This window comes from Candidatus Nitrosotenuis chungbukensis, assembly GCF_000685395.1.
Classification (GTDB): domain Archaea; phylum Thermoproteota; class Nitrososphaeria; order Nitrososphaerales; family Nitrosopumilaceae; genus Nitrosotenuis; species Nitrosotenuis chungbukensis.
In genome coordinates this window covers 56002-168715 of the sequence record NZ_AVSQ01000020.1, presented here as the reverse complement: position 1 = coordinate 168715, position 112714 = coordinate 56002, and the positions used below count along the sequence as shown (strand labels likewise).

Sequence of the window (112714 nt, the reverse complement as noted above, 5' to 3'; positions counted from 1 at the left end):
TTAAATTCACCTGTTTGATTTTATGTTGTTTGGAAGCAAAAACTATGTCATGACTTGCATATTGGATAAAAATCCGGATATGTTCATTATCAACTGTGATTTTTATAAAAAATACCATAAGGATATCTGGGAGGACTAGTCTGTGGATGCTGCAAACTCGATTATATCGATAAATAAAACGGGATTTTTTGTAGGCATTGCTGTATTTTTACTGGTTATATTTCTGCCAATTGACGGGCTGTCTTTTGAAGCAAAGGCAGTCCTTGCAACTGCGTCTCTGATGGGAACTTGGTGGATTACAGAGACAATACCAATCTACATTACTGCTCTTATTCCCCTGATTCTGTTTCCGATGCTAAACGTAGGAGATGTTGTAAAGACATCTACATCCTATGCCGATAGAATAATTTTCCTTCTTTTGGGAGGTTTTTTTCTTGCAAGTGCAGTTGAAAGATGTGGGCTTCACAAAAGATTTGCCATGCACATACTCAAAATATTTGGTTCAAGACCCAAGTATGTAATAGGATCATTCATCATAATCACCGGTTCGCTTTCCGCATGGATGAGTAACACTGCTACTGCATTGCTTATGATGCCAATTGCCACTGCATTACTTGCATCGGTGAATCCTAAAACAAAGGACAAGTTTTCCATCTGTCTAATTCTTGGAATCGCTTATGCTGCAAGTATTGGAGGCATTGCCACCTTAATTGGAACTACACCAAATGTGATTTTTGCATCTTTGGCAAAATCATTAGTTGGTGTAGATGTAAGCTTTGTTCAATGGATGTTAGTAGGTCTGCCGGTTAGCATAATATCACTTTTTATTTTATGGTGGTATCTTGTCTCTGCCGTAAGGGTTGGCAAGGAGTCGTTGTTTGAAGAAAATAATTTCATTGAAAAGAAACTAGAGGAACTGGGCAGAATTACTCCAGAAGAAAAAATAGTGCTTGCGGTTTTTACAGTAACTGTCATTGCTTGGATCACGCGCGGGCTGTTCTGGTCTACACTACTTCCAATGGTTGATGACTCTGCAATAGCGCTTGGCTCATCGCTTGCCTTGTTTTTAATTTCTTATAAAAGTAAAAGAATGCTTGACTGGAAATCCGCATCGAAAATACCGTGGGGCATTCTGTTTTTGATTGGCGGCGGGTTGGCATTGGCAGGTGGGTTTGTTGCCACTGGATTAGACACTTGGATTGTGTCAAAGCTGACCTTTCTAGTTGAACTGCCTTTTTTTATCATAATTGTGATCCTATTGACAATCGTGGTATTTCTCGAGTTTCTTAGTAATACTGCAACTAGTGCGCTTATGATCCCAATTGCAGCATCGCTTGCACATGCAATGGATATCAATCCCATACTGCTCATGATGCCAATTGCAGTTGGCGCAAGCTTTGGGTTTGTCCTGCCTACAAGCACTCCGCCAAACGCTATTGCGATATCAAGCGGCCTTGTGAGAACAAAAACAATGGCGAAGATTGGACTGCCTCTGAACATAATTACGATAATTTCAACTGCGATTCTGACTACGCTACTGATTCCATTGGTGTGGGGACAATAGTTGTCTGAATTAATCATTGATCTGGTATTGTTGATTGTATTTCTTGCAATTCTTGTGAAGAGCGCAAATTTTGCCATAGACTCCATAAGTAAATTCTCAAAAAGAACTGGAATTGGCGAGCTTGCAGCAGGATTTATCATAGTTGCAATTTCTACATCGACGCCAGAACTCAGCGTGGCAATATTTTCAGTCCATACTGAAAACGTGGGGATAACGCTAGGTGACATCTTTGGCTCAAATGTTACCAACATTGCATTGATAACTGCGATATTCCTACTGCTTTCCCCAATAAAGATGATTGAAAAAAAGACACTCAGAAACTTTATGCCGTTGCTTTTATCAGCATCTGCAATACCTGCTCTTTTACTGTTGGTTCAGGCTGGAAGTAAATTTATTGGAATCAGCTTGTTGGCTGTATTTGGATTTTTCATATATTATATCTTCAAAAGCAATCCAAAAGGTGATCATGAACAAATAGAAAGAACAGGCTCTATCTACAAACCGCTGATTTACTTTTTCATTGGAATTGGGCTAGTTATTTTCAGCGCAAGGATGATAGTGGATAGCGCATCTGCGATTGCATTGTCTTCTGGTATACGTGAGGCGATAATTGGGAGCACGATAGTCGCACTTGGCACATCGTTACCTGAGCTTACAGTGGATATTGCTGCCGTAAGAAAGAGACACCTGAGTTTAGCACTAGGCGATATTATCGGCTCTTGCATTACAAACATCACATTGGTTTTGGGCTTGGTGCTGGTATTATCTGAAATACACACGAATTTCATTGTACTGTCGACGCTAATTGGATTTGCACTCCTGTCTCCAACGGTATTGTTGATTTTATTGAGGAGAGGCAAGATTAAAAAGATTCAGAGTGTCATCTTGCTTGCAATATATGCGTCGTTTTTACTGATGTCGTTTGAGCTACATCAAATCGATCCTATGTTACAATTGAGTTTTGTAAATTGGTTTAATTAGGTATAAAACAAATTTTGTCCGTGTACAAAAAAATCCTTGTTCCTTATGCTGGCTCAAAACCATCTGATAGAGCGCTAGAAAGTGCAGTGATGCTTGCAAAGCATAGTGGCGCCAATGTTTTTCTTTTGAATATAGTTCCAGATATCCTATTGCCACCGCTTGTCGCAAGCATGGCAAGCATAACGGTGCTGGCGAAAACTCGTTTTGGATTTGGGACGTCTGCAAGAGCCTAATTGCACGTCTGCCATGGTAGTTTTTTTGTACAAAGTTACGCGACTCTTATTAATGACATGATCATAATAGTTGATATCGATAATGGGATTATTTAGCAAAAAAGGACTCGCATTTGAGAAGATAAAGCTTGACAAGTCACAAATAATGTCAGACGAGGTTACCTCGCTAAAAGTCAACGTAAAAAATTTTAAAGAAAAATTTGACAACATCGTAGTAAAAACAAACATCGAGGATGAGGGAAATCAGTACCTGACAATTAGCGCATCATCACTTAGTTTACCTAACTTGGATTTTCCTAATAGCAATACGGGAGATCACGAGATTGTGATCACGCCGTACAACATCCCCGTTAGCAAAATGTCCTTCAAGATAACTGTGGGGGTGTATGTCAGAAATAATGACAAACCAATGTTGAAAAAAGAACTTGTTCTAACTGTAAACAAAAGGCAATAGGCTTGGCATTGGCCATCTTTTATGATTGTGATTTGCCCGACGGAAAATGATGTCTCTGGTGATATTTTTGACTAAACAATCACAATAAAGTTATCCTGCAATTTATCAAAAATCCTGCAAAGTCTATATCGAGTTGGGCATGGCTACTTGTGCGATAATTAGTTTAACAAAAAGTAAGCATAAAATACAGACTAGGTGTGGCGTAATTTGAGATTGAATTCAAGTCTTGTTTTTGTATTGTTGACCACAAGTCTGTTTTTGCCAAGCCTTGCCTTTGCAGACGCTGGAACTATACAGGCAACTGTTAACGATTCAACATTTGATGTGACATATGATGCGACCGGACTTGATGTGACAGGAATTGACACTGACACCGAGTCTTCAACTGTCACAGTTTTTGTCACTACATCGGACATCTCTAGCACTTTGCAGATTACACTTGATAGGACTTTTTTTGACTCTAGGACCGGCGGGGAAGACGACGACTTTTTGGTACTGACAGACGGGTTTGAGGCAGCATTTGAAGAATCCAAAGACGACGCATCGCGAACTTTGACAATCGATGTGCCAGAGGGAACAAACTCAGTTGATATCATAGCATTGGGCTCGGCAAGCTTTGGATTAGAACCTGTATCTGCGATACCAGAAGAGGTGACACCTGAAGAGGTGCCAGAGGAAACCGTTCCTGAAGTCCCAGAAGAGATGACATGCGGGCCTGGAACCGTACTTGATAACGGAGTATGTGTACTGGAACAAGCAGAACCAGAGGAGGAAACCGTTCCTGAAGTCCCAGAAGAGATGACGTGCGGGCCTGGAACCACAATAAAGGACGGGACATGCGTATTAGATAAGACATGCGGACCTGGAACCATACTGTCTGATGGAGTCTGCATATTGGACCAATCCCAAGTGCCGCAATCCTCTGGAAGTCAGGGAATGGGCTTTGATCTTATCATGCCAATAGCTGCAGCATTTGTGATTGCCTTTGTCATAATGATAATTCTCTGGTCTATTGGCAAAGCAGGCAGAAGCAAAAACTAGGAGATAATTCTCTCATCTAAAAGATACTGCAATCCGTTTACAAACTCTGCATCTGAGATCTTTTTGTCTGCCCACCAAAGTCCGTTTGTCTTGTACCATGGTGGGATCTTGATGTTTTCTAAAATGGCGCCTCCTTGAAGACTAATGGTGCTGCTATCTGCAAGAAACTTTAGGAAAGTATAGTCTGATATCGTACCATGCGTCCATTCTGGCACCACCACGTTGCTTGCAAGTGGCATTACTGTGTTTCCTGAATCGACTATCTCAAATACAGTTGTGCCTTTTTGCCCTGCGTATTCTATTTCGATTTGGTACTCTCCTTCCTTGAAAATGGATACGTCAAAGGAATTTGGAGAAGTGATTGTAGTTACTGCGTTTTTTATCTGAATCTGTATTGCCGTGCTCTTTACTCCGTCTGAGTCTATGATGTGCATTATGGCATTGTCCCCCGTGACCTCTGACACGCTGATGATTATGCTAAGGTAGTCTCCATAGCTGTAAGTCTTTTTACTTGACGTGATTTGAATTTCGGCACTGGCAATCCCAGGCGAGACTAGGCAAATCATCAAAACACAAAACATCAGGATGTGGTATTTCACGTTTTAGGGCAAATCTGTACTACAAAAAAATGTTCCTAAAAAAACTGCAATCCGATTGTGCATGTGATAGTCTAGATGCGTGACTTGTCTTTTGACGTTATGCTGGAAAGCGCGCTCAGCGCGTCTGCTAATTTGCCTGAGTTGCCGTCGATTCCAAGTCTTGCAAGTTCTTCCCGTATTACCGCGAGCGGATCTTCTGGAATTTTTTTCTTGTTTTGTGCAATTTCGTCGTGCAGGTGTTTTAGCTGCTCTTCTTTTTGGTGTAATTCCATTTTTGTCTTTTGCACCTGCGATTCCTGATGTGTGAGTTTTTCCTTCATCTGCTCAATCTCTGATGCCATGTGGATGACTAGCGACTTTGTGTCGTTTTCTGTTATGTACTTGTAGTTGACCTTGTCAAGCTCTGATCTGGGCTTGATGTTGTTTCCATTGAGCGAGTCTATCTCTTCTTGGAATTTTCTGTCCCGCTCTTTGAGCATGTCCAGTTTTTCCTTTTTTGCCGCAAGATGGGCATTGACAAATTTCAGGTACTGGTTTGTGTTGCCTATCTGGTCTTTGAACTTGTCTGTTTTCTCTTTTACTGCCTCTTCCTTTGTTGATGGGATGATGTCCTTTCCAAAAATAATCGTCCTGTCAGTTACCGCTAGCGGGTCGACTACCTCTATTCGTGAGCCGACTCCGGTGATGTGAGACCAATCATCGTCTGAATCCTTCTTGGCCTGCTCTTTTTCTTCATCTGAAATTCTGTTTAGGTGCTTCTCGGCCATCTGCTTTTTAGTATTTTTTCTATGATATGATTTGGCAGTCGTCTAAAAAGAACAAACAAGTTTCACAACCTTTATCATGGGTTCATCGTAAGAAGGTAGAGTTTCTTCGGAAATTCCTGCGGGTGAAAAAACTTGGAGAATCTGACACTCGCAGACATTTTGTATTTTATAGGCAAGTCAAACTTGGGACTTCTGGAATTTTCTACCATGTGACACGGCACATAACTATCAAAGCTGACGTCTGGGCGTTTTGAGAAACACATATCGTATCTATTTCGTGCTTTAGAATCCTGGCGCTGGCATAAAATAAGAATTTAACAGACTAGTACCATTTTTGATTAGTGTCGTCTAAGACAAAGAAAAACAATTCTCGCGAAGATCTGGTAGACGCAAAGATGACAAAAAAGTTCCTGGCGTTTTTGCCCTCTCAAACAGTTGGGGAAATTGAAGATATCTTGGACGTAAAGGCAAAGGAGTTTGAGACCATAGGATACGTCTATGCTGTCGATGAAAAAGGCGTACTTGTCGGTGTATCTTCACTAAAACAGGTTCTTCAAGCCGCACCTGCAACAAGACTTGAAGAAATAATGAACAAGACTGTTGTTTCCATTCCGCAACACTCTCATCAAGAGCGGGCTGTCTATGTGGCACTAAAACATGGCCTGATGACAATACCAGTTGTGGATAATGAAAAACACCTCATGGGCGTAATTCCGCACAATGCCATACTTTCAATATTTCACCATGAGGCAAGAGAGGACTTTCTGAGATTTGGAGGAATACATCATGAAATTAAAGAGGAGATCGAGTCGCTTAAAACGCCTGCAACCAGATTGGTGAGGGCACGCCTCCCGTCTTTATTCATTGGGCTTCTTGGGGGGTTGATAGCTGCTGCAATTATTAGCAACTTTGAATCTTTTCTCAATGAATACCTCATACTTGCCTCGTTTATCCCTGTGATTGTATATCTTAGCGACGCCATAGGGACACAGTCTCAAACACTTGTAGTCAGGATGCTTGCATTGGAGCCGAATTTCTCCTTGAGGCGCTACATGTTTCGGGAAATAATCATTGGCTCGTTTCTGGGATTTATTTTTGCGGCATCGCTTTTTGCAGCCGCATTCCTTGGATGGGGGACATTTAACCTCGGAATTGTAATTGGCGCCTCGATTTTTCTAAGCATGATATCTCAGGCGTTTTTCTCTACAATAATTTCTGTTCTTTTTGAGAAGTTTGGAATAGATCCTGCCACCTCTGCAGGCCCGATTGCCACCATTATTAGCGACATTATGACAATTTCGACGTATTTTGGCATTGCCATATTGCTGCTGAATTTTTTGGCTAACTGATTACTTGAGACGGAAAAACAAATCTTAAGTTTTTAGTCATTGTGGGCGATTCAGGTTTTTCACTTGGCGATGACTCTGCATGGATCGATAAGATTTTTTAGTGATTTTTTTATCCCAAGTTGTTGATAACTGTAGCCATTATTGACAATGATGACGATACCATACAGGTTTTTGCAGAGTATTTGGAATTACTTGGCGTCAAAGTTGTTTTGATAGGGCACAGTGCAGAACAAGCCGTTGGGATTTACAAAAAACATAGGCCGGACGTTTTGTTTCTGGACTTGATGGCACCTGATTGTGACGGAATTTCCTGTCTGAACGAAATTCGAGCCATAGACCCGCAGGCCAATGTGATTATCACTGCCACACATTTGACTGCAGAGGACGAAGAAAATCTGGACAAACTAAAGCCAAATGAGATCATCCTCAAGCCTTTTGATATGAAAAAATTAAAAGCGATTTTTGATAAAATGATAAAAACAGATCATCCTGCCATTACTCATGTGGATGATGCGAAAAAGGCACTTGTGAGTTTTACAATAACGCAAGCACTGCTCCAAATGAGCCAGTCTGCAGCAAGTGAGGTTGGAAGCCGCTTGTATGCAAAGTATCATTGCTATTTTTCCGACTGCCTTGGGCATCCAGAATACCTTAAAGACATTCTTCAGGAGATATTTGGAAATGGCTCTGACGCAATAATAAAAACGATCAAAGAAAAACTTGCCGCATATGGAGATCAGCAGCCAATATCTGACTTCCTAGTTGTCTTGGAACGATAATTGCAAACTAGCCTGCTTTTGTCTGGCAAAAAGCCTCTGGCCTCCTTACTTGCCATTGTGGCATTTGCCATGATGGCTGCCAACTATTTTGGGGAAGAGCATGCTGTTCTTACTTCAAGCTTTCTGAACCTTGCAATCACAGTCCCACTAGTCGTCGTATCTGTCGCATTGCTGATCAAAGATGGGACCAAGGGGAGTTTTGGCAAGGCGTGGGTTTTTTTTGCCTCGTTTATTATTTTGTGGTTTGTTGCAGAACGAATTTGGATGGTTGACGAGTTAGTCTATCGCCAAAATCCTTTCCCATCCGCGGCAGATTTTTTTTGGCTGGCTGGCTATCCGATTTATTTTGTTTTTGCATTTTTTTATCTGAGGACATTCAAAAGTTCAATTTCAATCAGGCTGACTGTGTCTGTAATCTGTCTTACCATCACAATGGCCGGATTTTTGGCGTATTATTCTGGCCTTCAAGAATCAGATCTGCCTGTCTTTGATACTCTACTCGGTCTTGTCTATCCGATAGCAGATACGCTTTCTCTTGCGCCAATAATTATTGGTCTGATTTTGTTCTTTAGAGGGGATGTGAGCTTTCTTTGGTCTTGTTTGTTGTTTGGCATGTTGTGCTTTGTGGTTGCCGATTACGGGTTTTTCTTTTTATCATTAGACGAGAGCTATCGCACTGGACATCCAATTGACATTTTGTATCTTTGGGCATATCTCTTCTTTTTGTCCGGATCTTGTAATTACGTCAGAATATTCAAGAAACGAAACCAGGATAACAGATTTGACGATCAAGCTGACCTTAGATAGATTGTTTTCTCGCTCCGGTGTGACGTGCTTTTGGTGGAGGATGCGAATTTTCCATCCCATATCGCCGTATCGGATATTAAGGGGGGTGAAATAGTGCGAATAATGCTCAGTTCCCAAGACAAAACCTGGCTTAAGATGTGGCAACAAAACTCGCCGGAAATACGAGAAAAAGCCGTAATCTGGAGAAAACAGAACGCGTTTACCAGACTTGAAAAGCCAAGCCGAATCCAAAAGGCAAGAAGCCTAGGCTACAAGGCAAAGCAGGGAATCGTGGTGATTAGGGCTCGTGTCGGAACCGGCGGAATGAGGCGAAAAAGGCCAGTTGCCGGAAGAAGACAAAAGCACTTGGGTGTAACTCGAATAAAGGCAGACGTTAGCATGAAGCAGGTGGCAGAAAACAGAACTGCGCAAAAATACAAGAATCTAAAACTACTTGGCTCGTACTTTTTGTACAAGGACGGATTTCATTACTGGTTCGAAGTAATCCTAGCTGATCCTTCACATCCGAGAATCTCAAAAGACAAAGAGCTACGAAAAAGAGTAATCCCGGCCTAAATTGAAATTTATTTTATTTCTGATTTTATCAATGATTGTAGTAGTTCCTGCGTTTGCCGTACCTCTCTCTGATAAGACCGGGCTCAAAACCAAGTTCGATGTTGACGTCGGTGACAAAACATATGTGATTGAGACTGTTGCAAACTTTAACATCGACGATGTGGCGTTTTACAATGACACGCTTGTGTTTCAAATCTCAAGCGGGCTACAGAACAATCTCTTGGAGCTGCAAATTCCGCAAAACATAACAAAAGGAGAAATTCATCTGTTCCTAAACGAACAGGAGGTCGTCCCCAAAATACTGGCAAACCAGAAAATTTCTTTTGTAACGCTAGAGTTTCCAGGAAACGGGACTCATACACTCAAAGTAAAAAGCGACTTTACACTTGTTCCGGAACCTGAGATAATTCAGGACGAGCCCGTGAATATGGTGGTAATATTTGTGGCAGTTGCAATCATTGCAATCGCTGCCGGTAGCGTGATGATGTACAAGAAAAGAAAGCCAGTTACTCGTTGAGCAGTTCTTGAATCATTTGTTCAATGTGGCCTGTCTGGCCAAACGAGACGTCGCGCAAAATTCCCTTCCTGTCAACTAGGATAGTTGATGGCGTGCCGCGCAGGGAAAACGTATCAAACGTGTATGCCGAATACTCCTTTGACTTGAAATAATCCTTGACTCGCTGTATTATCTGGGATTTGTAGTCTTCTGGCTGCGAGTCAAAGTCGGGAAGCTGGCTTTTTATGAAATCAGTTACCTTCTCATTGCTTACGACTCCCGTCTCTTTTGTCAAGAGGTCCATCCCGAGCGGGAACGGAATCTTGTATGGGATCTTGCTTCCATCCACTGCCCTGCCGTACTGGGAGAGTGCCTTTTTTGTCTCGCCGATTGTCTCGCCTGTCTTTGCCAACAGTTCTAGGTTCTCTAATGTGTTTTTGTCAAAATCCTCAAACGCAGTGGCAATGCCAAGAACTGTTACTCCCTCTGAGTGATATTTTTGGTAAATGTTGATTGCCTCTGGAATGCCGTACAGAAAGCAGCCAGGGCAGTTTACCTGGAACACCTCGACTAGTACGATGTGATCTTTTTCCTGATCAAAGTTAGTCGGCATCCCCTGAACCCATTTTGAAACGCCCAAGTTTGGCGCCTTTTGGCCTATCTGTGCTATCAACAACGAAAATCAATCTGTTTGGTATATTATCATTATTATGAGAACCTGATTTGTAAAACAGTTTGGATGAATTGTCGGGAATTACATAATAACCAACTTGCTAAATAAAACCAATACGAGAAATTCCCAATGTTTGAGCTAGGCAAAATGTAAGTCGGTTGTGCTAATAATATGAACCCCTACCAGTCCCCACGTAAAGCCGAAACTGGATTAGGTTCAGACATATTACCGCAGGAACTGCGGGAATTAACGCCTGTGGAGATCATACGCTCGGTCAAGGAAACAGGAAAATGCTATCTGACTCGTCCGATAGTCGTTCACTTTAAAAATATACCGACTATCTTTGATTTTCAAAACTAGGATAATATAGTACACAAATAATTTCAAAATCATACATGGATGCAGTACCGGAAAAAAGGCTCGCCCTTTTTGCGCAAATGGAAGAAAGGTATGAAAAAAAAGATGTCGACTATTTTGTCAGCCTCATCACACATGAGGACTATGTGGTTCGAACCCGGGCAACATGCATACTAGTTGACTTTGGAGGCGAGGACAAGATCCCGTACATTGCAAAGGTGCTAAAGCACGACCCAAACGAGCTTGTGCGACACGAGGCTGCGTTCTCATTAGGGCAAATGGGGTACAGAAGCGCCATCCCACACCTTGAAGACGCCACACTGCACGACCCAAGCATGTTTGTGCGACACGAGGCAGCCATTGCACTAGGTGTGGTGGGCGCAAAGGACGCAAAACACGTGCTGGAGCAAGCACTCAACGATCCGAGCGTTCCGGTGGTGGAATCTGCCATAGTTGCACTCTCAAACATTCAGTTCATGGAAAAGCTTAGCAAGAACGAAAAGTTTGCCAAGCTTACTGGCGGCTAGAGCAGCGCAACCTTAGTTCCGTTCTCGCCTGACTCAAATTTGTATATCTTCTCGACACTAGAGTCCTCGAAGATTTCCGCATCGTGCGTTATTATGATGAACTGGAGGGGTCCAGTAACACCTGTTATGTCTGATAGCTGCGAGAGCACCCTTACTAGGGCGCGCCTGCGTTCCCCGTCAAGGTGGGTTGTCGGCTCGTCAAGTATTATGAAGTTTAGATTCGACGCGCCAAGCAGGTGTGCCATGCCAAGTCTCAATGACAGCGCAACGCTGACCTGCTCTCCCCCGCTCAACGAATCAATGTCAATCTGGCTGTTCTTTGAATAACATGTAATCGTGATGTCTCGCGTTTTTTCTGATAGCTCTACTCTGTGAATCTTTGTGTTAAGTATGTCAAGGTACTCTGATGCTTTTGCAGAAATTGTCATTAGCGCCCATGACCTGAGGCTTGTTGCAACTGGGCCGTCGCGGTCATACACGCTGGATTGGATGTCGTCGATTTGGAGCAGATATTTTCTGACCAGACTTAGTTCTGATAGTATGGAACTTATTTTTGCAACTCGCTCGTCTGCCCTTTTTATTTTCTCCGTGATCGCGCCGTATTTTTGATCAATCTGGCTTAGTTCTTTTTGCTTTTGCTCCAAATCCGTTTTTAGTTCCTCGAATTCTTTCTGGTTAAATCCGGAGACCTGTTTTTCCAAGTCTGATATTGTATCATACATGGTCCTGGCATGCGAGTCAACTGACGCGAACTGCAGCAGCCCGCCTTCTGTGCTGACTGTGGGTAGTGCACTGATCTGCGCTTTCTGCGAATCCACTTCTTTTCGCACTGCCTCGATTTGCCCCGCATTCTGTATGGAATGGGCATCAAGTGTGGATCTTGCCGCAATTGCCTTTTGCAGCTTTTCGGAGGTCTCTTTTTTTTCTTTTGAAAGTGCTAGTTTTTTCTGCTCAAGCGCGTGAATTTCTGATTCTGCGCTTTGCTGCTCCTGTCTTAGGTGCTCTATTTGGAAAATCGGCTTTAGGCGGTCCACTGCAGAGTCACATACTGGGCACTTGCCGTCTTGGAGCTGCAGTTTTTTTGCCAGAGACTCGTGCTCCTTTAGAACTGCCACCTGCTTTGATAATTCCTGGATTTTTTTCCCGGCGCCCTCGATTTCGGATTCTGTCTTCTGCAGTGACAACTCCAGCGCTCCCTTTGAATCTGCATACTCAAAGCACCCCTGGCAGGCCTGAATCTTTCTCTCCTTTTCTGAAATGTTTTTCTGAATCAACAGTATTGCGTCTTTTGCATATTTTACAAGCTCGCTTTTTCGCTGCTCAATCTGTGCCAGCATGGCCTTCTTTGGGGATTCTGTTTCTATTTTCTGCTTTATCTTTTGCAGCTCTGCCTCCTCAAGGACCTTTTTTTGCAGAAGATCTGCCTTTTGTGGCTCGGCTGATTTTATCTCGTCATTTAGTGTTGTGATCTCCTTGTTTAGAATGTCGATGTGGGTGTCGTCATATCCTAGTCTCTGCTGGACTGCCTGGCGAAAGTTTTTCTGAACTATCTTTAGGTTTCCTGCCGCAGTGTCCAGCTTGTCTATCCCGATTATCGCGTTGAGAAGTTCCTTGAACTCCTTTGGTTTTGCCTTGATTATGGAGTTTAGCTCGCCCTGCTGGACTATGGATGCGACTTTGAGCTTGGTAAAGTCAAGGCCTATCCTGGATTCAATTTCGCCTGTCATGGACTCGCCAAACTGCTTTCGCTCACCTGACGCAATCGGCAGCGTCTCTCCGTTTCTTATCTCAAACAGCTGGGCGCCAAGCGTTCCCTTTGAGTCGATTTTTCGCTCGGCCTGGTACTGTTTTCCGTTTAGCGTAAAACTTACCTTGGAATATGCCTGGCTTGTGCCTCGCCTGATGAGGCTCTTGTTTGACTTGCGCGTATGCTCTCCAAACAACGCAAATGTTATCGCGTCGATGATGCTTGACTTTCCGGCACCGTTGTGCCCTACAAACACCGTCACACCTTCTTCAAAGTCAATCTTTGTCTCAGAGTGCGAAATGAAGTTTCCGAGCTCAACTGATGTTATCATTTTGTCCCCTTGAACTGCTCGAACCTTTCCATTATCATCTGCCCCGCCTCGTCAGTTCTGTTTGCCGATAGAAGCGGCAAAAGATCCCTTATTGCAAATGACGCCAAGTCTGTCTTGCCAAGGCAGTTTGCCGCAAGCCTGATCAATTCGTCATCGATGCTTGCAGGCCTGTCGAGAAGCACTGACGAGTTTCCATCACTGTTCTGGGTCAGCCTCCAAACATAGTGCAGCGTGTGCGGTGCAAGGCGGGCCATCTGATTTTGAACAATGTCTGATTCTATGTTGTCGCCTGAAATTTTTATCTCTACTATTGGCTTTTTTGAAAGTTTTGAAATCTTTTCCAAGACATCGCTGACTGTTTTCTCTAGGTGATCAAATTCCGTTTTTTGTGACATCTGCGGACGGGTGTCAAGCCTTACCCAGTTTGGGACTGCATCGTTTCCTGAAATGTCTACCTCGTAAAACCCTTTTTGCGACTCTTTTATTCCCTCACTTGTCGTCATTTCAGTTGATCCTGGATACGCTACCGGCCCTGAGAGATGTGAAAATTGTTTTAGGGCGTGGTCATGCAGGTGCCCCATGGCATAGTAGGTAAAGTTTTTTGGAAGATCAGCTGAGCCAAGCTCGCCGGCAAACTTGTTTATCTCAGATATTCCCTGGTGCATCACGAGGATTTTGTGGCCCCTGTGATCTTTTGCCGCCCTGTCTACTTGGGAAAACCTCTCGTAATACTCTGGCATCTCGCCTTTTCGAATCTTGTCAAATCCTGCAATCATGACGTCTTTGTGGATTACTGGCCTTCCATGCCCGACGTATCTTGCGTACTCCAAGTTGTGGTACACGTACGGGATGGGCGTTGAGCGAATCCTGCTGATGTCGTGCTCGCCTAGCACAAAAAACGACTCTATCTGGCTTTGCTTTAGGCGCTTTAGCGCATTTGCCATCTGTATTATTGCCATGCCGCTTGGGTTTGGGACATGGAATATGTCGCCTGCAAAAATGACAAAATCGACATGATCCTTAATCGAGATATCGACTGCCTCGTTAAACGCACTGTACATGTCGTTTTCCCTTTCTTCTAGGCCGTACTGTATCAGGCCCAAGTGAGTGTCGGAGATGTGGGAAAATATCATCTCAATCAAGCAGAAGGTCTTTTTGGATCAGTCCCTGTGTGGATTCGACTGCAACCTTGTCGAACTTTTTTGCGTACTTCCATTCTGAGACTGCGTTTTTGTCAGAGCCCACCACCTTGTCCTTTACCTCTTCGATGTGCACGATGGCCGGAAGGTTGACCCACTGCCCTACAAACACCGCGTCTCCGACATTTAGTGATGTCAGCTGCGTTATGAGGTCCTTGCTGATTGACTCTGCAGCAGACGATATCTGGTGCTGGTCGTCCTCCTGGACTATTTTCATTACCGCAAGTGAGCCCATCTGGCTTAGGACGTTTGGATCAATGTTTCGCGGCCTCTGCGACACGATGCACAGGCCTAGCCCGAACTTTCTCCCCTCCCTTGCAATTTTTGCAGCCCAGTATTTTGTGTGAGTGTCCTCTCCCTTTGGGATGAACACGTGCGCCTCCTCGATTATTACAAAAATCGGCGAATCGAACCTGTAGTGGCGGCCTTCTTTGTTTTTGGAGTTTTTTGCCAGAAGTGCCGCCTTTCTGTCGTTGAGCAGTTCCTGAAAATAATATGCAAGTGCAACGTTTGCCTGCTTTTCTGAGAGCTCCGACACGTTTAGCACGTTTACCCTCCCCTCCTTTATCAGTCCGAGAGGATCCATTATGTCGGGGTCTAGCACGTCTGCAAACCTGTGTCTTGCATCATCGATTTTGTCCTGCACCCTGTCTGCAGAATGCCTGTCGTCTTTTCTTTCGGGGTTTGCGCCAATCATTGCCACGTTGTGGTCAAGTGCGTCCCAGAAGTTTTTTGCCTCCTTTACGTCGTGTGTAAAAGCTAGCCTGAGAATGCGGTGCTGGATGTCTGCGTTTTCGCGAATCTCAAGCACGTCTGACAGAGTGTTTGAATCCAAAAGCCTCGGGTTTATCTTTGCGTCAATTACGTTAATCCCGGGTATGTGCAAGTCTGGATAGTCGTTGTGGTAGTCAAAAATTATCAGCGTCCCGTCAAGTCCTGAAATCTGTTTTGCAAGTAACGATACCAGGTTGCTTTTTCCCATTCCAGTCATTGCCAAAATCGCCAAGTGCCTTGAAACAATTTTGTTGAGGTTCACCTTTGCCTCGATTTCCGAATTTCTCAAAAGCGTTCCAATCCTTACCCATTCTTCTTTTTGCGGGCCAAATATTGTTCCAAGATCGTCCTTTGTCGCATTTAGGACCGCGGTTCCCGGTATTGGCGGAATTGCAGGAAGAACAATCCTGCTTTTTTGTAAATCTGTCAAGTATCCTAAAATTGTTATTTTTGCAGTGTAGCTCTTGTCCCTGGAGTTTAGGTCTGCTACCTCCTTGCTCTCTACTGCCTCGTCATAGTTGTGGATGTCATTTAGCGCAGCACTTGAGACAAACGAGCGTTCCACCAATCCGAGGAGCTTTCCATCCTGCGCACCAATCACGACATACTCGCCAACTGAAAGCGGCCTTGATGTTTGCGCAGTTACTGCCGTTGGCTTTGACTCGCCAATTACGACCCCAAGCGTCATGTCTTCCCCATTGATATCATCTGAGCGTTGATTGATTTTTGAATTAGTATCTTGCGATGTATCACAGGAAAACTATCTGTCAGTGATAAATAAATTCAAAGATTTGCCGACCCTTGACAAGATATGTGTGTCTGTGAGTCTTTTGCAAAAACGAGGCTTTAAGAGGCAAAGTTACCATCACTACCCATGGATTACATCAAACTGCACAAGGACATCATGGAAATAGATCCTGACATCCGATTCGTTACAATTGTTGACATCGAAGGAAGGCTGATGGCAGGCGGTCAGCGCGAGGGATTGTCCAACTATCTTAGCCCTGACGAAGAACGCCAATCAATCCGACATGCAATTGAGGCGTGGAAATTGAGAATGCATTTTACCGGTTCCATAGGGAAGGGCAAATACGTGCTTGCCGAATATGAGAAAATCAAACGCATGACCATACCTATTGACGAAAAGCATGTGATTTACATGACTACTGAGGTTGGCGCAGATCACAACAAAATAATCAAAAGCATCCTAAAACTGATCTCTCAGGCGTAGGAAAAAACATGCAATTAATTTTACTTTTTTTAAAAATTTTTTATAAATTTTATATTGTTTTTGGAATCAAATCAAATTGTTCTCTGAAAAACAGATATTCTTAATAATATAATGCGCGTAAGCAAAGGCACGTTACAATATCCTGACTCTATCATATCGTCGACAGTAGAAGACAAGATTGCAAAAAAGGTTCACAAGCACCTAATGTCCCTTGGGCTTGACTGCAAGCTCTTGCCTGATGGCACAATGGACTTTGAGTATGACTATCCAAGATCATCCCTTGACGGCCCAAACCCTGGAACTGCAAGCCGGGGAGTGATGAGGGTAAATGACAGCATAGACTACATCGACATTCTAAAAAGAAAGACCGTTACAAAAAGCGAATTTGCCCCGGGCGGCATGTATGGGATGGGGATAGCAGAAGGCACCACGTGGAAGATGAGGTATTTCATTTCATTTCCATCAGATGTCCAAATTGGGCCGCTAAACATAGGAACCCTGACAAAAGTCCTAAAGGGCAGGTTCAACTCAAAGGTCGAAGATTTCATCTGGGATGGATATGGCAAGCTTACAACTCTTCCGCCGGGACTCATCCAGGACGATATCATTGCAATACTAAACGCTGACAAAAAGCTACATGACCTCATGATGAAGTCGCTACTAAAGGAGCGAATAATCACAGTCTCTGTATACACTCCAAAGGCAAAGGTCAGCTATGAATACCTGAAAATAGTAAAGGACGACTCCTACTGGTACAAATACAAGCCGAAAAAAGAGTCATATGCAAAAATCCTCATAACTACTGACTGGAAGTCGCAAAAGGACCTGTTCATTGACAAAGAGGCACTTGAAATGTATCAGAGAATTGCCGCAAACATCAAGGGCACCGTGGACAAGCTCAAGTATCATCTGACAAACTAGTCTGAAATTTCTTTAACCACCAGTCTTGACATCGTAGTGTCTGGTGGAATTTTCTGTTCTACTGCAAACGCGATTGCAGATAGATTTCTTACCTCGTATTCGATTAATCTCACTATTGCGACAACCGTCGAAAAGCCAAACATTTTGCTAAACTGGCTTTGCATTGTTTTGTAAACATACATCTCAAATGCGCGCTCAAACTGGCTGATTGCGTCAATCGCGCTTTCCTCCTGCGGTATTAGGCTTCTGTATTTTGTGCTTGCCAGCTCGTTTAGCGCGCTTTTTATGGAATCTGAGGAAATCATTCTTGTAAGGATTTCCTTTGAGGAGCCCGATGCGCCCGGGATGATCAGGTCCTGGATCTGGTTTTCATCAAGATTCCAGAACTTGCCCCTCAAAACACACAGCATGTTGTAATAATCGATTTCTGTCACGCACAGCGTGTGCAGATTAAAGTCAGTTGATGTCTTTGCAACATGGTTTAGATTTTCATAGAAGAACTTGTCAAAATACAGGTCCAGTATCTGAATCTGTTTTTTCTCATGATACAGAGAAAACGCCCTTTCGACCTCCTCGCCTATCCCTATTCCCTTTAGGGTGGTTACTGCCTCTTCGACATCCCTTGCGATGAGCGCCTTGACTACTATGTCTCGCTCCCTGATCAACTCCATCGCGTGCAGGTTTACTGATGACTCTATTTCGGCCTGGCTTCTCCCGAGTATCTTGCCCTTTAGAATGATTTTGAGATTCTGCAAGACGAATTTCAAGTAATATGCAAACAATACGTTGGAGCCGCCAGCTGCCTGCATCATCTTGTAGTGCATGTCTGCCTGTCTGTCCCTTAACGCCATCTCGATTTTTGCAGACGAATACGGTTTTGTTACTTTGGAAATTGCGTCACCATATGACGTTCCCTTTATTCTTGTGATTAACTCATCCAAGTCTCTTGACTCTGAGAGCATTTGAAGATCCTTTCTTGTGAGTAGCTTTCCCTTTAGGCTGTACGATTTCACACCTGCATAAACTGACAGTGAACTTGTGGCCAATTACAATGCGTCACAATGACTTACATTAATCATTTTACATTGTTTCGATCTTAAAAAAATAAGAAATGTAAATATTTGATTTTTTATTATGAAAATTGGATATTTTTTTGTAAATTATTATAATTTTTAATCACGAATGATTTTTGAAATAATGTGGGAAACCTGACTTGCGACTAGAAAAATTTGCCTCGTCTGGAAAAACCAGTTTGAAATATTGCAAATTTGCATGATCAAATCAAATTCAAAAAATTATTCCAATACTTCCCTTGAGCCAACCTCGTTTGAGATTCCATAAAGGCTGACAAGCTTGCCCAGGTCTGCACCGCTTATCTTGCAGTTCTTGTGCGCAAGCTTGAGGGCGTACGGGTATCCTCCCACGCTGTTCTTGTAGAGTTTGTCAAGTAATGATTTGACCTCGTCTTCTGTGTGGGTGTCGCCTAGCATTTCTATTTTGATCAGGGGTGTAGAGTCGCTCAGCCTTGCATAGATTGACGATATTGCCTTGTCCTTTCCAAACTTCCTATCAACATGGACTTTGCTAAACCCGGGCGTCTTTGTGGCATGGTTGTAGTAAAATATGTCTCCTGCAAGTGACTCTAGGTCCAAAAACTGCATTCTAGTGTTTGACGTCTTGGCGACAAAAACCACATTGTTTCTTTTTTCCATTATCCTCAAAATGGTATGCGTAAGCACCGATTGCCTTGTCATGAACTGGGAGTATAGCGAGCCGTCCATCAGCGTAATGTCTACGAGATCAACTGTCTTACCGCATGCGTCAATTTCCATCTTGCTTGCAATTGATGACAAGTCCGAAACATCGCTGCCAAGCCCCTGTTTGTGGTCGTCGAAAATTATCTTGCCGTCAGTTCCTATGGACACTGCTGTTACTACCCAGAGCTCCATTCCCTGGAACTTGGTGCTGTTAAAACTGCTGTCGATTCCTGCCATGGTGCAGTCCTGTTTTTTTGGCTTGTACTCTACCCAGTTCTGCCTTGCGCGATCGACAATCTGCTCAAATTTGGGTCCTCGCAGAATAGACAGCGTGGCATCCCTGTTCTTGATTGCCTCCTTGTAGACCGTGTTTAGCATACATGACGTTTGTTACATAAAATAAAATCTTTGAGATGCAAATATCCTTTACACAAGACTAGCATTGAACACTCAAAAGATCAAAAAGACTACTTTTTTCGCCAGTTACGTGCCGCTTTCTGATCTGCTGATCTTTGGTGCTTTCCTTTTTTTCGCAGTGGCATGAAATAGGATGAAAATCTAGGCTAGTTATGTCTTCGCATTTGATTCGTCTGGCACCGACTAAATTCATTTAGGACAATAATCCATCGATATCTGTTGAAAAAAGTAGGACTCTTGGGGTGTGGCGCCATTGGAACAGAAATCGCACTTGCAATCGACTCTGGAAAAATCAATGCGATGCTAACTCACATTTACGATTTTGACAAAAACAAATCAGAGGCACTTGCGTTAAAGCTGGCAAAAAAACCGGCAATAGTTGAAAACCCCCACATGCTCTCGTCAAACCCCGTCGATATTGTAGTCGAAGCTGCGTCCCAGGACGCTGTTAGGAATCACGCGCTAAGCATACTTCAGAACAAAAGAGACCTGATGGTAATGAGCGTGGGCGCTTTGCTTGACGAATCCGTCCTAGACGTGCTAGTCGAGGCGTGCTCTGAGTTTAAGAAAAGCATCTACCTGCCGTCTGGCGCAATTGCGGGACTGGACGCAATCAAGTCTGTGAAAAACGAAATCGACTCCATATCCATAACCACCACAAAAAACCCAAAATCGCTCAAGGGCGCAAAATTTTTTGAGGCCAATCCAATGGATGTTGATTCTATCAAAAACCCAGTTACGCTATTTGACGGAAACGCAAAAGATGCAGTGAAACTATTTCCTGCAAACATCAACGTGGCGGCGCTTCTAAGCCTTGCAGGAATTGGAAGCGAAAAAACGAAAGTGAGGATAATTGCAGACCCTAACACTGACAAAAACACCCATGCCATAGAGGCAAAGGGGAAATTTGGCAGACTCTCCATAACTGTGGAAAACGTACCAGATCAAAGAAACCCAAAGACAAGCAGGCTTGCAATCCTGTCTGCAATAGAGTGCCTTCGGGGAATCTGTTCTGACGATATGCAGATAGGCACATAATGTTGGCAAAAATTGCCGTAATTGTCCAGATTTTAGAAAATTAACACTCTGATCTTATTCTTTAAATGAATAATGCCGCTCATGAGTATGGTCGTATGTTATCTGAGCAAATCTTGAAACTAAAGCGGGAAAAGGACGTGGTCATCTTGGCCCACAACTACCAGCTTCCTGCAATCCAGGATGTGGCAGACTTTGTTGGCGATTCGCTTAGCTTGGCAAGGCAAGCTGCAAAGACTCCGCACAAGACAATTCTGTTCTGCGGGGTTCACTTTATGGCAGAGACTGCCGCAATAATTTGTCCTGACAAAAAGGTGCTCATACCAGACCTTGCCGCAGGATGCTCACTTTCTGACTCTATTACAGTTGACCAACTGAGAAACTGGAAAAAAGAACATCCTAATGCAATAGCGGTAGGATACGTGAATACTACTGCAGAAATAAAATCCGAGCTTGATTACTGCTGCACATCATCAAATGCCGTAAACGTGGTAAAGTCGATTCCTGAAAACAGAGAAGTCTTGTTTTTGCCTGACATGTTCTTGGGCTCTTATGTTGCCAAGGTGACTGGAAGAAAAAACATGTACATCTGGGCAGGCGAATGCCACGTGCATGCCGGAATCAGATCAGAGGACATACACAAAAAACTAGACTCACTTGCAAATTCCGAACTGCTGGTTCATCCAGAATGCAGCTGCACATCACAAATAATGTATGAGGTGGCAGTTGGCGATTACAAAAACAGGCAGGTCCAAATTCTTTCAACTGAAGGGATGATGAACTATGCAAAACAGTCAAGCGCAAAACAATTCGTAGTCGCAACCGAGACTGGAATTCTGTACAGAATGCAGCAGCAAAACCCTGGCAAGACGTTTGCCCCGGCATCAGATAGTGCAGTGTGCCAGTACATGAAAATGATCACACCTGAGAAGGTCTATGCATCTTTGAGGGACGACAAGTACGAAGTGAGGGTTTCAAAAAACATCGCAGACAAGGCAAGGACTGCAATAGAACGGATGCTTGCAATTAGCTGATTCTTTACATTAACTGCATTTTCAAAAAGGCCAAACATCTGTCTCTGAACACCAGTTTTAAGTGAGTAGTCACGGGGTAAGGTGTGGAGTTTTTTCAAACAGAAGAGCCAGCAATTGAAAAACCGATAATTATTGCGGCGATGCAGGACATGGGCAACGTTGGCAGCATAGTTGTGAATTTTATCAACAACAGCCTGAGGACAAAAAAATTCAGAATTGCAAAAACCACGTTTCCCACATATGTCTTGGACCAAGGGGGGTACATCGACTTGCCAAACGAAATCTGGGAATATCGGTATGCTGACGGGCTGATTGTTTTTGGAGGCGATACTGGACAGCCGCAAGGCAATGACGAGCTGCACTCGCTTTGCCAGGACGTTATAGACATTTCAAGAAAATATTCCGCCAAGTTCATCTACACCGTTGGTGGGTTTCACACTAACCGGATACTGGACAAAGATCCCAAGACCTTTGTCACAACCACGTCAGCTGAACTAACAAAGCAGATGCAGGGACTGGACATAACGACGACTCCGCAAAAGTCCGTCATCACTGGGTTTAACGGGCTGATTCTGGGATTTGCAAAGCAAAACGGAATTTCGGGAATTGGGATGTACGGCGAGCTAAACGAGCCGCAAATTCCCCAGTACAGGGCAGCTATTAGCATAATCAAAACTTTGGAGAAGCTGACGTATAGGAAATTTGGAAGCACTGACCAGCTAGAACTTATGGCGCAGGAAGTCGAAAAGAGTTTTGAGAATTGATCAAAAGCGGCAACTCAAACTGACTTTACAATAAAACTAAACTTCTAGACTAAAGTCAACTGCCTTTGCGGAATTTGTAATGCTTCCAATTGAAATCATGTCGACTTTGGTTTTTGCGTATTTTCTTATGTTTTTTGCATTGATCCCGCCAGATGCCTCAAGTCTCACCCTGCTCCGCAGCCCGAGCTTCTTTAGGGCCAAAATAGTACTTGAGATTTTTTGCGGCGTAAAGTTGTCCAGCATTATTATCGGAGTGCCAAGGCTTGCAGCTAGGATTGCGTCATGTTGAGTGTCAACTTCAACTTCAAACCTGTCTGATTTTTTCTTTGCCAGCCTGATCAATTCGATTATCGAGCCTTCCGCCGCAATGTGGTTGTCCTTTATCATTATCATGTCTGACAGCGCTACTCGGTGCTTTTTTCCTCCGCCAATCATTACTGCCTCTTTGTCAAAGAATCGCAGGCCTGGCGCAGTCTTCCTTGTGGAGTAGATGTCTGTTTTTGGGCTGGCACTTTTTACAATTCTGACTATCTCGTTTGTCGATGTGGCAATCCCGCTCATTCGCGAAAGCAGGTTCAGTGCAGTCCTTTCGCATTTGAGAATTGATCTTGCGGGGCCTGAAATTTCCAACACTGTCTGATTCGGTCTTGCATGGGATCCGTCTTTTCTTAGAATCCTCGCCCTGCATCCGTTCATTGTAAAAATTTCTTTTGCAAACCGTACTCCTGCGACAACGCATGCTTGGCGCGTGATTATTTTTGCGACAATTTTCCTGTTTGTTATTATTCCAGACGTGACATCGCCAGACCCAATGTCTTCTTGCAAAAATCTGGCTAGTTCTTTTTTTGGACTAAAGCCCAAACCTACGTTACCTTTAAGGCAAATTTCCCTTTCTGGGTAATTCCCAACGTCTTTGCGACGTGAGAATTTTCAGGATCAGAAACGAGGACAACTCCTGTCCAGTCTGGCGTCAAATCAGATGACTTGCATAACGGACAAACCTTTCCAACAAAAACATGCTTGCATTTTCTGCATGCCATCTCTCGCACCATTTCTTATTTCTCCTTCTTTTCTTTTTTCTCTACTTTTACTTCCTTTACTTCTTTTTTATCGCTAGTGCTGCTGCCGTCTTTGCCTGACTTTTTAATCTCCTCTGCAATCCACTCCTCTGCGCCAAGAAATGGCTGTCTGCACGTGATTCCTATCTTGCCCATTGTTGCGGCTTTTCCAAGCGATACTGCGGTGATTCTTGAGCGAATTGTAGAGCCGACTTTTAGCGTGCGATTGCTCTGCTTTGCAATGATCATTCCGGACTTTACATCGCTTTGTAAATAGTCGTCCATTACCTGGGACAGGTGCAGCAATGCGTCAGTCGGCCCGATTCTTACAAATGCGCCAAAGTCTGTAATATCGACAATTTCGCCCAAAACGATTTCCTGGAGTTTTGGTGTAAATGTGAGTGCCTCAAATTCTACTCTGTGGTATGTGCCGCCGTCGCCGGCAATCATTTTTCCCATTTCGTCCACTTTGGCCTCTAAAATCATAATGATGTATCCTAATTCGGCGTTGATCATGCTTTCGTATTTTTCCTTGAGAATGCTAATTCCGGCCTTTTTTAGCGAAGTGCCAAACATACTTGGCGGAATTCTTACGACATCCTCTAGAGTAGATATAGAAAACAACTGTACAAAACTCCCAAACCTGAATTTATGAATCTTTGGGCAAATTTCTGCATTTCTTACACAAAAGCGCCGAATTACCAGATAACATTTTGCAACTATGACCTATTCATCCTGTCAAATTTTAGTTTTTTATCTGCCTGCGAGAATTTCTGCTTAGGTATCCCTAATCTGTAATATTTTTGCAAAATTTGCCGTTTTGTATAGTAACCTATCTTTAAATATTGTAAAAGGGGATTTTTTTGCATGGTTGGCGTAGACCAAGTGCTGTCAAAGCTTGCAACGGTAATTGATCCTGATTTGAAAAAAGACATCGTGTCGATGGGGATGATAAAAGATTTGGAGTTAAACGAAGGTAATCTAAAATTTACACTTGAGCTTACTACTCCTGCATGTCCGTTTAATGATCAAATAGAACAAGATGTGCGAAACGCAATTGGAGAAATTTCGGAAATCAAAAAGTTTGATCTAAACGTGACTGCGAAGGTGATGGAGGGCCGCTCACTTGATGCCGACGAGGCGATGGCCACTGTAAAAAACATAATTGGCGTTGCAAGCGGAAAGGGCGGCGTCGGCAAGTCGACTGTCTCACTGAATCTGGCACTTGCACTTGCACAGTCTGGCGCTAAAGTCGGGCTTCTTGACGCAGACATCTATGGGCCGAGCATCCCGCTGATGCTTGGAATGCAAAAGGCGTTCATGGAAGTTGAAAACAACAAGCTCCAGCCTGCGACATCGCACGGAATCCAAGTGGTATCATTTGGGTTCTTTGCAGAGCAGGAACATCAGGCCGCCATATACCGAGGGCCAATCATTTCTGGAATACTAAAACAGTTTCTAGTTGACACGAATTGGTCGAATCTGGATTATTTGATAGTCGACCTGCCTCCGGGGACCGGGGACATACCGCTCACTCTGGCACAGACCATTCCGATTACTGGCATCCTAGTCGTAACTACGCCACAGGACGTTGCATCAAATGTGGCAGTAAAGGCAATTGGAATGTTTAGCAAGCTAAACGTTCCCATAATTGGAGTAATTGAGAACATGAGCTATTTTCTGTGCCCTGATTGCAAAAACAAGCACTACATCTTTGGAGAGGGCGGCGCCAGAAAAATCAGCGAAAAATACAACATTCCGTTTGTAGGCGAAATACCGCTAAATTCTGGAATCATGACTGGCTCAGACATTGGCAAGCCTGTAATAATTACCGACCCCACATCTCCATCAGCTGAGGCAATAAGGTCCGCTGCAAAAAACGTGGCAGCGCAGTGCAGCATTCTTGCAGCAAAGCTAAAAGAAGAAATGCAGGGCAATATAGCCGCATAGACGTGAAACTGCCCGAATCCCTCCGAGAACAACTAAAGACTCCACTTGGCGTTTTGCTCCGCGACACATCAAAAGAAAACATTTTGCATCACATCCCAAAGGGCTCGTTTATCATCACAGTGGGGGACGCGACAACGGAAAAAATATTATCATTTGGCATGATTCCGTCGCTTTCAATTGTTGACGGATTTGAAAAAAGGCAAAAAAGGGACATTCCATCTGGCGGCGTGACAAAGATGTCCTGCGACAATCCTGCAGGTCAAATCACCGCGCAAAGCATCGATACCATACGGAATGCCCTCAAGTCAAAACTTCCAGTCCAGATTATGGTAAGCGGCGAGGAAGACCTGCTTGTACTTCCCGTCTGCGTGCATGCGCCGCAAAACTCAGTTGTGCTGTACGGCCAGCCAAACGAGGGACTAGTTATAGTCAAAGTAACACAAGAAATTAGAAATAAAACGCAACAATTACTCAATCTAATGAACTAAGGGGGTGTGATGAGACGGTGGCTGTATGACTTATGATTACACACTAAACTCTGACCCTTTTTGTTACGATCGAAACATTAGATTAATCCAAACCTGAGAAAAAACCATGAGCAAGAACTTTTGGCACGACATCGAAACAGGACTTGACATTCCGGAGATAATCAATGTGGTAGTTGAGATCCCAAAGGGGTCGCAAAACAAGTACGAGTATGACAAAAAGCACAACATGATGAAGCTGGACCGCGTACTGTTCTCGCCATTTCACTATCCTGGCGACTATGGGATAATCCCGCAGACGCTGTCTGATGACGGGGATCCACTTGACGCACTGGTCCTGGTGACAAACCCGACATATCCTGGAATACTGATCGAGTGCAGGCCGCTGGGGCTGCTCAGGCTCACAGACGAGGGCAAGGCAGACGACAAGATAATCTGCGTTTCAATAAACGACCCAAGATACCTAAACACAAAGGACATCACAGACATCGAGTCCCACAACCTAAAGGAGATGGCGCACTTTTTCCAAGTGTACAAGGACTTGGAGGGAAAAAAAGTCGAGGTGCTGGGATGGGAGTCTGCAGAAACTGCAAAAACTGTCATAATGGACGCTGTGAAAAACTACAAGAAAATACTGAAAAAATACTAGTGTCATTCCAGTGAACAAACCTCAGTACAACAATTGACACCGCATGATATAGAATGATTTTATGAGCCCATTCCATGAGGTTGGATCCTGACCTGAGGCTGAGCATTCTAGAAAAAGTCGGAATCTATTCGAGCAGACTTGCCATATCAGAACCGCGGGTGCTCATGAGCACAAAGGAAGTGCTGGGAATGCCAAAGGAAATTACGTCCGGAAGGCGCACCACCGCATACAAGTATTACGGGGTGTCGTACCTTTTGCACAATTTGGTTTTCATCAACGTCAAAAAGATCCCAGACGAAAGGGCGCTGGATCACACCATATCGCACGAACTGGTGCACCTGAGGTTTCCGTATCTGAGTCATGGAAAGCGGTTTAACAAATTGACCCGCCAAGTACTAAGGGGCAAAACATTTAGTCCGTACCAAAAAAGAAAACAGCCCAATTTTTCTAGATAGTTTATATTTCCTAGGAATAGGCATGCAAGTATAAAATGGAGCTGCAAGAAATTATTATCCCAGTGGGTGCAGCGATCGCTTCTTTCGCTGTTGCAGCCGTTTATGCCGGATGGGTAGCAAAACAAAAAGCTGGAACCAAAGAAATGATGGACATCTCCGACGCGGTAAAGGTCGGAGCATCTGCGTTCATCAAGCGGGAAATGAAAATCATCATACCAATTGCAATCGGACTGTCTGTGGTAATTGGATATTTTATCGGTCTATCAAACGGAATCGCATTTGCAGTAGGCGCGGCACTCTCTGCAGTAGCCGGCCTGATATCGCTAAAAATCACCGTAAAGGCAGCAGTCAGGGCTGCAAACGCAACTGGCAGCGGAATCGGCAAGACGTTTGCACTTGCATTTAGGGGCGGTGCAACTGTGGGACTTGCGGTTCCCGCAATGGCGCTACTTGCATTATCATTATTGTATCTGGTGTATCCAGACCCAATCACAATTGCAGGCGTCGGAATCGGAGCTAGTCTAATCGCACTATTCATCAGAATCGGCGGGGGCATCTTTACCAAGGCAGCCGACATGGGTGCAGACTTGGTTGGGAAGGTGGAGGCAAACATTCCAGAGGATGACCCGAGAAACCCAGCCACAATAGCAGACAACGTGGGCGATAACGTAGGGGATGCGGCAGGTATGGGCTCTGACGTCTACGAGTCATACGTGGTTACTGTTCTTGCATCGCTTTTGATTGCAGCGCTGATTGGCGCTCCAAAGATTTTCCTTTATCCAATACTGATTGGCGCATCCGGAATGATTGCATCAATAATCGGAACTGCGACGATTGGCTCAAAAAATGTCGCAGATGTGATGAAGCCGCTCAACAAATCGTTTTACATTTCAGCTGCAATTGCAATCGGACTAAACTATGCGCTCATCACAACATTTATCGGAAATGACAAGATGGCATACGCCTTGTTTGGAAGCACCATCATTGGTGTGATACTCGTTCCAGTAATCCAAAGAATCACTGACTATTACACAAATTACAGATACAAGCCTGTAAACGAAATTGCAGACTCTGCAAAATGGGGCTATGCATCACTCACATTAATGGGAATAATCAAGGGAATGCAGTCAACTGGACCGTTCATGATTGCACTAGTTGCAGCAATCATACTGTCATATGCAATTGCATCCTCTGCAGCACCAGACCCGTCGCAGGCATTGCTCTATGGAATCTTTGGAACATCGCTTACCGCAATGGCAATGCTAAGTCTTGCAGGAATCGTTCTCAGCATAGACGCGTTTGGACCAATTGCAGATAACGCAGGAGGAATAGTCGAGATGACTGGCATGGGCGAGGAGAACCGCAAGGTGACTGACCAAATCGACGCAGTTGGAAACACCACAAAGGCAGTGACAAAGGGATTTGCAATTGCAAGTGCCGGACTTGCTGCGCTTGCCATGATACAGGCATTCCAGTACGAGGCTGCCAAAATTTTTACAGGCAAGGTTCTTGATTATAGCCTTTCAAACCCTGCAATGGTAGTAGGCCTGCTTGTCGGGGGACTGATTCCATTTATCATAACAGGACAGCTAATCGGCGGCGTATCACGCGCCGCATCAAAGATGGTAGACGAGGTAAGGCGCCAGTTCAAGGCCGACCCTGAAATCCTGACTGGCAAGTCAAAGCCTGACTATGCCCAGTGCGTGGACATTGCTACCGTTGCATCACTAAGAGAACTTTGGAAATCTGCATCAATTGCAATTGCCGCACCGATTGTTCTTGGAATAATTCTTGGCCCGCCCGCAGTCGCAGGATTGCTGATGGGATCTGTTGTTACTGGAATCTTTTTGGCGTATCATCTGGCAAACACCGGAGGCGCATGGGATAACGCAAAGAAGCTAATCGAGATGCAGGGACGAAAGGGAAGCGAAGAACACAAAGTTGCAGTAGTCGGCGACATCATAGGTGACCCATACAAGGACACTGCAGGACCTGCACTGAACACAGTAATCAAACTCCTAAACACTGTGGCAATCGTGTTCGTAGGTGCCTTTGTGGCAATCCTGGTTCTATAATCCGAGTTTTAAAACTCAGGCATAAAAGCCATATTCGAACTTGTCAAACGTGTCGGGCTTGCTGACTCTTCCTCTGCGCTCCTCGATGTATCTGTCGAGTTTTTGCAATTGTATGGAGATTGGAGAGTCGCTCTCTCTTGCACCATAAATTTCAGCGTGAACCCTTTCCAACTGTTCTCGGTTCAATCTTACTTTCATCATGGGGTATAATGGAGCCCGCTTAATGTAAAATTGATCAAAAATTGTTTGTCTGATTTAATCAAAAAGGCATTTTTTGCAAAACAAAAGATTACGCTTTAAAGCCTATTCCAAAACCCGCGTCATGTCGAGCTCGTCAATCTGGGCCTCGATTGTCTTTCTAAGCGTGTTCTTGTGTTCGTCGCAGAACCAAAAATAGCCGTCGATTGTCTCAAAGCAGCCGCAAATCCACTGCGTCTTTTTGTCCCCTTCTACTGTTTGCTTGTTGTACGGGGGGTTTGTCAATGATATGGTGTGGAATCAAATCAATTAAAATCTATTTCATGGTTTTGTGTCTGGTCAAAAATGCGTGTTGGGAATTTTAAAAATAATAAAAAGTAAAAAAAGCTATGGGCAGCCTTCCATTTTTTGGATGAAGAACCCATTAGTTTTGATTGCATCCTCTACTGGCTTTGGGGCACCCTGTGAGTGGCAGAACTGACACTCTTCAGTTGTCACTTTAGCTCCTTTTTCGCCAACAGTTTCTAGCCATTGCTTGGCATATTCGATTGCCTTGCCGTGGTCTTTGACGTCTGTTATGACATCAAAATGCATCGTATGACCGTCTTTGGCCTCTACGTATGTGTCGTACACGTGTATTTCCATCATACTTGTCCTTTACAAAAAGGGATATTTAATTCAAGAAAGAAGCATACTGTGGAATTATTTATGAAATCTCATTCTACGTTCTTGCAATCAATTTTCAGAAAACCATAATCTGACATGTCGCAAAAAACCTACCAATTAGCATCCGACTTGCAAATCTGCCGAATCCTAAACGGTATGTGGCAGGTAGCCGGCGGCCACGGACAAATTGATCGGGAGTCTGCCGTCTCTGAGATGATGTTGTATCATGACTCTGGTTTTACCACATGGGACATGGCAGACATTTACGGGCCTGCCGAAGAATACTTGGGAGAATTTAGAAAAAGACTTGCAAAGAAAAAGGGCGAATCAGAACTTGACAAAATTCAGGCCCTTACAAAATTTGTCCCAAGCTCCGGTCCTATGACTAGGTCGATCGTGGAGCATTACATCGACAAGTCCATTCGCAGAATGAATGTGAAAACAATCGACGTGGTGCAGTTTCACTGGTGGGATTACTCTGACACAAGCTACCTTGACGCACTGCACCATCTCTCAAAGATTAGAGATGATGGGAAGATACGGCATATAGGACTGACAAACTTTGATACCGAACGAATCAAAACCATGGTGGAAAATGGATTCAATCTGGTGTCAAACCAGGTGCAGTATTCCATATTGGACCAGAGGCCTGATACGCTGATGGCTTCGTTTTGTAAAAAACACGGCATCAAACTGCTCACATATGGAACACTACTTGGTGGATTCATGTCTGAGGGTTATCTGGGAAAATCAGAGCCCACAAGATCTGACCTGTACACGTTTAGTTTGCAAAAATACAAGAACATGATTGATGCATGGGGTGGGTGGACACTGTTCCAGGATCTGCTGGCAGCGCTTGACTCTGTGGCAAAAAAGCACCATGTCGGAATCGCAAACGTTGCTACAAAATACATCTTGGACAGGCCTGCTGTCGCAGGTGTGATAATCGGCGCAAGGCTTGGCATAGCAGAGCACAGATCAGAGAACGCAAGAGTATTCTCGTTAAACTTGGACAAAGAAGACAATGAAAAGATAAAGTTTGTGACGTCTAAATCCAAAGACTTGTTTTCTTCTATTGGCGACTGCGGGAGTGAATACAGATGATTCGTGGCTTATCAAAATGGGAACTTGAATCAATCTTAAGTGTCTAGACTTGGATTGTGATATTGCCGTTATTTTGGTTGGCAGAAAATCTACATGTGATTTCAAAGGATGTAGCCCATTATGTTGACAAGCCTGTCGATAACACTGACAAAAATGTCCGCACTGCTTAATAATGCTAAGAACAAACAATTGGTATCATTATGAAGAAAATTCTCATACTTCCAGTACTTGCTGTAATTTCTATTCTGTTTTTCTCTATCCCTACTGCCAATGCGGCGGATCCCGACCTTGCAGGGCTTGACAATTTTGCCATTCTTTCTGATACCTACACTAACACCAATCCGACCACACTAACTGGGGATCTTGGGTATCGTATACCGCCTGATCCTATTACGACTACTCCAACATTATCTAATGGTGTGGTGATTGCGTCTCCTAGTACTGCCTATAGCACGGCAATAACAAAACAAGGTGAACTCTTTCTTTCCTTAAACACTGAATCTGATACGGGAGTTTGTACAACAAACCTTGCCGGCGCAACTGACTTGGCCCACGTTGTAATTCCAGGAATGCCTGCTGTTGGAACCCTGACACCTGGAATATATTGCATCAGTGGTGCTGTCTCTATACTCTCACCAGGAATTATTCTTAAAGGCGACGGAGTTTACATCTTCAGAATAGATGGAGCAATTAGTACCGTAACAGGATCAGTAGTTACGCTAGACGGTGCAAATCCTGACAAGGTATTCTGGGTGCCATCAACATCAGCACATGGAACATCGCTTGCAACTGTCACTACTTTTGCCGGTAACATAGTGACTCTTGGACCTACTACATTATTCGTCGATGTAACCATGAATGGAAGAATCTTGTCTGGTGGACCAAACGCAGCAGTTACTACATCCAATGATGCAATTACAGCTCCACTAGTTACAATTGCACCCCCTATTCCTATCGTAGAATCAGAAGACTGTGTTGATTGTATCCCACCTACATTAGGCTTGGATAGTAATAGTGTACGCAGAGTAGATCAAGGCTTTTCATATAATGGCAAGTCATCAAATGTGGAATTATTCTTAACGCCTCTCCAATTATCAACAACCAAAATCGGAGATGTAAACAAGGCCGTTTTCAAGATATACGAAGCCGGCGGACCAAACGAAGTAAGACATTTTGAAATGATCTTCGGTCTGGCTCAAGGACAAATACTTGGCGATAGCAAGGTTAGGATTGAACTAGACAGATCATGGGATGGAATTGATACCGTCAAAGTCATAGACCCGGAACATTCCTTAAAAGATGTCAAGGTGGAAACATCAAAAGGGGCATGTAAGGCAGCGGCAGTTTTCACAGAGGATTGTCTGATTGTAACTGTTTATCACACATTTGCAGCACCGCTTGACTTTAACATCATTGCAACTAAAGTATGGGACGAACACCTAAACTCATGGAATAACTACTTTACTCCTGGAGTCAAGGCAGTAGATTCATTGACAACTGAGCCAGTGCCGATTCCAATAATTCCTACTGGAATGAAAGTATTGATTTCTGATTTAACCATCACAAAATCTCAAGTAAAGATAGGGGATACTGTACGGGTGTCGTTCAAAGTTACAGATGACAATGGAAATTTCATCCCCTGGGTTACCCCAGATGTTGGCATTTGCAAAGTATCTGCAGTAAAGCCACACTATGTTTTGGTTACGCCTAAAAGCCCGCTGGCAAACGACAGCGACTGTCCTTTCTTCCAGTCTGACTTTCTATCGTCTTCTAATGCCTACAGCATAAACATGATTATCCCGCAAGGCATCAAGGAAGGAAAATACAAACTCGATGTCTGGGCAGATCCTGATTACATTGGACCGTATGGCGTCATAGGAGCTCACAAATCTGTTGACATTACTATCGTTGGTGGAACTGTTGTACCAGTTGTTCCCACTCCTGTTAAAATCATCAAGTCCCCACTAAAACAAGTCCAGTCTGGAACTGTTGTTGACGACGTGGAGTGCAAAGAAGGTCTTCAATTCGTAATCAAGGCAAGTAATGGAGCTCCTGCATGTGTCAAGCCTGCAACTAAAATAATCCTAATTGAACGAGGCTGGGCAAAACCACAAGCCTAGACTTGCGTACATTGGACTAGTATCAATCAAACATTCAAAGGTATGATGCTGAATAATTCTAAAATGTTATCGTGAATTTGAAAATACATTTGATAACTTGGAATGTTTTGGTTCAATTCAAATTTAATCAAACCTCTTATAGTTTTTTGATCACTGATCATACGATGTCTGCGCAAGCCTTAACCGTTGATCCGGGATCTGATCAGTATTGAATTTTAAAATTATTAGTGTTATAGCTGCGCTTTCTGTTGTAGGATCTTTGGGACTTTATTTTGCATTGTCCACTTTAGGTACCACCGACACACCGTATGCTGTGCCGCCGACAATTTTTGATACCAAACCCATCTCACTTGACGATTCACAGGAAATAAAGAAATTTTCCTCATACGATGAAATCAGCAAATTCCTGCAGGATGCGCAGATGACAGGCATACAGCAGTATACTATGCGTGAAGGGGGATTTCAAGATGGAACTGTATTTCCATCCCCTTGGAATTCTGGCAAAAATGTGGCAACCTCTGATCAATTTGCACCAAGACCAGACATACCAATGGAATCTCCGCCATCTGGTTATGATGCTGAAATGCCAACCCACTCTACTACAAACGTTCAGGTCAAAGATGTGGACGAGCCTGACTATATCAAAAACGATGAAAAATATGCCTATATCGTATCTGGCGACAAACTCACAATTATAGATGCATATCCTGCGGAAACTGCAAAAATCGTACTCAAAGTCGGCCTTGACATACCTCAGGGGCAATCACTTCAAAACATTTTCCTAAACAAGAATCTGCTTACTATATTCTACCATGGCAGTCAGGAAATGGACTATATCCAGGAATATGGTTTTGCGCCGTCCAAGATTTACACGCCACTTACACACATCACAATACTTGATGTGTCTGACAAGGAAAACCCGGAGATAGTCAAGGATTATTCCGTTAATGGATACTATACCAGCGCAAGAATGATTGGAGGCGTGGTCTACATTGTCACTGTAAATGACGCAAACATCCCACGACCGATCATCCCAATGGTGCGCGAGCAAGACACCGTTCTTATCAGCCCGCCAATATACTATTTTGACAATCCTGATCAATACTATAATTTCAACACCGTAACTGCAATTGATATCTTCAACAACAAGATAAACGCAGAAACTTTTCTGATGAGCAGTGCAGGAACAGTCTATGTGTCAAATGACAACATCTACATCACGTATCAGAAAAACACGCCGTACCACTACTACCAGGATATGGAAAAAGACAGATTTTTCAACGCCATACTCCCTTCACTCCCGCAAGACATCCAGGAAAAAATCAAAGCGGTGATTTCTGATGTTACAATACCTCAGCAGGAAAAATGGAACCGCGTCTCTGATCTATTGCAGGATGCATACAACGGACTGTCATCATCTGACAGGTCAAAGATGTTCCAAAAAATCCAAGACGCCATATATGACTATGACACCAAATTGCAACAGCAGATGCTCAAAACAGTGGTGCACAAAATTTCCATAAGTGACATCTCGCTAAAGTATGTGGCAAAAGGCGAGGTGCCAGGCAGGCTGCTCAACCAGTTTTCAATGGATGAGTCTGGGGACAGATTCCGAATTGCCACGACATCTGAATACTATAATCAGTACAAGACAGTTCAATTCAACAATGTCTATGTCTTAGACGAATCCCTAAACCAAGTCGGTAAACTCGAAAAAATTGCCGAAGATGAGACAATTTATTCGGCAAGATTCATGGACGATAGGCTGTATCTTGTCACGTTCAAGAGAATTGATCCATTCTTTGTAATTGATCTATCCAATGATACGCCAAAAGTACTTGGCGAACTGAAAATCCCAGGATACTCTAACTATCTGCACCCGTATGATGCAAACCATATCATTGGAATAGGAAAAGAGACAAAGGACAACCAGTATGGCGGAACAGAGATACTGGGAGTCAAGGTGGCACTGTTTGATGTAACTAACGTGTCAAATCCAAAAGTAATTGATGTCAAGACAATAGGGAAACAGGGTGCAGACTCTGAGGTGCTGTCTGATCACAAGGCGCTACTGTTTGACAAGGAGAAAAACATCCTATCCATCCCAATTACTGAGCAGGGAGAAATGTACACTATGGATGCAAGATATTACGAGACCCGAGTGTGGAGAGGATTCTATGTGTTTGGGATTAATCCATCTGATGGCATTACGCTAAAGGGAATGATCAGTCACTCTAATGGCACAGGATACGACTATTCCATGCCGTCAAGATCGTTTTACATCGGCGATACCCTGTACACTGTGAGCTCTAATCTGATAAAGATGAATGATTTATCGGATTTGCACGAAATCAATGAATTGAAACTAAGGGATACGGCAAAGATTGTGCAATATGTCAAGTAAGAACCCGTGGAATGCTTTAAGAGTTCATTCCAACGATGTATCTGTATTGAAATTATTGATTTTTACCGTACTTGCGTTATTTGTGGTGTTTGGTGCAGGATCAGCAAGCGCGCAATCCTCCGATGCGTCTGATTCTAACCTCTCTTCAAAATATACGTATGATGTGATTTCGGAATTTGTTTTAAAATTAAATCAAGATGTGGTGGTAACCGACGACATCATGATGAGATTTTCAAACGTCACAAGCGATTCTAGGTGTCCATCTGATGTCACGTGCATCTGGCAGGGCGAAATACGCATACAAGTTGATGTAAAAAAAGAAAACACTGCCTTTGAAAGCATCGTTCTTGGAACTGATGACGTGATTCCTGTTTTTGGCAAGTATTTCATTAGGCTGTTAAAAGTAGAGCCGTACCCTCAAAGTACGCATCAAATACAACAAGACGAATACGTCGCAACACTGGCAATTACAAAAATTAACAAAATCCTATCTCCGCTACAGCAATTCAAGTCTGGGGTTTCCATTGATAAAATACAGTGCAAAGAAAGCCTTCAGCTTGTAATCCGCGCAAGTGATGACAGCCCAGCATGTGTGACGCCTGCAACAAAGGCAAAACTCATTGAACGCGGCTGGGCATACTGACAAACTTGTCAATAAAACTAACACAAATGTAAGCGTGACTTAATAATGATGATTGCAAAAATGCATTAGTGATAACTATAAAGAAAATTCTCATACTTCCAGTACTAACTGTAATTTCTATCATGTTTTTCTCCATCCCGACTGCCACTGCAGCAGATCCAAGCCTTGCTGGAGTCGATAACTTTGCCCTTTTCTCTGATACCTACACCGATACCAACGGGGGGACTCATCTTAACGGTGATCTTGGCTACAATGTAGCACCTGCAGAATTTCCGATAGTTTCGGGAGTGACAATCACATCTAGTAATCCTGCATATACTACTGCACTGACATCTGTCAATAATCTCTATACATTCGTAAACACTCCGGGACAATCTGGATCTTGTACCACAACAATTGGAGTACAAACTACCCTGGATAATCTTGTAGTCGGGGCAAATCCTCCTGGAACTATACCACCCGGAATCTATTGTATTACTGGTGCCGTTGATATTCTCACTAGCATCACTCTTAGTGGTGATGGCATTTACATATTTAGAATAGCTGGCACGCTTGGCACAGCCCAGTTTTCAACGGTTACACTAGACGGTGCACAATCTGACAATGTATTCTGGGTACCAACTGGCGGAACAACAATCGCTGATGACAGCAGGTTTGCAGGCATCATACTGACACATGCAGCTACTACACTACTTAATACCGTGGTGATGGATGGAAGAATCTTGTCTAGTGGCGCAGTTACTACCACCGGACCTTCTAGCACAATTACACCTTCATTGGTTACAATTGCGCCGCCAATAGTTGTCGATGAAGTACAGAGCAGTGACTGTGTTGACTGTGTTCCTCCGACATTAGGATTGACACGTGACAGCGTACGCCGAGTGGATCAGGGCTTTTCATATAATGGCAAGTCATCAAATGCAGAATTATTCTTAACGCCGATTCAATTGGCAACAACCAAGGTTGGGGATGTAAACAAGGCAGTTTTCAAGATATATGAAAAAGGCGGACCTGACGAAGTAAGGCATTTTGAGTTGATCTTTGGTTTGGCTAAAGGACAGATACTTGGCGATAGCAAGGCTAGGATTGAACTAGACAGATCGTGGGACGGAATTAACACCATCAAAGTCATAGACCCTGAAAATTCCCTGAAAGACGTTAAAGTAGAAACGTCAAAAGGTGCATGTAAGGCCGAAGCCGTTATCACAGATGACTGTCTGGTTGTAACTATTTATCACACATTTGCAGCACCGCTTGACTTTAACATCATTGCAACAAACGTGTGGGACGAGCATAGAAACGCATGGCAAAACTACTTCTCCCCTGGCATCAGGGTCGTCAGCGAGTCTGCAATTGTACCGACTGATGAGCCAATACTCCCAGTAATTCCTGCTGGAATGAAAGTAGTGATTTCTGATCTGACACTTACAAAATCAAACGTGATGGTGGGCGAAACAGTGCGCGTGTCATTCAAGGTAAAAGATGATGCCGGAAACACCATCCCATGGGTTACTCCTGATGTTGGAATTTGCGAAGTATCTGCCGTCAAGCCCCGCTATGTCCTAGTCACGCCTAAAAGCCCGTTGGCAAACGACAGCGACTGTCCTTTCTTCCAGTCTGATTTTCTGTCATCTTCTAGTACCTACAGTGTAAACATGGTTGTTCCAGAAGGCATCAAGGAAGGAAAATACAAGCTTGATGTCTGGGCAGATCCTGATTACATTGGACAGGTTGGTGTCATAGGAGATCACAAGTCTGTTGACATTACTATAGTTGGTGGAACTGTGGTACCAGTTGTTCCCACTCCTGTTAAAATCATCAAGTCCCCCCTAAAACAAATCCAGTCTGGAACTGTTGTTGACGACGTGGAGTGCAAAGAAGGCCTTCAGTTCGTAATCAAGGCAAGTAATGGAGCTCCTGCATGTGTCAAGCCTGCAACTAAAATAATCCTAATTGAACGCGGCTGGGCAAAACCACAAGCCTAGACTTTACGAACATTGGGCTCAATCTAGTGGTATCGGTCCTGCGATTTCTAACTTTCCTTAAAATGACTTAGATTATTTTTATAGAAACATGTGCTAGGCTTGATTCTAAGATGTATGCCTTTAACTCATCGCGCTTGTTTGAAAATATCATCCACACAACTGGATTTCCAACCATGAATTCCTTGTCTGTCAAAGAGGGAACTGCCTCCGAATGCGGATGGGAATGAAATATTCCGATGACATCTAGTTTTTTTTGCTCTGCCTCTTTGTATCCTTTGAGTAATTCCTCGTTTGAAATTGTAAAGTTTATTGGGGATTTCTCCATGTTTTCTGCCAAAAAGATGTCCTTTACTGTGCATGTTCTGGAATCGTCAGTCCCAAACAAAAGCGCACATGACTCGTTTGGAAAATTACTCTGTGCGTGATTTACAAGAACTTTTTTTTGATTTTTTGTAAGAACTATTTCCAAACTTATTCTGCGATGACTTTTCCAGTCATCCATGGGTGAACCATGCAATAATACGGATACTCGCCGCTTGATTCAAACTTGAATGAAAATGCTTTTCCTGCTGGAAGTAAACTGCTGTCAAATACTCCGTCTGGAGTTACATCTATGCCGCTAGTTACTGTGTGTGCAGCTGTATCGTCATTTGTCCATGTTACTGTGTTTCCAGTCGTTATTGTTACGGAACTTGGTATGAAGCATTCATCGGTTGCCTCACATCCTGGGAGAGACGAGCCTGCTGGAATTGAAACTATTGTCTCAGTTTCGACTGGCTCTTCTACCTGTTCTTCTGGAATGATTGGCGCCTGCTCTACTGGCGTTTCAGTCGGCACTTCTGGCACTTGGGTCTCATCTGGAATCACTGGAGTCTCGATTGGCATCTGTTCTGGAATTACTGAGTTTGGATCAGTTGCCGTTGCTCCTTCTGCAAGCCTTTCTCCTGACTCTTCTCCTACCAACTCAAATGATGCTGTCATCCATGGGTGGACTATGCAGAAATAATCGTACTTGGCAAGCTCCAACGGCGCAGTGTCCAGTCTGAATGCGTCGCCTGGACTGATGAGGCTTGAGTCAAACGTGGCTCCGGCATCTGCAGCACTGGTTACTGTGTGTGCCGCCATGTCGTCGTTTGTCCATTCGATGACGTTGCCCATTGGCACCTGTGCCATGTCTGGATCATAGTCTGGATTTCCCTGCATGGAAGAGTCCTTGAGAATTGAAATCTTGAACACTGGCGCAGTCGATACTGGCACTTCTGGTACGATCTCTTCCTCAACTGGCGGTGGTACAAGGTACTGGGACGGACCCATTAGGCCAAAGGCGACATAAGATGCAATTGCTGCTCCAACTGCTAGTATGAAAATTATTGATACGGGTTTTGCATATTGGGGCATCTTCATGGTTACATATGCAATTACGATTGCCGGCACCGCTATTATCAGCATGACTCCTGCAAATGTCGGAATTGTTGTTACCGAGTTAAAATTAAGCGCTGCAAGCCCAAACGAAAAGGAAATTCCCAAAATTACCAAAGTAGTCGCCTTTGCTTTGTTGCTCGTCGATACTCCTCCCTCTAAAATTCCTGCAGCCAAAAAGATCAAACCCAAGAAAAGTGTAAGCCCTGTTAACGCATGCATTCCATCGATAAACGTGTGAGCTATTCCTGAATATGCAATAGTAACACCTGTTATGCCTATGGCGGTAAGACCCATCCCAGGCATCATGAGGTCCCAATTACTCATTTGTGCTTGATGCCTAATGTGAGGTACTTATTCCTTTTGCACCGCGATCGACTCGAAGAAACTAAATGCCTGTAATTGGATTGTGGTACAATCCTGCGGAATTTTGCTGCAATTGACCTTGGAGTGACCCCCGGGTTCTTTCCGTTTTGCATACATCTGGTTTGCCGTTTGGCCCAGATGGTGGGTTTTTTGGATATGTGAGTTAATCGTGATTTTGTGCTGCGACAAAATGCATGTGTTTAGTCGGGGCAAATATTTTGTTTAAAACGATCATCAAATAATTAATCTTGATCGTATGCGCATTGCTGTCAAATGCAGCCTGCCAATAAAACCAGAATCGCCTTGATAGTTGGAATCGGCCTTATTATTTCCGTTGCGTCCCTAATCACACTGCCTTTCATGAACTCGCAATCCTCAGTGGAAAAAGTTTCTCATGAAACCCTCAAAAAGCTTGAATCTTCTGAAAGAAAAATCATTGGTTTTGCCGTACAGGAAAAAACAGAGTTAGAATCCAAAATTGGCGGAAAAATCAAGATTCCATAACATGATTTTGTTTTCTATGCTTGGCTTGTTGGATTATTCCAATATCTGTTAGTTGTCGTACTCCAAACTGTCTGCCTTTTCAACAAGTTCTATTATCTGTGATATCTTTTGTTCTGCTTTTTTTGCGTAATCATACGATGATTTGAATTTGATGTATGATTCATAGTAGTCTAACTCCAAAACGAATGCACCGCCATCAGCCTGCATTTTTTCTGCGCTGTTTAGATATTTTTTTGCCCACCAGAACGAAGTCCAAGCATCATCAAATGACTCGTTTGATGCGTTACCCTCGTAGGTTCTGGTGTTTAACAATGTCTGGGTCTCAACTATTTTTGATTCAAGTGGAAGAATTTTTTCACTTGCCATCTCTTGGTATTTTTCTGATCTGATCTGCCAGTTTGCGACACTGCCTGAGACCTGATTGACCTGCTCTGAATCCTGCAGCCATGACTCATAGTCTTCAATTGTTGGATACATTATGTCATTTGGATCTACACTGTGCGGTAAACCCAACGCATGTCCTAGCTCATGTTTTGTTATTTGCAGTACGTACTCTGGAGATGCAAGGTGCCATTCCCTGTCCTTGAAAAATCCAAGCGTGATTGCCATTGTCGGCTTGCCGTACGCGTTTTCTGTGTTAGTCGAATAGTATCCGAGCTTTCCTTCCCCGTATTGGCTTGCCCACTCTACTACAAAGTCTGACTTGTCTACATACTGAACCGTCTCAAACTTGAGATTGGGAGTCTTGTCCTCCCAATACCGTGTGGCGTTTGTCATGACATCCACGAATTTGTCTTGCCAGTGCTGCGGCATACTTTGCACGTACACGTGAACTGTCTCTGCCTTGGCATGTGAAATCGAGCCTGCGCTAAACAAAATCAAGACTGACATGACAGCTGCAATGTGTATGGGATTGGTGCTCAAATACGCCCCATCCAAATTCTAAGACTCATTTTCATATTCTAAAACAAGATGCCATATAGGAACTCTGGAATTTTAGGCGGCTTTTTAATTCCAAACTGGAAAAAACAGAAGTGCTAATCCTGTACTCAGGGGGAACCTGAAATGGCCAGTAATCCTCAGAGTCGGTGTGTCACAGCTATCTGAGGTGTGCTGACACTGGAAAACATTGGCGGCAACCGAAGAGGTAACAGAGCCAACTAGAAATATATGCCTAATTAGGCCACTTTCAAAGAGTTTGGGATTAAAAGAAGTATTAGAAATATCAAAGCCGCGTATAGTAGTACTGCTTGTCATTACTGCAGTCACGTCAATGTATGCCGCAAGCAAGCTAGTCGGCCCTGAGCTTAGCTTGACTGGGCTGTTCCACATCATAATAGCAGGAGCACTGGCGTCTGCAGGATCAAGCGCGCTTAATCATTATTATGACAAGGACATCGATCCGCTCATGAAAAGAACAAGCACCAGGCCTATACCGTCAGGACGAATGAAGGCAAGCCATGTTCTATTTTATGGAATCGCAGTAAGCGTCGCATCTGTGGTGTATGCGGCACTCACGCTGAACTGGACTTCTACGTTCTTCATAGGACTTGGAATATTTTTTTATGTCATAATCTACACCGTGTGGCTCAAGCGAAACAATTCTTCAAACATAGTAATTGGCGGATTTGCAGGAAGTGCCGCATCGATGGCAGGCTGGACTGCCGCCACCGGCTTTGTGCCGCCATACGGGATTGACCTGCTGGGCTTTCTTGTGGGATTTTTGGTGTTTGTCTGGACCCCTTCGCACTTTTGGTGCCTTGCAATGAAGATACGGGACGACTATGCAGAGGCAAAGGTCCCGATGCTACCAGTATTGGTAGGAATGCACAAGACGTCAAAATACATCTTGGTGAACACTGCAATTTTACTCCCGTACTCTCTGGCGCTATCCTTTATTCCAAACGGGCTTGGAATAGTATATTTCGTAATTGCCGCAGCAAGCGGAGGCCTGATGCTGGTGTATCATTACAAGCTTACCAAGAATCCGACTTCGGATTTTGCATGGAAGGCATACAAGGTAACTGCCCCGTACCTGACAATAATTTTCGTAGCTATTGCGCTTGACGCCGCGTTTCACTTTAGGTTCTAGTTCTCTTCTTCGACGCCTGGAAATGAAGCCTCGTAGTCTTTTTCCATAGTCTCCCTGTTCTGCTTTTCGTACTCGTCCTCTTCTGCTTCCTGGACTGCGACCTCGACTCGCCTGGTGTCTTTTGTAAGCCACGACACTTTGACTAGCCCCATTATCTCCAAGTCGAGCAGGATTTTGTTGAATCTGTCCTCTGGCAAGGTGAGGCCTGATTTTATGAGGCTCTTGTTTAAGGCCTCGTCTGTCATGGAGGTCGCACTCTTGATTTTTTCATATACTACGTTTCTTAATGGAAGTTCTGTCATGTTTGTTAACCGTAAAAGGTCTTGTCTATTGGTTTGGGAACTACGTTAGAAATAGTTTCCCTTATTGCGGTGTACCATTGGTCTACCTCCTTTGTGATTGATGGCTTGATCTTCTTTAATGCCGCTGAAAAGTCAGAGCTTCCAATCTTGGCAGAGTTGTTCTGCATTGCATGCACTCCTGCCTCTCTGCAGAGGGCTACTAAATCCGCGCCAGTGTAATTTTGCGTGGACACTGAAATTTCCTCCAAGTTGACATCGTCTGATAGCGGCATTTTTTCTGTCAGTATTTTGATTATCTCCAACCTTCCCTTCTCGTCTGGCTGCTGCACGAAAAGTACCGGCTCTAGCCTTCCTGGCCTTAGCAAGGAGTGATCAAGCAAGTCAGGCCTGTTTGTTATCCCGATTACCACAACTCTTGCGGAGCCGCTCTCCTCCATTTCAGTTAGTAGCTGACTTAGTATTGTCTGTCCTATCCCCGCCTCTTCGCCTGACTTCATTCTTGCAAGTGAGTCCATCTCGTCAAAAATTATTACGCATGGCGCAGATGTCTTTGCCTTTCTGAAAATTTCCCTGATTGCCTTTTCTGATTCCCCAATCCATTTTGATAGGATCTCTGGCCCTCTGACTAGTATCATGTTGCTTCCGCTCTCTGTTGCGACTGCCCTTGCAAGAAGTGTCTTTCCGCATCCTGGCGGTCCATACAGCAGGACTCCCTTTGGCGGCTTTATGCCCATGTTGTAAAACTTTTGCGGCTCTTTTAGTGCGACAATCAAGTTATCCTGCAGTGTCACCTTTACGTCCTCTAGGCCTCCGACCTCGTTCCAGAAGACCTTTGGTCGCTCAACGTAAAACTCCCTCATCGCAGTTGGGACCACCTCGTGCATTGCATCGTAAAAGTCCTGTATGTTGATGTCCATTTTCTGCAACACTTCGGCTGAAACCTTTTCAGTTTCCAAGTCGATATCTGGAAGGTACCTTCGAATTGCCTTTAGTGCCGCCTCTCTGCACAATGACTTGATGTCTGCGCCCGTGTATCCGTGCAATTCCGATGCGAGCCTCCTTGACTCTACGTCTTCTGCAATTGGCATTCCGCGCGTATGAATCTGCAGTATCTCGTATCTTCCGTCTGCGTTTGGGACTGACACCTCGATTTCCCTGTCAAATCTCCCGGGTCTTCTAAGTGCGGGATCCACGCTGTCCGGCCTGTTTGTCGCGCCGAGCACTATCACGTTTCCCCTGTCAGTCAGTCCGTCCATCAGGGCAAGAAGTTGAGCCACTACTCTTTTTTCAACATCGCCGTATGCCTCCTCCCGTTTTGGGGCAATCGCGTCGATTTCGTCAATGAATATTATGCTAGGCGAATTGTCTTTTGCCTCTTTGAATATTTCTCGGAGCTTCGCCTCTGTCTCTCCGTAGTACTTGTTCATTATTTCAGGGCCGTTAATAGAATACATGTTTGCCTCAGACTCGCTTGCCAAAACCTTTGCAATGAGCGTCTTTCCGCATCCGGGCGGTCCGTACAAAAGAATCCCGCTGTGCGGCTCGATTCCAAGCCTGTCGAAAATTTCAGGATGTCTGAGTGGGAGCTCTACTATTTCCCGCATCACCTTGATCTCGTTTCTAAGTCCGCCCACCTCGTCGTATGTTACGCGAATCTTTTTGTCAGTTACCTTGTCTGACGATATTGAAAATTCCGTCGTCCTGTCTATGGTGACGATTCCCTTTGGCACTGTCTTGCTAATTTTGAAATCCATCGAGTTTCCAAGTATCATTACAGAAATCTCGTCTCCCTGGCAGAACGGCAGTCCCTTGAGGCGGTTCTTTACAAAATCTGTAAACTCTTTGTCTACCGTCACGACATCGCTTACCGGGAGCAGGACGATTGTTTTTGCAACCTTGGTTGCGGCTTTTTTAATTTTTACAACATCGTTTAGCGCGCTGTTAATGTTTTTTCTTGTCTGGCCGTCTATTCTTACAACATCTGGGAACTTGTCGTCCTCATCTGTAGGCCATGCAACTGCGCAACTTGTGCGCTTGCCTGTAATTTCAATAATGTCACCGGGATTTACCTTGAGAAAGTCCATCGCATCTGGGCCGACCCTTGCCCGTTTTTTTCCGACGTCCCTTTGCTTTGCCTCGCCTACTCGCATTTGCAAAGGTTCGTCCTTGCGTGCCAATTAGCTCACTTCACATCTACTGATTTTCTGCTCATGTTGAGCACTTCGAACTCGCTTACGCCGTCGACTGATCTTACTGCGTTTTCCAAAAGGTCCATCTGACCTTCCTTGTCGTCTAGTGTGAACTCTGCCTTGATATAGTACAAACCAAAAGCCAGCGGCTCTTTTGTGTATCTTTCCAAGGTGATTCCTGCATCTATTTTTGATTGAACCGCCTTTGCCAAGATATCCAAGTCTATGTCCGTTCCCGTCGGAAGAATCTTTGTAATTAAGAGTAAGCGTGCCATTTTTCTATGGTCCTTGAAAACCACATGATCCACAAGTGTATGTTCTTGCCGATTCTCTGCAGCTCTCACATCTCCAGATTAGGACTGCGCCACATTCTGGACAGTTAAACTTGACACACTTGTCGTTTGGCATGATGTGTCTGTGACAGCAACTGCATACTGGAAGTGCCAATGTTGACATGTAGCTGTTTTTTCCGCTTCTGCATTTATAGCTTGCTTAGTATTTGTGCTAGCCTAGGAGCTTTCTGATTTCCGCACCGAACATTGTCTGCGCCACTTTGAGCGAGCCCTTGAGGCCGAGCATCTTTATGATTGCAGATGTATGAAAATCAAAATCGTCATTGTTTGAAATGTCTGCAATCATCTCAGGTGTGAGGGCGTCAAATATCGCATCTATTGACTTGTTGTCAAGTCTTTCGAGCATCTTTCTTGCAAATGACTGCCTTTCAAACTCTTTGCCAAATTTCTCAATCCATGCCTTTTGGTATGATTCCAGATCGTCCTGTTTCTTAGTTTCCAAAAACTTTGAGATTGCTCTTCCTGCATAAATCCCCCCAATTCCGCACGAGTATATGCCGCCTGCAGTTGTGGGCTTTGACTGTCCTGCAGCATCGCCGACTATTACCGTGTTCCCTGAAACGAAATTCTCAATTGGCCCGTTCACCCAAATTGGGGCAAAGACCTTTCTGATTATGGAGTACTTGCCCTTCTGGTCAAGAAATCTCTCCAGCGTCTGCATTGCGTTTATGCCGCGCCCTGCAACCCCTACCTTGCCTGTTCCACCGCACGACGGAATTATCCACGAAAAGAATCCTGGATATTTTTCTGCATCCAGAAACACCTCGACTTTTCCTTTTTCTATCCAGTCTGCATAAATTTCGTACTGCGCTGACTGGAGAATTCCTGTTCTGTCCTTTTGGGCCAGTGCCGATACTCCGCGCGCATCGACTAGTATCTTAAAATCAATTTCGCCTGACGTAGTGATTGCTTTGTTTTCCCTTATCTCCTTAAGCGACGTCTTTACTCTGATCTCTGCTCCGTTTTTTTGCGCCTGGCGCGCTATCTGCTTGTCAAGCTCGCGTCTGTTGATGACTGATATGTTTTGTTTTTTTGCATCGATTGTTATTTTTTTGCCGCCTGGGGCGCTGACCTCGGCGCGCACAATCGGACTGTCAAATGTCTTGCCTGACGGAATTATCCCAAGCTCCTCAAGGCCTGACGTGCTGACTAGGCCGCCGCAGTGCTCTGGGGTGCCTATCTCAAAGTCCTCCTCTATCACAAGCACGCTGTGCCCGCTTACTGCAACCTCTCTTGCGCAAAACAAGCCAGCGACACTGCCGCCTGCAACTACAACATCGTAGGACATTTCGTTGTTTTTTGGCTTGGATTAATTTAATTCATCGCAGCATGCGCAATGATTGCCTCAAAAGTTTTTCAATGGACTCTTCGTCAGTGTATCAATGGTCTCAATAAAGCAGGTGATTGTGGTGAGAAACGACCTTGGTATGGGAAAGGGAAAAATTGCAGCCCAGGTGGGACACGCATGTGTGCTTGGCGCAGAACATGTCCGCAAGTCTCATCCTGCCTGGTTTGAAAAGTGGTGGGGAGGACAAGCAAAAATCGTGCTAAAGGTAAACGACAACAAGGAACTAGACCAAGTAAAAAGGGCCGCAATCGAGCTTGATCTTCCGTGGTCCGAAGTCACCGATGCGGGGCACACACAGATTGCGCCAGGTACTGTTACGTGCATTTCGATTGGACCTGCACCTGAAGATCTGATTGACAAAATAACGCGCGACCTCAAGTTGTTGTAATTTTCTCAGAATAAGATATAACGAGGTAAGCCAGATTCTGACGTATTGAAGAAAAAAGGAGTAGCAGTGGCGGTATTTTTTGCAGTAATTCTTTTGGCATCAACTGCTACATTTGCGTTTAACTCAAATCCGAAAAAAACAGACGACGTGTCAATTACTGGAACTCCAATGGATAACTTTCCAGACGAGCAAAGGGAAAAGTTTTGTGAGACAGGAGATGCAAAAAGCAGCGCATACGTGACCGAATTTAAGATCCCGACAAAATGCACCCAGCCGCTGGCAATAACTACTGATGATAATGGCATGGTGTGGTTTGGCCAGACAAATACTGGCAAAATGGCCAGATTTGATCCGCAGTCAAAGCAGTTTGCAGAATTTGACAACCCTGGATGGCCAAAACAAGGCCGCTCTATGTTCTGGGGGATTGCATATTTTGACGGGGACATCTGGTACACTGACGATGCATACAATTCTATTTGGCAGTTTTCCACGTCTGAGAAAACATACCAGAGGACAAACTATCCTACCGTCGAGGACTCGCTTCCGCACCACCTGAAAATACAAAACAACAAACTCATCGTAAATGATTTTTACGAAAGCAAAATCAGCGTACTTGATATCGTGGAGACTGGGCAAAACGGCACATACGTCAACATCCCGTCCCCAATACCTGGCTCGTTTACAAGCAGCTTTGACACTGACTCGCAAGGAAACATCTGGTATACAAACTGGATACTAAAGCAGGGCGGTGCACTGGTAAAATTTGACTATAATGAATTCTTGGAATTTATCGCCTCACCACAAATGACCAATTCGACGGCGGCGCAGTTCTCAGACGTCTTTGACCTGCCGCCGACACTTGGCACCCCGATAGGACTGTCCGTTGACGGCAGCGACAACATATGGATGGCCGACACGTCGAGCAGCTCGTTTTTCAAATTTGATTCTCAAAGTGAAACGTTCACAAGGTACGTCACGTCTGATCCAAACCCTTCAGTTTATGGCAACGCGACTGGGCTGATAAGGTCCCCGACCAGCGGACCATACTGGACACAAATTGACAACGGCAAGCTGATCTTCAACGAGCAGCTTGCAAACGCAATAGGTGTCTTTGACATTGCCACTGAATCTCTTGTTGAATACAGCGTGCCGTCAAAGAACCCCAACTGGTCTGACTGTGGAAATATGGATGAATGCGGAATCGCCCAAGTGTTTGGATTTGTATCGTCTGGCGACAAGATTTGGTTTACAGAGTGGGTGGAGAACAACATTGGCGTGGTCGATACGACAAAAGCACTGCCTTTTGATGTGCAGGTGTCAAATACGGATGTTGCTTTGGCAAAGGGAGGCTCGGCAGAAATCCAAATGCAAATAACTCCAAATGAAAACACCGAAGCTGCAATTTCCCACAAAAACACATCCCAGTTTAGCGATATCTCGGTGACAATCCCGTACACACAAGTAGATTTGACAGCATCAAATCCGCAAACGATTCCAGTGTCGATAAATGTAAGTGACTTTGCACTGCCTGGAACATACAAGGTCTTGCTGTCTGCAAAGACGCCCGATGTTACGGTGTCCAAGTTTGTTACCGTGACAATAGAGTGATCCCAAAAATAGACTCTGACATTGGGATCTCAGTGTACACCACCAAGTATCCTGGGTGCGGAGGAAAAATCAAGGTGCGAAATGATGATTTCAAAGTATCTGAGGTCTTGTCGCAAAAAACACTAGACTCTGTCACTCAAAGCGAGGGGTTTGCCATCTACAAACTAAAAAAATCCGGAATCGACACAAACCATGCACTTGAAACAATTTTCAGAAAGTTCGGCGTCCACCTAAAGGCGCTGGGCCTGAAGGACTCTTCTGCAGTAACTGAGCAGTTTGTGTGCTCGCTTGGGCAAAACAAATCAGTCCCGAACTATGCTGACGGCAAAATCTCACTTGAGAAAATTGGGTTTTTGAAAAAACCACTTTCTGCAAAAGACATGGTCGGAAACAAGTTTGTCGTCACGGTGACTGACCCTGAGCGGGACTTTGCTGATTTTGCCGAGTCTGACAGAATTTTTAATTTTTACGGGTACCAAAGATTTGGCTCAAGGCGGCCTGTGACCCACCTGATTGGAAGGGCGCTAGTCCAGCGAAGATTTGACGACGCGATAGCGCTCCTGCTTTCGTTTACATCCGAATATGACTCAGACGAGAACACCAAGATCAGAAAGATCATGTCAGACCCGTCCAATTATTCCGAATCTCTAAAAGTTCTGCCGCACAAGATGGACCTGGAAAGAATAGCACTGCAAGAAATGATAGAGCACAAAGACCCGCAAAGGGCGTTTCAAAAACTTCCCCTGTCAATTAGGCGGCTCTTTGTGGATGCGTACCAGTCGTTTATTTTCAATCTGACTGTCTGCAAGGCATTTGAATACGGCGAGGAACTATTCCTGCCCCAAGACGGGGACGTGTGCTACGGCAAAAACGCCAATTTGGGAAAATACGAGATGGACCCAGGACAGCAGCTTGCGATACCCCTTGTGGGGCACTCTTATTTTAAAAAAACCAGGTTTGACCTGCACATTTCGAAAATTCTCCAAGATGAGCAGATTAATCCAAAGGACTTTTTCTTCAAGGAAATGCAGGAGATAAGCTCAGAAGGCGGGTTTAGAACTGCATCTATTCACTGCACAGATTTTTTAATTGAAAAGAACACTGCCAGCTTTACCTTGCAGCGCGGATCGTTTGCAACGATGGTGATGCGCGAGATAATGAAGCCTGTCGACCCCCTCAAGGCTGGCTTTTAAACGATTTTACTCAAACGTCAACGAGCTTTAATAAAAAATTAATATCCACAAAATCGGGTAAGTGCAAGCATGGCAACAAAGGGAGATCTGGCATATTCAGGCAAACCTCAGGTCTCTATCATAATTCCAACATATAACGAGTCGCAGAACATACTCCAGGTGCTCAGGTCAATTGAGGAGCACATACCAAAAAACATCACCGCGCAAACAATCGTGGTCGATGACAACTCACCGGACGGGACTGGAAAAATTGTTGAAGACTATATGAAAAGTGTCAGAAAAATTGCAGGATACACAATTGACATAATACATCGAAAAACAAAAGACGGCCTCAGCTCGGCAATTCTAAAAGGCATCCAGTATGCGACTGGAAACGCAATAGTTGTAATGGATAGCGATTTTTCCCATCCCCCAAGCCTGCTTCCGAAAATAATTGACGCACTCAAGCAGCCAAAGTGGGACATTGTAATTGCGTCGCGATACGTAAACGGGGGCGCAGTAAAAGGGTGGACAGTAAAAAGAAAACTCCTAAGCAAGGGCGCGACGATGATTGCAAAGCGGGGCCTTGGGGTAAACGCAAACGACCCCATGTCTGGATTCTTTGCGTTCAAGCGCCAGATAATTCAGGGGCTAAAATTTGACGCCATAGGATACAAGATGCTACTTGAGATACTGGTCAAAACAAAGAACGCAAACGTCTTGGAAATACCCTATACCTTTACAAATAGAAAATTTGGCTCAAGCAAGCTAGATGCCCGCACCGTTGTGGACTATACCAAGGCAGTCTGGAACCTGTATAGGTACGGCAAAAAGGCAGCGAAGGAAGAAAAAAGAACATCTGTCAGCTTTTTCTCAAAGGCTGGAAGGTTCTACAGTATCGGCGCAATAGGACTTGTGACCAATTATTTGGTGTCGTCTTTGTTCACAAATGTCGTTTCAAACCTCTGGTATCTGCATGCGACAATAATTGGAATCGTGGTGTCAATGTCAAGCAACTTTGTGCTAAACAAGGTGTGGACGTTTGAGGATCGTAACTTTTCTCCAAGGCACACAATTGCACAATATGCAAAATTCATCGGGTTTAGCTCACTTGGCGCACTTGCGCAAATAGGTATGGTGTACGTGCTAGTTGATCAATACGACATACAATACCCAATAGCGCTCATCCTGGCAGTGCTGTCTACTGCACTGAGCAACTTCCTCTTGAACAAAAAATGGACGTTCAAAGAAAAGATCTGGAGCTAAAGATCCTAACTGCTCCGATCCAATTCATAAAACTCAAATACCTACCAAATTAACGGCTACCGATGGATCCAATATTCATCATAGGCATTGCATTTCTGGTACTGGCAAGCTCAATTGGAGCTTACGTCGTTTATCACAAAGAAGTGGTGATGAAGCCGCTCATACTCAAGGAAAGTGCCGAAATTGAGGCAGCAAGCTGTGATGACATCAAGAAAAAACACGAGCTTGGGCAGTACTGGGCGCTATCCAATTATAGGCAGGCAGCAGCAAAAGTCGCTTCGTGCTTCCCAGACCAGTAGATACCCGTGAACGATTTTTATCTTTCAGCATTTGGCATAAAATATGTTTGAAGGATTTTTTCAGCCGCTTGCAAAGGCACCTGATTTTCCAGAAGGCTTTGAGTGGATTAATGCAGATGAACCTCTGACCATTCCAAAACTAAGGGGGAGTGTAGTCGTTTTGGACTTTTGGACTTATTGCTGCATCAACTGCATGCACACATTGCCAACTCTTGCACAACTTGAGGAAAAATATCGGGAAAAACCAGTCGTGTTCATCGGCGTGCACTCTGGCAAGTTCTTCACGGAACAGGAAGCAAGCAATGTGAAAAGCGCAGTGGCCAGATATGAAATCAGGCATCCTGTTGTGGTGGATAGGGAAATGCAGATCTGGCGCAAGTTCCAAGTCAACGCTTGGCCGACCATTCTGATAATTGATCCTGCTGGGACAATAGTTTACAAGCAGTCAGGGGAGGGGCAAAGAGACGAAATTGATGACACCATTGAGGTCTTGCTGCAGAACCACGCCAAGAAAGGAACGCTTGCCAAAAGCCCCCTTCAAATCCACAACTCTTGGAAAGTCCCAGACCACCTGCTCTCATTTCCTGGCAAGATCTCGATTTCAAAAACAGGCAAAATGGCGCTGAGCGACTCTAACCATAATAGAATTCTAGTTACAGACATTTCGGGAAAAATACTACATGTGATTGGAAGCGGAAAGTCCGGACTTGGGGATGGGGACTTTGCATCTGCCAAGTTTTTCAGGCCTCAGGGCGTGGTGTGGAGGGGAAACGAAATTTTTGTTGCAGATACTGAAAACCATGCATTGAGGAAAATCAACCTTGAGCAAAATCTGGTGGAAACCGTAGCGGGCACTGGAAAGCAAGGCCCGTGGATTTCAGCTGGGGGAAAAGGAAAATCTGTCTCAATCACGTCTCCGTGGGACGTGGCAGTCAGGGACAATCTGATTTATGTGGCAATGGCAGGAAACCACCAAATCTGGACATATGATGCCGAATCCCAAATGATACTGCCGTATGCCGGCTCTGGCCATGAAAACATAATTGACGGGCCGGTGCGTAGTGCACAGCTTGCACAGCCGAGCGGCCTTTCAATATTTGGGGATGATCTATATTTTGCAGACAGCGAAGTTTCCGCAATTCGGAAAATCGATCTTACGTCAAACAATGTAAAGACAATTGTGGGCCGCGGCCTCTTTGAGTTTGGGTATCAGGATGGGAACGTTGATGACGCATTGCTGCAACACCCACTTGGACTGTGCGCAGTTTCAGATACGATATTTGTGGCAGACACGTACAATTCTGCAATACGAACCATTGACCTAAAAAACACCCAAGTGGCAACACTGATTGGCAAGACCGAAAAAAACCTAGTATGCCTTCCTGGAAATCCACAATGTGATATTTTGCCGCTCTATGAGCCAAGCGATGTGGAGTTTTACGGCAACAAACTATACATCACAGATACGAACAATCACCTGATTCGCACATTTGATCTAAGCACCAATTCACTTGATACACTTGATGTCAGAATCTGAATTGCAAAAATGCATTCCCTGTGGCTAGCGCCTTAAGAGAAATATTCCAATTCCGCTGATTATGATCCCAAATGCGATAATTATCATCCCGTTGGAGATCCAGTCCTTATTGTAGTACATAAACGAGGACTCTGGACCAAGCTGGCCTCTTCCCTGAAACTGAAAAATCACTCCGAAGCAAATCAGAATCACGCCGATTATGGTTATTGGTTTTCCAAATCTCATCGACTCTCCTTGAAATCATTTGCTGATAAAGGTACTATGTAATCTAAGAGACCTAATCTAGATGTCATTCCAAGGTCAACATCTAACACGACAGATCGTTTCGATTCCAAAATCGGCCATATGTCCATACGATGTAATTAAAACGGTACTTCAAAATTTGTTTTGAAAAACCGCAAATCTAATTTTGGTTCAAATTGTTTGTTTGTTAAAAACATACAAACCATCTTGAATAGATCATATGTTCATATCATTATATGATGGGTAAAACTGACGATAATATTCAACTTCACACCGCAAAGGAAATCTGTGAACAAATTCTTTATTCTCATTCAAAGGTACGATCGGCATCAATATGCGAGGATAATGGCGTGATCATCTGTTCAGAGCAAAAAAACGACAACGAATCGTTACTTTCACGTGAGGAGGGACACGCATCATTGATTCAAGCAACCGCTAGATTTTTCAATAGAAAGATTCATGATGGCGGATTTGGACAAACCCTGTTTAGCTTAACCATGCATGAAAAGATCGCAAGAGTTGCAATTCCGCTAACTAGCAAGCATGTTATTTTAATGTCGATTGAAAATGATGTAAACCATACTGATCTAATACTGAACGAAATCTATCCCGCCATCATTGAAAAAAGATTCAATGACGTCCCCTCTTTAAAACAAAACTGAGTGGGAGCACTAGCTATCTTTAATCAAATTAGTCTGTAATTTCAAATTTAGTGCGAATTGTCTGGGCAAAGGCTAGTCGAACTAGACTCACCGTCTTTCTTTTGCACTTGTATCTACCAGTGTTGCTAACTGGATACTGCCATGTGCCGTCCAATTGTCCTTGATGTGATGTCTGGCTAATTCTGGAATTTAGGATTTCTTCTGACTAGAGAAAAATTGATTAATCGACCAAATGATTTTTCGTTCTTTTCTTTAATCTAATTTCCTAAAATGTCCAAAATGTACAACTGGAGTGCTGACCTAGATGACCGGCCTAGTGTACCGTACCTTAACGTGATACTTTTTGCAAGCGCTGCGCTTCTTGCCCTCTCACTTTTCCTGATTTTTGCGCCATACATCCAGAAAATAACTACCGAATCTCCGTTTCTGATAGAAATGGCCTACTTTCCAACTGTCTTCATTGGATTTCTTTTTGGAATGAAAATCACAGAGCGTGCAATAAAGCCGTCTGAAATCCGCAGCCCGATAAAACGGGGAATCGTCAAGATAATGCTGTTTTTCTTCATCATTGGGGGGCTCTTTAGCGCTGTCAGTTTTGCGCTTGAGGGCGGAATCATGATTCCGGAAAAATCAATACTTGAGATGGGTCTTGCCCAGTGGGTTACGCAGTTTGTAACACAAAATGGCGGACTCACGTTTCTGATATTGTCTAGCATATCGCTTATGGCGGTGGCGACAAGGAGAATGATAGGTCTTGGCGGGATAGTAAATAGCACATTTACGTTTATTGGAACGTTCATCTTTTTCTCAATGGTGGCGCTCAGCCTGTCCCACACGCATCCGTCCAACTCTCAGGTGTACCTGTACGCGTTTTACCAAGCCGGAATAATCGGGGGTGCACTGTACCAGATGAACAAGATGACATCAAGACTAAATATGTGGGAAGACTACTCAAACGGATACTGATCTAGGGATTGTTCCGTACATTCATCTCTTCATTTAGATCTATTGAGAGATTCTTCCCTTGCTGCGCGCTCTGTTTTGCTTCTTCCACCATCTGCTTGTATTCCATCTGCTTTTCCCTTGAGATGTGGTCTGAATACAAGACGTCCTCGCCTATGGCAAGATACAGCAGGCCGATTGCCACAAGTGCCGCAGATATCATTATCATGGAATATCCGACTGTTCGGTAGTTGTGTGGCTCTGCCATGAACTAACCCAAATTCTAGAGAGATTTATTCTTTTAAATGAATAATCTTTTCCTGCCAGACCCAATTAAAATGACGATTTTCGCTTTATTTTGAGTCCACGTGTATTCCTCTGCAATGCGGTTCCTGGGCGAATCGACACTTGATTCATCCGTACAAAATCATGGCTTGGCAGCTCATTCCAAAGACCAATCATGCACAAAAGAAAAAAGCCACCAAACCGCAACATGGCAGTTGACACTTCAAATTCTAAGCTACGAGTTTCTTGGACCGATCAAATTGTCAGAATGGGGCCCTCCGATGGAGCAGGTAATCTACATTTTGCTGAACCGAACAAAAGACTCATTTCAAATGATTTACGTTGGCGAGTCGGAAAAATCACAGGATGCGGATTTTTTCAAAAAACACGAAAAGTCAAAATGCTGGATTGACTCTGCAGGCTCTGAGGCAAACCTCTACCTTTCGGTATACCCGATGTGGGATTCCACCCCGGATGAAAGAAAAAGACTGGCAGGCAAAATAATTCACAAATACAAGCCGTCGTGTAATTGATCAATATGTCTTCAAAACAGATGGTCTGTCCATGCTGCGGCGCAAAAATGGAAAAATCGCAGGATCTGGGAAGTTCGGTACTGATGAAGTGCTCAGAGTGCGGGCTGTCTGATACCGTTCTCAAGTCATGATCTGATTTTGTTTTTTACATCAAACAATTGCAGCGTGATGAGGTCAAGTGCCTTCTTTAGGTGCTCAAACTCGTTTATCGAGTGCATCTGGCCCTCGACTAGCCTTCTTAGCACCTTGACTGTTCCCTTTTGAAACTCGTCGGCGGCAATTATCTCAAGGGCGTTTAGCTTGGACAGCAAGACGTCGAGTTCTTTTTTCATGTCCTCTGCAGACTCGTGCTTTTTCATCAAAAACGCAACATCCTGTTTGCTATATGAACCTAAAATCACAACAGTTCGTCATCGATTCGCTCAATGGAGTCAAGATACTGTTTGCATGTGCACCCGGGTATTGCGCATTTGCCAAGCCTCATGAGCGAGTCGCTCTGCGTCGATGACTCGTGAATCTGGGCAATGTGGTGACACCGCTTGCAGTTCATTATTTTTTAAAATAACGTCTTTAATTTAAGGAATGAGAACTGCCCTTGCCTCTATCTTTGATTGCTTTAGCTGCATCAGCACTTGATTTGCCTGCTCAAGCGGGAATGTCTTGTATATTACTTTAAGATCGTTTTCGGCTGCAATTCTGACTACGTCTGCCATGTCTTTTCTGGATCCTATCAGCGTCCCGCGCACCGTCTTTTCTTGCGTGACATCGAAGCTTGGTATGTTGCCAAACGTTGCAAGAACTATGGTGCCGCCTTTTTTTACAGAGTTTATGGCAGCATCTGTCACCGACTCTGATGGGGCAAAGACAATTGCAGAATCAAGCAGCCCCTCTTCTTTTTTTAGCGAGGATAGGAATTCTCCCTGATTGCTTGAATACTCGATGACGTTGTCCGCACCGACTTTTTTTGCGACATCTAGGTGGCTTTTGCTTCTTGCAAACCCGATTACCCTGCAACCGTTGATCTTTGCAAACTCTACTGCCATGTGTCCTACTCCTCCTACTCCAAAGATGCCTGTCTTTTTCCCCCTTTCTGGCTCACTTGCCATGACTGCCTTGTATGCTGTTACTCCGGCGCAAAACAACGGTGCCGCATATGCCGATTCCATAGAATCCGGAACGATGGTTGCAAAGTCTTCTGTTATGGTGATGTATTCTGCATATCCTCCAAGCAGCGACTCCCCCGTGACCTCTGCCAAATCGCACAAGTGCTCCTTTCCAACCCTGCAGTAATCGCACTCCCTGCATGAGCCGTAAAGTGGCGATATCCCTGCCCTCTGCCCCACTTTGAATTTTGTTACCTTGGGACCCGTCTCTATTACGGTGCCGACAATCTCGTGCCCCGGAACGGTCGGCAGTGCCGGCGGTATGCCGTATTTTTTCCAGTCTCCCTCTATTCCGTGCAGCTGGGAGCGACACACGCCGCACGCGTCTATCTTCATTAGGATTTCGTTTGGCCTTTTGATCTGGTGCCTGTCTATTTCCCTTAGCTTAAGCGGGTTTGTCTCAATTGGCGCAAGACTCTCAAGCAGCATTGCGCGCATCTTTGACATGATGTCGGTATGGAATCATGTTATTTTTAGATTGTTTTAGACGATGCGCCAAACCGTTATTGGGATTTGTGAACAAGCATATTAACTCCAAGTTGCATACTAATTCATGGGAAGCGATTCTGACAACAAGATGGTAATCGTTTTCATTATATCTTTGATCATACTGTCTTTGGGGGTCTTTCTTCTGATATCTGGATATCTTGAAGGTGCGGGCAATGCCAGATGGGCATTTGTCGTAATTGGGATAGCCGGCATGGGCGGCTCTTGGTTTTATAGGCGATACACTAGTTAGTGTCTCACATCACAAATTAACCGCAGGCCCGATGCACATCTTTTAGATAAAAATTAATTCGATCACGCCAAACCGTATCTGTGTCCCACATAACAGAAGACGATCGCAGGCGCGTTGAACTGCTTGACCTGGTGGCAAAAAAAGGGCTAAAGGTGTTGGAACTTGAAGACCTAAAACAGCTGCTGACACTAGTTGAAAACAAGGACTATACCCACAACAAAAAGGCGCAAAAGTCCAAAGTAAAACTGATTGCAAAACTAGATGCTGCAATTTTTGATATTGAAGAGCGGAAAAAATTCAATTAGACACAAATACTCTAAATGCCAAACCATGTCTGTGGCAGAAAATAATCTGATTCATGAAACAAGCCCGTATCTTTTGCAGCATGCGCACAATCCGGTTAACTGGTATCCGTGGAATGAAACTGCGCTAAAAAAGGCAGTGGATGAAAACAAGCCGATCTTTCTTAGCGTCGGGTACAGCTCGTGCCACTGGTGTCATGTGATGGAGCACGAGTCGTTTGAAAACGACGACGTTGCGGAAATAATGAACCAGAATTTTGTCAGCATCAAAGTTGACAGGGAAGAAAGGCCCGACCTTGACGACATATATCAAAAGGTTTGCCAGATGACTACTGGACAGGGGGGCTGGCCGCTCAGTGTTTTTCTCACACCTGACCAGAAGCCGTTCTACGTTGGCACGTATTTCCCTGCACTTGACAGCTACGGGAGGCCTGGCTTTGGAAGCCTGCTTAGGCAGCTGGCACAGGCCTGGAAGGAAAAGCCAAACGACGTCAAAAAGGCAGCGGAAAACTTCATGGAAACACTGCAAAAGACAGAAAAGATAACCACTCCCTCAAAGCTTGAAAAATCCATTCTAGACGAGGCTGCGATGAACCTAATGCAAATAGCAGACAATACGTATGGTGGATTTGGCAGTGCGCCAAAATTCCCAAACGCCGCAAATCTGTCCTTTATGCTGCGCTACTCCAAGATTTCAAAGATTTCAAAATTCTCAGAATTCGTATTCAAGACGCTAAACAAAATGGCAAGGGGCGGCATATTTGATCAGATTGGCGGCGGGTTCCACCGGTACTCTACTGATGCAAGGTGGCTTGTGCCGCACTTTGAGAAGATGCTTTACGATAATGCCTTACTTCCAATTGTGTATTCTGAGGCATACCAAATTACAAAAGACCCGTTTTATCTTGAGGTCATACAAAAGACGCTGAATTTTGTAACCCGCGAGATGACGTCCCCAGAAGGCGGATTTTATTCTGCACTTGATGCTGACTCTGAGGGGGAGGAAGGCAAGTACTATGTCTGGAAGAAAAGTGAAATCCAGGGAATACTTGGGAAAAACGCAGACGCCTTCTGCCTATACTATGACGTAACTGATGGGGGAAACTTTGAGGGCCATACTATTCTGAACAACAACATTAGCACGTCAACTGTCGCGTTTCATTTTGGCACGTCAGAAGATGATGTCAAAAAGATAATCTCAGACTCGGCTGATATTTTGCTTGAATTGCGATCACGCCGAATTCGTCCAGGCCTTGATGACAAGGTGCTGACCTCGTGGAACGCACTTATGATATCTGCATTTGCAAAGGGGTACAGAGTATCTGGGGAAAAATCCTATATGGAATCTGCGGAAAAATGCATCGCGTTTATAGAAAAAAACCTCCTCTCCGGAAATCACTTGCTGCGCACGTACAAAAATGGGCAGGCAAAGCTAAAGGGATACCTTGAGGATTATTCTTATTTCATAAATGCACTGCTTGACGTCTTTGAGATTAACCCTGATTCCAAGTACCTGGATCTTGCGGTGAATCTGGCAAATTACCTAGTTGACCATTTCTGGGATGGGCAGAACAACAGCTTTTACTTTACTGCCGACGACCACGAAAAGCTCATCATAAGGCCAAAGAACAACTATGATTTATCGATGCCTTCTGGGAACTCGGTTGCGGCAAGCTCCCTCCTGAGGCTTTACCATCTCACACAAGAAAAAAAATTCCTGGACATCTCGCTAAAAACAATGGAGTCGTTTTCTATCATGGCTGCCGAAAACCCGTTTGGATTTGGCTATCTCCTAAATGCAATCTATCTGTATCTGCAAAGCCCGACAGAAATCACAGTGCTGAACACAAATAACAAAAACATACTGAACCTGCTGGCAAAAAGATTTCTTCCGGAGGCAATACTTGTGACCATATCTGGCTCTGATCAATTGAAAAGTCTGACAAAATATCCTTTTTTTGCAGGAAAGGACTTCAGCCCGGAGAAGACAGTCGTGTTTGTGTGTAAAAACTTTACATGTTCTTTGCCGCTTGAATCTGAATCTGAGATAGAAAAACTACTTTGAGCGGAACATGTTTACTTCGAGAATCTCGCCTACCTGCGGCCTTCCCATTCTTTCATATCTTATCCTTGGAACTGTAATGGATATGGTGGCCTGATCGTAGCTCTTTATCTTAATTGTCGGCTGTCCCTGCAGTATTGCCTCAAGCAGTGGCTGCACCTGCTCTCTTAGCTCAGGATCCAGCTTTTTTGCAACGGAATCCATGATTAGCTGCTTTTGCGATATGGACTCTGTCTGGACGTCCTCTGCCAGTGACATCTGAATAATGTTGCCGCTGTCAATTATCTGCTGGACCCTATACCGCGTGGTTTCAGACATGGATTGACTCATTCTTGTTTGAATTTATTTCCTCTGGTTTATTGTTCAAGTATTGCCTTTTTTATCAGGGGTGCCTTTTCTTTGAGAATCTTGTTGAATTCCTGAATGTCTTCTAGCTCGACTGTTTTGTTTTCATTTTCATACGCCCTTAAAAACGCAGAATACACGCATCCTGTAATTATGCCAAACGCCGCATCTGGAACCGAGTTTATTTCAGGCGCATATGCTTCTGCTATCTGCCTGTATGATGGGGCTTCGCTGATGTAGTAGTCCACCAAATTATCGATAAAGTCCTTCGTGTATTTTGTAATTGTCACTTGGTATGCTCATGATTTTATGATTTATAATAGTTAATGAAAAATCGAGTCACATGTGGAAACTGGATCGGGAGGATGACTTTTTTCGAATTTTTGACAAGAACCATAACATAGCGGGGTATTTTGTCCCAGATTACGGCAATATTTTTCCAGAAGACAAAGCCGACGAGGTAATAGAGCAGATGCATAAAAACCGTGACAAGGTTCCGGGGGGATACCTGACTGTTCCAATGGTAAAGTTTGGCATATTTGGCTCAGAGGAGGACATGGATGTCATGTATGTGGAAAGTCATCTCTCTGATGCACTCTTGCGGCTGGAGGCGTGGAAGGAATTTCTTTTGCAAAACCAAATGCACCATGCAATTAGACTATCTCACACTGACCAGGACATGCTGAGCCTTACATTTCCAGTAAAGTTCACAGATCCTGTCTCGCTTGAAAAAACCGCGATTCTTGGAACGCTGGAACCTACACTTGATTTGCTGCATGAAAAGGGTCTGCTCTAGTTTGATCTGTTTTTTGCCTTGTTAAACGAATCAAGCGCCGCTATCTCGTTTTCAAACGACTCTTGAAGGAGCAGGTCTGATCTGACCTTGCTTGACGTGTCGTTTGTCCTTATCCACTCTATTAGGAGCTGGTCGCTTTCAAGTTGTTTTTGCGTAGACAAGACGAAGAGTTTTAGTGATGGCGCAAAAGACTGCGGAGGAACAAGATCGTTGTATCTTTTGAGCACGTCCTGAATGTTTTGGATGTGTGTGTCTGTGTATTTTAGGAATTCTTCTTTTGTGATGCTTTCCTCTTCAAGCATTTTCTTTTTTGAGTAAAACTCCGTCTGTGTCTGTTTTAGGTCGTCTTGGATGCTCTTTAGGCTGTTTCCAAAATACTCCCCTCTGTTTATTGCCTGATCTGCAGAATAATAATAGAAAATCACCACTGAGACAATCAGTATTCCGACTCCGACTGCAACGTATGTGGCCTTGCTGTCTTTCTTTTTTGGCTTTTTCAATTGTTTTTATGGTTTAAAGTGTTCGATATTAATTAGTTGAAAAAATATTAAAAAATTACAAGCAGATGGAGAGAAACCTGGCGCTCTGGCTCCTAAAATATGATGTGAAATTCTACCCAATCTTAATATGTTATACCTCGAGGTCTGTGATCAATAATGAACACCAAATTACTTGCAAGTATTGCAATTTTTGCATTGTTGGCAGGTGTGATTAGCACCTCTGTAATGCAATCTGCATATGCTGCAGATTATGGAACGAGTGACAAGGCAGCTGACGCCAAGAAACTAGCTGACAAAAAGGCAGCTGACGCCAAGAAACTAGCTGACAAAAAGGCAGCTGACGCCAAGAAGGATTCTGGAACCGGTAAGGCGACTGGCAAGGCAGCTTCAGATATGGTTACTGTCGAAATGGCAAAAGGTACAGCGACAAACACTGAGTGCGGTGACAAATGCTTTGTGCCAAACAAGGTTCAAGTCAAAGTGGGAGGAACAGTAACTTGGAAAAATGTTGACACTGCAGCCCACACTGTAACTGATCCTAATGGCGCATTTGACTCTGGCATGCTAATGGCAAAAGGCTCATTCAAACACAAATTCGATACTGCAGGAACATACGACTATCTGTGCATCGTTCATCCATGGATGAAAGGCACAGTGACAGCCAGTTAATCAGATTCTCTGATTATCATTCTTTATTTTTAAACTACAAAACTTAGTCTATGTATGTCCCTTCTTCGTCTGCCTTTAGCTCAATCTGCATAACAGAACCGCTGATGAATGACTCGTTTCTTATGGTTCTGACCCTTGCAATGTCAAGATGATATGGCCAAATCTCGACTACTATGGCGCCGACCTTTACGTTCTCCGGGGCATCTGTAAGCTGTATGTCTTCTTTTTTGATACCGTACTCTTGAAGCTTCTTTATGCAGTGCTCTACTAGTGGTTCCGGGTTGTTGTGGTTTATCGCCCAAACAGTTCCGGTATATTCTATTTTTTCCAAGTGTGATTTCTGTATGGAATTCTTGTATAATTATTCTTCGGGGGCAATTACTTTTAGCGTCATGGTGCTCATGACTCTGGATAGGCGCCTTATCTTGTTTGACACTGTCTTGTCAAATTCGTCTTGGGATTTTGCATGTATCTCAATTATGACGTCGTATGCCCCAAAAGTGATGTATGCGTTTTTTACTTCTGGTATCTGTTTGAGTTCCTCAAGAAGGTATTCTTCTGCGCCTAAATCACAGTTTAATAAAACAAAACCGATGTGCATTTGATATCTCTACTCGCTGACTTTTAAAAAGATTTACCAACGTCGCCTGTGTGCAGACCCTTTTGGCGCATGATGCATCTGGCCTCTGCTGCTCTTATCACTGCTGCCTCTTTCGTCTGATTTACTGCCATAGCTTCTGCCGCCTCCGCTTCCGCCATAGCTTCTTGGTTTATCGCCACTTTTTTCGTCTGATTTACTGCCATAGCTTCTGCCGCCTCCGCTTCCGCCATAGCTTCTTGGTTTATCGCCACTTCTTCCTTCGTCTGATCTGCTGCCGTAACTTCGACCTCCGCCACCATAGCTTCTACCACCACCGCCTCTGCCGAATGTTCTACGTGATCCGGCATCTCGTTTTAGTGGGTCTGGTATGCTTACCTGTATTCCAAGCTTTTCGTTCAGGTCTGTCATCGTTACTTTGATTTGTCTTTTAATTAAATTGAAATCGCCAATTGATGAATATGATACCAGTGTGATTGCCCTTCCCTTGGCACCTGCACGCGCGGTCCTTCCGATTCTGTGGAAGTAAACCATTTCTTGATTTGGGACATCATAGTTGACTACCAGTGCAACTTCTGGCACGTCTATTCCTCTTGCCGCAACGTCTGTGGCGACAAGTACGTCTGCTTGCCCTCTTCTGAAGCGTGACATGGAATTTTCTCTTTGGTGTTGTGACATGTCGCCTTCGATAGCTACTGCGTTAAAGCCATTTTCGCGTAGGTCTCTTGCTACTTCTCTTGTTCTGTTTTTTGTAGAGCAAAAGACGATTGATTGTGATTTTTTATTTTCTTTAATGAAATCGATTAGATGCTTTAGCTTCTCTCTGTCTTTTATCACCAAAAATGACTGGTCTATTCCCTCTCCGCTAAGATCATCTGCTGAAAGGAGAAACTGTTTTGGATTGTTCAGATAGTCTTCTGCCAGTCTAAGTATTGCAGGCGGCATTGTGGCTGAAAAGAGTGACATTACCTTGTTTACCGGCGTGAGATCCAAGATGAATTTGATGTCGTCGATAAATCCCATGTCGAGCATCGTGTCTGCCTCGTCTAACACGACATACTTTATGTCCTTAAGATCAATTGAGCCGCGTTTTAGGTGGTCGATTAGTCTTCCCGGCGTGGCAACGACAATTTCAACTCCGTGTCTTAACGCGTCAAGCTGAACGCCCATCCCCTGTCCGCCGTAAATGGATACGATTCTAATTCCTGCATGTTTTGCAAATTTCTTAAATTCCGTTGTGATCTGGACTGCAAGCTCCCTTGTTGGGGCAAGAATGAGCCCTTGAATTCCTCTTCGTGGCTCTACATTTTGCAGCATTGAAATTGCATATGCTGCAGTTTTGCCAGTTCCTGTGTGAGCTTGGCCAATTACATCTCGTCCTGAAAGTAATACTGGTATAGTTGCCTCTTGTATTGGAAACGGTGCCTCAAACCCAATTTCCTTTAGTCCATCTACTATTGATTTTTTAATTCCTAGTTGTTCGAATGTTGTTGTCAATTTGTTTACCTAAGCAATGACAGAGAAAAGCTCATTGCTTATTCCGTCATTATAGCCTGATGAAACAAAGATCTTTCTTACTCCTAATAAACCATTACAATGCGTATCGACGTCGATTAGCGGAATTGGACTGATTCAAGTGTGATTGCATCTAAACTGCATTCAAAACTGAAAAAATTCAGGGTAATGCTGTCTTTATTTGAGAACTGGATGCGATTTTATCACCAAATAGTCGATGATGCCACTTTCTGAAAGTCTCTTCATTTTTAGCATTGACTTGTACACCAGCGTTTCTACAAATGACGGATACGTTGCTGAAAACTTTTCCTTCATTGATTTGCGGTTCTCTATGTAGTAATCTGCAAGCGGCTCGTACACCGCCTTGCCGATTTTTTCAATTTTTGATATTTCGAATCCCGCACCTCTGATCTGATTCTCCACGAGATCCGCTGGATAGTGCTGCGAAGTCCACGTGACATTTAGGATTCCAAGCTTTGAGAACAGTCCTTTTTTGTTATTCACTACTGGAATTGCCATGACGAGCATTCCATCATGTTTTAGCATTCTCCTTGACTCCTCGAGAAATTTCTTCAGGGGGTAAAAATGCTGGGCAGATTCTAGCGCCACTATTCTGTCAAACGATTTATCTGAAAACGGGATGAGGACGGAAGTGGAGTTTACCAGGCGAAGTTTCTCCTTTGGGGCAGGAGTGTTGATCTGTGTGCGGTTTATGTTGAGGCAGAAAATTTCCAATCCCTCAAACTGCTGCTTCCACCTTAGCGCAGGCGAACAAAAGCCGCATCCTACATCTAGGACGTTTGTTGCAGAAGAAAACTCTGATATCTCTGAAACCAGATCGCAGAGGCGTTCCTGAGCCCGGTGTGGCTGTGTGATTCCTTTGTCCCACAAGCCAAAATTGAGCATGTCTGCCCCGCTTCCAAGCTGCATTAAGGGGGCAAGCTTGTCGTAAATTCTAATTATGTCTTTTTCGCTTTTTCGAAAATTCCACAGAATTATTTCAAGGGGATTGATTCGAATCATAGTCTACACTAACCCACACATATGATAAAGGTGAGCCAATGAAGGGATTTGAACCCTCGACCATCTGATTACAAATCAGATGCTCTGCCAGGCTGAGCTACATTGGCGTAATTTTTTAAGAAAAGTGAGTAGTTTAAAATGTTATCAGATTCCTGTTTTTGCCAATCTTTAATAGTGCCACATCCAAAACTCGGTAAATGAAGTACATTCCGCCAAAGAAGCTCAAGGTCTTGATGGGGCTGTTCTTTGGAGCTGGTATTTGGGGAATAGTTTACAGCCTTTGGATTCATCCAATGCTATATCTTACCATTTTTGGCGTGATCAATTTGTCACTTGGGGCAATGTGCGGCTATCTGTTTTTGACACAGGAGCCGAGATCAGCCAGCAAGAGTAAGAAATAGCGCAGCTACTACAAGCATGTTTGTCGCAAAATGCATTGCGTATGAGTGATTGATCCCTTTTTTGTCATAGACGTATTTGAACAAAAATCCTAACGGCATTAAGAGAAGCGCCATGTGGATCTTTATTCCCATTGCGATGTGGGTAAGGGCCCACACTATGACCATTTTTTTTGATTTCCTAAAGTACAGTTCTTCAGCGTGATTGATGTGGACGAACATGTAGATCAAAATTGGTATGAACGGGAGCACTCCCCAAAATCCTTCCCGCGCAAACGGGCCAAATGCAATGTTGTAGCCAAGCCAACTCCAATTCAAAATTGGAATCTTTTCAACAATTGGGTATGCAAATACAAAATATGCCATCATTATGCCAACTGGAATTGGCGCATACATCATTGATTTTACGCCCTTTGCAAGGTCCCGTATCCTCTGCTTTGTCTCTTTGATTAGGATGAGCGAAGTTGCAACTGTGAAAATATAGTACCCTATAACAAATACTTCTGACTGGATTATGCTGTCTAGCGTAAACAAGAACTGCACAAATTCCAATGGATAGCGGTTAAATAATAATATGACATATTTTTCTCATGCGGGAAGGAGATGTAGCGCCAGACTTTGAGCTTGTGGCAAACAACGGGGAAAAAATCAGGCTGTCGTCTTTCAAAGACAAAAAAAATGTCGTTTTGTGCTTTTATCCAAAAAACCGCCTTTTCATGTGCCCCTCAAAAAAAGTCTTCAAGATGGCGCAAAGCGTTATCTCTGCTTACGGTGACATACTGAAGACTGACTCTGTTCTCTTTGCCATATCCGTTGACACCGTAGATGATCAGGCCGCCTTTGTGGAACGGTACAATATTCCATACTTGCATCTTAGTGATACTACAAAAGACGTCTGCAAGAAATATGCCGGACTGAATTTGGCAGGACTTGCCAAGCGCTCGACATTTATTGTCGGCAAAAACGGCACAATCCGTAATGTCTTTTATGACATCGACGTTGAATCGCACGGCAAACAAATTGCACAGGCACTGTCCAAACTGAACGGTTAAAAAGTATAAATAATTAAAACCAATTTCAAAAAATCACTTGCTCGATTTAGTTGCAAAAAAATTATTTCTAACAAAGGGAAAGGGAGTCCACGAAGACCGACTTACTAGTTTTGAATATGCGTTACGAGATGCTGGCATCTCTGGAACCAACATAGTTCTAATTTCTAGCATATTTCCTCCTGGGGCAAAACTGGTCTCAAAAAAAGAAGGACTGAACCTCATAAAACCAGGCCAAGTGTTATTTACGATTTATTCGCGAAACCAGACGAACGAGCCGCACCGACTTATCTCGGCATCAGTTGGCATTGCACAGCCATCTGATCCGAAAAGATACGGGTACCTCTCAGAATACGAGGCATTTGGGCAAAACGAAAAGAAGGCAGGCGACTATGCAGAAGACATCGCGGCGCAGATGCTTGCCTCTTCGCTTGGAATCCAGTTTGACATTGACAAAAGCTGGGATGAAAAGAGGCAGCAATGGAAGATCTCTGGGCAAATCTACAAGTCAATGAACGTCACACAAACAGCTGTCGGCGATGCAAAAGGTAGATGGACTACTGTGTTTGCAGCGGCAGTGCTGATTCTATAGTCGTTTCTGAATTTTTTATCTGGTGTGTTGATGAAATATGGCTAGTGTTGAAAATAAATCTGAATGTGAGAAAACAGACAATCTCTTGATGTAATCGCACTGATCTATGAACTGTTAGGCGTTCTAAATTTTGTATTCTGAAAATAATACAGCTCTCCAAATGGATTTAATTTTGATATGATTGGCAGATCTCTTACCTCTTCTTTGAACATAAATGCATAGCCTTCTCTGGTTATCTTGTCTAGTGCTTCTTGAAATTCCTCAAAGTTTCCTACTTTTTTTACCAGTATTGCAATCGTATCTGTTTTCCTAACAATTGGGTTATCTGACTTGAATATTTCATTAGTTGACGCAGCTTCCTCTCTTAGTGCATGCATCTTGTCCTCGGTAAAATCTGCAGTAGCCTTTCTTGCTTTTATTGCCTTGTTTTTAATCTTGGAAATTATGCCCATGCGTCTGCAATACGGGCGTGATCAGATCTTAATAATCTTCTGAATGTGTTGGCACGAATGTGTGAGAAATCTAAACACCTGTCATTTCCGCGATTATACAAAATCAAAAAATAGCATCTCACGATGATACTACTTTGGCCAAAAGTGGCAAAAGAGAACTTGCCGATTATTTCAGGCTGTTGATTATCTTATGATATTGACAAACATGTCCATAAAACTAACACAAGTGTAAGCGCGGCTTAATAGGCATTACCGACATTATCTGTCATGATGACTACGAATACAAAAAAGATACGTATTATTGGTATAGGAGTCGGCGTTATAGCCGCAGTCCTAATAGCAGTTGCAGTTATTACCACCGTCCCACAAATTACTCAGACTGTAATTCCCTTTGTGACGGTAAGCGGTAGTGCTTCAACTACAGGACCTGCTACGGCACCACTTACCATAGATTTCACATCCGATACAGGCTCTGTCAATTCTGCAACCGTGGATGAGGAAGGAAACTATTCAATAACATTGGCAAATCAGCATTCCTATTCAGCGACTATCCATTATTCAGCAGGATATGGATTGACGGGTGGAACATGTGATGCAGGCAAGCTTGACATCTACACAAGTTCACCATTGATGAATAGAAATCTCTCCTGTTAAAGGACCAATCAACTCTTTTTTTATATAATCAACTAAACGTTCCTGAGAAACGGAAAATCAATGCTTACTAGAATATGATGTGAGAATACTTGTGTTTATGCGGCGTTCTTCTTTGTTCTAAATCCCTTTAGATAGTATACTGCAGCGCCAGCAGCTACTGTGCCGATTCCAATGAGAACATACATCTCGTTTGCGCCTGGCAAATTTGCCTCTTCTGGCACGCTTTCTTTTTCACCAAGTGTCATGATGAGGTCTTGTCGTTTTGCCGAAAACTCCTCTCCAAAAAGATACATTACTTCTATCTTGCTCCCTGATTTGGAATTAAAGAACCACCCGCTCTCGGTAATGTCTGCCGGAATGGTCTGATTATTTTTCTCAATCGCGTCTATTACGTTTGTGTTGGTGTGTATTCTGGTAGTATTATCTATCGGGAGCACTACTACGTGTATTAGTGAGTTAAGGGGGAAAAAACCGCCTGCAAAATAATTGGATTTTCGTATTTCGTCAACTTTGAAAAGTTTTAGCGTATCTATCACCTTTGTGTCTTTTGCAGTGTTTGGGTATTTCTCAGATACCTTGAGCTGCATGACATAGTCGTGCTCTCTTGGAAGAATGGTAAATGTCATCCTGGAATTGTCGTCTTTTGCCAACTTTTGGGCAACCTCAAAGAATCCGCCCATGCTGCGAATTTGGGCTGGCATCAGAGTGGCAGAAATTTTGTTAAACATATAGTCGGTACTCTGAACTTGTGCTGTGTATACTGTAGAAATCGTACCGGCACCTGACACTTGGCCTGATGTCTCAAGTGCCTCGTTTGAGGAATCTTCATAGTGGATAAACACGGAGTGGAATTTCGTATTCAGGCTAAACGCACTATTGATGTCATCAATGTACCTGTCGCCTATTTCTCGTGCTTTGTCTTGGGCCTCTATGATCCCGCCCTTACTGCTTTCCCTTTTGGTGTTTATCATGACGCAAATCTGGTCATGGATTCCAAGAACGCACTGGTTTTCATTTGTAATTATGATTCCAACAATGTCAGTGCTGTTTCTTATCTTTGCATCAAGTTCGTGAGGTATCTGAAACTCTTGAATGCTTGTTGTCTGGAGAGAAATTGACGCAGTAACATTGTTTGATATCTTTTGATCCACGATTACTTGGGCTACCTCATGATACGTTGCAAGACGAGCTTGCTCTGCAAACACAATGCCTGCAGAATACGCCATGACGAAAATTAGTAAAAGCGGCAAAACTGCCTTGTGCATAGCCACAGGCGCCCCTGCTTTCAGTATTAAGTTTACTCTGAATTTGTCACATTATTTTTCCAGATCTGCGAAAATTCAAAGGTTTAAATTATTTAGAATGGAACCAGTCATTAAGACATCGAATTCAAACCGAAGGGGGACAAGCCAGCATCCCGTGCGTAAAGGATGCTGGCCCCATTTTCAATTACTTATAACGAAACTAGTTCCTTTACCTGCGTCTTTACGTAATCAAAGCCATCTTGCCAGAATTTTGACGACGAAATGTCAATTCCGTACTCGCTGAGCAGCGTTTCTGGCTTTTTTGACCCTCCAGCTGCTAGGATCTCAATGTATGTTTTCTCAAAGCTCGCCCCTTCCTTTTTGTATCTTTGGAACAATGACAGCGACAGGAGGTTTCCAAACGAATACGCGTAGCAGTAAAATGGCGTGTGGAAAAAGTGCGGGATGCAGCTCCACTCTATTCCAAAATCGTCTGATAACTCTACCGAGTTCCCAAACTGGGTTTTGAGGTTGGCAGAATACGTCTTTGATAGTTCGTCTACCGTGGTTCCGTCCGCAATTTGCTTGTGTGCGGACATTTCAAATATTGTAAAGAATGCCTGCCTCATTATTGTGGCATAAAGGTCGTCTATTTTTTCAGAAAGTATTGTGATTTTTTCACTATCGTTCATCTGGTCTGATATGTTGTCGTACAGTAGCAGTTCTGAAAACGTGGATGCCGTTTCTGCAAGCGGTAACGGTGCCTCTGCCACCAGTATTGACTGGCCGGATGCTGCCTGGCTGTGAACCGCGTGCCCCAATTCATGTGCAAGCGTAAATACATCTCGTGCACGCCCAGTGTAATTTACAAGAACATACGGTGTGATCTTTGGTGTGATTGTGCTGCAAAATGCCCCGTCTCTTTTTCCAGGCCTTATTTCTGAATCAATGTGGTTTTCTTTGAATACTCTGTCTGCATATTGGGACAGCCTTGGGCTGAATCTCTCAAGCGAATTCAAGACCAACTTCGATGCGCTCTCGTAGGAGTATGTTTTCTCCTTGATGTTCTTTGTGCTTGGCGCATACAGGTCGTACCGCCTTAGTTTCTCTAATCCAAGCATCTTTGCTTTGTATGCAAAAAACTTGTAAAACACATCGGAGTTTTTCTTGCAAACGTCAAGCAAACTGTTTACTGTCTTGTCCTCTACGTCGTTTCCAATGTTTCTAATCGAAATCGGCGACGAATAGCCGCGTATTTCAATTCCCTCGTTTTTCCAGTTTAGTGTAAGGTTTTGGTAAATCTCTCCTAAAACGCCCTTGTTTTTCGTGTATTTTGTAAGCAGGGTCTTGTATGCAAGCTCCCTTGTTTTTGGACTGTTGCTCCTAACAAGAACCGTGAGTTCTTCACGTGTCAGTTTCTTCTTTTTGCCGTTTACCGTAATGACATACTCAAAGGCGTTTGTTATCTTGTCATACAGTTTCACAAGCGCAGTAGACCCAGTAACGTCAAGCGTGTTGATTATTTTCTCCTCGGGCTCTGACAGTGAGTATTTTGCCAAAAGTCTTTTGTGTCTTAGGTATTCTCTTAGGTTTCCACTGTCCTTCATTAGGCGCAGTGCGTTTTTTTCATCAATCTTTCTTTTCCACCACAAATCAAAAAACAGAGTTTTGTTATCTATTTCTGAGCCAAGCTTTGCCATTTGTGTGACAAGAGATGTTGCCTCGTCTGACTGGGTGTCTGACGCATACCATAGCGATGCATAGCCGCCAATGACGCTTGCGTTTTCTGCTATGTCCTCGATGTTTTTTATTATTCCAAGAAAGTTCTTTGACGACATGTTTGGATTTAGCGATTTTTTTAGTTTCTCAAATTTTTTTACCTTGCCTTCTAGAGTAGAAATCTGCCTTGCAAATTTTGGACTTTTGTGATCTGACAGATCGGAGAGTTTCCATTTTCCCTGCTTGTACATGTGGTTCCTGCCCGTTTTCCTCTATATGACTATAATTCTAACGCCTAAATAGTGCCGAGTATTTTTCCCAAATTGGACCGGTTGTCTAGTGGTTAGGATGACGCACTCACACTGCGTATGGATGAAAATCCCGCAAAGGTCATGGGTTCGAATCCCATTCGGTCCACTTTTCAATTATGTTTTTTAATCAAATCATCTAGGAATCTGACTGTCCTACTATTCCCCTTCTAAAGTGTCCTGACGGCCTTTTTGAAAGGAGTTCTACAAACCAAGCTTCGTGTTCTATCTCCTCTCCCATTATTCTCTGAGCAATTTCATATGTTCGATGATCCTTGCCGACAGTATAGTCGCACACTTCTCCCCACGAATGAATTGCACATTTTTCAGCGGCTAGGAGAACTTTCAAAATCTCATCTATGTCTTCCCAGTTTTTTGGCAGAAATGCATCGGGACAGCCAGCAATGTTTGCAAACTCTCTGAGGTCTCTTGGCAGGCTTCCTCCAATCTCATATAGACGTGGCGTCATGGCCTCAAAGTGATTTCTATCCTCTATTCTGGCATCTTCAACGATTTCTTTAATGCCTTCGCCGTCTAGGCCTGTACAGTGCATTCGCAGTATTGTATAGTAGTAATATGTTGCAAATTCTGACCCTACGCCGGCCACAATGAGTTTTCTTAGTTTCTCCAAATCTATGCCGTTTTTTTCCAGAACCTCAATCCCTGCAAGCTTTCCTACTTTGTCTTTGATCTTGCCTGACATTTAGATACCTACGTTTTGATGTGTTTTGATCATGTTAGTCTGTTGGTGGCAAATCTATTAAGCTGCGCTTACATCGGTGTAAGTTTAATGGACGGATTTGTCAGTCTGTGAGTATATTCAGGTTTTTTAGAAATTTGATAAAATGTTCATTAAACTCATTGGGGTTTTCCATGCTGCTCATGTGTGCAGCATTTGCAATTATGTGCATCTTGGAATTCTGAATCCTGTCGTGCATTGCCTTGGCTGCAGCCGGCGGCGTGATAGTATCGTATTCACCTACCAATACAAGTGTCGGAACACTGATTTTAGAAAGGGCTTCTGTGGTGTCTGTTCTTGATGCCATCGCAAGCAATGCTCCACAAATACCGGTTATAGAATTTGACAGAATTATTTTCCTTACGCTCTCTACTGCATTCTGCTTTGTGCTAAAACTCTGCTCATAAAAGACTGCTTTTAGGAAGCCTTCTGCAAATGACCTTACTCCATCTTTTTTTATTAGTTTGATTGAGGCGGCACGTTTGATCTTTGCCTCGTTTGAATCTGCCGATGACGTGGTGTCGCACAAAATCAGGGCGCCAAAGCGCTCCGGATTCCTTTCGATGGCTCGAAGTGCGACATATCCTCCCATTGAAAACCCGCAAACGACTGCCTTTGTTATTCCCAGATGATCCAATAATGCCATCAAATCATCAACAAACAGTTCAACTGTGTACTGCCCATCGCCAATGCCGCTCTGACCGTGTCCTCGAAGATCATAGTCTATGACGTAAAAGCCGTTTTCTTGTAACGCTGCTACCTGTGCTTTCCACATTTCGGAACTAAATGGAAATCCGTGTATCAAAAGTACTGGCAAAGATCTACCCTTGCCTGTTTCATTGTAGTAGATGTTTATTCCATTGACTGAATCTAACGTATTGGTTTCCCACCTATGTTGAAGTTGGTCACTTACAAGTATATCACATGATGGCATTAAAACTCTGCTCAAAGATAAAAGTCACATATAGTACAGGCGGGTAAGAGTGTCATACCATGCCTTATGTCAAAGTATCTGATGATACATCGCTCTATGTCGAAGATACCGGTTCTGGCAAGCCTGTCGTATTCATCCACGGTTGGCCTTTGAGTAGCAAGATGTTTGAGTACCAGTTTATGACTCTGCAAAAGAACGGTTACCGTTGCATTGGTATTGACCTGAGGGGATTTGGCAAATCTGACAAACCTTGGGGAGAATACAATTATGATATCTTTGCCTCTGATATCAAGAAGGTCTTAGACTCACTCAGCTTGAAGATGGTGACACTGGTTGGATTTTCAATGGGTGGGGCAATTGTCATGCATTATGCAGCAAAGTATCGTGGGTATGGCCTTGACAAGATGGTGCTGATGGGCGCAGCTGCTCCGTCTTGGACAAAAAGGGCTGATTTTCCGCATGGCATGGAAAAATCAAGCGTTGATGCACTCATAGCACAAGCCTACTCTGATCGGCCCAAGCTTCTCTCTGATTTTGGCAAGATTTTTTTCAGTAAGGAGGAAGGCTCTGTCAGCAAAGAAATTGCACGGTGGCTATATTCAATTAATTTAGACGCATCTCCGTATGCAACCCTGAAATGCATTGAGGAATTAAGAGACGCCGACCTTCGCAAGGACATGCAAGCAATTAATGAATTGAAAATACCTGTATCTATTTTCCATGGCGTGCAGGACAAGATTTGCTCTTTTGATTTGGCAAAAATAATGAATGATGGGATTACCGGATCCAAGTTGGTTCGATTCGAAAAAAGTGGACACGGCTTGAATATTGAAGAGATGGAAAAGACAAACGAAGAATTAATGAAGTTTATCGATTAGACCCAGAGCCAATTTGTGATAACGTGGATGTACTGCACACTAAATTAATTTAAAATAACGGTGATTGCAGCTGATGTGATTATTCACCGATTTTTTTTACAAAATCTGTGATCATCGAGTCATCAAAGCTGACTTCCTTATCTTCGACCATTGTTTTTACTTTCTGCCACTCTGCCTTGCTCATTTTTTTAGTATGTGTCAGGCCTCCTGTTACAAGCATGTTCAAAACCATGGATATGCTCCAAGACTGATCTGTTTTTTCGATTAGTCGTGCCTGAATTTTACGCACTTTTGTCTCTATTTCTTTTTCCAGAGTGATACTCTTCTTGCTTTTTGGTATCGTCATGGACTCTCTAGTTGTCATGAATTGATCAGAAAATCTCTATCTTAAAAACCCCCTCTGCCAAAATCGGAAATGACGGATTCCGTATGTTCTTACCTTGTTCTATATCAACCAAGTAACCTGATCACACGTCTTGTCATACTGCAAGTTAAATTCTGACGATTTACTGATCGAATTTTTCGATCATGTGCCGAATTTAAACCCACCAAACGATGTGCCGCTTCCCTGAGTCTCACTTGCATGTTTGATGCCAAGAAGATCAACTAGTTCTTTGAGGTTCTTTGTCTGAAAGTACACTGTAGCAGGCCCGATAATTTCAGTTACCAGTCCCTCTCCCCCAAGAATTGTACTCTTTAACCCTCCAAACTTTGTCACACTGTACTCTGAATTCTGACTTAGTGCAACAAGGTGATAATTATCAAGGGTCATCTTTTCACCGCTTGCGATCTGTTTCTCTATTATGCCGCCATATGCGTTGCAGAACACCTTGCCATTTCCTGTGACCTTTAGCATGAAAATCTCGCTGCCGAATATTCCCTTTGTGAATCCTTGCCACTTTGTATCTATGTCAACACCGGCAGTAGATGCTATGTATGCGCCTAACTGCACTATGAATCCGTTATTGCTGTCTATTGGGATTTCTATTATGTCACCTACTGGGGGACCGGTCAAACCCAACACGCAGCCATCCTCACCTGCGATATACTCATTAACAAAAAACGACTCGTTCCCTAAAAATGCGACCTTTACAGTCTTTAGAAACCCCCCTCGCATCTTTGTCTTGACCTCAATACTGCCTTTCATGAATACAAGTGCCCCTGCCTCTGCTGTTATGATCTCGCCTTTGCCCATGTGAACTTCTAGTATGCTCATTGGGTTTTTGAGAATCTGAAACTGCACAAATTGGGTAGAAAATATTTGCTAAAAAAACTAACCGTTTACAATGAAAAATGACTGAAATACCTGTTGCGTGTCATTGCCGCACGCGCGGGCCTTGAATCTGCTTTCTTTTATATTGCTCAAAAATAAGATAGCATTATGTGTCAGCATGAGAACACGAACCTCCAAAGAAGGGGCAATAGACGCCTCACTGCGGAAAGAGATGATGATCCATTTGAGACGAATTTTAAAACGTCCATGCTGTTTACAAAATCCATGAAATCGCTATCTGCTAAAGACGAATGTAGGTAGCAGTACTGTCTGTGTGTTTTTTACAAACACTAGCTAATACACACAGCATAAAGTTAACAATGCGTAGCTTGAAAAACCTTTCAAAGAATCAAGAATTAAGCAAAAACTCACTGTCTGAATTTGAAAACATCGCACACCTGTCAAATGCTGACTTGATAACGATCGATGCGTTGGATTGTGCCACTACACTATCTAACAATCCTGTGGTTGGGGGCCGAAAAATGAAAGATTTACTCGAGCAAAAGATGCTACTTGCAATAGAGCCATACGTGCTGGCAATGCTGGAAGAAAGCAAGGCAAGTAGTGATCTGCAGTATAGAAACGTTGAACAAATCAACTCCGTTTTGCAAAAAATTGCCTCCCAGATGTCTGCTCAAACGATCTGCTATTTTCGTGCAGGCAAGGCTTATCTGAGAATTAGCCATGAACTGGGAGATATTGGCAACCTGTTTTTCAAATCATTGTTTTATAATGTTCTGAAAGATTTTGGAAAAAGTTATCACTTACAGACGCAGGAAAATGCAATCTGCGCAATATGTAGAGTTTGAATCTTGGCAGTAACTGGCAAAAAACACTCAACTGCACATAGTCATAGCAATTCATTTTTTGTTATCTGCTGTCTGATGAGCCGTATTTTTTTGTTATAAAACACCATGTTTGTTTAAAGCAATCATACAAAGGATTCTAATAGAAAGTACCAAGTATACTCGTGCAAGTATCTGAAATCGCTCAAGGAAAAAAATTTACTTTAGAAGAGGTCGTGGAATTTACAGATCTTATTGCAGAAAAGCTAGACAATGCAATTGACAAGGTAGATAACATTAATCATAAGACGCACGTTCTCTCTGTCAATGCCTCGATAGAAGCTGCACGTGCAGGAACTTTTGGACGGCCGTTTGGTATAGTTGCCGCAAACATGAGCGAATTGTCTGATGAGACGATAAAAATTACTGAGAGAATGCGAAAGGACACAAAGGAAATACTGGAAGTTGGCAATCTGATAAAATCGCAATCTCGGGAGTATCGCGGAAACAGGCTATCTGATCTGGCTTTGGTAAACATTGATCTAATCGATCGTAACTTGTATGAGAGAACCGCCGATGTGAGGTGGTGGGCAACTGATGGCAGTGTAGTTGACGCGTTAACCAAAAAAACCCCCGAGGCATACGAGTCTGTATCACAACGCCTTAATGTTATATTGCAGGCTTACACCGTTTACTATGACCTTGTGTTAGCTGATACGGAAGGAAATATTGTGGCAAATGGTAATAAGGAAAAATATTCCTCGGTAAACACCAATGTGGCAGACCGAAAGTGGTTTACCAGTGCAATTAGAACAAAAACTGGCAGCGAATTCGGGTTCCAACCCGTGTATAGATCTCCGCTTGTGAATAATGAGCTTGCAATAACTTACTCGGCAGCTGTGCGAGAAAATGGTGACACCAAAGGCAAGATAATCGGAGTCCTGGGCGTGATCTTCAAATGGGAATCACTCTCTCAGACAATAATTAATCACACCCCAATAGGTGAAGATGAGAAAAATCACACAAGAATTTGCATTGTTGATAATGATGGATTGATACTGGCAGACTCGGAAGGTAAAACGCTAAAAGAAACATTGCAGTTTGACAAAAAGACAAGTCTTCTTGGAGAAAAAAAGAACTACATGTTCACCGAATATGCCGGCGTACCGTGCTGCATCGGACATGCCCTTTCTCCAGGATTTGAGAATTACTCGACAGGCTGGCATTCAGTTATAATACAAAAACTGGTCAATTCTAAAAAATCAAAACCATAGACTAGATCTGTATTTGCTGCATGTATCAATCAAAATCTTTGTGGACCATGTGGGAAAATAAACGCAGTCCACCTCTCTAAACTCCCAAACAAGTTTTCAAATATGCGCCAAATCTGGTCTAAATGCGTCACGACATAAGCGGCAAACAATATGCCTATTATGAATAGACCCAATCCCAAAAATCCAATTATTTTCATTTAGTTATCGTCTTCATTGACCTGATTTGCCATGCTGAAAGTGGGTAGGATCATGAACTGCAAAGATTGCTCTACTCGAGGCTTTTTTTGCCACGTTCGATTCCTTTCTTGATATTTTGCTTGCCCGATTCTATTCCTTTCTCGATGTTTTGCTTACCAAGTTCGACGCCTTGCTTGCCCAACTCTATTCCTCTCTCAACGTCTTTCTCGGCAGTATCTTTTAGTTTTTTTATGATTCCCATGACGTTCTATCGATATGTTGTGATATAAGTCGCGCTTACATTTTTGCCAGTTTTACTGACAGATCTGTCAACCTTCGGAGAAACAAGCGGTGTTTTATCCCGACAATGCATGCTGACACTGCAAAATATTGTGATAATGCTGAAAGAAAACGATATTCATGATCTATTTTGAGACTTAGACCCAATTTTGTGCAAAATTGGTTATTTTGGAATCTTAAACCATGCCGAATGATCTTTCTTTATCGAAGAAGTGTAAAACAGCAGCATTCATTCTGACTGCAATTTGAGCATTCTTTTGCAGATTTGTCAGATTTACATTCTGACGGAAAACAACCACAATCGGCGCAATTTATCTCAACCATTTACAACTTTTTGTTTGTCCCAATCAAATCCCAAGAACCTCCATTGTCTGAGCTTTTATAGACTTCCTGATAACCGTCAGGGACATATCCAGCAATATACAAAATCTGGTTTTGTGCATCAACTGCAACACTCATTATTGTAATCTTTTGCGTGTTAATTTTCTCCCAAGTCTTCCCGAGGTCTGCAGATTTTGAAAGACCAAACTCATCAGTTGATGAGTAAAGAATTCCATTTTCATCAAATGTAAGCGCAAATACTGGCAATTCATTGTATTGTTCAATATGCATCCAGGTGTTTGCGCCGTCACTTGACTGGTATATTCCCTTTCCAGTTGCGGCAAATATCACATTAGGATCACTTGGAGAAATCGCAAGCGCCGATATATATTCTGGAAATTGTAATGTTTGCCAGTTTTGTCCGGCATCAATAGTTTTGAACAAACCCCTCCCACTGCTGTCAAACCCAATTATCAGATTTGGATCAGACTTGCTTATGCCCATCGCATGAAAGTCTACTGGCGGATCTAAAACTGTAGCAACTTGTCGCCAAGTTTTTCCACCATCCGTGCTCTTGATTAATCCTGTATTTCCGCCAGTTGCTGGATGTCCACTTGCGTATAATGGAACATTTTGAGCATACGGGGCATTAAACGCCATGTAATCGGCCCGTTGCTCATCTACCTTTACTGGTGGGTCGCCGTTTACGCTCTGATAAAAATCACCATGTGTTGCAATGTATAGTACGTTTCTGTCTTGAGGATCAATCCCAAGACCGTGTATGTGTCTCCAAAATACTGTTCTTGAATTGCTATGTGGATTGTCAGGATTTTGGACTGCAAAATTTGCCAAAATAGTCGCAGCTCCAATTCCAATTGTTATTGCAGCTGCAATAATGATGACGAAGAGTCTTGTCTTCTTCGAGTCCTCTGGTTTTGATTTATTTTTCATAAAACAACTATCGTTCACTTGAAATTATTGGATATATGAAATGATACCTTTACAATTGTAAAACATGTTTCTGAATTATTCTTTATGCTCAAAACATAGAATCGCGTTACAATCATTGCAATAAATTGTATCTTTTTCTATTTTGATGTTAGTTGATCCGCCTCTAGTACAAATTTTAATGTTGTCTACTCGGCAATGCTTCATCGGATCAATGATTTGTTCGTGTTTACTATCCGCTAGGATGATGTGTTTTTGATTTATTTAATGACTGTACTTTATAATTGTAAAGATCGGTTCTTAAATTTGAGTATTTGTCACACCATAACATGCCGATTGATCCTGTTTGTGGAATGGAAGTGGAGGAAATATCAAAGGTAAAATCAAGATTCAATGGGCAGGATTTCTATTTTTGCTGCCCGCATTGTAAATCGAAATTTGAGAGTGATCCTGCACAATTTACTACCTGAGTTTTCTATTTTCCTACACGAACAAATCAGCTGGTATCAAATCCTGGCTGCTGGGATTGTGATATTTGGGGTTTATCTGATGAACAGAAAAGAGTCTGCGATTAATCCCGTTTGAATTTGATTTCACACATCCGCGAACTCATTATTCATATATTGCCAAAAATACGCACGGGTTCACTGCAATGTATATTATGCCTAATTCATGTTTCTGAATTAAAGCATGAACGACGTTTACTTGTTGTGGGTAATATTCTCACTGTTTGTCGGCGTTTCGCTCGCAGTTGATCTTGGGGTGTTTTCAAAGCTACGAAGAAAAAAACAAGAACCACAGCACAAAGATCAGGCACCGCCGATCAAGACTGCTCTGATGTGGACAATAGTCTGGATTTCGCTAGCTGGAATCTTTGCCGGCATAATCTATTTTGACATGGGTCCTGAGAAACTAACCGAGTTCGTTACCGGGTACGCCCTTGAAAAGTCACTGAGTGTGGATAACATGTTTGTATTTTTATTGATATTTTCATCACTTAACATTCCTCACAAGTTCCAGCACAAGGTTCTGTCAATGGGAATACTTGGCGCCATTGCAATGAGGGTTCCGCTAATCCTAGTCGGCGTGACACTCCTTGAGAAATTCCACTGGATGATCTATCTTTTTGGAGGATTTCTGATTTTGACTGCAATAAGGATGCTGCTTCAAAGAAAGGAAAAGAAAATCGAAATTGAGAAAAACATTGCAATCCGCGTGCTCAAAAAGTTCATGCCTGTCGACTTTGAGCTAAATGACACAAAGTTTTTTGTCAGAAAAAACGGCATACTGTATGCCACCACGCTGATTGTCGCACTGGTAATAATAGAATTTACGGACCTGCTGTTTGCACTTGACTCCATCCCAGCTGTCTTGGCGATAACCACTGATCCGTTCATAGTTATCACATCTAACATATTTGCAATTTTGGGTCTCCGTAGTCTGTACTTCCTGCTTGCCGGCGTGATGGAAAAATTCTACTATCTAAAGCCCGGACTTATCGCGATTCTGATGTTTATTGGAGTCAAAATGATGGTGTCTGAGATAATTGAAATCCCAACTCCTGTGTCCCTGGGTGTGGTGCTTGGAATACTTGGATTCGTACTTGCCTTGTCGTTTGTTAGGGCAAGAAAGCACCCTGCATGATTTGAGATTCTGTAAAGTAAAATGTGAAAAGCACTAGCTTTTACTTTTTGGCGCCTAGCGTTCTGTTCTTTAGTCTAAGATAGCTTCCGTGGCACTTGCGACATCTTGATGCAGCCATGGAGTTTCTGACGCCACAGTTAAGACAAACCTTCATGTGGAGACGTGCTGCTTGAGCAATTCTTTTCTTTTCTGGGTCTGTGATTGGCATCTTTCTTAAATCTCCTTTTTTGTCCTTTTTAGTCTTTGGTTTTTTCCAATTTGCCTGCCAGCAATATGGCTACCTCGTTTGGTCTTTTGGCAACTGGGATGTTTGCCATGTTAAACATGGAAATCTTTGATTCTGCAGAGCCGTAGTTGCCCATGACTATTGCGCCTGCGTGCCCCATTCTCTTTTCTTTTGGGGCGCGCCTTCCTGCGATGTATGCCACGATTGGTTTTTTGAATTTAATGTCCATGATGTGCTGTGCAACGATTTCTTCGGCATCTCCTCCTATTTCGCCGACTATTACCATTCCTTCTATGGTAGGATCATCTTTTACCATGTCAAATGCGTCAATTAGCCTTGTGCCGTTCACTGGGTCTCCGCCTATTCCAATTGTGATGCTCTGTCCAAATCCTGCCTTTGTCAGGGTGTTTGAAATCTCATAGAGCAGAGTGCCGCTTTTTGATAGGACTACGATGTTTCCTGGCTTGAATGGGCTTGCAGGCATTATCCCGATTTTTACAAGTCCCGGTATCATTACTCCCGGTGTGTTTGGGCCAATTATTATTGCGTCTTTTTTCTTTGCCAGCTCGATTACCTGCATCGTGTCCCTGATTGGAACGTGTTCTGGTATTGCAACGAGAAGCTTTATTCCTGCCTCCAGTGCCTCAGTTGCCGCGCCCAAAAAGAACTTTGCTGGAACGAAAACGATTGAAACTTTGGAATTTGTCGCATCGACTGCGTCCTTTACCGTGTTGTATATTGGAACCTTGCCTTCGAACTTTTGCCCTCCCTTTCCAGGTGTCACACCGGCGGCAATGTTCGTGCCGTAGTCTAGCATCTGTTTTGCGTGCAGTGAGCCAAAGGTGCCAGTTATTCCTTGGACTATTACTGGAACTTTTTGATAATTCCCAGAAGAGTCCTTTTGGCCTCTTAGAAGTTCGTAAATGTCAGCCACGCTTGTTTACCTCCATCACCACTCCGTTTATCGCGTCCTCGACAGAGTCAAACATCTTCGTCCTTGTGTTTTTGAGCATCTCTTTTGATTTCTCAGATTCGGAGCCCATCAGTCTTGCGTAAACTGGCAAGTCAATTAGCTTATCGTCATACGCTTTGATAAATGCCGCAGCGACAGTTGTCGTCTTTACTATTCCTCCATACAGGTTGACCAAAATTGCTTTTACTTTTTTCATTTTTGAAACTAGTGTGAGGGCCTCATACACTGATTCAGTGGTGGCACCCCCTCCTACGTCAAGAAAGCATGCTGGCTTGCCGCCGTTGTCTGCAAGCATGTCAAGTGTTGACATGACAAGACCTGCGCCGTTGCCTACCACTGCTATGTTTCCGTCAAGCTCTACTAGTGTAAATCCGCTTTTTTCCGCTCTCTCCTCAAGCTCTGTCTTCTCTTGGTATTTGTCCATCTCTGGATGTCTAAAGTTTGCATTGTCATCTGTAACCACTTTGCCGTCAAGTGCAAGAAGTGATCCGTCCTTTAGAAGCGCAACTGGATTAATCTCTGCAAGCTCTGCTTCCTTTTCAACTGTGATTTTTGCAAGTCTTTGCAGCATGTCTACAAAATCCGGAATCGTTTTTCCCTGCAGCCCTATTTGTTTTGCAATCTCTTCTGCAGTTTGGGCGTCTACATCGCCTAGTCCTACCTCGCGTATGACTTGGTTTTTTACAGATTCGATTTCGACTCCTCCCTCAGACGACGCAATAACTGTGTAGCATCTCTTGCTGCGATTCAAAAATAATGACAAGTACAACTCTTTTTCATATTCTGCCATCTTCTCAAGTAAAATGGCCCTTGTTTTTTCGCCCTTGATTGACATGTCTAGGAGCTGAGGATATTTGATCTCAAACTCGTCGTCATTGTGGCACTTTTGTATGCCGCCTGCTTTTCCCCTTCCTCCGACTGGAACTTGGACCTTGATTACAAATGGGTAGCCTAACTGCTTTGCATCGTTTCTTGCCTGCTCTATGTTTTTTGAGGATATTCCCTTTGGGGTTTTGATGCCGTACTGCGCAAAAAGCTCCTTTGCCTGATACTCCAAAAGACGCATGCAGAAAATTTTTTTACGGTCTTTATAATCTGTATGTTAATTTATCTGGCCCTCAAGAAGCTCAATTGTCTGCAAGAATAGATCCTTGCTTTTTCGCAAAAGCCTCTGCGGGAATTCGTCTATGGTAAATATGAACTGCTGTCTAAATGTGGGCGGAAGGACGCCGCCTGATATGACTAGCTGCTCAACTACGTACTTTTCTGTAAGCGAGCAAACAATTTCCTCATATGCGTCCTCTTCTTCCTCAAGCATCTGCCTGTACAAAATGATGGGATTTCCAGTCTTTGTAACTATTGCAGATGCTTTTTTTAACAGATCCTCTAGGTGCTGCGTCTGCCACGCATCTAGGCTGATCTGCTTTACCATATCATATAATGGCGTTTTTGATATTTAATCCCCCTGATTTGCTAAAAGTGAGCTTCTTACTCTACTGAGATTCGAATTTTTTGACCATCGATGTCGTCGTCTTTGTAGTTCTTGCCGACTCCTGCAAAGTCGATCTGTTTTACTCTGACTAAAAATGCGAGATCTGATGATTTTTCTTTTGCCATTTCAAGCGACTCTTCGTCTAGATCAAGTATTGACGCTGTCTGCAAAATGTCTGTCGGGTTGTATCCTCTTTCCTTTCGCAGCGTTTGCAATCTTCTTGCCAAGTCCTTTACCAACCCCCTTGACATCATCTCCCTGTTTCGTATGGTCGAAATAAAGACAACAAGGCCGTCCCTTTTTGAAAACGCAAAACCGTCCTGCGCATCAAAATCAACTACAAAGTCTTCTCTGTCTAGTGTTATCTTGGCAGGCCCGACATCAAACGTGTAGGCCCCATTTGCTAGCAATTCAGACGCAATGTCTTCCTGCCTTGTTTCTGAAAACTTGGAAAGTAGCAGTGCCATGTGCTGTTTTGCCTTTGGGCCTATCTTTTTTCTGTCCATTTCTATGGCTGGCCTTGCTGGGATGCCTGCTTTTTGCATCTCATCGAGTAATTCGAGGCCTTCTTTGCTTTCAATCTCGACAACTTTGAATTTTTCAACGTTTAGCTGTGATAGGAGGAGATCCGAGAGTGTTTCAATTTTGGGCTTTTCTGACTTTTTGACGCAAATTATGGCCTCGTTTAGCGGCCATCTTCGCTTTAGTTTGGCCTTCATCCTGGCCGCTGCAGAAACTGACACTGACTCTTTCATCAGATCAAATGATTCCTCGATTGGCTCGTTGATCAGTCCCTGCTGGTGCTGAGGCCACTTGTCAAGCAGGATGCTGTTTTTGCCAAATGTCGCAAGATACAGGTATTCACTGGTATAGGGGCAAAGCGGGTGTATGAGGATGTCAAGTGTCTTGAGTATTTCGTGCAACACTGCATAAATTGCAAACCTTCTTTCGTTTGCGCCGTCTTCCTCCCAGAGCTCAGCTTTTGTGATTGGTATGTAAATCTGGCTTAGGGAATTTATGACAAAGTCTTCTATTGCCTTTGCTGACTCGTGGAACTTGCACTTGTCGTTGTTCTCCCCAACCTGCACGATGAGTTTTTGCAATTTGGATAGTAGCCAAATGTCTGGGGGCTGGAGCAGTCCCTTGTTTTGAACCGACTGGATGGGGGTGGCATCACTGTCGAACTTGTCGTACTCGCTGTTTTGTTTGAAATACAGGTGAATGTGATACAGCGTGTTTAGGATCTGGTATGGTCTTGACATCATCTCGTCCGTGCTAAAGTTGAGCGGTTCAATCGGGCTTGACTTCCACATGAAATAAAATCTGATCAAATCCACCGGATACTTTGTAAGCATCTCTTCTGCGTCCATGACGTTTCCAAGGCTCTTGCTCATCTTGTTGCCGTTTTTGTCAAGAACATGGCCCTGAAACAGGAACGACTTGAACGGCGCAATCGGCTTGTTGTTCAAAATGACATTTTCGATCAAAAGAGTGTATGCCCATCCGCGAGTCTGGTCTATGCCTTCTGTAAGAAATGGCGCCGGTATTCCTGATGCGTATTCTTCGTCTGTCAGGGACGAGTATGGTGCAGAGCCGCTGTTGTGCCAAGTGTCCAAAACAAATTTTTCTCTTTCCATGTTTGCGCTGCATTTTTTGCACCTGATCACTACCTTGTCAATCCATGGCCTGTGAAGCTCAAAGTTTGGCCCGTCTGGCAGCTCTACTGCAGAATCGACTATCTCTTTTCTTGAAAAAAGTCTCTCGATGTGGCCACATTTTTTGCAGTTCCATATTGGCAGTGGGCAGCCCCAAAACCTTTCACGGGAAATGCACCACGGGTGTTTTTCCTTTATTATGCCTAAAAATCGGTTCTTTGGCTGCTCAAAAAAATACTCTACGTTTTCTGCTGCCTGTATTGCCTTGTCCCCAAGTCTGTCTAGCATGTAGAAGAATTCTCTTCTTGCAATCCAGACAATTGGGTGGTGCGACCTCCAGCAAAGCGGATACTTGTGCTTGATTTTGCCAATTCTGACAAGCGCTCCCGCATCCCGAACGTCGTCTACGATTATCCTGTCCGCATCGCGAACAAAAAGGCCTGCATACTTTCCCGCATCCTCTGTAAACTTTACTTCGTCGTTGATTGGATTGAAAATTGGAGCGTTTCTCTTTCTGGCAATCTCGTAGTCCTCCTCTCCGTTTGCAGGAGATAGGTGCACAAGCCCGCTTCCCGTGTTTGCATCTACAAACGACTCTGCAACTGCAACATGAATTGTGGGGTCATTTGCCAAATCCTTTAGCTTTGGGATCATGCCTAGTAGTGGATGCGTGTATTTCTTCCCCTCAAATGTGGAGCCCTTGAGCGTTTTTGTTATCTCGTAATTTTCAATTTTTACCTCCTTCATGAACTCGTCTAGCCTCTTTTCGCCGACAACCCAAGTTTCGTTTTCCACTTTGACATAATGGTAGTTTTCTTCCGGATTCAGGCCGACCATTGCGTCTGTTACTAATGTAAACGGCATTGTAGTCCATACAATTAGGAATGCATCCTCTGATTCCATCTTGACCTTGTAGTATAATGATGGGTCTTGCACCATGTCGTATCCTTGGTTTACCTCCGCATGGCTAAGCGATGTCTGGCAGCTTGGGCAGTATGCGACAACCCTGTATCCCTCGGTTAGAATTCCAGTCTCGTGTGCTTTTTTTAGAAATTGCCACTCTCGCTCGATGAATCCGTCCTTGTAAGTCCAGTATGCTTTTTCCTGATTAAATGACATGCCGAGCAGCTGGTCAACTCTGATCCATTTTTCATTATACTTGTGAACTAGGCGCTTGCACTCCTCAACTAGCCTTTCAATTCCAAATGATTTTAGAATCTCCGTCTTTCCGCCGGTAATTCCAAGCTCCTTTTCTGCCTGCAATTCCACTGGAAGCCCCTGCGTGTCCCAGCCTGCATTGAAGATGACCTTGTGCCCCTTTAGGGTCATGTATCTGTACCAAAAGTCCTTCATTACCCGTCCCCGCAGGTGTCCTGCATGCGGGATGCCGTTCATTGTGGGCGGGCCCTCGATGAAAATTATTTTTGACTTTTTCTCGTCTGACTCTGAAATAATTTTCTGAAGGCCAATCTTGGCGTAGTGAGACCTGATCTCCTCCTCGATATTTTTTGAATCAAATTCTTTTGCTAAGTGCAATATCACTCTGGTATCTGATCTGATTTTATAAAGCTAGATTAGATGCCGCTTGTTCTTAGGTGATTGCTAATCTAAATTTGGAATATATACGAGGCTCCAAAAGTCCACGTGTTGGTTGACGTTTTAGTTGTTGGCTCTGGCGGACGTGAACACGCGATTGGGTGGAAATTGTCCAAATCGACAAAAGTGGGCCAGATATTTTTTGCGCCTGGTAACGGCGGAACCAAAAACAACGTCCCGATCCAAGTAGACGAACTTGACAAACTGGCAGACTTTGCTGCAAAAAACAACTGCTTTACCGTAGTTGGCCCCGAAGTTCCGCTTGCCATGGGGATTGTAGACAAGTTTAACGAAAGAAATCTCCCAATTTTTGGCCCGACAAAAAATGCAGCACAGATTGAGTCAAGCAAAATTTGGGCAAAAACATTCATGAAACGGAACAACATTCCGACTGCCGCCTTTGATGTCTTCGATGATCCTGCGTCCGCAAAAGAATACGTCAAATCAAAAGACTATGATGTGGTAATAAAGGCAGATGGGCTTGCCGCAGGAAAGGGAGTCATCGTATGCAACGGCAAGCAAGAAGCCTTTGACGCAATAGATTTGATTTTGGTAAAGCAGTCGTTTGGGAACGCGGGAAAAAGAATAATCGTGGAGGAAAAAATAGACGGCGTTGAAGCGTCATACATTGCACTCTCTGACGGAAACATCGCGATTCCGATGGCGACAAGTCAGGACCACAAAAGAATATTTGATGATGACAAGGGTCCAAACACCGGCGGAATGGGGGCGTATTCTCCAACCGGCGTAATCGATGATAAACTAGCTGAAAAAATACAAAAAGACATCATCGACAAAACAATCGAGTCCCTAAAGTCTGAGGGAATAACTTTCAAGGGATTTCTTTATGCGGGAATAATGCTAAAAGATGGCAGTCCGTACGTGCTGGAATACAATGCAAGGATGGGGGATCCTGAATGCCAACCAATACTGGTTCGCATGGACTCTGATCTGCTTGAATACCTCAAGGCAAGCTCTGATGGAACACTTGCAAAACTGCCTGCAATCTCCTGGAAAAAGCAAAGTGCCGTCTGCATAGTCTTGGCATCAAAGGGTTACCCTGAATCATATCAGAAAAATGACGAGATTGCTGGATTGGACTCTGTCGATGAAAAGTACGCCGTCGTGTTTCATGCAGGGACAAAACTTGAAAACAACAAAGTTCTCACAAGCGGCGGCCGTGTTTTGGGCGTAACTGCGCTTGGGGATTCGCTACAAAGCGCAATCGAAAACGCGTATTCTGCCGCAGGCAAAATATCTTGGAAAAACAAGTATTGCAGAATGGATATTGGAAAAAAAGGCCTACTTTACCTGTGATGTTCTTATCACTTCGTCTTCGGTGACAACCCATTGTATTGCGACGTCGCCGTCTGATTTTGGTATGTTCCTGACAACCAGTTTTGAATACTCTAACGCTATTGTGACTATCTTGTGCTTTGACAAAAACCTGTCATAGTATCCCATGCCGTAGCCCAGTCTCTGACCCGTTCTCATCATTGCAACTGCCGGAACCAGAATGATGTCAAAGTCATCAACTATGGGGCAGTTTTTCCTTGGCTCCATTATCCCGAACTCTCCTTTTTGAAGTTCCTCAAAGTTCTTGACGGCGCAAAAAACCAGATCGTCGTCTACGACTCTTGGGAGCGCGACAGTTCTTCCCTCGCTTATCATCTGCTGTATTATGTCAAGCGTCTTGACCTCGCTCCCAATGGAATAGTAGCAGGCGACTTTTTCTGCGTTCCTAAACGCCTCTATTTTTTTGAGGTTTCTTTGGATTTGCTTGCTTGCTATTGTCATAAAGTCATGCGATAACCCGTCGCGCTTTTCAAGCAAATGGCTGCGCAGCCTTGGCTTATCTTCTGACAATGCTCTCACTTAGCGAAGCCGCGGTAACCGTGTTTTTTAAAAGCATTGCAATTGTCATCGGCCCGACGCCTCCAGGTACCGGTGATGCAAATGACGCCTTTTGTATTATTTTGTCAAAATCGCAATCCCCGACTAGTTTTTCGTCATGACGCGTTGTCGCAACGTCTATCACTATGGCGCCGTCGCGTATCATTTCTGGAGTCAATGTAAACCTCGTTCTGTCTCCAACCCCCGTTATTATAATGTCCGAATCATGGCAAATTTTCTGAAGATTCTTTGTTTTGGAGTGACAAGTGGTGACAGTTGCGTTTCGCTGCAGCAGCAGGTGGTACAGTGGCTTTCCAAGCAGGTTGCTCCTATTTATCACGGCCACGTTTTTTCCTTCCAGGTCTATTTTGTAGTAATCAAATAATTCGATTATTCCTGATGGCGTACATGCCTTTAGAATTGCTTTTCCCAAAGACAGCAGACCAACATTGTACGGTGTTAGGCCATCAACATCCTTGATTGGTGAAATTCTTGAAGTGGTCTCGAACTCTCCTAATTGCTTTGGGAGCGGAAGCTGAACCAGTATTCCGTGGACGGACTCGTCTGAATTTAGGGTGCTGAGCAGCTCATTCATTTCCTCTTGCGATGTGGTTGCTGGCAGCTTGTGGTCTTTGGTCAGAATGCCAACATCAGCGCATGCCTTGTGCTTGTTCTTCACATATGTGGCAGATGCCTGATTGTCCCCGACTAGTACTGTGGCAAGGCATGGCTTGACTCCCTGCGATTTTAGCTCAGAGACTGCGTTTCTTACCACTTCTTTGACTGATGACGCCACTAGGACTCCGTCAATTTTTGTTCCAACCATTGTGGGTTCTTTGGGCTGATTGTATTTATTTTAATCAAGCTGAAAAACGGGATGGTCATTCCTAGAAGTTATTTATTCTCAAAGAGAATTGAAAAACTATGACCGTTACCAAAGGTTACCGTGACAAGATCTACATAATAAAAGACATAATTTTGCTTCTCGCCCAATATGGGGAACTGAATCAGACGTCGCTGGTAAGCTACAGCGGCCTGAATCTAAAAAAACACAAGCACATAATCGACGAATTAGAAGCGCGCCAAATAATTACAAAGACTGCTCTGCAAGACGGCAAACGCAAAATTACAATTTACAGGGTTACTGCAAAGGGGATGGAGTTTTGCCGAAACATCATAGAGCCGTACGAGGATCTGTTTCCAAGAAAAACAAACACCGACAGCAGTAAACTAGGTCTCCTGATCCTCGTCTAGATCAAAACTGGCTGATATTTTCTCGTCCAGTTTTTCTTTCTTTTTAATATAATTTGAATATCTTGAATTCCAAGACTTTAGCATTGCAAACTGTCGTATCCCCAAAACCAGCCAAATCGATGACACGATTATGACTGTGACAAGCAATATGACAAGAAATGTTCCAAACTCATCATACTCGTCGAGGATGAAAAAAAAGTGCTCATGTTTTACCAAATACACTGAAAGGCCTATTGCCAATGGTGCCAGAATCAGCGCAGAAATGGTAATCCCAAATAACATTTTCCTAGTTGTCTGTATCTGCTCTACAAACGATTCAATTACGTCTCTAATGCTGTAGTTCTCAGCGTCTTCCAATCCCAGTCCTCCGCATTGCAAGCCTATGTATTTTGCTGTGGTACAACCTACTTGCCTACCAAAATGGTGCCGTTCATCTTGGGGTTGAGCGAATCATAGTAGCTGAACCTTCCAGGTTTGTCTGCAACAAACGTAATTGACTGCGAACCAAAATGATCAAGGTCTTTCGTGTGGACGTTGAACTGGTCTATGTTAAAATTGTGTTTTTGGTGGTCTTCGTTAAGCACGTGTATTGACACAAGTTCGTTATTGTTGACCTCGATTGTGGGCGTAAGGTGTCCTCCGGAGCCTGAGAATCCCTTTCCTCCCTTGGTGGACGTGCTGACAAACGCAGGGCCGTTCTGAGAATTTACCACCTTGATGTAATGATTAGCTGGGACTCCTAACACTGGATACCTTGCATTAACTGGGGTTGAAGACATCAGTGCCGCATAGCCGATTCCAACCACCGCAAGTATGATGCCGCAAGTCCAGATTAATTTGCGTGAGCTAAACTTGTGATTTGCTTTATTCTTTTGCCTTGCCAACAGTACAAATGCGAATTCCTGCTATTTATCCGGTGATTAACAATGTTCACTGATATGGTGATGACGAGAACTGTCTTGGGTGTTTAGACAAGGGTTGGTATGGGTTATGGATTAGTTCTCGTCACACTTGGAATTGGGTAATCCTGGTATTTAGGGGCAAAGTAACAATGTTAATTCAGTTTTATCTATGCGGCTAAGAAAGTCGTCACTCGTGCAAGAATTCAAAAACATACAATTTCTACGCAATGGTTATAGGCAAAATCTGAGAATGTTCTCAATAATTCAGAAATAATCACTGGTGCAACAAATGAACAATCGAGAAAAAATCCAAATTTCGGCAATCGGACTTCTTTCAGTCCTACTTGTGTTTAGCGTTGCAACGAATCTCGGCCACACGTCTGATGCCGAACTGATTTCCACCGTACAAAAGAACGCAGACATAGTTGCACAAAACGATGACGCCTCTCTAAAAAACACAGTCTTGACTACCACAAATTCTGAGTCCGGCAAGCCAAGTTCATTGACTGCCATCTTCAAACAGGTGGAAAACTCGGTCGTTCAAATAACAAGCAAGGTATCGACAGTAAACGAAAGCGTCATCATAAACGGAAGCCCTCTTGAGAGCCAGTCTACAAGACTTGGCTCGGGATTTGTGTATGATAAGCTGGGCCACATCATTACCAATAATCACGTGGTTTCTGGTGCAAAAACAGTCGATGTCAGATTTGTTGACGGGAATATTTATTCTGCAAATGTAATTGGGACGGACCCGTTTAACGATATTGCGGTACTGCAAATAATCGACGACTATTCTGATGAACAGCTAAATCCACTCCCATTGGCAGACTCGTCCTTGCTCGATGTGGGACAACAAGTGATCGCAATAGGCAACCCGTTTGGCCTAAGTGACACCATGACCACTGGCATAATCAGTCAGATGGGCCGCATTTTGCCAAATCAGGGATCCGGATATTCAATATCAAACGTGATACAGACTGATGCTGCAATAAACCCTGGAAACTCAGGCGGACCGCTTTTGAACATGGATGGGCAAGTGATTGGAATAAACACTGCAATCCAGTCTACGACTGGAGAGTTTTCTGGGATTGGATTTGCAGTGCCGTCAAATACCATTAAGAGAATTTTACCCTCGTTGATTGAAAAGGGAACATATGCGCACCCGTGGCTTGGCGTGTCTGGAACAAGCCTGGTGCCAGACATTGCCCAAAAGTTAGGGCTTGCAAAAAACTACAAGGGCGTATTTGTCACAAGTACAATCAAGGACGGACCTGCGGCAAAAGCGGGCGTACAGGAGGCATCCTACAACATTAATCGCGAGGTAAAGAGCGGTGATGTGATAATAGCGCTAGATGGGTACAAGGTGCGTGATATTGATGACTTGATCATATACCTTTCTGAAAACAAAAACGTCGGCGATAAGGTGGTGCTACAAATAAACCGAAATGGGAACATACTGGAATTGACTGCCGTTTTGCAAGAAAGGGTGGCAACTAATTGACGCTTGCAAACTGAGTCGATAATTTAAATTCAAGATTTCTCATGACTCATTAAATGAAAAAGGACACAAACCCTATAGATAAAAATGGTTTTTCGGAGAGGTTTTTTGAGGAGCTTACCAAGGAATATGACAAGGCAAATACGTTTGCAGATAAGCAAAAAGAACTAAAACACAAACACACCCAGTCTACATTAAGATGAGAAGGCTTAGCCAATAGATGCATCGATCCAAAACCCTGTTTGCCCTTGCAGCGCTCTTACTGGCAACAATTACGTTCTATGGTGCCGATGCGGCAACAATAAGACAAACAATGGAAGGTGCCATGGATGTGACGATAACACATCCTGACTCTGTGATTGTGGGACGTGACTTTACGATTTCAGCGCTTGTTCAAAATAACGGATGGGAAGACAAACAGGACATAAAATTCACCATTACAAGTCCTGACGACTCGATTCTTGTAAACAATGGGACTCTGGTGATTGACCGACTTTCTACCGGGGGCTCGTATGGCGGAACAATCACCCTTGAATCTGCCGGCAGTGCACAGTTTGGAACTCATTATCTAAATGCCGTGTACTCACAAGTCTTGCTTAGCCATAATGAAACACCGTTGCCTGCAATGCAAAAAAACATCGCGATACCTATTGAAATAAAAAAACTGCCCGAAGTGCAGATAAACACTTCTGCGCCAGAATCGATATTTACAAACGCAGAGTTTCCTTTTGACGTGGAGATAATCTCAAAGGACATTGACATACAAAACGTGCTAGTTGAGATAAAGTCCCCAAATGACGTTTCCTTTAGGGGTCAGACAACGCATACCTTTTCAACAGTTACAAAAAATACTCCCCTTGTGGTCCATTCACAAATAGTGACGCCTCCATCTGAGGTCACATTGGAGCACAAACTGCCGTTTGAAGTATCCGTCAAATACACCGATGACACCGGAACTGAAAGAACAATATCAAAAACCGTGTCGCTACTGTTAAGACCGCGCACCTTCATGGAATTTACGACTGATGGGGGACTTTGGATTGGGGGCTTCTTTCTGGCACCGTACGTTAGCATCGGGACACTAGTTGGCATTCCTGGCGGCGCACTGTTCTCGCTTTTAATACACCGACTACAAAAGAAGAACGGCAAAAAACGAAAAAAGTGACTTTGCATGAAGATAGAATTTGACATAAAAAAATACATTGACGAGATTAGAAAGTCTGATGGGTACTTTCACACGTTTATCAATAAGCAAAACCTTGCAGCTGGGGTTTTGGTGCTAGAGCCAAACGAGGAAGATACCCAGGAACCACACGATTCAGACGAACTGTACTATGTGATTTATGGGGACGGATTCTTGAAAATAAACAACAGGGATTATGACATATCCGAAGGAAAGGCCTACTACGTTCAAAAGAACATACCTCACAAATTCTTTGGCAACAAAAAGGAACTAGTTGTCTTGTATTTCTTTAGCGGCCCTGACTCTTGATGATGGTCTTTCTTCCAGATATCCTGATCTTCCCCTCTGCAAATAACTTGACTGCTTGCGGGTAAATTTTGTGCTCCTTTGCAAGGATCTTTTTTGAAAGAGTTTCTTCAGTGTCGTCGTCTTTTACTTTGACTACTGCCTGCAGGATTATTGGCCCTGTGTCGACTCCCTCATCTACAAAATGAACCGTGCATCCTGAATATTTTGCGCCATATTCAACTGCCTGTCTCTGCGCATGCAGTCCTGGGAAAGAAGGCAACATTGCGGGATGGATGTTGAGCATACGGTTCTTGTATTTTCGTATGAACTCTGGGCTGATGATTCTCATAAATCCTGCAAGGCAAACAAGGCCGTTTTTTTCCGTAACTCCATGTCTTGAAAGAACTTGTATTATTTTTTTATCATAATCCCATCTGCTGCCTGGAAATCCTCTACTTTCAATGACCTCAGTTTTGACCCCCATCTTTTGTGCTATTTTGAGCCCGACTGCATCTGGATTATTCGATATCACTACTGCTGGGTTTATCGGAATTTTTTGTTTTTTGATTGCCTTGAGTATTGATTCCATGTTGCTTCCCCGACCGGAAATGAGTATTCCTAAACTAAGCAAATCTGAATTTTCTCAACTGTCAAACAATATTACTGTTTTATGTCTGTCTATATCTTTGGCAATCTTATGGTAAATGCAGTTCCTTTATTTACAATGCTGGAACAGTCTATCTCGCCGCCGTGGTTTTCTATTACTGCCTTGCAACTTGCAAGTCCGAGCCCAGTTCCGCTCTGTTTTGTAGTAAACAGGGGCTCAAAAATATGATCCAAGTTCCCACTTTCTATACCGCATCCGTTATCTATGATCTCAATTATCGTATCATCGTCTGAATCAAGAACTTGGATCATTATTTTTCCTTTATTCTCAATGGCTTGAATTGCATTTAGTATCAAATTTGAAAACACCGTCTGCATTTGCTTGACATCGACATAAATTCTGGCGTCTTGAGGCGGTAAAATCACCTGGATGTCTTTTGGCACGTCTATGTCATCGATAACTGTCTTTAGCAATTTGATCACTGAAACATCCTCTCGCATTAAATCCGCAGTCCTAACAAAGTCCAGAACATCCCTGATCTGCTGTGACATTCTGGCTACTGCTCTTTCTATTCGATTGTAGTTTTCTTTTGTTTTTTCATCTAGTTTGGGATCTCTTAGTCTTAGAATTTCCAAAGTGTTTTTTATTACAGCTAAGGGATTTTGCAAATCATGTGTTAGTCTTGATGATAATTCGCCAATTGCATACAATTTGTTTTTGCGTATCGCTGGTTCGCCTTCACCCAGTACTCTCTTTCCTGTTTTAGGCAAGTTCCTAAGCTCGTCCTCCTGCGCATTCTTTAGCATTCTAGCTGCGTCCTCCTGCGCATTCTTTAGCATTCTAGCTGCGTCCTCCTGCGCATTCTTTAGCATTCTAGCTGCGTCCTCCTGCGCATTCTTTAGCATTCTAGCTGCGTCCTCACTTGCACTCATCTTACAATCCTTGACCTTACGTTAGCGTACATGTACATAATCCGTATGATATTCATATGATATTTGGACTAGTCTGTTTTTTACAAACAACGTGAGCATAGTCTAAAATGCCTATTTCCATGAATGTCAGAACGAATAAAACAATCTCGTATGCATTAAGGTGGGTGGAACGCATGGATCCGATTGATGCTCAAATTAAGAGGGCACTAGTTGCCTTTGCAGTCGAAAAAGCACTCATTAACATGGGAGAGCCAGTATTTGAAAAGGTTGCAAAGACGCTCAAGGATGACTATAACTGCTATATTCCTGACTGCTATGAGCATCCAGAATATCTAAAAAGAATCCTGTCTGATTTGTATGGTAATGCCCATGTTGCGATAATCGTTTCTATAAAAAACAGCCTAGAGGAATTCTCTCAACATGAATCCATCAGTCGATTCATTTCCGTTTTAGAATAAAAAATGCAAACTGGTCTTGACGTTGCCACTGCAAAAAAATATCTAATCTTAGCACTAGTTGCCTGCGCATCAACAAACCTAATTTCTAATTTTGTTGGCAGTGATACTGCGATATTTGTGGGTAATGTGATGTACATCCCAGTGGCTGGAACATTTCTAATTGTGTCAATGTTGATGATATCTAGGTTCGGCACATCTGGGAATTTTGGACTTGCCTGGATTTCATTTGGGGGTTATGCGATATCGTGGTTCATTGCAGAGATGCTGTGGATTGTTCAAGAGCTGTATCTTAGAGTCGATCCGTTTCCATCATCTGCTGACATATTCTATCTTGTGGGATATCCGTTTTTGCTAATGTTTTTCATCGCATATTTGCAACCTGTGCGATTGGCAATTACAAAAAAAATGTTTATTGCGGCATCCTCCATTGCGATGGGGACTCTCATTCCAAGTGTGTATCTTGCCCTTGAGCCAAGCAAAAGCTCTGATCTACTACAACACAGTCTATCTGTAATTTATCCAATTTTTGATGCGTTGATACTAATCCCTGCATTGCTTGGGGTTGCATTATTTTTCAAAGGCCAAGTGAATTTTACGTGGACCCTCATGTGCTTGGGCGCGATTTCAGTTTTTGTAGCGGACACTGCTTTTTTGTTTGCGCAAAACGAAGACTCGTACTACACTGGGAACCCGATGGAAATCCTGTTTTACTGGAACTATATTCTTCTTACATTTGGCGTATATGGGCATATGAAATTATTTCAAAGGTCAAGGTAAGGCAATGCTCAATATCGGTAGTTGCTCTTTTCGCCTAGTCATATGCCATTACCTCTGATGCTACCAATTTGTTTTTTCACACAAACATTAGCCATTAAAGATAAAAAACACTGAAAATCGCCTCAAAATGGGGTTTTTTCAGGTAAAATTAACAATTTAAGACAAATGGAGAACTTTAATAATTATGTTTTTACACTCATTTTCAAATGTGGAAATACGTTGATGTTGGGGATGGGGAAAAAATCTTTCATAAAATAGATGAGTTCGTTCTTTCAAAAAAGACGAAATACCAATTACTGGAAATTGTTAAAACTCGGGACTTTGGCACTGTCTTGTTTTTGGATGGTGACCCCCAGTCTTCAGAGATAGATGAGCACGTTTTCAACGAATGCCTAGTTCATCCTTCCATGGTATCTAACTCAAAACCAAAAACCATTTTTATCGGCGGAGGTGGTACTGGCCTGACATTGCGTGAGGTCCTGCGTCACAATACTGTTGACAGGGTCGACATTGTGGACATAGACAAGGAGGTGGTGGACACCTGTAAAAAATTCTACAATTATGCTGCCGAGTCATTTTCAGATTCCCGTACAAAGTTATACCATGAAGACGCAAGGCAGTTTCTCTCAAGGACTGATTCAAGTTATGACTGCATATTTTTAGATACGACGATGCCCCATCACGAAGACATTGCCGCTCCCCTGTATAGGAAAGAATTTTTTGAGATAGTGAGCCAGAAATTAAAGCCTGATGGAATATTTGCAACTGCTGCAAATTCTGCCGATTTTAGACATGCTGCAAGATTTGCCTCTGTGGTAAAAACATTACAGGATGTCTTTGCCTTTGTAACTCCATATGTCGCATACGCCCCCCTGTTTGGACAAGACTGGGCATTTGTAACTGCGTCAAACGTATCTGATCCCTCTAAACTAAGACCTAATGATATAGACAAGAGACTTGTAGCAAACGGCTGTGGCGAGTTGAATTTTTACGACGGAATTACTCATCAAAAAATATTTTCACTTGACAAAAAACTACGAAGTATTTTGGATGAGACTGGCCACGTTTTGACTGATTCTATCCAAACTAGAGATGAAATCTTTGTGCCAGAACTACCAGAATCTTATCACTTTGAAAATTATGTGAATTTGGTTGACTTGACCTTGCATTCCAACCTGATAAAAGTCACAAACGCCCCTCACAAGACCTTTTGATGCCTGTATAGTGAGTAAACGATGACCATCCACCCTGCCTGCCAGAGGGCATTTACAATGTGCGTATCTGTATACTGACCAAATATTTCAAGATAATAATACCAGATGTCTGCAAACGTGTGGAAAAATAGCCCTACTGCGAGAAGTGACCAAACTACTGCCAATGCACTGTGTCTAAATGATTGGGCGCCCAAAATTGCAAATGAAATTGACGTGGAAGCTATTGAGACGAAGATCAGGCTATAGTAATAATGAAAATTAGTTCCCTCAGATGAGATTGCCAAATACGAATATGCGCTGACAATGATGACTGGGATCGCAATCATCCATGCCTTTGTTTTTTTGGTTATCTTGACTTCAAAACCTCTGATATTTGTTATCATGTGGTATATTGCAAACGGGTAAAATGCAAAATAGAAAATATCTGCAACAGACGGATATGGTTCTATAAATAAAATATTTTCAAAAATTTGCCACAGGACTTCTGCAGTAAACCACATCGCAAATGCTACCCCTAATGCAAAATACGCCCTTCCAAAGATTTTGCCAGGCCAATATAGTTTTGAAATAATAAAGGCAGATATCATGACCACCAACTGTAGAGATAACTCTGCTATGTCGATGGCGTTGAATTCTTCCGTTATGTCCTTAATTGCGTTATTTACAACATGGTATGCTAAAGTTAGGCACAAGATTACTGCCAATATTTTATAGTCAATTTTCCCCCCAAGCCTTGGGCTTGCATTTGACTCCGAACTCATAATTATGTCTGGATTAAATCTGTTTAATAATGTGAGCTTAACGTCTTGTGTGGCTGTTTTATGAGATCTTGCATCTACACGTACTGCCTTAGGCGGTATTATGTTATTATAAAATGATCATCTTAAATCTCTGAATAACTATTTCCAATTATGGAAATGGTGAATTAATCTGATCTCTTCGTTACAATTCACAAAGACTCGTTCTGTCTTTTCTAGACTACTTACTATCAAAACCTCTACTGCTATTGGGTTTGTCGTTGCCATTCTCTCTGCCGCTCTGTCCTCTCTGCCTGACGTTGTGTCAAAACCAATAGTTGATCCAAACGTTAACGGAATTGCACCAATTGAGCCGCTCATGGTTGTCTTCATTATGTATATGGCAACTGGCCTGTTTTTTACCCCTATTACAAAATTACAAAAATCGGTGGCACCAATTAAAAAATCATCTTACGCTGTTCTTGTAATTTACGGTGTGGCATCTGCCTGTTCGACTCTTGCTTTCTCTTTTGGACTAAAGGAAACAAGTGCAACAAATGCCTCGATCCTATCTAACAGCGAGATAGTTTTTACAGTGCTAATAGGAATGATTCTCTTCAAAGAATACCTTGCAAAAAAAGAGATTTTGCCATTTGTACTCATAGCTGCGGGCGCCATTATTCTTCCAATTGGCTCAGACATATACGAACACAGGTTTTCATTTTCAGAATTTGTTTTCGGCGACATCATGATTGTAATTTCTGGATTCATATACTGCCTGTGTACTTTTATCGCAAAACATGCAGGTAATGTGAAAACCACACGCGTCGTACAAATCATGTCTTTGTCAGGTGCTCTTTTTTGCTTTGCGATGATGCTAGTTTTCCAGACTCCTTTGTCAATTGACCTGTCTGCTCTTCCAATACTTTCTTTTGTTGGTATTGCTGGAATCGGCGGTAGCGTTCTATTTTTTGTAATGGCCGTTAGGCTGATAGGCGCTGTTAGAACTATTCTGATTTTTTCATCAGCTACTGTTTTTGGGGTTGTATATTCTGCAATCTATCTGTTGGAATCTGTCGATATATTCACTGTTTCATCCCTTGGTATTGTGACTGTGGGGCTGTACCGTCTTAGGTACAAGTTAGCTGCCTAAATCCAAAAACTATGGCATGAAAGGTCCATGATTCGCCTTGCCGGCTGCGTTTTGTTCGATCTACCCGATTCATACGTGTGCCTGTTGCCAAGTTTGGAAATATCGTGACTGCGTTAAGATCCTGTGTAGTCTTTTTGGAAATAGTAATATACCATAAAGGTGTTATGTAGTCATGGTAGGCATAGACAGGCTACTGTCAAAGTCGTTAGATACTGTAATTAGGGAAAATCTTGGTTCTAGAACTGTCCAAAAAATCGAAAACAGACTGGTTGAAAAATATGGCATAACATTAAGTGAATCAATAGAGCAATTTCAAAAATTAGACTCCGTCCTGAGGGAATTCTTTGGATCAAGCGCAGATGGCTTGGAAAACAAGTTCCTCAGAAACGTTTGTGAAATCAAACTAGTGGGAGGAGAAAAACATGTTTACATTGAAAATTCATCATTGACCAAAATAATACTAGAGTCCTTTGGTGATGATGACAAAAAGAAGATTTTGGGTGTCATAAACGGAGAATCTATGATCATCTCAGAGATAATCGAAAAATGTGACATTGCACAAACTTCTGGATACCGAAAGATAAATTCGCTAATAGATGACGGATTGCTTGTTCCATCCGGATATGTTTCTGCAAGTGATGGCAAAAAAGTCACAAAATACAGATCCATTTTTAACAACATAAACATCGAGATTGTGAAAAACAAAATAAATGTCTCACTCTATCTTCCAAAAGCCGACTTTGAGACTAGTTCAATCTTGACTGTGTGTGCCCAAAACTAATCTTTCTATTTCTTCCTTGATTGAAAATACTTGATCTTATACGCGCATCACAAAAACACGATTAATTTGTATTATTTTCAATTTCTATTTGCATAGTGTGCCTGTATTGGTTCTGTTTGCGACCTATGTTTTTCTATCGTAATGATATTTTTTAAAAACTACTAACGTGCTCTGACCTTCAACCGGCCAAACACAAATTCTGCTAAACTTATGCCTGTGTGCACACCGATAATACCGAACTTGCCTCAAACTCTTCTTTTGCTAATCTGATTGCTATCTTGACGTCGTTTCTTACAATTTCGATTTTGACATTATCGAAAACCGATCTGTATTTTGTGACTTTTTTGCCATCACTTGCAGAAACATATCCGGATGGAACAAGCAATCCGTCATCTATTAGCGAATTTATCTTTCGGTATCCAGAAGTTTGTGCAATGTCACATTTTTCGATTATTTGAGATATGATTAACGCATCACTGCTTAGGATGTCCATGATTCTTTTCTTGTCTATGTCCCCAAATGCCTCTAAAATGATTTTGGTTAGTATTGAATTGTTAATTAAAATCCGACTGTTGTCACTCGTGGTTTTAACATTACATATGTTTTCAAGAAACCTTTTTTCAAGCCCAACTGCCCCTGCACCAAAAAATTCCCTCAGGACGGAGTCTAATTTTTGAAATTGCTCTATTGATTCGGTTAATGTTATGCCGTATTTTTCAACCAGTCTATTCTCAACTTTCTGTATTGTTTTATCGCCTAGGTTTTCTTGAATAATGTGATCTAGGTGTTTTGATAACAGTCTGTCAAGACCTGCCACGCCTATGGGGCTCTATTATGATATATTATTATTTCCAATACTGGGCACAACAGTTTAATACAATTTTGACATTTCCAAAAGTGGTAATGAGCTTTCACATCGTATCTGGTAATGAGGAATTTCTAATACATGACTGGCCTGATTCACACCTGGAAATTGCTCGTGCTGCAAAAACGAAGTCAAAAAAATGCGATGTATTGCCTGCCTACCAAATACCTAAAAATCAGGGCAAGAATGATGCTTTTAATCAAATTGGAAACATGATGTGTCATATGTTGAAAACTAATGATAATAACTTGATAAAATATGGGCAACAAACCCGCCTCCCCGCAAATGTGCTGACGAGGCAATTCCGTGCCTTCGACATATTCTCAAAAGTCATTTGAAATGATAACTGCCATAGTAATAGATGATGATGTTGACACCGTGGATGTTTTTTGTGACTACTTGGAGATTGTGAATGTCAAAGTTATAGGAAGAGGGCATAATGGGAAAGAGGCGGTGGAACTATACCGAAAACATAACCCTGATGTGGTATTTTTGGATCTGATGATGCCTGATTATGACGGATTTTATGCGCTAGAAAACATTAGAAAAATAAGCCCTGCCGCTAAGGTTGTCGTTGTAACTGCTGATCTGCGTAGAGAAACTGCGGATAAGCTCAGTATTCTAAAGCCTACTGAGATCTTCATAAAGCCATATGATATTAACAAGATTTCAGAACTATTGGCAAAACTCTAGTTACTGCATGATTCTTTCAATCTTGTTTAATGCCGTCTCTATTCTTTTGATTTCGGGATTCAGCTTTTCATCTGCAGCTTGATGTTTTATTATTTTTAATGACGTGCTTATCACGAATAATGGATCCCGTAGTTCTGTGAGTTTTTCTGATTCAATTTGAGCCATTTTTGATCTACTATTCGTCTATTTCATATAAAAGACTGCTCTGCCAAAGCTGGAAATGTGTGCGGAAAGAGACGGATGTTTTTCCGAAGATCTGTATTTGTAGCATACCTGCAGCATCTGATTTTGCATTTTGTACAAAAATTGACTGAATATTTGTATGCAATTTAACAAAAAATACCTGTAATTCTTTTGTTTTATTTGATATTTGTGATTATATTAAACAAATTTTTATTATTTATGTGATCTTCATTAAATATGATAATCGTGTATAGTATACAATTCGAAAAAGTAAGAGAACGATGTGTCCAAAAATCTCTTAACTAGTTGCGAGTATCGCTCGTAATTCTCTTGCGTCTTGACACAAAGGTGTCATTTCGAATCCTAGTTAAGGACTGGACACTCCCTATCTCGTTTTTCTTTTTTTGTGCAGTTTTTGTTATTTGTTTTGTCAACATCGGATCAATACTGAAATTTAAATCAGATAGGATTGGCGCAATCTTGTCTTGTACAAGGTTTTGATGACGAAAAATGGAATTGCCTGCCGTAATAGCAGGATGATTGTAAACTTGGATCCAAAATCTTCCGTCGAAAATAACATAAATTTTGTATCGCATGCACATTCGGATCATCTGCCTAATGGAAAAAATGGCATAATCTTGGCAACAAAGGAGACTAAGGAAATAGCAAACATTAGAGGCAGAGAACTAACAAACCATGTTGAATATCTCGATAATTTTGCACTGTATGATAGCGGACACATACTTGGGGCAAGAAGCCTGCTTTTTGATGACGTGTTTTACACCGGGGATATCTGCACCCGGGATCGAGGCTTTCTCAAGGCTGCAACAATACCAAAATGTAAGACTTTGATAACTGAGTGTACTTTTGGCAAACCCGAATTTGTCTTCCCAAGGCTAGATGAGACGATTAAAAAAGTAAACGAGTTGATCTCAGAATTGTATAACAAAGGAAAACCGGTCATACTGCTTGGATACCAGCTTGGAAAGGCACAAACCCTATCCCATCTTTTTGGCCATTGGGATCCCGTGTATTATCATGATTCAGTCAAAGAAATGAACGACCTGCACAGAAAATTAGGAATTGACATTAAACCAGGACTTGGACACACTGAAGCTGCCTCAAAAGGATTGCTTGAGAAAAAACCATGGGTTATGGTTGCACCGCTAATGTCTGAAAGTAACCAATTCATTAAAGACATGAAATCAAAGTATGGTGCAGTTACAATAGGATTTAGTGGCTGGGCAAAATCTGGTCTTTCTTATGGTCGGAAAAATGACTATTCAATGCCGCTAAGCGATCATTGTGACTATGATGAATTAATCGACTTGGTAAAAAGGACAGGTGCAGAAAAAATCTACACCGTACATGGTTTTGTCGAAGAATTTGCGGCGGATTTGGTAAAAATGGGGTTTGACGCACAGCCATTGCGTGAAAACTCACTAGACGAATTTCTGTAGTTCAAATTAGATTTAAATTCCATATGAATTTCGAATCATATTGTGTCTACTGCGTCATTAAGGAAGGATCACGACCTAATTGAAAAAGTGATAAAATCAATGGAAGTAACGCTGCAATTATTAAAAAATGGAAAAACCATACCTGAATCAATACTTTTACCTGTGATTGATTTTTCCAAGAACTTTACCGATGTATGTCACCATGGAAAGGAGGAAGAATCTCTTTTCCCAGCACTGGAACAGACAGGAATGCCACGCAACATGGGGCCAATTGCCGTCATGCTAATGGAACATCAAATGACAAGGCAAATCGCAGACAGGATGGAAGAGTCTGCAAAAGAATACCTTGGGACTGGCTCCTCTACCAAGCTTGCATCTGATATCGGCGAATACATTGAGCACATATCTGCGCACCTGTGGAAGGAAAATAACCGACTGTTTATGATGGCTGAAATGCGACTACAGGGAAACTCTGATCAAGTGAACAACAGCCTAGATGAAGTTGAAAAACTAAAGCTTGAAAAAATTGGTAAAAATCGCGTCGACTATGAAAATCTAGTACATCAACTGGCACAAGATGTTTCTAAAATAATCTGATCTTTTCAGTTGTTCAAAAATTAAGAAAAATAATGAATTTGATGCAGAAATGTCTACTCTACTGTGACGTTTCCTGTCATCCATGGATGAACAACGCAGAAGTAATCATAACTTCCTTCTTCGTCAAACGTATGCTCAAATGTCTTTCCTGCCATGAGAATACTGCTGTCGAATACGCCGTCTGGTCCATCTGATGCTGTTCCACTAGTTACTGTATGTGCCGCTGTATCATCATTTGTCCATGTTACAGTGCCATCTACACTAACTGTTACCATGCTTGGCATGAAACATTCATCATTCTCTTCACATCCTGGAAGTGAAGATCCTTTTGGAATTGATACGTCAACTGCTGATGGTGCAGATGGTTCTTCTTCCATCGGAGCTTCCTCAACTGGAGTTGGCTCTTCTTCCACTATTGCTTCCTCAACTGGAGCTGGAGCCGGAGTTGGTACTGGAACCGGCATCGGTGCTGGAGCCGGAGTTGGTACTGGAACCGGCATCGGTGCTGGAGTTGATTCCATAGATGCAAAAGACCCTGCAATTGCAACAAATACGATAGTTATTCCTACCGCTAGAGCAATGCCAAATTTGTCTGAGGCTGTCATGTCGCTTGTGATTGTTCTAGGCTAAATAAAGCTAATTACAAGTTTGACTTATACTAGATTAAAAAACACTCGTTGCAACGAATGTGATAATACTGGAGGCCTCAGAAAAAAGAAAAAGCATTCCCGTTATTGAATTTTTAAAGGTTGGATCAATCGTGACTATTGCCAACATCACAATACTTTGCGCCTTCTTGTTTGCATATTCTATTCTAACTTAAAATCAAACTGTTCTGTATGGTGAAATGATTGTATTTTTTGGGGATTTAGCAGACGAATTTGCCTTACAAATCGTGTTAAATTGTCAAATATCTGTCCAAAGTATTCTTTGGGGTTTTCTACCGTGACCTGATATTTTGGAGGGGTTTTCGGCCCTTTGAAACCTCTGATCGTAAAGTCAAGGGTGATTTTATGATCTGTGATGTTAAGGATTTTTCCATGAGTTACCTTGTTTCGTAATGTTTGCAATTCCCACAACGTACTGTCTGTCGCATCAAAATGTCCTTGATCTGTCTTTACGTGTCTGGGTTTCGTTTCTGAACTTGGTTGTTGGTGTGTCGGAACTGAAAAATATTTTGCAATGGTATCTTTTACTTGTTTTTGAACTCCTACATTGCCTAGTTTTTTTCGTATTCCGTGGATGTAAAAGACGTTTTCCTTATCAAACAAATCGAACCTATCATTTATCTCAATTTTGATCATATCTATGACGCTTGACGAAAAAAACAAAAATGCATCAATATTTGCCTCGAGCAAAAAATGCTCAAAACTATTTTCTTTTGGTATTGACGGCGTAACCTTACCAAGAAAATGCCTTGCGATCGTGAGTCTGTTATCTACTGGATCGCAAATGATGTCTCTTGTAACGTCTTCTGGAATATGATCCATTTTTGCATTATTGTAGTTTTTACTTGTTAAAGTTATTTTTGATTGACATGGCTAAAACGTAAAGCCATTTCTTAGCATCACTTGCAGGTCTTCTTTAACATTATAGTCATCTAGTGTGAGCTTGAGATTTTCAAGCAGTGTCTCGATTATTACGCATTGATTTTTTGAAAACTGGTAATAGCATCCCAAAACATCTTCGTATGTTTTTGCATTCTTGTACGTGGACCAAAAATTATCCGACATTATTTGATAATTGTACAAAAAATTCCTAATTGGCTCTTGAACGTTTGCAGAAGAATCATATCGTAGCAAATTGACTAGCAGCTCCTCGAGTCTTCCATCTAGGTTTGCTTCAAAAATGGACTTGTAAACATTTGACACTGCCAGATCTATTCCTTGGCGTCAAAAGAAGATAAAATTATCCCGCGGAAATGTAAACGAATGTTTATTGTACTGTGGTGTGATTGGACAGATTTACTTTCTAATGACTACTCGTGCTTTATTTTACGCAATGCTCTGTTGTATGCGACTCCAAACCTATGTGCTTCGTCTCGTGCAAACTGCAGTATTTTAAGGGCTTGGCTGGTTTTTGAAATTATGATTGGCTCTTTTTGAGATGGGATGTATATCTCCTCATTTTCTTTTGCAAGTGATGCACATGGGGTTTTCAATCCAAGGCTTTGCAATGCAGATAGCGCAGCACTTAGTTGCCCCTTTCCACCGTCTATCAAAACAAGATCTGGCAATTGTGCTTTTTCGCTGTCAAGTCTGAGGTATCTGCGCTTTACAATTTCATTGATCATTGCAAAGTCGTCTCTACCTGCGATGGTCTTAATCCTAAACTTCCTATATCCTGACTTGTCGGGCCTGCCATTGACAAATCTTGACATTGATCCTACTGCATAATCTGTGCCGTGGTTTGATATGTCGAAGCATTCTATGGTGTTTGGAATCTCATGCAGTCTGAGCCTTTCTTTTATCTCAATTAGCGCAGGATCTGAGCCTTTTGACTGGATCACATCTATGTTTCTTAAAATCAAATCTATCATCTCTTTCCTTTTGCCGGATGCTGGAGAAATGATTTTTACTTGATGATTGGATTTTTTTGAAAACAACTGCTCAAGCAGTCTTGCGTTTTCTGGTATCTCATTCACTATTATGTGAGGTGGTATCTGATTTGTCGTATAATACTGGTGCAGAAAATTTGAAAATGAATTGTCCCCAACTAGATCAAAGGAAAATTTGTTGCTGTCGCGAATCACACCGTTTGTCTTTCTAAATGTCATGACTAGGACACTTTGTTCCATCGTTCTGGTCCCGAAATATTCTTCGTCAGAGTCTCTCACATTTTCCATTTTTTGCCTAGTTCCAAGGCTTCCAAGCCTCTGAAGAGTGTCTCGTATCTCTCTTGCACGCTCAAACTGCAGACGTTCTGATGCGTCTATCATTTCGGATTCCAGTTTTTTAACAAACAACTGTGGGTCGCGACCTTTCAGGACCGATTCCAAGTTTGAAACGTGTTTTTCATACCTTTCCTGTGCCTCTTTGAATTGGCACGGGGCCTCACAGTTTCCCAAGTGGTACTCAAGGCATGCCTTTTTTGGAAGTCTCTTGCAGATGCGAATTTGAAATGCCTTTCGAAGAGAGCCAATTGTTAGGAGTTTTGAGCTGCCTTGTGTGAACGGGCCGAAAATTTTTCCGTCTCCAAGGAATTTTCCGGCACGAGTTCTTCGTGCCACTAAAAGTCTTGGATATTTTTCGTTTGTCAGTCTAAGGTATGTGTATCTTTGCTGGTCTTTGAGCTCGATATTGTACACTGGGCGGTACTGCTTTATCATATTTGATTCAAGCAAGAACGCCTCACTTTCATTGTCCGTTAATACGAACTCCACATCTGAAATCTTTTCAACTAGTTTCTGCGTCTTGTAGTTTTGGTTTTTTACAAAATAAGAGCGGACTCTGTTTTTTAGATTTTTTGCTTTTCCGATATAGATTATCTTTCCATTGGAATCCTTCATCAGGTAGATTCCAGGGTGCGATGGGATGGCTGTCTTTTTGATATTAAATGTCAATTTGCTAGGATCTTCTTTAGGTACTGCCCTGTGTAGCTTTTCGGGTTGCTTGCAACCTGTGCAGGCGTTCCAGTGGCTACTATCTGTCCGCCCTTGTCTCCTCCTTCTGGTCCCAAATCAATTATCCAATCCGAGTTTTTTATGACGTCCATATTGTGCTCTATTACGACTACTGTGTTTCCAAGGTTCACTAGCCTGTTTAGGACATCGAGGAGTTTTTGAACATCTGCAAAGTGAAGCCCAGTCGTAGGCTCGTCCAAAATGTACATGGTCTGCCCGGTTCCCCTTTTTGCAAGCTCTGATGCAAGCTTTACTCTTTGGGCCTCTCCTCCTGAAAGCGTAGTTGAGGATTGCCCCAGTTTGATATAGCCAAGCCCGACGTCGTAAATTGTCTGCAAAATACGCCTAATCGAAGGGATGTTTTCAAAAAATGACAATGCCTCTTCGACTGTCATATCCAAAACGTCTGATACGTTTTTGCCCTTGTACAAAACTGAGAGTGTCTCAGAATTGTAGCGCTTTCCCTTGCATTCGTCGCACCGTACATACACATCTGAGAGAAACTGCATCTCTATTTTTTTGACGCCGTCTCCTTCACAGGCAAAGCACCTTCCATCTGCAACGTTAAATGAAAACTGTCCTGGCGCATATCCTCGCTCTTTTGCAGTCTCTGTATTTGCAAACAAGTCTCGTATGTGGGTAAACACACCGACATATGTTGCTGGATTTGATCTCGGGGTTCTTCCTATTGGGGACTGGTCTATCGCAATCACCTTGTCAATGTTTTCGGTTCCCTTTATGGAGTCGTGCTTTCCGGGCTTTTCGTTGGCCTTGTAAAAATGAGATGCAAGTGCCTTTAGCAAAATCTCATTTACAAGTGTGGATTTGCCTGATCCTGACACACCGGTTACTGTTACCAAATATCCAAGCGGAATTTCCACCTTGATTTTTTTGAGATTGTTTTCCGCAGCCCCGTTGATTGTGATTTTGCCTTTCTGATTGCGTATCTTGTTTGCAAGTCTGATCAGGCTCTTGTCTTTGAGGTAGTCGCCAGTTACCGACTTGTGGTTGTTAAGAATCTGTGCTACTGTTCCCTCAAAGACTACGCTTCCTCCGTGAATCCCAGCCCCTGGCCCTAGGTCTACTATCCAGTCTGCGTTTCGGATCACCTCCTCGTCGTGCTCTACTACGATTATGGTGTTTCCAAGATCACGAAGCTTGACGAGCGTTTTGATTAGTCTTGCATTGTCCCTTTGGTGAAGGCCGATTGTCGGCTCGTCAAGAACGTACAGCACGCCTGTGAGATTTGAGCCTATTTGCGTGGCCAGCCTTATTCGCTGCGATTCCCCTCCAGACAGAGTCGAGCTCTGCCTGTTTAGTGTAAGATAGTTTAGCCCTACGTTTTTTAAAAATTCCAACCTCTCTATGATTTCCTTTAAGATGTCTTTTGCAATGTATTTCTCAGTCTCTGTCAGCTTGATGTTTTTGAAAAAGTCATAGCATTCGTCAATTGACAAATCGCACACTTCGCTAATGCCTGTGCCGTTTACCTTGACTGCAAGCGCCTCTGGTCTGAGCTTTTTTCCCTTACACTCACTACACGGCGTGTCTCTCATGAACTGCTTTAGCCACTCTCTTTTTGACTCTGAATCCGTCTCCATAAATGCGCGCTGCAGGTTGTTTAGCACTCCCTCAAAGGAGTTGGTGTGCTGCCAGAAAGAGTCGCTAGTCTTTGACTCGTACTGGAAGTGAATCATCTGGTCTGTCCCATACAGGATTACTTTGAGCTGCTCTGGCTTCATCTTGTTCATAGGCGTTAGCAGGTCAAATCCAATTTTTTTCCCGACTGCGCGAAGCTCTTGCCTTCTAAACGATGAGAACCTCCCGCTCCATGGGACGATTGCCCCGTCAAGAATTGACTTTGTCATGTCTGGGATCACCAAGTCTGCATCAAACTCCATCTTTACCCCAAGCCCGTTGCATGCCTTGCATGATCCAAATGGCGAGTTGAACGAAAATGATCTCGGCTCTATCTCTCCTATCGTTATGCCGCAGTATGGGCAGGCGTTGTTTTGAGAAAACATTTTCTCGTCTTTGTCTGAGGCGATGAGGACGTATCCCTTTGCCGCCTTTAGCGCAGTCTGTATTGCCTCAAAGAGCCTGCTTTTTTCTGCCTTTGATGATTTTAGCCTGTCTACTACGATTTCGATATTGTGCCATTTCTGCCTGTCTATCTTTGGGATTTCGTCCTCAAGTAGAACTATCTGTCCGTCTACGCGCGCACGCGAGTATCCGTCTTTTTTCATCTGCTCAAATAATTTCTCATAGGTTCCCTTTTTTCTCTGAATCAGTGGCGCAAGAACCAAAACCTGTTTCTCGTCAAAATCCTTGAAAATTGACTCGCAAATCGATTCAATTGACTGGTTTGAAATTTTTCTTCCGCACTTTGTGCAGTGTGGAATCCCGATTCTGGCGTACAGCAACCTCAGATAATCATAGATTTCAGTAGTGGTGCCGACAGTCGAACGCGGGTTCTTCGACGTGGTCTTTTGCTGAATTGAAATCGCAGGCGACAATCCCTCTATTGAATCCACGTCTGGTTTGTCCATCATTTCCAAGAACTGTCTTGCGTACGCAGAAAGTGACTCGACATACCTTCTCTGGCCTTCGGCATAAATTGTATCAAACGCCAGCGTGGACTTGCCAGAGCCTGACAGGCCGCTGATTATGACAAGCTTGTTTTTTGGTATCTCCAAATTCAGGTTCTTTAGGTTGTGGTGTCGCGCGCCTCGAATCTTTAGCATGTCTATTCTTTTTGAAAGTTCCAATTCAGAATTAGTTCTCTTTAAAGTCTATTAAATGGATGCGGCTTTGCTGAACTGGGTATTTAATTTTTTATTTCCTTCAGTATCGATCCATGTTAAAGAATGATCATCATTGATGATTATCTTGTTCTCGCATACTAGATGAGCGATTATCGTGTTGAGAATGGGTGCTTTCATACTCCCTTTTAATTCCCGTAATAGGTGGGATCTTGAATTAAATTCAATGTGCTCTTTGAAGAGATCTTCGACTTTTAGTATGCTGTTCAGCGTGGTATTGTTTTTTCCCGCAAGTTCTTTTACTAATCTGTCTAGTTTGGTTTTCTTTCTCTCAATTAGGGTTTGTAAAAACTCGTCGTGCCTGATGGCTGAGTGTGAGCCGCTCTTCGTTCTTTCTTTGGACGCTGTTGGCATACTAATTAGTTATGTACTTATTAGTATATAACGTTCTCGTATGGTGCCTATTAGTGGGATTTTTTCTTAAAGTACCCAAATCGCTTGTTATACTCATCATGCGACAATAATTCTAAGAAAAGCGCCTCTTTGCCGTCTGGCAGAGATCTTCTTACTGTGTAGATCAAACGGTGACCATCAGGCATGTCAAAATGATACAGCAGTTGGATGTTATACTTGGTAATGTAATATTTTGGAATGGTGTCTCTCATGGTGTGCACCTAATGGCATATCTGAGTTTTCTAATCTGTGTTTCACATTGTTGATTGCTTCTAGCATGGCTTTGTTTTTCTGTTTGTTTGCCATGTTGTGCATATGTTGGTACAAAGTCATCTGAGTGTGCTAGTACTCGCAACGTATTACTGTCATGTCTGTATCTAATAAAGTGGCTTGATCAACGATTGATGCCATTGTGAAATTACAATTAAAAATTTAGTTCATTTTCGTATTGACCTGTAAATTTTAAATCGTCTTTAATGTACGCAATCCTGATTCAAACTAGTCCAATTGTGACTAATCTTGGAAAAATATCGTCATGAGAAACGTTTTGTTAAAAACACTGAAAATTATTTCGTTTCTTTAGTTTATCGTTCATTTTTCTTTTCCATCTCCACCTGAATTCGTCGTAATCTGTCTCTGCATTCTATTGCCTTTTCAAAGTCGAGATCTACTGCATATTTTTTCATCTGCGCCTCTATCTCTATGCTTTCTTTTCTAAGATCGTGCGGTGATTTGTTTTTAATGTCATCAAGTGTCGCGACTTGTTCTGGAATTGACTTTATTATTGTCTTTGGAGTTATCTTGTGCGTCTTGTTGTACTCTATCTGCTTGTTTCTTCTTCGCTCTGTCTCCTCTAGTGCAGATTTGATTGATTTTGTAATGGTGTCTGCATACAAGATGGCAGTGCCGTGCACGTTTCTTGCGGCCCTGCCAAAGGTCTGAATCAGGCTGGTGTTGTTTCTCAAAAACCCCTCCTTGTCTGCGTCAAGTATTGCTACAAGCGATACCTCCGGTATATCGAGTCCCTCTCTTAGGAGATTTATGCCGACTAGTACGTCAAAGTCGCCAAGCCTTAGCTGTCTTATCAGTTCTGTTCGCTGCAACCCTTCTATTTCCGAGTGCAAGTATCTCACCCGAACGTCTTTTTTTGCCAAATACTCTGCCAAATCTTCGGCCATTCTTTTTGTAAGCGTAGTCACTAGCACGCGCTCGCCGTTTTCTGTCCTCTTGCTGATTTCTGAAATCAGGTCATCCATCTGGTTCTTTGTCGGCCTTACCTCTACTACTGGATCCAAAAGCCCAGTTGGACGCACGAGCTGTTCTGCAATCTGAAATGATTTTTTCCTTTCATATTCTGACGGCGTGGC

At 43.0% G+C, this 112714-nt stretch carries 134 protein-coding genes and 2 tRNA genes (1 of these 136 cut by a window edge); 68 read left to right on the top strand and 68 right to left on the bottom strand.

All coding sequences use genetic code 11. The features are described 5' to 3' along the window. The first annotated feature begins 142 nt into the window (after nt 1–142). The 5 genes from NKMY2_RS08925 (at nt 143) to NKMY2_RS08905 (ending at nt 4273) form a co-directional block, all read left to right on the top strand. Nucleotides 143–1564: an SLC13 family permease gene (locus NKMY2_RS08925; RefSeq protein ID WP_042687240.1), complete on the top strand. Its 1422-nt coding sequence runs from the start codon at nt 143–145 to the stop codon at nt 1562–1564. After that, nucleotides 1565–2545 carry a sodium:calcium antiporter gene (locus NKMY2_RS08920; protein WP_052347700.1) on the top strand — a complete coding sequence of 327 codons (981 nt, stop codon included), beginning with the start codon at nt 1565–1567 and terminating at the stop codon, nt 2543–2545. It begins immediately after the preceding gene. Between the two features lie 20 nt (nt 2546–2565). Beyond that, nucleotides 2566–2778, top strand: a complete 213-nt coding sequence (locus NKMY2_RS08915; RefSeq protein WP_042687237.1) for a universal stress protein — start codon at nt 2566–2568, stop codon at nt 2776–2778. An 82-nt stretch (nt 2779–2860) separates the two neighbouring features. Continuing rightward, nucleotides 2861–3232: a hypothetical protein gene (locus NKMY2_RS08910; protein WP_042687235.1), complete on the top strand. Its 372-nt coding sequence runs from the start codon at nt 2861–2863 to the stop codon at nt 3230–3232. Nucleotides 3233–3445: 213 nt separating this feature from the next. Next, nucleotides 3446–4273: a hypothetical protein gene (locus tag NKMY2_RS08905; protein WP_157832515.1), complete on the top strand. Its 828-nt coding sequence runs from the start codon at nt 3446–3448 to the stop codon at nt 4271–4273. Here the strand turns inward: NKMY2_RS08905 and NKMY2_RS10355 are convergent. Both NKMY2_RS10355 and NKMY2_RS08895 read right to left on the bottom strand, forming a co-directional pair. Next, nucleotides 4270–4872, bottom strand: a complete 603-nt coding sequence (locus NKMY2_RS10355; RefSeq protein ID WP_052347696.1) for a hypothetical protein — start codon at nt 4870–4872, stop codon at nt 4270–4272. The two genes, NKMY2_RS08905 and NKMY2_RS10355, sit on opposite strands and share 4 nt — an antisense overlap. Before the next feature lie 71 nt (nt 4873–4943). Beyond that, on the bottom strand, nt 4944–5639 hold the full coding sequence (locus NKMY2_RS08895) for a hypothetical protein (RefSeq protein WP_042687233.1): 696 nt from the start codon (nt 5637–5639) through the stop codon (nt 4944–4946). A 341-nt stretch (nt 5640–5980) separates the two neighbouring features. On the opposite strand from NKMY2_RS08895, the gene NKMY2_RS08885 reads away from it, so the two are divergent. The 5 genes from NKMY2_RS08885 (at nt 5981) to NKMY2_RS08865 (ending at nt 9646) form a co-directional block, all read left to right on the top strand. Then, a complete protein-coding gene (locus tag NKMY2_RS08885) occupies nt 5981–6988 on the top strand; it encodes a magnesium transporter (RefSeq protein WP_052347694.1) in 1008 nt (335 codons plus the stop codon). 122 nt (nt 6989–7110) lie between these two features. Beyond that, a complete protein-coding gene (locus tag NKMY2_RS08880; protein WP_042687225.1) occupies nt 7111–7767 on the top strand; it encodes a response regulator in 657 nt (218 codons plus the stop codon). Beyond that, nucleotides 7768–8574 carry a hypothetical protein gene (locus NKMY2_RS08875; protein ID WP_042687222.1) on the top strand — a complete coding sequence of 269 codons (807 nt, stop codon included), beginning with the start codon at nt 7768–7770 and terminating at the stop codon, nt 8572–8574. Nucleotides 8575–8676: 102 nt separating this feature from the next. Next, the gene (locus NKMY2_RS08870) at nt 8677–9129 is read left to right on the top strand and encodes an eL15 family ribosomal protein (protein ID WP_042687429.1); all 453 of its coding nucleotides are present in this window, start codon (nt 8677–8679) and stop codon (nt 9127–9129) included. 31 nt (nt 9130–9160) lie between these two features. After that, nucleotides 9161–9646, top strand: a complete 486-nt coding sequence (locus NKMY2_RS08865; RefSeq protein ID WP_052347692.1) for a hypothetical protein — start codon at nt 9161–9163, stop codon at nt 9644–9646. Here NKMY2_RS08865 and NKMY2_RS08860 read toward each other — a convergent pair. Further along, nucleotides 9636–10298, bottom strand: a complete 663-nt coding sequence (locus tag NKMY2_RS08860) for a peroxiredoxin family protein (protein WP_042687218.1) — start codon at nt 10296–10298, stop codon at nt 9636–9638. The genes NKMY2_RS08865 and NKMY2_RS08860 overlap by 11 nt on opposite strands. 395 nt (nt 10299–10693) lie before the next feature. On the opposite strand from NKMY2_RS08860, the gene NKMY2_RS08855 reads away from it, so the two are divergent. Beyond that, nucleotides 10694–11182, top strand: a complete 489-nt coding sequence (locus NKMY2_RS08855) for a HEAT repeat domain-containing protein (protein WP_042687216.1) — start codon at nt 10694–10696, stop codon at nt 11180–11182. Here the strand turns inward: NKMY2_RS08855 and NKMY2_RS08850 are convergent. The 3 genes from NKMY2_RS08850 to NKMY2_RS08840 are packed head-to-tail and all read right to left on the bottom strand — an operon-like array spanning nt 11179 to nt 15921. Beyond that, the gene (locus NKMY2_RS08850) at nt 11179–13260 is read right to left on the bottom strand and encodes an AAA family ATPase (RefSeq protein WP_042687214.1); all 2082 of its coding nucleotides are present in this window, start codon (nt 13258–13260) and stop codon (nt 11179–11181) included. The two genes, NKMY2_RS08855 and NKMY2_RS08850, sit on opposite strands and share 4 nt — an antisense overlap. Then, nucleotides 13257–14393 carry a DNA repair exonuclease gene (locus NKMY2_RS08845; RefSeq protein ID WP_042687427.1) on the bottom strand — a complete coding sequence of 379 codons (1137 nt, stop codon included), beginning with the start codon at nt 14391–14393 and terminating at the stop codon, nt 13257–13259. Before NKMY2_RS08845 ends, NKMY2_RS08850 begins: the two co-directional genes overlap by 4 nt. Nucleotide 14394: 1 nt before the next feature. Continuing rightward, on the bottom strand, nt 14395–15921 hold the full coding sequence (locus tag NKMY2_RS08840) for an ATP-binding protein (protein ID WP_042687210.1): 1527 nt from the start codon (nt 15919–15921) through the stop codon (nt 14395–14397). 186 nt (nt 15922–16107) lie between these two features. Here NKMY2_RS08840 and NKMY2_RS08835 point away from each other — a divergent pair, with 186 nt between their 5' ends. Together NKMY2_RS08835 and NKMY2_RS08830 are read left to right on the top strand one after the other, a co-directional pair. Further along, nucleotides 16108–16464 carry a DUF6659 family protein gene (locus NKMY2_RS08835; protein ID WP_042687207.1) on the top strand — a complete coding sequence of 119 codons (357 nt, stop codon included), beginning with the start codon at nt 16108–16110 and terminating at the stop codon, nt 16462–16464. A gap of 111 nt (nt 16465–16575) precedes the next feature. Then, entirely contained in the window at nt 16576–17385 is an 810-nt protein-coding gene (locus tag NKMY2_RS08830; RefSeq protein ID WP_052347690.1) for a hypothetical protein, read from the top strand. On the opposite strand, the gene NKMY2_RS08825 is transcribed toward NKMY2_RS08830, so the two are convergent. Beyond that, nucleotides 17382–18431, bottom strand: coding sequence for a V0D/AC39 family V-type ATPase subunit (locus NKMY2_RS08825; RefSeq protein ID WP_042687204.1), 1050 nt, complete (start codon nt 18429–18431; stop codon nt 17382–17384). The two genes, NKMY2_RS08830 and NKMY2_RS08825, sit on opposite strands and share 4 nt — an antisense overlap. Before the next feature lie 249 nt (nt 18432–18680). Continuing rightward, the gene (locus NKMY2_RS08820) at nt 18681–19520 is read right to left on the bottom strand and encodes a DNA double-strand break repair nuclease NurA (RefSeq protein WP_042687199.1); all 840 of its coding nucleotides are present in this window, start codon (nt 19518–19520) and stop codon (nt 18681–18683) included. Nucleotides 19521–19778: 258 nt separating this feature from the next. Between NKMY2_RS08820 and NKMY2_RS08815 the strand changes: the two genes are divergently transcribed. The 3 genes from NKMY2_RS08815 (at nt 19779) to NKMY2_RS08805 (ending at nt 22392) form a co-directional block, all read left to right on the top strand. Then, entirely contained in the window at nt 19779–20597 is an 819-nt protein-coding gene (locus tag NKMY2_RS08815) for an aspartate dehydrogenase (protein WP_042687196.1), read from the top strand. A 95-nt stretch (nt 20598–20692) separates the two neighbouring features. Next, the gene (nadA, locus tag NKMY2_RS08810) at nt 20693–21628 is read left to right on the top strand and encodes a quinolinate synthase NadA (RefSeq protein ID WP_042687194.1); all 936 of its coding nucleotides are present in this window, start codon (nt 20693–20695) and stop codon (nt 21626–21628) included. Nucleotides 21629–21711: 83 nt separating this feature from the next. Continuing rightward, nucleotides 21712–22392 carry a PAC2 family protein gene (locus tag NKMY2_RS08805; protein ID WP_042687191.1) on the top strand — a complete coding sequence of 227 codons (681 nt, stop codon included), beginning with the start codon at nt 21712–21714 and terminating at the stop codon, nt 22390–22392. A 36-nt stretch (nt 22393–22428) separates the two neighbouring features. Here NKMY2_RS08805 and nadC read toward each other — a convergent pair whose 3' ends face one another. Genes nadC through NKMY2_RS08790 form a run of 3 tightly spaced genes read right to left on the bottom strand, consistent with a single transcriptional unit; the run spans nt 22429 to nt 24074 of the window. After that, nucleotides 22429–23253 carry a carboxylating nicotinate-nucleotide diphosphorylase gene (gene nadC, locus NKMY2_RS08800; protein WP_042687188.1) on the bottom strand — a complete coding sequence of 275 codons (825 nt, stop codon included), beginning with the start codon at nt 23251–23253 and terminating at the stop codon, nt 22429–22431. 2 nt (nt 23254–23255) lie between these two features. Next, on the bottom strand, nt 23256–23444 hold the full coding sequence (gene spt4 / locus NKMY2_RS08795) for a transcription elongation factor subunit Spt4 (RefSeq protein ID WP_042687185.1): 189 nt from the start codon (nt 23442–23444) through the stop codon (nt 23256–23258). A gap of 3 nt (nt 23445–23447) precedes the next feature. Continuing rightward, complete coding sequence (locus NKMY2_RS08790; protein ID WP_042687182.1) at nt 23448–24074, bottom strand: DNA-directed RNA polymerase; 627 nt, start codon at nt 24072–24074, stop codon at nt 23448–23450. A gap of 243 nt (nt 24075–24317) precedes the next feature. Here NKMY2_RS08790 and NKMY2_RS08785 point away from each other — a divergent pair, with 243 nt between their 5' ends. The 5 genes from NKMY2_RS08785 (at nt 24318) to NKMY2_RS08765 (ending at nt 29064) form a co-directional block, all read left to right on the top strand. Further along, nucleotides 24318–25400, top strand: coding sequence for an Mrp/NBP35 family ATP-binding protein (locus NKMY2_RS08785; protein WP_042687179.1), 1083 nt, complete (start codon nt 24318–24320; stop codon nt 25398–25400). A 2-nt stretch (nt 25401–25402) separates the two neighbouring features. Further along, nucleotides 25403–25888 carry a GTP-dependent dephospho-CoA kinase family protein gene (locus tag NKMY2_RS08780; RefSeq protein ID WP_042687177.1) on the top strand — a complete coding sequence of 162 codons (486 nt, stop codon included), beginning with the start codon at nt 25403–25405 and terminating at the stop codon, nt 25886–25888. Between the two features lie 106 nt (nt 25889–25994). Then, nucleotides 25995–26534, top strand: coding sequence for an inorganic diphosphatase (locus tag NKMY2_RS08775; RefSeq protein ID WP_042687176.1), 540 nt, complete (start codon nt 25995–25997; stop codon nt 26532–26534). A 74-nt stretch (nt 26535–26608) separates the two neighbouring features. Next, the gene (locus NKMY2_RS08770; RefSeq protein ID WP_042687175.1) at nt 26609–26989 is read left to right on the top strand and encodes a hypothetical protein; all 381 of its coding nucleotides are present in this window, start codon (nt 26609–26611) and stop codon (nt 26987–26989) included. A 35-nt stretch (nt 26990–27024) separates the two neighbouring features. Then, the gene (locus NKMY2_RS08765) at nt 27025–29064 is read left to right on the top strand and encodes a sodium-translocating pyrophosphatase (protein ID WP_042687172.1); all 2040 of its coding nucleotides are present in this window, start codon (nt 27025–27027) and stop codon (nt 29062–29064) included. Nucleotides 29065–29079: 15 nt separating this feature from the next. Here the strand turns inward: NKMY2_RS08765 and NKMY2_RS08760 are convergent, their stop codons facing one another. From NKMY2_RS08760 to NKMY2_RS08750, 3 genes are all read right to left on the bottom strand, one after another. Further along, nucleotides 29080–29235 carry a hypothetical protein gene (locus NKMY2_RS08760; RefSeq protein ID WP_157832514.1) on the bottom strand — a complete coding sequence of 52 codons (156 nt, stop codon included), beginning with the start codon at nt 29233–29235 and terminating at the stop codon, nt 29080–29082. 132 nt (nt 29236–29367) lie between these two features. Beyond that, nucleotides 29368–29547, bottom strand: a complete 180-nt coding sequence (locus NKMY2_RS08755; protein WP_042687166.1) for a hypothetical protein — start codon at nt 29545–29547, stop codon at nt 29368–29370. A gap of 102 nt (nt 29548–29649) precedes the next feature. Beyond that, the gene (locus NKMY2_RS08750; RefSeq protein WP_042687424.1) at nt 29650–29907 is read right to left on the bottom strand and encodes a DUF2024 family protein; all 258 of its coding nucleotides are present in this window, start codon (nt 29905–29907) and stop codon (nt 29650–29652) included. Nucleotides 29908–30024: 117 nt separating this feature from the next. On the opposite strand from NKMY2_RS08750, the gene NKMY2_RS08745 reads away from it, so the two are divergent. From NKMY2_RS08745 to NKMY2_RS10345, 5 genes are all read left to right on the top strand, one after another. After that, nucleotides 30025–31032, top strand: coding sequence for an aldo/keto reductase (locus NKMY2_RS08745; protein ID WP_042687163.1), 1008 nt, complete (start codon nt 30025–30027; stop codon nt 31030–31032). 200 nt (nt 31033–31232) lie between these two features. Further along, on the top strand, nt 31233–33152 hold the full coding sequence (locus NKMY2_RS10350) for an ice-binding family protein (protein ID WP_052347688.1): 1920 nt from the start codon (nt 31233–31235) through the stop codon (nt 33150–33152). A 208-nt stretch (nt 33153–33360) separates the two neighbouring features. After that, a complete protein-coding gene (locus tag NKMY2_RS08735; RefSeq protein ID WP_042687160.1) occupies nt 33361–35556 on the top strand; it encodes a beta-propeller domain-containing protein in 2196 nt (731 codons plus the stop codon). A gap of 46 nt (nt 35557–35602) precedes the next feature. Beyond that, a complete protein-coding gene (locus tag NKMY2_RS08730) occupies nt 35603–36199 on the top strand; it encodes a hypothetical protein (RefSeq protein ID WP_157832513.1) in 597 nt (198 codons plus the stop codon). A gap of 68 nt (nt 36200–36267) precedes the next feature. Next, nucleotides 36268–38184 carry an ice-binding family protein gene (locus tag NKMY2_RS10345; protein WP_052347686.1) on the top strand — a complete coding sequence of 639 codons (1917 nt, stop codon included), beginning with the start codon at nt 36268–36270 and terminating at the stop codon, nt 38182–38184. A gap of 67 nt (nt 38185–38251) precedes the next feature. Here NKMY2_RS10345 and NKMY2_RS08720 read toward each other — a convergent pair whose 3' ends face one another. Together NKMY2_RS08720 and NKMY2_RS10815 are read right to left on the bottom strand one after the other, a co-directional pair. Then, the gene (locus NKMY2_RS08720) at nt 38252–38653 is read right to left on the bottom strand and encodes a M67 family metallopeptidase (RefSeq protein ID WP_042687155.1); all 402 of its coding nucleotides are present in this window, start codon (nt 38651–38653) and stop codon (nt 38252–38254) included. Between the two features lie 2 nt (nt 38654–38655). Next, nucleotides 38656–39930 carry a cupredoxin domain-containing protein gene (locus NKMY2_RS10815; RefSeq protein ID WP_042687153.1) on the bottom strand — a complete coding sequence of 425 codons (1275 nt, stop codon included), beginning with the start codon at nt 39928–39930 and terminating at the stop codon, nt 38656–38658. A 312-nt stretch (nt 39931–40242) separates the two neighbouring features. Between NKMY2_RS10815 and NKMY2_RS08710 the strand changes: the two genes are divergently transcribed. Then, nucleotides 40243–40473 carry a hypothetical protein gene (locus NKMY2_RS08710; protein ID WP_042687150.1) on the top strand — a complete coding sequence of 77 codons (231 nt, stop codon included), beginning with the start codon at nt 40243–40245 and terminating at the stop codon, nt 40471–40473. 48 nt (nt 40474–40521) lie between these two features. Here NKMY2_RS08710 and NKMY2_RS08705 read toward each other — a convergent pair whose 3' ends face one another. Further along, on the bottom strand, nt 40522–41397 hold the full coding sequence (locus tag NKMY2_RS08705; RefSeq protein WP_042687148.1) for a matrixin family metalloprotease: 876 nt from the start codon (nt 41395–41397) through the stop codon (nt 40522–40524). Between the two features lie 274 nt (nt 41398–41671). Here NKMY2_RS08705 and NKMY2_RS08700 point away from each other — a divergent pair, with 274 nt between their 5' ends. After that, a complete protein-coding gene (locus NKMY2_RS08700) occupies nt 41672–42565 on the top strand; it encodes a heme o synthase (protein ID WP_042687146.1) in 894 nt (297 codons plus the stop codon). On the opposite strand, the gene NKMY2_RS08695 is transcribed toward NKMY2_RS08700, so the two are convergent. Genes NKMY2_RS08695 through NKMY2_RS08680 form a run of 5 tightly spaced genes read right to left on the bottom strand, consistent with a single transcriptional unit; the run spans nt 42562 to nt 46697 of the window. Then, nucleotides 42562–42867 (bottom strand): hypothetical protein, encoded by a 306-nt coding sequence (locus tag NKMY2_RS08695; protein ID WP_042687144.1) that lies wholly within the window; start codon nt 42865–42867, stop codon nt 42562–42564. The genes NKMY2_RS08700 and NKMY2_RS08695 overlap by 4 nt on opposite strands. Nucleotides 42868–42872: 5 nt before the next feature. Continuing rightward, the gene (locus NKMY2_RS08690; protein WP_042687141.1) at nt 42873–45044 is read right to left on the bottom strand and encodes a CDC48 family AAA ATPase; all 2172 of its coding nucleotides are present in this window, start codon (nt 45042–45044) and stop codon (nt 42873–42875) included. A 5-nt stretch (nt 45045–45049) separates the two neighbouring features. Continuing rightward, nucleotides 45050–45331, bottom strand: coding sequence for an elongation factor 1-beta (locus NKMY2_RS08685; protein WP_042687139.1), 282 nt, complete (start codon nt 45329–45331; stop codon nt 45050–45052). Nucleotides 45332–45335: 4 nt separating this feature from the next. After that, a complete protein-coding gene (locus tag NKMY2_RS10555; RefSeq protein ID WP_076613418.1) occupies nt 45336–45512 on the bottom strand; it encodes a zinc finger domain-containing protein in 177 nt (58 codons plus the stop codon). Nucleotides 45513–45560: 48 nt separating this feature from the next. Continuing rightward, nucleotides 45561–46697, bottom strand: a complete 1137-nt coding sequence (locus NKMY2_RS08680; RefSeq protein ID WP_042687138.1) for a geranylgeranyl reductase family protein — start codon at nt 46695–46697, stop codon at nt 45561–45563. A 94-nt stretch (nt 46698–46791) separates the two neighbouring features. Between NKMY2_RS08680 and pth2 the strand changes: the two genes are divergently transcribed. The 6 genes from pth2 (at nt 46792) to NKMY2_RS08650 (ending at nt 53027) form a co-directional block, all read left to right on the top strand. Continuing rightward, nucleotides 46792–47145 carry a peptidyl-tRNA hydrolase Pth2 gene (gene pth2, locus NKMY2_RS08675; RefSeq protein WP_042687417.1) on the top strand — a complete coding sequence of 118 codons (354 nt, stop codon included), beginning with the start codon at nt 46792–46794 and terminating at the stop codon, nt 47143–47145. A 45-nt stretch (nt 47146–47190) separates the two neighbouring features. Next, nucleotides 47191–48753 (top strand): NHL repeat-containing protein, encoded by a 1563-nt coding sequence (locus NKMY2_RS08670; protein ID WP_042687135.1) that lies wholly within the window; start codon nt 47191–47193, stop codon nt 48751–48753. Further along, nucleotides 48750–49946 carry a tRNA pseudouridine(13) synthase TruD gene (gene truD, locus NKMY2_RS08665; RefSeq protein WP_042687133.1) on the top strand — a complete coding sequence of 399 codons (1197 nt, stop codon included), beginning with the start codon at nt 48750–48752 and terminating at the stop codon, nt 49944–49946. The genes NKMY2_RS08670 and truD overlap by 4 nt, the downstream gene beginning before the upstream one ends. Before the next feature lie 69 nt (nt 49947–50015). Then, nucleotides 50016–51191 (top strand): glycosyltransferase, encoded by a 1176-nt coding sequence (locus NKMY2_RS08660; protein ID WP_052347684.1) that lies wholly within the window; start codon nt 50016–50018, stop codon nt 51189–51191. A gap of 62 nt (nt 51192–51253) precedes the next feature. Further along, nucleotides 51254–51490 carry a hypothetical protein gene (locus NKMY2_RS08655; protein WP_042687131.1) on the top strand — a complete coding sequence of 79 codons (237 nt, stop codon included), beginning with the start codon at nt 51254–51256 and terminating at the stop codon, nt 51488–51490. Between the two features lie 43 nt (nt 51491–51533). Continuing rightward, entirely contained in the window at nt 51534–53027 is a 1494-nt protein-coding gene (locus tag NKMY2_RS08650; protein WP_042687129.1) for a thioredoxin-like domain-containing protein, read from the top strand. Between the two features lie 24 nt (nt 53028–53051). Here NKMY2_RS08650 and NKMY2_RS08645 read toward each other — a convergent pair whose 3' ends face one another. Next, nucleotides 53052–53252 carry a hypothetical protein gene (locus NKMY2_RS08645; protein ID WP_042687126.1) on the bottom strand — a complete coding sequence of 67 codons (201 nt, stop codon included), beginning with the start codon at nt 53250–53252 and terminating at the stop codon, nt 53052–53054. A gap of 254 nt (nt 53253–53506) precedes the next feature. Here NKMY2_RS08645 and NKMY2_RS08640 point away from each other — a divergent pair, with 254 nt between their 5' ends. Then, nucleotides 53507–53932, top strand: coding sequence for a hypothetical protein (locus tag NKMY2_RS08640; protein WP_042687124.1), 426 nt, complete (start codon nt 53507–53509; stop codon nt 53930–53932). Between the two features lie 279 nt (nt 53933–54211). Continuing rightward, nucleotides 54212–54898 (top strand): hypothetical protein, encoded by a 687-nt coding sequence (locus NKMY2_RS08635; RefSeq protein WP_042687412.1) that lies wholly within the window; start codon nt 54212–54214, stop codon nt 54896–54898. Between the two features lies 1 nt (nt 54899). On the opposite strand, the gene NKMY2_RS08630 is transcribed toward NKMY2_RS08635, so the two are convergent. Then, complete coding sequence (locus NKMY2_RS08630) at nt 54900–55142, bottom strand: hypothetical protein (RefSeq protein WP_042687121.1); 243 nt, start codon at nt 55140–55142, stop codon at nt 54900–54902. Nucleotides 55143–55257: 115 nt separating this feature from the next. On the opposite strand from NKMY2_RS08630, the gene NKMY2_RS08625 reads away from it, so the two are divergent. Both NKMY2_RS08625 and NKMY2_RS11030 read left to right on the top strand, forming a co-directional pair. Further along, the gene (locus NKMY2_RS08625; RefSeq protein WP_157832511.1) at nt 55258–55692 is read left to right on the top strand and encodes a hypothetical protein; all 435 of its coding nucleotides are present in this window, start codon (nt 55258–55260) and stop codon (nt 55690–55692) included. Between the two features lie 5 nt (nt 55693–55697). Beyond that, nucleotides 55698–55823, top strand: a complete 126-nt coding sequence (locus NKMY2_RS11030) for a hypothetical protein (protein WP_255347574.1) — start codon at nt 55698–55700, stop codon at nt 55821–55823. Here the strand turns inward: NKMY2_RS11030 and NKMY2_RS08620 are convergent. The 3 genes from NKMY2_RS08620 to NKMY2_RS08615 are packed head-to-tail and all read right to left on the bottom strand — an operon-like array spanning nt 55818 to nt 57302. Continuing rightward, nucleotides 55818–56051, bottom strand: a complete 234-nt coding sequence (locus NKMY2_RS08620) for a hypothetical protein (protein WP_042687119.1) — start codon at nt 56049–56051, stop codon at nt 55818–55820. The two genes, NKMY2_RS11030 and NKMY2_RS08620, sit on opposite strands and share 6 nt — an antisense overlap. 38 nt (nt 56052–56089) lie before the next feature. Then, nucleotides 56090–56242: a hypothetical protein gene (locus NKMY2_RS10920; protein ID WP_177316540.1), complete on the bottom strand. Its 153-nt coding sequence runs from the start codon at nt 56240–56242 to the stop codon at nt 56090–56092. A 25-nt stretch (nt 56243–56267) separates the two neighbouring features. Further along, nucleotides 56268–57302, bottom strand: a complete 1035-nt coding sequence (locus NKMY2_RS08615) for an alcohol dehydrogenase catalytic domain-containing protein (protein WP_042687116.1) — start codon at nt 57300–57302, stop codon at nt 56268–56270. 106 nt (nt 57303–57408) lie between these two features. Here NKMY2_RS08615 and NKMY2_RS08610 point away from each other — a divergent pair, with 106 nt between their 5' ends. From NKMY2_RS08610 to NKMY2_RS08600, 3 genes are all read left to right on the top strand, one after another. Then, entirely contained in the window at nt 57409–57594 is a 186-nt protein-coding gene (locus NKMY2_RS08610) for a hypothetical protein (RefSeq protein ID WP_042687113.1), read from the top strand. An 80-nt stretch (nt 57595–57674) separates the two neighbouring features. Beyond that, nucleotides 57675–57899, top strand: a complete 225-nt coding sequence (locus NKMY2_RS08605) for a hypothetical protein (RefSeq protein ID WP_042687109.1) — start codon at nt 57675–57677, stop codon at nt 57897–57899. 31 nt (nt 57900–57930) lie between these two features. Then, entirely contained in the window at nt 57931–59961 is a 2031-nt protein-coding gene (locus NKMY2_RS08600) for a thioredoxin domain-containing protein (RefSeq protein WP_042687410.1), read from the top strand. Here the strand turns inward: NKMY2_RS08600 and NKMY2_RS08595 are convergent. Further along, nucleotides 59953–60276, bottom strand: a complete 324-nt coding sequence (locus NKMY2_RS08595) for a hypothetical protein (RefSeq protein WP_042687107.1) — start codon at nt 60274–60276, stop codon at nt 59953–59955. The genes NKMY2_RS08600 and NKMY2_RS08595 overlap by 9 nt on opposite strands. 38 nt (nt 60277–60314) lie before the next feature. Continuing rightward, complete coding sequence (locus NKMY2_RS08590) at nt 60315–60593, bottom strand: hypothetical protein (protein WP_042687104.1); 279 nt, start codon at nt 60591–60593, stop codon at nt 60315–60317. A gap of 53 nt (nt 60594–60646) precedes the next feature. Between NKMY2_RS08590 and NKMY2_RS08585 the strand changes: the two genes are divergently transcribed. Next, a complete protein-coding gene (locus tag NKMY2_RS08585) occupies nt 60647–61099 on the top strand; it encodes a hypothetical protein (protein WP_042687103.1) in 453 nt (150 codons plus the stop codon). Here the strand turns inward: NKMY2_RS08585 and NKMY2_RS08580 are convergent. After that, the gene (locus NKMY2_RS08580; protein WP_052347680.1) at nt 61096–61599 is read right to left on the bottom strand and encodes a hypothetical protein; all 504 of its coding nucleotides are present in this window, start codon (nt 61597–61599) and stop codon (nt 61096–61098) included. The two genes, NKMY2_RS08585 and NKMY2_RS08580, sit on opposite strands and share 4 nt — an antisense overlap. Nucleotides 61600–61755: 156 nt before the next feature. Here NKMY2_RS08580 and NKMY2_RS10335 point away from each other — a divergent pair, with 156 nt between their 5' ends. Next, nucleotides 61756–62268 (top strand): cupredoxin domain-containing protein, encoded by a 513-nt coding sequence (locus NKMY2_RS10335; RefSeq protein ID WP_052347678.1) that lies wholly within the window; start codon nt 61756–61758, stop codon nt 62266–62268. Nucleotides 62269–62311: 43 nt separating this feature from the next. On the opposite strand, the gene NKMY2_RS08570 is transcribed toward NKMY2_RS10335, so the two are convergent. The 5 genes from NKMY2_RS08570 to NKMY2_RS08550 all read right to left on the bottom strand — a co-directional run bounded on the left by NKMY2_RS08570 (nt 62312) and on the right by NKMY2_RS08550 (nt 65511). Then, nucleotides 62312–62599 (bottom strand): hypothetical protein, encoded by a 288-nt coding sequence (locus NKMY2_RS08570; RefSeq protein WP_042687101.1) that lies wholly within the window; start codon nt 62597–62599, stop codon nt 62312–62314. Between the two features lie 30 nt (nt 62600–62629). After that, the gene (locus NKMY2_RS08565; RefSeq protein WP_042687099.1) at nt 62630–62869 is read right to left on the bottom strand and encodes an Lrp/AsnC family transcriptional regulator; all 240 of its coding nucleotides are present in this window, start codon (nt 62867–62869) and stop codon (nt 62630–62632) included. A gap of 33 nt (nt 62870–62902) precedes the next feature. Further along, the gene (locus NKMY2_RS08560) at nt 62903–64363 is read right to left on the bottom strand and encodes a DEAD/DEAH box helicase (RefSeq protein ID WP_081781899.1); all 1461 of its coding nucleotides are present in this window, start codon (nt 64361–64363) and stop codon (nt 62903–62905) included. A 195-nt stretch (nt 64364–64558) separates the two neighbouring features. Further along, on the bottom strand, nt 64559–65404 hold the full coding sequence (locus tag NKMY2_RS08555; protein WP_042687095.1) for a class I SAM-dependent methyltransferase: 846 nt from the start codon (nt 65402–65404) through the stop codon (nt 64559–64561). Between the two features lie 33 nt (nt 65405–65437). Next, a tRNA-Thr gene (locus NKMY2_RS08550) sits at nt 65438–65511 on the bottom strand. A 90-nt stretch (nt 65512–65601) separates the two neighbouring features. On the opposite strand from NKMY2_RS08550, the gene NKMY2_RS08545 reads away from it, so the two are divergent. Then, on the top strand, nt 65602–65805 hold the full coding sequence (locus NKMY2_RS08545; protein ID WP_042687092.1) for a hypothetical protein: 204 nt from the start codon (nt 65602–65604) through the stop codon (nt 65803–65805). Here the strand turns inward: NKMY2_RS08545 and NKMY2_RS08540 are convergent. Then, nucleotides 65782–66345 (bottom strand): hypothetical protein, encoded by a 564-nt coding sequence (locus NKMY2_RS08540; protein ID WP_238549820.1) that lies wholly within the window; start codon nt 66343–66345, stop codon nt 65782–65784. The genes NKMY2_RS08545 and NKMY2_RS08540 overlap by 24 nt on opposite strands. A 47-nt stretch (nt 66346–66392) precedes the next feature. Here NKMY2_RS08540 and NKMY2_RS08535 point away from each other — a divergent pair, with 47 nt between their 5' ends. Then, nucleotides 66393–66854, top strand: a complete 462-nt coding sequence (locus NKMY2_RS08535; RefSeq protein WP_042687089.1) for a peroxiredoxin family protein — start codon at nt 66393–66395, stop codon at nt 66852–66854. 37 nt (nt 66855–66891) lie between these two features. Further along, a complete protein-coding gene (locus tag NKMY2_RS08530) occupies nt 66892–67443 on the top strand; it encodes a pyruvoyl-dependent arginine decarboxylase (RefSeq protein ID WP_042687086.1) in 552 nt (183 codons plus the stop codon). Between the two features lie 104 nt (nt 67444–67547). On the opposite strand, the gene NKMY2_RS08525 is transcribed toward NKMY2_RS08530, so the two are convergent. Beyond that, nucleotides 67548–67895, bottom strand: coding sequence for a hypothetical protein (locus NKMY2_RS08525; protein WP_042687082.1), 348 nt, complete (start codon nt 67893–67895; stop codon nt 67548–67550). Between the two features lie 267 nt (nt 67896–68162). Between NKMY2_RS08525 and NKMY2_RS08520 the strand changes: the two genes are divergently transcribed. Then, nucleotides 68163–68549: a hypothetical protein gene (locus NKMY2_RS08520; protein ID WP_042687079.1), complete on the top strand. Its 387-nt coding sequence runs from the start codon at nt 68163–68165 to the stop codon at nt 68547–68549. 95 nt (nt 68550–68644) lie between these two features. Here NKMY2_RS08520 and NKMY2_RS08515 read toward each other — a convergent pair whose 3' ends face one another. Together NKMY2_RS08515 and NKMY2_RS08510 are read right to left on the bottom strand one after the other, a co-directional pair. Beyond that, nucleotides 68645–69814: a hypothetical protein gene (locus NKMY2_RS08515; protein WP_042687076.1), complete on the bottom strand. Its 1170-nt coding sequence runs from the start codon at nt 69812–69814 to the stop codon at nt 68645–68647. 188 nt (nt 69815–70002) lie between these two features. After that, the gene (locus NKMY2_RS08510) at nt 70003–71763 is read right to left on the bottom strand and encodes a M3 family oligoendopeptidase (RefSeq protein ID WP_042687072.1); all 1761 of its coding nucleotides are present in this window, start codon (nt 71761–71763) and stop codon (nt 70003–70005) included. Nucleotides 71764–71837: 74 nt separating this feature from the next. Here NKMY2_RS08510 and NKMY2_RS08505 point away from each other — a divergent pair. Next, nucleotides 71838–71929, top strand: a tRNA-Val gene (locus NKMY2_RS08505). A 30-nt stretch (nt 71930–71959) separates the two neighbouring features. Here NKMY2_RS08505 and dps read toward each other — a convergent pair. Then, nucleotides 71960–72523, bottom strand: coding sequence for a DNA protection during starvation protein (dps, locus tag NKMY2_RS08500; protein ID WP_042687069.1), 564 nt, complete (start codon nt 72521–72523; stop codon nt 71960–71962). 100 nt (nt 72524–72623) lie between these two features. Then, nucleotides 72624–73376 carry an alpha/beta fold hydrolase gene (locus NKMY2_RS08495; protein WP_157832510.1) on the bottom strand — a complete coding sequence of 251 codons (753 nt, stop codon included), beginning with the start codon at nt 73374–73376 and terminating at the stop codon, nt 72624–72626. Nucleotides 73377–73552: 176 nt separating this feature from the next. On the opposite strand from NKMY2_RS08495, the gene NKMY2_RS08490 reads away from it, so the two are divergent. Then, a complete protein-coding gene (locus NKMY2_RS08490; protein WP_042687065.1) occupies nt 73553–74371 on the top strand; it encodes an alpha/beta fold hydrolase in 819 nt (272 codons plus the stop codon). 79 nt (nt 74372–74450) lie between these two features. On the opposite strand, the gene NKMY2_RS08485 is transcribed toward NKMY2_RS08490, so the two are convergent. Next, entirely contained in the window at nt 74451–74735 is a 285-nt protein-coding gene (locus tag NKMY2_RS08485) for a hypothetical protein (RefSeq protein WP_042687062.1), read from the bottom strand. Nucleotides 74736–74897: 162 nt separating this feature from the next. Beyond that, nucleotides 74898–75614: a TIGR00266 family protein gene (locus NKMY2_RS08480; RefSeq protein WP_042687058.1), complete on the bottom strand. Its 717-nt coding sequence runs from the start codon at nt 75612–75614 to the stop codon at nt 74898–74900. Between the two features lie 512 nt (nt 75615–76126). On the opposite strand from NKMY2_RS08480, the gene NKMY2_RS08475 reads away from it, so the two are divergent. After that, nucleotides 76127–76453 carry a hypothetical protein gene (locus NKMY2_RS08475; protein WP_157832509.1) on the top strand — a complete coding sequence of 109 codons (327 nt, stop codon included), beginning with the start codon at nt 76127–76129 and terminating at the stop codon, nt 76451–76453. Nucleotides 76454–76614: 161 nt separating this feature from the next. Continuing rightward, entirely contained in the window at nt 76615–77703 is a 1089-nt protein-coding gene (locus NKMY2_RS08470) for a methyl-accepting chemotaxis protein (protein ID WP_052347675.1), read from the top strand. A gap of 268 nt (nt 77704–77971) precedes the next feature. Here NKMY2_RS08470 and NKMY2_RS10810 read toward each other — a convergent pair whose 3' ends face one another. Continuing rightward, nucleotides 77972–78142, bottom strand: coding sequence for a hypothetical protein (locus NKMY2_RS10810; RefSeq protein ID WP_157832508.1), 171 nt, complete (start codon nt 78140–78142; stop codon nt 77972–77974). A gap of 362 nt (nt 78143–78504) precedes the next feature. Further along, the gene (locus NKMY2_RS08465) at nt 78505–79452 is read right to left on the bottom strand and encodes a F510_1955 family glycosylhydrolase (RefSeq protein WP_042687053.1); all 948 of its coding nucleotides are present in this window, start codon (nt 79450–79452) and stop codon (nt 78505–78507) included. Nucleotides 79453–79778: 326 nt separating this feature from the next. Here NKMY2_RS08465 and NKMY2_RS10550 point away from each other — a divergent pair, with 326 nt between their 5' ends. Next, nucleotides 79779–79919 (top strand): YHS domain-containing protein, encoded by a 141-nt coding sequence (locus tag NKMY2_RS10550; RefSeq protein ID WP_076613416.1) that lies wholly within the window; start codon nt 79779–79781, stop codon nt 79917–79919. Between the two features lie 220 nt (nt 79920–80139). Beyond that, a complete protein-coding gene (locus tag NKMY2_RS08460; protein WP_042687050.1) occupies nt 80140–81093 on the top strand; it encodes a TerC family protein in 954 nt (317 codons plus the stop codon). Between the two features lie 40 nt (nt 81094–81133). On the opposite strand, the gene NKMY2_RS08455 is transcribed toward NKMY2_RS08460, so the two are convergent. From NKMY2_RS08455 to ileS, 5 genes are read right to left on the bottom strand one after another with little or no spacing between them, the layout of a single operon-like run. Further along, complete coding sequence (locus NKMY2_RS08455) at nt 81134–81301, bottom strand: 50S ribosomal protein L40e (RefSeq protein ID WP_042687047.1); 168 nt, start codon at nt 81299–81301, stop codon at nt 81134–81136. 28 nt (nt 81302–81329) lie between these two features. Continuing rightward, nucleotides 81330–82253, bottom strand: coding sequence for a succinate--CoA ligase subunit alpha (gene sucD, locus NKMY2_RS08450; RefSeq protein WP_042687044.1), 924 nt, complete (start codon nt 82251–82253; stop codon nt 81330–81332). After that, on the bottom strand, nt 82246–83358 hold the full coding sequence (locus tag NKMY2_RS08445; RefSeq protein ID WP_042687042.1) for a succinate--CoA ligase subunit beta: 1113 nt from the start codon (nt 83356–83358) through the stop codon (nt 82246–82248). Before NKMY2_RS08445 ends, sucD begins: the two co-directional genes overlap by 8 nt. A 36-nt stretch (nt 83359–83394) precedes the next feature. After that, nucleotides 83395–83724, bottom strand: coding sequence for a hypothetical protein (locus tag NKMY2_RS08440; RefSeq protein WP_042687039.1), 330 nt, complete (start codon nt 83722–83724; stop codon nt 83395–83397). A gap of 56 nt (nt 83725–83780) precedes the next feature. Then, a complete protein-coding gene (gene ileS, locus NKMY2_RS08435) occupies nt 83781–86975 on the bottom strand; it encodes an isoleucine--tRNA ligase (RefSeq protein ID WP_042687036.1) in 3195 nt (1064 codons plus the stop codon). Between the two features lie 111 nt (nt 86976–87086). Here ileS and purD point away from each other — a divergent pair, with 111 nt between their 5' ends. Beyond that, complete coding sequence (gene purD, locus NKMY2_RS08430; protein ID WP_042687033.1) at nt 87087–88352, top strand: phosphoribosylamine--glycine ligase; 1266 nt, start codon at nt 87087–87089, stop codon at nt 88350–88352. Here purD and NKMY2_RS08425 read toward each other — a convergent pair. After that, a complete protein-coding gene (locus NKMY2_RS08425; protein WP_042687029.1) occupies nt 88338–88901 on the bottom strand; it encodes a 5-formyltetrahydrofolate cyclo-ligase in 564 nt (187 codons plus the stop codon). The genes purD and NKMY2_RS08425 overlap by 15 nt on opposite strands. Beyond that, nucleotides 88888–89754: a bifunctional 5,10-methylenetetrahydrofolate dehydrogenase/5,10-methenyltetrahydrofolate cyclohydrolase gene (locus NKMY2_RS08420; RefSeq protein WP_042687027.1), complete on the bottom strand. Its 867-nt coding sequence runs from the start codon at nt 89752–89754 to the stop codon at nt 88888–88890. The genes NKMY2_RS08425 and NKMY2_RS08420 overlap by 14 nt, the downstream gene beginning before the upstream one ends. A gap of 98 nt (nt 89755–89852) precedes the next feature. Between NKMY2_RS08420 and NKMY2_RS08415 the strand changes: the two genes are divergently transcribed. Further along, nucleotides 89853–90182, top strand: coding sequence for a winged helix-turn-helix domain-containing protein (locus NKMY2_RS08415; protein WP_042687024.1), 330 nt, complete (start codon nt 89853–89855; stop codon nt 90180–90182). Here the strand turns inward: NKMY2_RS08415 and NKMY2_RS08410 are convergent. Both NKMY2_RS08410 and NKMY2_RS08405 read right to left on the bottom strand, forming a co-directional pair. Then, a complete protein-coding gene (locus tag NKMY2_RS08410; RefSeq protein WP_238549817.1) occupies nt 90159–90539 on the bottom strand; it encodes a hypothetical protein in 381 nt (126 codons plus the stop codon). The two genes, NKMY2_RS08415 and NKMY2_RS08410, sit on opposite strands and share 24 nt — an antisense overlap. Before the next feature lie 47 nt (nt 90540–90586). Beyond that, entirely contained in the window at nt 90587–91066 is a 480-nt protein-coding gene (locus tag NKMY2_RS08405) for a cupredoxin domain-containing protein (protein ID WP_052347671.1), read from the bottom strand. Between the two features lie 307 nt (nt 91067–91373). Between NKMY2_RS08405 and NKMY2_RS08400 the strand changes: the two genes are divergently transcribed. Genes NKMY2_RS08400 through NKMY2_RS08390 form a run of 4 tightly spaced genes read left to right on the top strand, consistent with a single transcriptional unit; the run spans nt 91374 to nt 94074 of the window. Beyond that, complete coding sequence (locus NKMY2_RS08400; RefSeq protein WP_042687019.1) at nt 91374–92585, top strand: S1C family serine protease; 1212 nt, start codon at nt 91374–91376, stop codon at nt 92583–92585. Between the two features lie 53 nt (nt 92586–92638). After that, nucleotides 92639–92785: a hypothetical protein gene (locus NKMY2_RS10805; protein WP_157832507.1), complete on the top strand. Its 147-nt coding sequence runs from the start codon at nt 92639–92641 to the stop codon at nt 92783–92785. A 17-nt stretch (nt 92786–92802) separates the two neighbouring features. Next, nucleotides 92803–93747 carry a COG1361 family protein gene (locus NKMY2_RS08395; RefSeq protein ID WP_238549816.1) on the top strand — a complete coding sequence of 315 codons (945 nt, stop codon included), beginning with the start codon at nt 92803–92805 and terminating at the stop codon, nt 93745–93747. A gap of 6 nt (nt 93748–93753) precedes the next feature. After that, nucleotides 93754–94074 carry a cupin domain-containing protein gene (locus NKMY2_RS08390; RefSeq protein WP_042687017.1) on the top strand — a complete coding sequence of 107 codons (321 nt, stop codon included), beginning with the start codon at nt 93754–93756 and terminating at the stop codon, nt 94072–94074. Here NKMY2_RS08390 and purN read toward each other — a convergent pair. Both purN and NKMY2_RS08380 read right to left on the bottom strand, forming a co-directional pair. Then, nucleotides 94055–94684, bottom strand: coding sequence for a phosphoribosylglycinamide formyltransferase (purN, locus tag NKMY2_RS08385; protein ID WP_042687014.1), 630 nt, complete (start codon nt 94682–94684; stop codon nt 94055–94057). The genes NKMY2_RS08390 and purN overlap by 20 nt on opposite strands. Nucleotides 94685–94731: 47 nt before the next feature. After that, entirely contained in the window at nt 94732–95592 is an 861-nt protein-coding gene (locus tag NKMY2_RS08380) for a sensor histidine kinase (protein WP_052347670.1), read from the bottom strand. A gap of 173 nt (nt 95593–95765) precedes the next feature. Here NKMY2_RS08380 and NKMY2_RS08375 point away from each other — a divergent pair, with 173 nt between their 5' ends. The 3 genes from NKMY2_RS08375 to NKMY2_RS08365 all read left to right on the top strand — a co-directional run bounded on the left by NKMY2_RS08375 (nt 95766) and on the right by NKMY2_RS08365 (nt 98041). Then, nucleotides 95766–96050, top strand: coding sequence for a hypothetical protein (locus NKMY2_RS08375; protein ID WP_042687012.1), 285 nt, complete (start codon nt 95766–95768; stop codon nt 96048–96050). Nucleotides 96051–96053: 3 nt separating this feature from the next. Further along, entirely contained in the window at nt 96054–96827 is a 774-nt protein-coding gene (locus tag NKMY2_RS08370) for a hypothetical protein (RefSeq protein ID WP_042687007.1), read from the top strand. Nucleotides 96828–97033: 206 nt separating this feature from the next. Next, nucleotides 97034–98041: a fused MFS/spermidine synthase gene (locus NKMY2_RS08365; RefSeq protein ID WP_052347668.1), complete on the top strand. Its 1008-nt coding sequence runs from the start codon at nt 97034–97036 to the stop codon at nt 98039–98041. Here the strand turns inward: NKMY2_RS08365 and NKMY2_RS08360 are convergent. Together NKMY2_RS08360 and NKMY2_RS10800 are read right to left on the bottom strand one after the other, a co-directional pair. Next, entirely contained in the window at nt 98026–98802 is a 777-nt protein-coding gene (locus NKMY2_RS08360; protein ID WP_042687005.1) for a hypothetical protein, read from the bottom strand. The genes NKMY2_RS08365 and NKMY2_RS08360 overlap by 16 nt on opposite strands. 138 nt (nt 98803–98940) lie before the next feature. Further along, the gene (locus tag NKMY2_RS10800) at nt 98941–99171 is read right to left on the bottom strand and encodes a hypothetical protein (protein ID WP_157832506.1); all 231 of its coding nucleotides are present in this window, start codon (nt 99169–99171) and stop codon (nt 98941–98943) included. On the opposite strand from NKMY2_RS10800, the gene NKMY2_RS08355 reads away from it, so the two are divergent. Together NKMY2_RS08355 and NKMY2_RS08350 are read left to right on the top strand one after the other, a co-directional pair. Then, nucleotides 99101–99931: a DMT family transporter gene (locus NKMY2_RS08355; RefSeq protein ID WP_042687002.1), complete on the top strand. Its 831-nt coding sequence runs from the start codon at nt 99101–99103 to the stop codon at nt 99929–99931. The two genes, NKMY2_RS10800 and NKMY2_RS08355, sit on opposite strands and share 71 nt — an antisense overlap. A 172-nt stretch (nt 99932–100103) precedes the next feature. Then, nucleotides 100104–100712: a hypothetical protein gene (locus tag NKMY2_RS08350; RefSeq protein ID WP_042686999.1), complete on the top strand. Its 609-nt coding sequence runs from the start codon at nt 100104–100106 to the stop codon at nt 100710–100712. Between the two features lie 208 nt (nt 100713–100920). Here the strand turns inward: NKMY2_RS08350 and NKMY2_RS08345 are convergent, their stop codons facing one another. After that, complete coding sequence (locus NKMY2_RS08345) at nt 100921–101529, bottom strand: hypothetical protein (RefSeq protein WP_042686997.1); 609 nt, start codon at nt 101527–101529, stop codon at nt 100921–100923. Between the two features lie 86 nt (nt 101530–101615). Here NKMY2_RS08345 and NKMY2_RS10915 point away from each other — a divergent pair, with 86 nt between their 5' ends. Then, a complete protein-coding gene (locus NKMY2_RS10915; protein ID WP_042686995.1) occupies nt 101616–101915 on the top strand; it encodes a hypothetical protein in 300 nt (99 codons plus the stop codon). After that, nucleotides 101884–102270, top strand: a complete 387-nt coding sequence (locus NKMY2_RS08335) for a response regulator transcription factor (RefSeq protein WP_238549814.1) — start codon at nt 101884–101886, stop codon at nt 102268–102270. Before NKMY2_RS10915 ends, NKMY2_RS08335 begins: the two co-directional genes overlap by 32 nt. Here the strand turns inward: NKMY2_RS08335 and NKMY2_RS10795 are convergent, their stop codons facing one another. Further along, complete coding sequence (locus NKMY2_RS10795) at nt 102271–102435, bottom strand: hypothetical protein (RefSeq protein WP_157832504.1); 165 nt, start codon at nt 102433–102435, stop codon at nt 102271–102273. A 518-nt stretch (nt 102436–102953) separates the two neighbouring features. Between NKMY2_RS10795 and NKMY2_RS08330 the strand changes: the two genes are divergently transcribed. After that, complete coding sequence (locus NKMY2_RS08330) at nt 102954–103913, top strand: MBL fold metallo-hydrolase RNA specificity domain-containing protein (protein WP_042687372.1); 960 nt, start codon at nt 102954–102956, stop codon at nt 103911–103913. A gap of 42 nt (nt 103914–103955) precedes the next feature. Beyond that, nucleotides 103956–104510, top strand: a complete 555-nt coding sequence (locus NKMY2_RS08325; protein ID WP_042686991.1) for a hemerythrin domain-containing protein — start codon at nt 103956–103958, stop codon at nt 104508–104510. Between the two features lie 53 nt (nt 104511–104563). On the opposite strand, the gene NKMY2_RS10330 is transcribed toward NKMY2_RS08325, so the two are convergent. From NKMY2_RS10330 to uvrB, 8 genes are all read right to left on the bottom strand, one after another. After that, the gene (locus NKMY2_RS10330; protein ID WP_052347666.1) at nt 104564–105115 is read right to left on the bottom strand and encodes a cupredoxin domain-containing protein; all 552 of its coding nucleotides are present in this window, start codon (nt 105113–105115) and stop codon (nt 104564–104566) included. Between the two features lie 204 nt (nt 105116–105319). Further along, nucleotides 105320–106000: a hypothetical protein gene (locus tag NKMY2_RS08315; protein ID WP_042686988.1), complete on the bottom strand. Its 681-nt coding sequence runs from the start codon at nt 105998–106000 to the stop codon at nt 105320–105322. Between the two features lie 51 nt (nt 106001–106051). Next, nucleotides 106052–106381 (bottom strand): hypothetical protein, encoded by a 330-nt coding sequence (locus NKMY2_RS08310; RefSeq protein ID WP_042686986.1) that lies wholly within the window; start codon nt 106379–106381, stop codon nt 106052–106054. 107 nt (nt 106382–106488) lie between these two features. Beyond that, entirely contained in the window at nt 106489–108072 is a 1584-nt protein-coding gene (uvrC, locus tag NKMY2_RS08305; protein ID WP_042686984.1) for an excinuclease ABC subunit UvrC, read from the bottom strand. Next, nucleotides 108069–110876 carry an excinuclease ABC subunit UvrA gene (gene uvrA, locus NKMY2_RS08300; protein WP_042687367.1) on the bottom strand — a complete coding sequence of 936 codons (2808 nt, stop codon included), beginning with the start codon at nt 110874–110876 and terminating at the stop codon, nt 108069–108071. The genes uvrC and uvrA overlap by 4 nt, the downstream gene beginning before the upstream one ends. Before the next feature lie 51 nt (nt 110877–110927). Beyond that, nucleotides 110928–111308 (bottom strand): hypothetical protein, encoded by a 381-nt coding sequence (locus NKMY2_RS08295; protein WP_042686982.1) that lies wholly within the window; start codon nt 111306–111308, stop codon nt 110928–110930. A gap of 50 nt (nt 111309–111358) precedes the next feature. Further along, the gene (locus tag NKMY2_RS08290) at nt 111359–111559 is read right to left on the bottom strand and encodes a hypothetical protein (RefSeq protein WP_042686980.1); all 201 of its coding nucleotides are present in this window, start codon (nt 111557–111559) and stop codon (nt 111359–111361) included. Nucleotides 111560–111931: 372 nt separating this feature from the next. Next, nucleotides 111932–112714: the 3' end of an excinuclease ABC subunit UvrB gene (uvrB, locus tag NKMY2_RS08285; RefSeq protein WP_177316545.1), read on the bottom strand. 1152 nt of this gene lie beyond the right edge of the window; only the last 783 of its 1935 coding nucleotides appear in the window; its start codon lies beyond the right edge, outside the window; it ends in the stop codon at nt 111932–111934.

Bases quoted from the DNA above. Each gene is read 5' to 3' on its own strand.
- NKMY2_RS08910 (WP_042687235.1), top strand. From the start codon at position 2,861: ATGGGATTATTTAGCAAAAAAGGACTCGCATTTGAGAAGATAAAGCTT.
- NKMY2_RS08895 (WP_042687233.1), bottom strand. From the start codon at position 5,639: ATGGCCGAGAAGCACCTAAACAGAATTTCAGATGAAGAAAAAGAGCAG.
- NKMY2_RS08870 (WP_042687429.1), top strand. From the start codon at position 8,677: ATGCTCAGTTCCCAAGACAAAACCTGGCTTAAGATGTGGCAACAAAAC.
- NKMY2_RS08865 (WP_052347692.1), top strand. From the start codon at position 9,161: ATGATTGTAGTAGTTCCTGCGTTTGCCGTACCTCTCTCTGATAAGACC.
- NKMY2_RS08855 (WP_042687216.1), top strand. From the start codon at position 10,694: ATGGATGCAGTACCGGAAAAAAGGCTCGCCCTTTTTGCGCAAATGGAA.
- NKMY2_RS08850 (WP_042687214.1), bottom strand. From the start codon at position 13,260: ATGATAACATCAGTTGAGCTCGGAAACTTCATTTCGCACTCTGAGACA.
- NKMY2_RS08845 (WP_042687427.1), bottom strand. From the start codon at position 14,393: ATGATATTTTCCCACATCTCCGACACTCACTTGGGCCTGATACAGTAC.
- NKMY2_RS08840 (WP_042687210.1), bottom strand. From the start codon at position 15,921: ATGACGCTTGGGGTCGTAATTGGCGAGTCAAAGCCAACGGCAGTAACT.
- NKMY2_RS08835 (WP_042687207.1), top strand. From the start codon at position 16,108: ATGGATTACATCAAACTGCACAAGGACATCATGGAAATAGATCCTGAC.
- NKMY2_RS08830 (WP_052347690.1), top strand. From the start codon at position 16,576: ATGCGCGTAAGCAAAGGCACGTTACAATATCCTGACTCTATCATATCG.
- NKMY2_RS08820 (WP_042687199.1), bottom strand. From the start codon at position 19,520: ATGCTAAACACGGTCTACAAGGAGGCAATCAAGAACAGGGATGCCACG.
- nadA (WP_042687194.1), top strand. From the start codon at position 20,693: ATGTTATCTGAGCAAATCTTGAAACTAAAGCGGGAAAAGGACGTGGTC.
- spt4 (WP_042687185.1), bottom strand. From the start codon at position 23,444: ATGGTGCGAGAGATGGCATGCAGAAAATGCAAGCATGTTTTTGTTGGA.
- NKMY2_RS08785 (WP_042687179.1), top strand. From the start codon at position 24,318: ATGGTTGGCGTAGACCAAGTGCTGTCAAAGCTTGCAACGGTAATTGAT.
- NKMY2_RS08775 (WP_042687176.1), top strand. From the start codon at position 25,995: ATGAGCAAGAACTTTTGGCACGACATCGAAACAGGACTTGACATTCCG.
- NKMY2_RS08770 (WP_042687175.1), top strand. From the start codon at position 26,609: ATGAGGTTGGATCCTGACCTGAGGCTGAGCATTCTAGAAAAAGTCGGA.
- NKMY2_RS08765 (WP_042687172.1), top strand. From the start codon at position 27,025: ATGGAGCTGCAAGAAATTATTATCCCAGTGGGTGCAGCGATCGCTTCT.
- NKMY2_RS08750 (WP_042687424.1), bottom strand. From the start codon at position 29,907: ATGGAAATACACGTGTACGACACATACGTAGAGGCCAAAGACGGTCAT.
- NKMY2_RS08745 (WP_042687163.1), top strand. From the start codon at position 30,025: ATGTCGCAAAAAACCTACCAATTAGCATCCGACTTGCAAATCTGCCGA.
- NKMY2_RS10350 (WP_052347688.1), top strand. From the start codon at position 31,233: ATGAAGAAAATTCTCATACTTCCAGTACTTGCTGTAATTTCTATTCTG.
- NKMY2_RS10815 (WP_042687153.1), bottom strand. From the start codon at position 39,930: ATGAGTAATTGGGACCTCATGATGCCTGGGATGGGTCTTACCGCCATA.
- NKMY2_RS08710 (WP_042687150.1), top strand. From the start codon at position 40,243: ATGCAGCCTGCCAATAAAACCAGAATCGCCTTGATAGTTGGAATCGGC.
- NKMY2_RS08695 (WP_042687144.1), bottom strand. From the start codon at position 42,867: ATGACAGAACTTCCATTAAGAAACGTAGTATATGAAAAAATCAAGAGT.
- NKMY2_RS08685 (WP_042687139.1), bottom strand. From the start codon at position 45,331: ATGGCACGCTTACTCTTAATTACAAAGATTCTTCCGACGGGAACGGAC.
- NKMY2_RS10555 (WP_076613418.1), bottom strand. From the start codon at position 45,512: ATGTCAACATTGGCACTTCCAGTATGCAGTTGCTGTCACAGACACATC.
- NKMY2_RS08680 (WP_042687138.1), bottom strand. From the start codon at position 46,697: ATGTCCTACGATGTTGTAGTTGCAGGCGGCAGTGTCGCTGGCTTGTTT.
- pth2 (WP_042687417.1), top strand. From the start codon at position 46,792: ATGGTCTCAATAAAGCAGGTGATTGTGGTGAGAAACGACCTTGGTATG.
- NKMY2_RS08660 (WP_052347684.1), top strand. From the start codon at position 50,016: ATGGCAACAAAGGGAGATCTGGCATATTCAGGCAAACCTCAGGTCTCT.
- NKMY2_RS08655 (WP_042687131.1), top strand. From the start codon at position 51,254: ATGGATCCAATATTCATCATAGGCATTGCATTTCTGGTACTGGCAAGC.
- NKMY2_RS08650 (WP_042687129.1), top strand. From the start codon at position 51,534: ATGTTTGAAGGATTTTTTCAGCCGCTTGCAAAGGCACCTGATTTTCCA.
- NKMY2_RS08645 (WP_042687126.1), bottom strand. From the start codon at position 53,252: ATGAGATTTGGAAAACCAATAACCATAATCGGCGTGATTCTGATTTGC.
- NKMY2_RS08640 (WP_042687124.1), top strand. From the start codon at position 53,507: ATGATGGGTAAAACTGACGATAATATTCAACTTCACACCGCAAAGGAA.
- NKMY2_RS08635 (WP_042687412.1), top strand. From the start codon at position 54,212: ATGTACAACTGGAGTGCTGACCTAGATGACCGGCCTAGTGTACCGTAC.
- NKMY2_RS08630 (WP_042687121.1), bottom strand. From the start codon at position 55,142: ATGGCAGAGCCACACAACTACCGAACAGTCGGATATTCCATGATAATG.
- NKMY2_RS08625 (WP_157832511.1), top strand. From the start codon at position 55,258: ATGCGGTTCCTGGGCGAATCGACACTTGATTCATCCGTACAAAATCAT.
- NKMY2_RS11030 (WP_255347574.1), top strand. From the start codon at position 55,698: ATGTCTTCAAAACAGATGGTCTGTCCATGCTGCGGCGCAAAAATGGAA.
- NKMY2_RS08620 (WP_042687119.1), bottom strand. From the start codon at position 56,051: ATGAAAAAGCACGAGTCTGCAGAGGACATGAAAAAAGAACTCGACGTC.
- NKMY2_RS10920 (WP_177316540.1), bottom strand. From the start codon at position 56,242: ATGAACTGCAAGCGGTGTCACCACATTGCCCAGATTCACGAGTCATCG.
- NKMY2_RS08615 (WP_042687116.1), bottom strand. From the start codon at position 57,302: ATGTCAAAGATGCGCGCAATGCTGCTTGAGAGTCTTGCGCCAATTGAG.
- NKMY2_RS08610 (WP_042687113.1), top strand. From the start codon at position 57,409: ATGGGAAGCGATTCTGACAACAAGATGGTAATCGTTTTCATTATATCT.
- NKMY2_RS08595 (WP_042687107.1), bottom strand. From the start codon at position 60,276: ATGTCTGAAACCACGCGGTATAGGGTCCAGCAGATAATTGACAGCGGC.
- NKMY2_RS08585 (WP_042687103.1), top strand. From the start codon at position 60,647: ATGTGGAAACTGGATCGGGAGGATGACTTTTTTCGAATTTTTGACAAG.
- NKMY2_RS10335 (WP_052347678.1), top strand. From the start codon at position 61,756: ATGAACACCAAATTACTTGCAAGTATTGCAATTTTTGCATTGTTGGCA.
- NKMY2_RS08565 (WP_042687099.1), bottom strand. From the start codon at position 62,869: ATGCACATCGGTTTTGTTTTATTAAACTGTGATTTAGGCGCAGAAGAA.
- NKMY2_RS08555 (WP_042687095.1), bottom strand. From the start codon at position 65,404: ATGATTCGAATCAATCCCCTTGAAATAATTCTGTGGAATTTTCGAAAA.
- NKMY2_RS08545 (WP_042687092.1), top strand. From the start codon at position 65,602: ATGAAGTACATTCCGCCAAAGAAGCTCAAGGTCTTGATGGGGCTGTTC.
- NKMY2_RS08535 (WP_042687089.1), top strand. From the start codon at position 66,393: ATGCGGGAAGGAGATGTAGCGCCAGACTTTGAGCTTGTGGCAAACAAC.
- NKMY2_RS08525 (WP_042687082.1), bottom strand. From the start codon at position 67,895: ATGGGCATAATTTCCAAGATTAAAAACAAGGCAATAAAAGCAAGAAAG.
- NKMY2_RS08520 (WP_042687079.1), top strand. From the start codon at position 68,163: ATGATGACTACGAATACAAAAAAGATACGTATTATTGGTATAGGAGTC.
- NKMY2_RS08515 (WP_042687076.1), bottom strand. From the start codon at position 69,814: ATGCACAAGGCAGTTTTGCCGCTTTTACTAATTTTCGTCATGGCGTAT.
- NKMY2_RS08510 (WP_042687072.1), bottom strand. From the start codon at position 71,763: ATGTACAAGCAGGGAAAATGGAAACTCTCCGATCTGTCAGATCACAAA.
- dps (WP_042687069.1), bottom strand. From the start codon at position 72,523: ATGTCAGGCAAGATCAAAGACAAAGTAGGAAAGCTTGCAGGGATTGAG.
- NKMY2_RS08490 (WP_042687065.1), top strand. From the start codon at position 73,553: ATGCCTTATGTCAAAGTATCTGATGATACATCGCTCTATGTCGAAGAT.
- NKMY2_RS08485 (WP_042687062.1), bottom strand. From the start codon at position 74,735: ATGACAACTAGAGAGTCCATGACGATACCAAAAAGCAAGAAGAGTATC.
- NKMY2_RS08475 (WP_157832509.1), top strand. From the start codon at position 76,127: ATGAAAGATTTACTCGAGCAAAAGATGCTACTTGCAATAGAGCCATAC.
- NKMY2_RS10810 (WP_157832508.1), bottom strand. From the start codon at position 78,142: ATGGGAATCATAAAAAAACTAAAAGATACTGCCGAGAAAGACGTTGAG.
- NKMY2_RS08465 (WP_042687053.1), bottom strand. From the start codon at position 79,452: ATGAAAAATAAATCAAAACCAGAGGACTCGAAGAAGACAAGACTCTTC.
- NKMY2_RS10550 (WP_076613416.1), top strand. From the start codon at position 79,779: ATGCCGATTGATCCTGTTTGTGGAATGGAAGTGGAGGAAATATCAAAG.
- NKMY2_RS08460 (WP_042687050.1), top strand. From the start codon at position 80,140: ATGAACGACGTTTACTTGTTGTGGGTAATATTCTCACTGTTTGTCGGC.
- NKMY2_RS08455 (WP_042687047.1), bottom strand. From the start codon at position 81,301: ATGCCAATCACAGACCCAGAAAAGAAAAGAATTGCTCAAGCAGCACGT.
- NKMY2_RS08445 (WP_042687042.1), bottom strand. From the start codon at position 83,358: ATGCGTCTTTTGGAGTATCAGGCAAAGGAGCTTTTTGCGCAGTACGGC.
- NKMY2_RS08440 (WP_042687039.1), bottom strand. From the start codon at position 83,724: ATGGTAAAGCAGATCAGCCTAGATGCGTGGCAGACGCAGCACCTAGAG.
- NKMY2_RS08420 (WP_042687027.1), bottom strand. From the start codon at position 89,754: ATGGTTGGAACAAAAATTGACGGAGTCCTAGTGGCGTCATCAGTCAAA.
- NKMY2_RS08415 (WP_042687024.1), top strand. From the start codon at position 89,853: ATGACCGTTACCAAAGGTTACCGTGACAAGATCTACATAATAAAAGAC.
- NKMY2_RS08400 (WP_042687019.1), top strand. From the start codon at position 91,374: ATGAACAATCGAGAAAAAATCCAAATTTCGGCAATCGGACTTCTTTCA.
- NKMY2_RS10805 (WP_157832507.1), top strand. From the start codon at position 92,639: ATGAAAAAGGACACAAACCCTATAGATAAAAATGGTTTTTCGGAGAGG.
- NKMY2_RS08395 (WP_238549816.1), top strand. From the start codon at position 92,803: ATGCATCGATCCAAAACCCTGTTTGCCCTTGCAGCGCTCTTACTGGCA.
- NKMY2_RS08390 (WP_042687017.1), top strand. From the start codon at position 93,754: ATGAAGATAGAATTTGACATAAAAAAATACATTGACGAGATTAGAAAG.
- NKMY2_RS08380 (WP_052347670.1), bottom strand. From the start codon at position 95,592: ATGAGTGCAAGTGAGGACGCAGCTAGAATGCTAAAGAATGCGCAGGAG.
- NKMY2_RS08375 (WP_042687012.1), top strand. From the start codon at position 95,766: ATGGATCCGATTGATGCTCAAATTAAGAGGGCACTAGTTGCCTTTGCA.
- NKMY2_RS08370 (WP_042687007.1), top strand. From the start codon at position 96,054: ATGCAAACTGGTCTTGACGTTGCCACTGCAAAAAAATATCTAATCTTA.
- NKMY2_RS08365 (WP_052347668.1), top strand. From the start codon at position 97,034: ATGTGGAAATACGTTGATGTTGGGGATGGGGAAAAAATCTTTCATAAA.
- NKMY2_RS08360 (WP_042687005.1), bottom strand. From the start codon at position 98,802: ATGAGTTCGGAGTCAAATGCAAGCCCAAGGCTTGGGGGGAAAATTGAC.
- NKMY2_RS10800 (WP_157832506.1), bottom strand. From the start codon at position 99,171: ATGAAGACAACCATGAGCGGCTCAATTGGTGCAATTCCGTTAACGTTT.
- NKMY2_RS08350 (WP_042686999.1), top strand. From the start codon at position 100,104: ATGGTAGGCATAGACAGGCTACTGTCAAAGTCGTTAGATACTGTAATT.
- NKMY2_RS10915 (WP_042686995.1), top strand. From the start codon at position 101,616: ATGAGCTTTCACATCGTATCTGGTAATGAGGAATTTCTAATACATGAC.
- NKMY2_RS10795 (WP_157832504.1), bottom strand. From the start codon at position 102,435: ATGGCTCAAATTGAATCAGAAAAACTCACAGAACTACGGGATCCATTA.
- NKMY2_RS08330 (WP_042687372.1), top strand. From the start codon at position 102,954: ATGACGAAAAATGGAATTGCCTGCCGTAATAGCAGGATGATTGTAAAC.
- NKMY2_RS10330 (WP_052347666.1), bottom strand. From the start codon at position 105,115: ATGACAGCCTCAGACAAATTTGGCATTGCTCTAGCGGTAGGAATAACT.
- NKMY2_RS08315 (WP_042686988.1), bottom strand. From the start codon at position 106,000: ATGGATCATATTCCAGAAGACGTTACAAGAGACATCATTTGCGATCCA.
- uvrA (WP_042687367.1), bottom strand. From the start codon at position 110,876: ATGCTAAAGATTCGAGGCGCGCGACACCACAACCTAAAGAACCTGAAT.
- NKMY2_RS08295 (WP_042686982.1), bottom strand. From the start codon at position 111,308: ATGCCAACAGCGTCCAAAGAAAGAACGAAGAGCGGCTCACACTCAGCC.
- NKMY2_RS08290 (WP_042686980.1), bottom strand. From the start codon at position 111,559: ATGAGAGACACCATTCCAAAATATTACATTACCAAGTATAACATCCAA.